This window comes from Xanthomonas bonasiae, from assembly GCF_014836395.1.
Taxonomy (GTDB): Bacteria; Pseudomonadota; Gammaproteobacteria; order Xanthomonadales; family Xanthomonadaceae; genus Xanthomonas_A; species Xanthomonas_A bonasiae.
Map to the genome: position 1 here is coordinate 1 of NZ_JACSQX010000015.1, position 110,095 is coordinate 110,095.

95 protein-coding genes are annotated in these 110,095 nt (G+C 68.6%); 49 read left to right on the plus strand and 46 right to left on the minus strand.

Going from position 1 to position 110,095, the window contains the following annotated elements:
* Nucleotides 1-406 precede the first annotated feature (406 nt).
* From fabV to H9658_RS19795, 3 genes are all read right to left on the minus strand, one after another.
* Entirely contained in the window at nt 407-1,612 is a 1,206-nt protein-coding gene (gene fabV / locus H9658_RS19785; RefSeq protein WP_191826661.1) for an enoyl-ACP reductase FabV, read from the minus strand.
* A 353-nt stretch (nt 1,613-1,965) separates the two neighbouring features.
* Complete coding sequence (locus H9658_RS19790) at nt 1,966-2,598, minus strand: response regulator (protein WP_191826662.1); 633 nt, start codon at nt 2,596-2,598, stop codon at nt 1,966-1,968.
* On the minus strand, nt 2,595-3,698 hold the full coding sequence (locus tag H9658_RS19795; protein WP_191826663.1) for a sensor histidine kinase: 1,104 nt from the start codon (nt 3,696-3,698) through the stop codon (nt 2,595-2,597). Before H9658_RS19795 ends, H9658_RS19790 begins: the two co-directional genes overlap by 4 nt.
* Here H9658_RS19795 and H9658_RS19800 point away from each other — a divergent pair.
* From H9658_RS19800 to dld, 6 genes are all read left to right on the plus strand, one after another.
* Nucleotides 3,697-4,548, plus strand: a complete 852-nt coding sequence (locus H9658_RS19800) for a CPBP family intramembrane glutamic endopeptidase (protein ID WP_225210137.1) — start codon at nt 3,697-3,699, stop codon at nt 4,546-4,548. The two genes, H9658_RS19795 and H9658_RS19800, sit on opposite strands and share 2 nt — an antisense overlap.
* Before the next feature lie 24 nt (nt 4,549-4,572).
* On the plus strand, nt 4,573-5,142 hold the full coding sequence (locus H9658_RS19805) for a methyltransferase family protein (RefSeq protein ID WP_191826664.1): 570 nt from the start codon (nt 4,573-4,575) through the stop codon (nt 5,140-5,142).
* Between the two features lie 10 nt (nt 5,143-5,152).
* On the plus strand, nt 5,153-5,608 hold the full coding sequence (locus H9658_RS19810) for a DUF2214 family protein (protein ID WP_191826665.1): 456 nt from the start codon (nt 5,153-5,155) through the stop codon (nt 5,606-5,608).
* A 102-nt stretch (nt 5,609-5,710) separates the two neighbouring features.
* On the plus strand, nt 5,711-6,583 hold the full coding sequence (lldR, locus tag H9658_RS19815; RefSeq protein ID WP_191826666.1) for a transcriptional regulator LldR: 873 nt from the start codon (nt 5,711-5,713) through the stop codon (nt 6,581-6,583).
* Nucleotides 6,580-7,740 carry an FMN-dependent L-lactate dehydrogenase LldD gene (lldD, locus tag H9658_RS19820; RefSeq protein ID WP_191826667.1) on the plus strand — a complete coding sequence of 387 codons (1,161 nt, stop codon included), beginning with the start codon at nt 6,580-6,582 and terminating at the stop codon, nt 7,738-7,740. The genes lldR and lldD overlap by 4 nt, the downstream gene beginning before the upstream one ends.
* A 5-nt stretch (nt 7,741-7,745) precedes the next feature.
* Entirely contained in the window at nt 7,746-9,488 is a 1,743-nt protein-coding gene (gene dld / locus H9658_RS19825; RefSeq protein ID WP_191826668.1) for a D-lactate dehydrogenase, read from the plus strand.
* Nucleotides 9,489-9,863: 375 nt separating this feature from the next.
* Here the strand turns inward: dld and ligD are convergent, their stop codons facing one another.
* From ligD to H9658_RS19840, 3 genes are read right to left on the minus strand one after another with little or no spacing between them, the layout of a single operon-like run.
* Nucleotides 9,864-12,638 carry a DNA ligase D gene (gene ligD / locus H9658_RS19830; protein WP_191826669.1) on the minus strand — a complete coding sequence of 925 codons (2,775 nt, stop codon included), beginning with the start codon at nt 12,636-12,638 and terminating at the stop codon, nt 9,864-9,866.
* A 6-nt stretch (nt 12,639-12,644) separates the two neighbouring features.
* Nucleotides 12,645-13,622 carry a non-homologous end joining protein Ku gene (ku, locus tag H9658_RS19835; protein ID WP_191826670.1) on the minus strand — a complete coding sequence of 326 codons (978 nt, stop codon included), beginning with the start codon at nt 13,620-13,622 and terminating at the stop codon, nt 12,645-12,647.
* Nucleotides 13,622-14,017 carry a hypothetical protein gene (locus tag H9658_RS19840; RefSeq protein WP_191826671.1) on the minus strand — a complete coding sequence of 132 codons (396 nt, stop codon included), beginning with the start codon at nt 14,015-14,017 and terminating at the stop codon, nt 13,622-13,624. The genes ku and H9658_RS19840 overlap by 1 nt, the downstream gene beginning before the upstream one ends.
* 166 nt (nt 14,018-14,183) lie before the next feature.
* Here H9658_RS19840 and H9658_RS19845 point away from each other — a divergent pair, with 166 nt between their 5' ends.
* Nucleotides 14,184-14,480: a hypothetical protein gene (locus H9658_RS19845; RefSeq protein ID WP_191826672.1), complete on the plus strand. Its 297-nt coding sequence runs from the start codon at nt 14,184-14,186 to the stop codon at nt 14,478-14,480.
* Between the two features lie 146 nt (nt 14,481-14,626).
* Here H9658_RS19845 and H9658_RS19850 read toward each other — a convergent pair whose 3' ends face one another.
* The 3 genes from H9658_RS19850 to adh form a co-directional block, all read right to left on the minus strand.
* Complete coding sequence (locus H9658_RS19850; protein ID WP_058363130.1) at nt 14,627-15,022, minus strand: DUF779 domain-containing protein; 396 nt, start codon at nt 15,020-15,022, stop codon at nt 14,627-14,629.
* Nucleotides 15,022-16,050: an alcohol dehydrogenase AdhP gene (gene adhP / locus H9658_RS19855; RefSeq protein ID WP_058363131.1), complete on the minus strand. Its 1,029-nt coding sequence runs from the start codon at nt 16,048-16,050 to the stop codon at nt 15,022-15,024. The genes H9658_RS19850 and adhP overlap by 1 nt, the downstream gene beginning before the upstream one ends.
* Nucleotides 16,051-16,294: 244 nt before the next feature.
* The gene (gene adh / locus H9658_RS19860; protein ID WP_191826673.1) at nt 16,295-17,824 is read right to left on the minus strand and encodes an aldehyde dehydrogenase; all 1,530 of its coding nucleotides are present in this window, start codon (nt 17,822-17,824) and stop codon (nt 16,295-16,297) included.
* Between the two features lie 244 nt (nt 17,825-18,068).
* On the opposite strand from adh, the gene H9658_RS19865 reads away from it, so the two are divergent.
* A complete protein-coding gene (locus H9658_RS19865) occupies nt 18,069-20,009 on the plus strand; it encodes a sigma-54-dependent Fis family transcriptional regulator (RefSeq protein WP_191826674.1) in 1,941 nt (646 codons plus the stop codon).
* Nucleotides 20,010-20,279: 270 nt separating this feature from the next.
* On the opposite strand, the gene H9658_RS19870 is transcribed toward H9658_RS19865, so the two are convergent.
* The 4 genes from H9658_RS19870 to H9658_RS19885 form a co-directional block, all read right to left on the minus strand.
* On the minus strand, nt 20,280-20,669 hold the full coding sequence (locus tag H9658_RS19870; RefSeq protein WP_225210138.1) for a hypothetical protein: 390 nt from the start codon (nt 20,667-20,669) through the stop codon (nt 20,280-20,282).
* Nucleotides 20,670-21,007: 338 nt separating this feature from the next.
* Nucleotides 21,008-21,532 (minus strand): hypothetical protein, encoded by a 525-nt coding sequence (locus H9658_RS19875; protein ID WP_191826675.1) that lies wholly within the window; start codon nt 21,530-21,532, stop codon nt 21,008-21,010.
* A gap of 279 nt (nt 21,533-21,811) precedes the next feature.
* On the minus strand, nt 21,812-22,147 hold the full coding sequence (locus H9658_RS19880; RefSeq protein ID WP_191826676.1) for a hypothetical protein: 336 nt from the start codon (nt 22,145-22,147) through the stop codon (nt 21,812-21,814).
* A 160-nt stretch (nt 22,148-22,307) separates the two neighbouring features.
* The gene (locus H9658_RS19885) at nt 22,308-24,434 is read right to left on the minus strand and encodes a TonB-dependent receptor family protein (RefSeq protein ID WP_191826677.1); all 2,127 of its coding nucleotides are present in this window, start codon (nt 24,432-24,434) and stop codon (nt 22,308-22,310) included.
* Between the two features lie 336 nt (nt 24,435-24,770).
* On the opposite strand from H9658_RS19885, the gene H9658_RS19890 reads away from it, so the two are divergent.
* Nucleotides 24,771-25,973 (plus strand): amino acid aminotransferase, encoded by a 1,203-nt coding sequence (locus H9658_RS19890; protein WP_179570288.1) that lies wholly within the window; start codon nt 24,771-24,773, stop codon nt 25,971-25,973.
* 129 nt (nt 25,974-26,102) lie between these two features.
* Here the strand turns inward: H9658_RS19890 and H9658_RS19895 are convergent, their stop codons facing one another.
* The gene (locus tag H9658_RS19895; protein ID WP_179570286.1) at nt 26,103-27,338 is read right to left on the minus strand and encodes an MgtC/SapB family protein; all 1,236 of its coding nucleotides are present in this window, start codon (nt 27,336-27,338) and stop codon (nt 26,103-26,105) included.
* Nucleotides 27,339-27,435: 97 nt separating this feature from the next.
* On the opposite strand from H9658_RS19895, the gene H9658_RS19900 reads away from it, so the two are divergent.
* The 6 genes from H9658_RS19900 (at nt 27,436) to H9658_RS19925 (ending at nt 31,792) form a co-directional block, all read left to right on the plus strand.
* Nucleotides 27,436-28,452 carry a class 1 fructose-bisphosphatase gene (locus H9658_RS19900; protein WP_191826678.1) on the plus strand — a complete coding sequence of 339 codons (1,017 nt, stop codon included), beginning with the start codon at nt 27,436-27,438 and terminating at the stop codon, nt 28,450-28,452.
* Nucleotides 28,453-28,633: 181 nt separating this feature from the next.
* Nucleotides 28,634-29,500, plus strand: coding sequence for a hypothetical protein (locus tag H9658_RS19905; protein ID WP_191826679.1), 867 nt, complete (start codon nt 28,634-28,636; stop codon nt 29,498-29,500).
* 204 nt (nt 29,501-29,704) lie between these two features.
* On the plus strand, nt 29,705-30,337 hold the full coding sequence (locus H9658_RS19910; protein WP_191826680.1) for a LysE family translocator: 633 nt from the start codon (nt 29,705-29,707) through the stop codon (nt 30,335-30,337).
* A 142-nt stretch (nt 30,338-30,479) separates the two neighbouring features.
* Nucleotides 30,480-30,920 (plus strand): DUF2267 domain-containing protein, encoded by a 441-nt coding sequence (locus H9658_RS19915; protein ID WP_191826681.1) that lies wholly within the window; start codon nt 30,480-30,482, stop codon nt 30,918-30,920.
* A 43-nt stretch (nt 30,921-30,963) separates the two neighbouring features.
* On the plus strand, nt 30,964-31,470 hold the full coding sequence (locus H9658_RS19920) for a hypothetical protein (protein WP_191826682.1): 507 nt from the start codon (nt 30,964-30,966) through the stop codon (nt 31,468-31,470).
* Nucleotides 31,471-31,525: 55 nt separating this feature from the next.
* On the plus strand, nt 31,526-31,792 hold the full coding sequence (locus H9658_RS19925) for a hypothetical protein (RefSeq protein ID WP_185821647.1): 267 nt from the start codon (nt 31,526-31,528) through the stop codon (nt 31,790-31,792).
* 152 nt (nt 31,793-31,944) lie between these two features.
* On the opposite strand, the gene H9658_RS19930 is transcribed toward H9658_RS19925, so the two are convergent.
* The gene (locus H9658_RS19930; protein ID WP_318241484.1) at nt 31,945-32,511 is read right to left on the minus strand and encodes a nucleoside 2-deoxyribosyltransferase; all 567 of its coding nucleotides are present in this window, start codon (nt 32,509-32,511) and stop codon (nt 31,945-31,947) included.
* Nucleotides 32,512-32,569: 58 nt separating this feature from the next.
* Here H9658_RS19930 and H9658_RS19935 point away from each other — a divergent pair, with 58 nt between their 5' ends.
* Nucleotides 32,570-33,277, plus strand: a complete 708-nt coding sequence (locus H9658_RS19935; RefSeq protein WP_191826683.1) for a 2OG-Fe(II) oxygenase — start codon at nt 32,570-32,572, stop codon at nt 33,275-33,277.
* 216 nt (nt 33,278-33,493) lie between these two features.
* Here the strand turns inward: H9658_RS19935 and H9658_RS19940 are convergent, their stop codons facing one another.
* Nucleotides 33,494-34,579 carry a PA0069 family radical SAM protein gene (locus tag H9658_RS19940; RefSeq protein WP_191826684.1) on the minus strand — a complete coding sequence of 362 codons (1,086 nt, stop codon included), beginning with the start codon at nt 34,577-34,579 and terminating at the stop codon, nt 33,494-33,496.
* 108 nt (nt 34,580-34,687) lie between these two features.
* Between H9658_RS19940 and cls the strand changes: the two genes are divergently transcribed.
* The 3 genes from cls (at nt 34,688) to H9658_RS19955 (ending at nt 37,405) form a co-directional block, all read left to right on the plus strand.
* The gene (gene cls, locus H9658_RS19945) at nt 34,688-36,160 is read left to right on the plus strand and encodes a cardiolipin synthase (RefSeq protein WP_191826685.1); all 1,473 of its coding nucleotides are present in this window, start codon (nt 34,688-34,690) and stop codon (nt 36,158-36,160) included.
* Nucleotides 36,161-36,369: 209 nt separating this feature from the next.
* Nucleotides 36,370-36,639, plus strand: coding sequence for a hypothetical protein (locus H9658_RS19950; protein WP_179570267.1), 270 nt, complete (start codon nt 36,370-36,372; stop codon nt 36,637-36,639).
* 13 nt (nt 36,640-36,652) lie between these two features.
* Nucleotides 36,653-37,405 carry a pyridoxine 5'-phosphate synthase gene (locus H9658_RS19955; RefSeq protein WP_191826686.1) on the plus strand — a complete coding sequence of 251 codons (753 nt, stop codon included), beginning with the start codon at nt 36,653-36,655 and terminating at the stop codon, nt 37,403-37,405.
* Nucleotides 37,406-37,893: 488 nt separating this feature from the next.
* On the opposite strand, the gene H9658_RS19960 is transcribed toward H9658_RS19955, so the two are convergent.
* The 12 genes from H9658_RS19960 to dnaA form a co-directional block, all read right to left on the minus strand.
* Nucleotides 37,894-38,301 carry an ExbD/TolR family protein gene (locus tag H9658_RS19960; protein WP_179570263.1) on the minus strand — a complete coding sequence of 136 codons (408 nt, stop codon included), beginning with the start codon at nt 38,299-38,301 and terminating at the stop codon, nt 37,894-37,896.
* A 435-nt stretch (nt 38,302-38,736) separates the two neighbouring features.
* On the minus strand, nt 38,737-39,150 hold the full coding sequence (locus tag H9658_RS19965; protein WP_039004766.1) for an ExbD/TolR family protein: 414 nt from the start codon (nt 39,148-39,150) through the stop codon (nt 38,737-38,739).
* Between the two features lie 3 nt (nt 39,151-39,153).
* Nucleotides 39,154-39,579: an ExbD/TolR family protein gene (locus H9658_RS19970; protein ID WP_179570261.1), complete on the minus strand. Its 426-nt coding sequence runs from the start codon at nt 39,577-39,579 to the stop codon at nt 39,154-39,156.
* Nucleotides 39,580-39,621: 42 nt separating this feature from the next.
* Nucleotides 39,622-40,386, minus strand: a complete 765-nt coding sequence (exbB, locus tag H9658_RS19975; protein WP_179570259.1) for a TonB-system energizer ExbB — start codon at nt 40,384-40,386, stop codon at nt 39,622-39,624.
* Nucleotides 40,387-40,479: 93 nt separating this feature from the next.
* The gene (locus H9658_RS19980) at nt 40,480-41,154 is read right to left on the minus strand and encodes an energy transducer TonB (RefSeq protein ID WP_179570257.1); all 675 of its coding nucleotides are present in this window, start codon (nt 41,152-41,154) and stop codon (nt 40,480-40,482) included.
* 151 nt (nt 41,155-41,305) lie between these two features.
* Complete coding sequence (locus H9658_RS19985) at nt 41,306-42,499, minus strand: tetratricopeptide repeat protein (protein WP_179570255.1); 1,194 nt, start codon at nt 42,497-42,499, stop codon at nt 41,306-41,308.
* A 157-nt stretch (nt 42,500-42,656) separates the two neighbouring features.
* Complete coding sequence (locus H9658_RS19990) at nt 42,657-43,463, minus strand: M48 family metallopeptidase (protein WP_179570253.1); 807 nt, start codon at nt 43,461-43,463, stop codon at nt 42,657-42,659.
* Nucleotides 43,464-43,530: 67 nt separating this feature from the next.
* On the minus strand, nt 43,531-44,382 hold the full coding sequence (locus H9658_RS19995) for a CPBP family intramembrane glutamic endopeptidase (RefSeq protein WP_179570251.1): 852 nt from the start codon (nt 44,380-44,382) through the stop codon (nt 43,531-43,533).
* Between the two features lie 79 nt (nt 44,383-44,461).
* Entirely contained in the window at nt 44,462-46,924 is a 2,463-nt protein-coding gene (gyrB, locus tag H9658_RS20000; RefSeq protein WP_179570249.1) for a DNA topoisomerase (ATP-hydrolyzing) subunit B, read from the minus strand.
* A gap of 113 nt (nt 46,925-47,037) precedes the next feature.
* The gene (recF, locus tag H9658_RS20005) at nt 47,038-48,138 is read right to left on the minus strand and encodes a DNA replication/repair protein RecF (protein ID WP_191826687.1); all 1,101 of its coding nucleotides are present in this window, start codon (nt 48,136-48,138) and stop codon (nt 47,038-47,040) included.
* A 362-nt stretch (nt 48,139-48,500) separates the two neighbouring features.
* Complete coding sequence (gene dnaN / locus H9658_RS20010; RefSeq protein ID WP_179570245.1) at nt 48,501-49,601, minus strand: DNA polymerase III subunit beta; 1,101 nt, start codon at nt 49,599-49,601, stop codon at nt 48,501-48,503.
* A gap of 325 nt (nt 49,602-49,926) precedes the next feature.
* Complete coding sequence (gene dnaA / locus H9658_RS20015) at nt 49,927-51,267, minus strand: chromosomal replication initiator protein DnaA (protein WP_179570243.1); 1,341 nt, start codon at nt 51,265-51,267, stop codon at nt 49,927-49,929.
* A 258-nt stretch (nt 51,268-51,525) separates the two neighbouring features.
* Here dnaA and rpmH point away from each other — a divergent pair, with 258 nt between their 5' ends.
* The 5 genes from rpmH (at nt 51,526) to mnmE (ending at nt 58,109) form a co-directional block, all read left to right on the plus strand.
* Nucleotides 51,526-51,666, plus strand: a complete 141-nt coding sequence (gene rpmH, locus H9658_RS20020) for a 50S ribosomal protein L34 (protein ID WP_003469983.1) — start codon at nt 51,526-51,528, stop codon at nt 51,664-51,666.
* A complete protein-coding gene (gene rnpA / locus H9658_RS20025; protein WP_225210139.1) occupies nt 51,663-52,142 on the plus strand; it encodes a ribonuclease P protein component in 480 nt (159 codons plus the stop codon). The genes rpmH and rnpA overlap by 4 nt, the downstream gene beginning before the upstream one ends.
* A gap of 18 nt (nt 52,143-52,160) precedes the next feature.
* Nucleotides 52,161-53,900 carry a membrane protein insertase YidC gene (yidC, locus tag H9658_RS20030; protein WP_191826688.1) on the plus strand — a complete coding sequence of 580 codons (1,740 nt, stop codon included), beginning with the start codon at nt 52,161-52,163 and terminating at the stop codon, nt 53,898-53,900.
* Between the two features lie 94 nt (nt 53,901-53,994).
* Complete coding sequence (locus tag H9658_RS20035) at nt 53,995-56,739, plus strand: polysaccharide deacetylase family protein (RefSeq protein WP_191826689.1); 2,745 nt, start codon at nt 53,995-53,997, stop codon at nt 56,737-56,739.
* A 29-nt stretch (nt 56,740-56,768) separates the two neighbouring features.
* The gene (mnmE, locus tag H9658_RS20040; protein ID WP_191826690.1) at nt 56,769-58,109 is read left to right on the plus strand and encodes a tRNA uridine-5-carboxymethylaminomethyl(34) synthesis GTPase MnmE; all 1,341 of its coding nucleotides are present in this window, start codon (nt 56,769-56,771) and stop codon (nt 58,107-58,109) included.
* 25 nt (nt 58,110-58,134) lie between these two features.
* On the opposite strand, the gene H9658_RS20045 is transcribed toward mnmE, so the two are convergent.
* On the minus strand, nt 58,135-59,043 hold the full coding sequence (locus H9658_RS20045) for an NmrA family NAD(P)-binding protein (RefSeq protein WP_191826691.1): 909 nt from the start codon (nt 59,041-59,043) through the stop codon (nt 58,135-58,137).
* A gap of 161 nt (nt 59,044-59,204) precedes the next feature.
* On the opposite strand from H9658_RS20045, the gene H9658_RS20050 reads away from it, so the two are divergent.
* The 8 genes from H9658_RS20050 to H9658_RS20085 all read left to right on the plus strand — a co-directional run bounded on the left by H9658_RS20050 (nt 59,205) and on the right by H9658_RS20085 (nt 67,264).
* Nucleotides 59,205-59,666, plus strand: a complete 462-nt coding sequence (locus H9658_RS20050; protein WP_191826692.1) for a winged helix-turn-helix transcriptional regulator — start codon at nt 59,205-59,207, stop codon at nt 59,664-59,666.
* A gap of 152 nt (nt 59,667-59,818) precedes the next feature.
* Nucleotides 59,819-60,742 (plus strand): VOC family protein, encoded by a 924-nt coding sequence (locus H9658_RS20055; protein ID WP_191826693.1) that lies wholly within the window; start codon nt 59,819-59,821, stop codon nt 60,740-60,742.
* 26 nt (nt 60,743-60,768) lie between these two features.
* Entirely contained in the window at nt 60,769-62,175 is a 1,407-nt protein-coding gene (locus tag H9658_RS20060; protein ID WP_191826694.1) for an alginate export family protein, read from the plus strand.
* 115 nt (nt 62,176-62,290) lie between these two features.
* Nucleotides 62,291-62,944, plus strand: coding sequence for an isochorismatase family protein (locus H9658_RS20065; protein WP_191826695.1), 654 nt, complete (start codon nt 62,291-62,293; stop codon nt 62,942-62,944).
* A 13-nt stretch (nt 62,945-62,957) separates the two neighbouring features.
* Nucleotides 62,958-63,239, plus strand: coding sequence for a DUF1427 family protein (locus tag H9658_RS20070; protein WP_179570223.1), 282 nt, complete (start codon nt 62,958-62,960; stop codon nt 63,237-63,239).
* On the plus strand, nt 63,232-65,124 hold the full coding sequence (locus H9658_RS20075) for an amidohydrolase (protein WP_191826696.1): 1,893 nt from the start codon (nt 63,232-63,234) through the stop codon (nt 65,122-65,124). The genes H9658_RS20070 and H9658_RS20075 overlap by 8 nt, the downstream gene beginning before the upstream one ends.
* A gap of 93 nt (nt 65,125-65,217) precedes the next feature.
* On the plus strand, nt 65,218-65,637 hold the full coding sequence (locus H9658_RS20080) for a DoxX family protein (protein ID WP_191826697.1): 420 nt from the start codon (nt 65,218-65,220) through the stop codon (nt 65,635-65,637).
* Nucleotides 65,630-67,264, plus strand: coding sequence for an MFS transporter (locus tag H9658_RS20085; RefSeq protein ID WP_191826698.1), 1,635 nt, complete (start codon nt 65,630-65,632; stop codon nt 67,262-67,264). The genes H9658_RS20080 and H9658_RS20085 overlap by 8 nt, the downstream gene beginning before the upstream one ends.
* Nucleotides 67,265-67,647: 383 nt before the next feature.
* Here H9658_RS20085 and H9658_RS20090 read toward each other — a convergent pair whose 3' ends face one another.
* A complete protein-coding gene (locus tag H9658_RS20090) occupies nt 67,648-68,490 on the minus strand; it encodes an ABC transporter ATP-binding protein (RefSeq protein WP_191826699.1) in 843 nt (280 codons plus the stop codon).
* A 141-nt stretch (nt 68,491-68,631) separates the two neighbouring features.
* Between H9658_RS20090 and H9658_RS20095 the strand changes: the two genes are divergently transcribed.
* Complete coding sequence (locus H9658_RS20095; protein ID WP_179570213.1) at nt 68,632-69,828, plus strand: DesA family fatty acid desaturase; 1,197 nt, start codon at nt 68,632-68,634, stop codon at nt 69,826-69,828.
* 56 nt (nt 69,829-69,884) lie between these two features.
* Nucleotides 69,885-70,220: an EF-hand domain-containing protein gene (locus H9658_RS20100; protein ID WP_191826700.1), complete on the plus strand. Its 336-nt coding sequence runs from the start codon at nt 69,885-69,887 to the stop codon at nt 70,218-70,220.
* A gap of 64 nt (nt 70,221-70,284) precedes the next feature.
* Here H9658_RS20100 and H9658_RS20105 read toward each other — a convergent pair whose 3' ends face one another.
* The 4 genes from H9658_RS20105 to H9658_RS20120 form a co-directional block, all read right to left on the minus strand.
* On the minus strand, nt 70,285-70,431 hold the full coding sequence (locus H9658_RS20105; RefSeq protein WP_191826701.1) for a hypothetical protein: 147 nt from the start codon (nt 70,429-70,431) through the stop codon (nt 70,285-70,287).
* A gap of 73 nt (nt 70,432-70,504) precedes the next feature.
* On the minus strand, nt 70,505-71,518 hold the full coding sequence (locus H9658_RS20110; RefSeq protein WP_191826702.1) for a DUF4034 domain-containing protein: 1,014 nt from the start codon (nt 71,516-71,518) through the stop codon (nt 70,505-70,507).
* Between the two features lie 775 nt (nt 71,519-72,293).
* Nucleotides 72,294-72,743: a hypothetical protein gene (locus H9658_RS20115; protein ID WP_191826703.1), complete on the minus strand. Its 450-nt coding sequence runs from the start codon at nt 72,741-72,743 to the stop codon at nt 72,294-72,296.
* The gene (locus H9658_RS20120; RefSeq protein WP_191826704.1) at nt 72,734-77,458 is read right to left on the minus strand and encodes a DUF6531 domain-containing protein; all 4,725 of its coding nucleotides are present in this window, start codon (nt 77,456-77,458) and stop codon (nt 72,734-72,736) included. Before H9658_RS20120 ends, H9658_RS20115 begins: the two co-directional genes overlap by 10 nt.
* A gap of 508 nt (nt 77,459-77,966) precedes the next feature.
* Between H9658_RS20120 and mutM the strand changes: the two genes are divergently transcribed.
* From mutM to H9658_RS20150, 6 genes are all read left to right on the plus strand, one after another.
* Entirely contained in the window at nt 77,967-78,779 is an 813-nt protein-coding gene (gene mutM / locus H9658_RS20125) for a bifunctional DNA-formamidopyrimidine glycosylase/DNA-(apurinic or apyrimidinic site) lyase (RefSeq protein WP_179570205.1), read from the plus strand.
* 69 nt (nt 78,780-78,848) lie between these two features.
* Nucleotides 78,849-79,415 carry an ECF-type sigma factor gene (locus H9658_RS20130; protein WP_179570204.1) on the plus strand — a complete coding sequence of 189 codons (567 nt, stop codon included), beginning with the start codon at nt 78,849-78,851 and terminating at the stop codon, nt 79,413-79,415.
* An 18-nt stretch (nt 79,416-79,433) separates the two neighbouring features.
* Nucleotides 79,434-82,280 (plus strand): serine/threonine-protein kinase, encoded by a 2,847-nt coding sequence (locus H9658_RS20135; protein ID WP_191826705.1) that lies wholly within the window; start codon nt 79,434-79,436, stop codon nt 82,278-82,280.
* Between the two features lie 132 nt (nt 82,281-82,412).
* Nucleotides 82,413-82,760 (plus strand): low molecular weight protein tyrosine phosphatase family protein, encoded by a 348-nt coding sequence (locus H9658_RS20140; protein ID WP_318241489.1) that lies wholly within the window; start codon nt 82,413-82,415, stop codon nt 82,758-82,760.
* A gap of 540 nt (nt 82,761-83,300) precedes the next feature.
* Entirely contained in the window at nt 83,301-84,263 is a 963-nt protein-coding gene (locus H9658_RS20145) for a DUF4380 domain-containing protein (RefSeq protein WP_191826725.1), read from the plus strand.
* A gap of 321 nt (nt 84,264-84,584) precedes the next feature.
* Nucleotides 84,585-86,189, plus strand: coding sequence for a glucan biosynthesis protein (locus H9658_RS20150; RefSeq protein ID WP_191826707.1), 1,605 nt, complete (start codon nt 84,585-84,587; stop codon nt 86,187-86,189).
* 325 nt (nt 86,190-86,514) lie between these two features.
* Here H9658_RS20150 and H9658_RS20155 read toward each other — a convergent pair whose 3' ends face one another.
* Together H9658_RS20155 and H9658_RS20160 are read right to left on the minus strand one after the other, a co-directional pair.
* Nucleotides 86,515-87,270 (minus strand): sel1 repeat family protein, encoded by a 756-nt coding sequence (locus H9658_RS20155; RefSeq protein WP_191826708.1) that lies wholly within the window; start codon nt 87,268-87,270, stop codon nt 86,515-86,517.
* 290 nt (nt 87,271-87,560) lie between these two features.
* Complete coding sequence (locus H9658_RS20160) at nt 87,561-88,181, minus strand: thymidine kinase (protein WP_191826709.1); 621 nt, start codon at nt 88,179-88,181, stop codon at nt 87,561-87,563.
* Nucleotides 88,182-88,316: 135 nt separating this feature from the next.
* Between H9658_RS20160 and rep the strand changes: the two genes are divergently transcribed.
* Nucleotides 88,317-90,293 carry a DNA helicase Rep gene (gene rep / locus H9658_RS20165; protein WP_179570198.1) on the plus strand — a complete coding sequence of 659 codons (1,977 nt, stop codon included), beginning with the start codon at nt 88,317-88,319 and terminating at the stop codon, nt 90,291-90,293.
* Nucleotides 90,294-90,835: 542 nt separating this feature from the next.
* Here rep and glyS read toward each other — a convergent pair.
* The 3 genes from glyS to glyQ are packed head-to-tail and all read right to left on the minus strand — an operon-like array spanning nt 90,836 to nt 94,241.
* Entirely contained in the window at nt 90,836-93,064 is a 2,229-nt protein-coding gene (gene glyS / locus H9658_RS20170) for a glycine--tRNA ligase subunit beta (protein ID WP_191826710.1), read from the minus strand.
* On the minus strand, nt 93,061-93,321 hold the full coding sequence (locus H9658_RS20175) for a hypothetical protein (RefSeq protein ID WP_191826711.1): 261 nt from the start codon (nt 93,319-93,321) through the stop codon (nt 93,061-93,063). The genes glyS and H9658_RS20175 overlap by 4 nt, the downstream gene beginning before the upstream one ends.
* Before the next feature lie 11 nt (nt 93,322-93,332).
* The gene (gene glyQ / locus H9658_RS20180; protein WP_003469925.1) at nt 93,333-94,241 is read right to left on the minus strand and encodes a glycine--tRNA ligase subunit alpha; all 909 of its coding nucleotides are present in this window, start codon (nt 94,239-94,241) and stop codon (nt 93,333-93,335) included.
* 75 nt (nt 94,242-94,316) lie between these two features.
* Here glyQ and H9658_RS20185 point away from each other — a divergent pair, with 75 nt between their 5' ends.
* From H9658_RS20185 to H9658_RS20200, 4 genes are all read left to right on the plus strand, one after another.
* A complete protein-coding gene (locus H9658_RS20185; protein ID WP_191826712.1) occupies nt 94,317-96,137 on the plus strand; it encodes a GspE/PulE family protein in 1,821 nt (606 codons plus the stop codon).
* 69 nt (nt 96,138-96,206) lie between these two features.
* Complete coding sequence (locus H9658_RS20190) at nt 96,207-96,359, plus strand: hypothetical protein (protein ID WP_191826713.1); 153 nt, start codon at nt 96,207-96,209, stop codon at nt 96,357-96,359.
* 100 nt (nt 96,360-96,459) lie between these two features.
* A complete protein-coding gene (locus H9658_RS20195) occupies nt 96,460-97,209 on the plus strand; it encodes a glutamine amidotransferase (protein WP_179570194.1) in 750 nt (249 codons plus the stop codon).
* Between the two features lie 47 nt (nt 97,210-97,256).
* Nucleotides 97,257-98,156, plus strand: coding sequence for a BPSS1780 family membrane protein (locus tag H9658_RS20200; protein WP_191826714.1), 900 nt, complete (start codon nt 97,257-97,259; stop codon nt 98,154-98,156).
* Nucleotides 98,157-98,357: 201 nt separating this feature from the next.
* On the opposite strand, the gene tatC is transcribed toward H9658_RS20200, so the two are convergent.
* The 4 genes from tatC to H9658_RS20220 all read right to left on the minus strand — a co-directional run bounded on the left by tatC (nt 98,358) and on the right by H9658_RS20220 (nt 100,883).
* Nucleotides 98,358-99,098, minus strand: coding sequence for a twin-arginine translocase subunit TatC (gene tatC, locus H9658_RS20205; RefSeq protein WP_191826715.1), 741 nt, complete (start codon nt 99,096-99,098; stop codon nt 98,358-98,360).
* Complete coding sequence (gene tatB, locus H9658_RS20210; RefSeq protein WP_191826716.1) at nt 99,095-99,640, minus strand: Sec-independent protein translocase protein TatB; 546 nt, start codon at nt 99,638-99,640, stop codon at nt 99,095-99,097. Before tatB ends, tatC begins: the two co-directional genes overlap by 4 nt.
* 16 nt (nt 99,641-99,656) lie before the next feature.
* Complete coding sequence (gene tatA / locus H9658_RS20215; protein WP_179570189.1) at nt 99,657-99,884, minus strand: Sec-independent protein translocase subunit TatA; 228 nt, start codon at nt 99,882-99,884, stop codon at nt 99,657-99,659.
* A gap of 87 nt (nt 99,885-99,971) precedes the next feature.
* Nucleotides 99,972-100,883 (minus strand): lipid-binding SYLF domain-containing protein, encoded by a 912-nt coding sequence (locus tag H9658_RS20220; protein WP_191826717.1) that lies wholly within the window; start codon nt 100,881-100,883, stop codon nt 99,972-99,974.
* Nucleotides 100,884-101,047: 164 nt separating this feature from the next.
* On the opposite strand from H9658_RS20220, the gene hemH reads away from it, so the two are divergent.
* The 4 genes from hemH to H9658_RS20240 all read left to right on the plus strand — a co-directional run bounded on the left by hemH (nt 101,048) and on the right by H9658_RS20240 (nt 105,994).
* The gene (gene hemH / locus H9658_RS20225) at nt 101,048-102,007 is read left to right on the plus strand and encodes a ferrochelatase (protein ID WP_191826718.1); all 960 of its coding nucleotides are present in this window, start codon (nt 101,048-101,050) and stop codon (nt 102,005-102,007) included.
* A complete protein-coding gene (locus tag H9658_RS20230) occupies nt 102,004-102,846 on the plus strand; it encodes an alpha/beta fold hydrolase (RefSeq protein ID WP_191826719.1) in 843 nt (280 codons plus the stop codon). Before hemH ends, H9658_RS20230 begins: the two co-directional genes overlap by 4 nt.
* 320 nt (nt 102,847-103,166) lie before the next feature.
* The gene (locus H9658_RS20235) at nt 103,167-105,347 is read left to right on the plus strand and encodes a methyl-accepting chemotaxis protein (RefSeq protein ID WP_191826720.1); all 2,181 of its coding nucleotides are present in this window, start codon (nt 103,167-103,169) and stop codon (nt 105,345-105,347) included.
* A gap of 341 nt (nt 105,348-105,688) precedes the next feature.
* Complete coding sequence (locus tag H9658_RS20240) at nt 105,689-105,994, plus strand: hypothetical protein (RefSeq protein ID WP_191826726.1); 306 nt, start codon at nt 105,689-105,691, stop codon at nt 105,992-105,994.
* Between the two features lie 120 nt (nt 105,995-106,114).
* Here H9658_RS20240 and H9658_RS20245 read toward each other — a convergent pair whose 3' ends face one another.
* From H9658_RS20245 to ttcA, 3 genes are all read right to left on the minus strand, one after another.
* Nucleotides 106,115-106,894 (minus strand): YgjP family zinc-dependent metalloprotease, encoded by a 780-nt coding sequence (locus tag H9658_RS20245; protein ID WP_191826721.1) that lies wholly within the window; start codon nt 106,892-106,894, stop codon nt 106,115-106,117.
* Between the two features lie 659 nt (nt 106,895-107,553).
* Nucleotides 107,554-108,462, minus strand: a complete 909-nt coding sequence (locus H9658_RS20250) for a recombination-associated protein RdgC (RefSeq protein WP_179570177.1) — start codon at nt 108,460-108,462, stop codon at nt 107,554-107,556.
* 132 nt (nt 108,463-108,594) lie between these two features.
* Complete coding sequence (gene ttcA / locus H9658_RS20255) at nt 108,595-109,470, minus strand: tRNA 2-thiocytidine(32) synthetase TtcA (RefSeq protein WP_191826722.1); 876 nt, start codon at nt 109,468-109,470, stop codon at nt 108,595-108,597.
* Nucleotides 109,471-110,095 lie beyond the last annotated feature (625 nt).

Here is a 110,095-nt window from a genome sequence, read left to right on the forward strand (position 1 = left end):
AAGCTGATCATCGCAAGGCCTCGGCTGTCTTCTCAGACCATATGATGCCAAAGCAGGCAGGTTTTTAGAGGTGCCCTGAAGTCGCTCCCACAAGGAGCTCCGGTCGCCGCCTGGATTGCGCAGGTCGCCACTGTGGGAGCGACTTCAGTCGCGACGCAGGACGCCATCGAACGCGCCTGGCTCCTGGCGCCGGCCGGACCTTCGATCCGATGCGCGCCGCGGTAGTTTCATCGGTCCGGTCGCGGCTGAAGCCGCTCCTACAGAAGCGCGCATCTCCCCTGTAGGAGCGGCTTCAGCCGCGACAGACACCCAACGCAAAACGGCCGGCATCGCTGCCGGCCGCCTCTCCAATCCCGAATCCCTGCTCTTCCAATCTCGAATCCCGAATCCCCAATCCCGGCTGTTCCTACAGCTCGATGCAATCGAACTTCACGTCCGGATCGACCTCGGCGTCGTAGTCCACGTCCTTGCGCTCGAAGCCGAACAGCTTGAGGAATTCGTGCTTGTAGCCGGCGTAGTCGGTGAGCTGGAACAGGTTCTCGGTGGTGACCTGCGGCCACAGCGCCTTGCACGCGTCCTGCATGTCGTCGCGCAGTTCCCAGTCGTCCAGGCGCAGGCGGTTCTGCTCGTCGGTGGCCGGCGCCTGGCCGTCTGCGCGGTACATGCGCTCGCGGAACAGGCGGTCGAGCTGGTCGATGGTGCCTTCGTGCAGGCCCTTTTCCTTCATGATCTTGTAGACCATGGAGATGTACAGCGGCATCACCGGGATCGCCGCGCTGGCCTGGGTCACCACCGACTTGAGCACCGCCACGTTGGCGCTGCCGCCGCTTTGCTGCAGGCGCGCGTGCAGGCGCTGCGCGGTCTGGTCCAGGTCCACCTTGGCCTTGCCCAGCGCGCCGTGCCAGTAGATCGGCCAGGTGATCTCGGTGCCGATGTAGCTGAAGGCCACGCTGCGCGCGCCCGGCGCGAGCACGCCGGCGGCGGCCAGCGCGTCGATCCACAGTTCCCAGTCCTGGCCGCCCATCACGGTGACGGTGTCTTCGATCTCCTGCTCGGTGGCCGGCTCGATCGAGGCCTCGATGATCGCGTCCTTGTTGGTGTCGATCGCGGTGGCGGTGTAGGTCTGGCCGATCGGCTTGAGCGCCGAGCGCTTCACTTCGCCCGTGCCGGGCAGCTTGCGCACCGGCGAGGCCAGCGAATACACGACGAGATCGACCTGGCCACCCATCTCGGTCTTGATCAGTTCGATCACCTGCGCGCGCGCTTCGTCGGAGAACGCGTCGCCGTTGATCGACTTGCTGTACAGGCCCTGCGCCTTGGCAAATTTGTCGAACGCGGCGGAGTTGTACCAGCCGGCGGTGCCGGCCTTCTTGTCGCTGCCCGGCTTTTCGAAGAACACGCCCAGCGTGTCGGCGCCGAAGCCGAACGCGGCAGTGATGCGCGAGGCCAGGCCGTAGCCGCTGGAGGCGCCGATCACCAGCACCTTCTTTGGCCCATCGCTGCGCACGCCGCGCGCACGCGTGGCCTCGATCTGTTCGAGCACGTTGCGCTCGCAGCCGAGCGGATGCGTGGTGGTGCAGATGAAACCGCGAACTTTCGGGTGGATGATCAACGTGGTGTCCTCTCGGCAAGATGCCCCGCGGCATCTTAATGTCTGCGCGGCGCGCGCAGAAGGGCCGGGTGCAGCAGACGGCATGGTATGGACATGGCGCGGCATGCGGCGGCTGTCCTAGTGCGGATCTGTGAGGCGGGGCGCTGGACTGGCACGGCCGATCGGTGGAACGTGTTCCTGGCATGCGCTTTGGCTGCAGCCGTTGCGGGTCTGCGCGTCGCGACTGAAGTCGCTCCCACAAGGGGCGACGTTCGCTGCCGGAATACCGCAGCCCTCGGCTTCATTGTGGGAGCGACTTCAGTCGCGACTGCATCCGCCGCCGGTCTCGCGACACGCGTGCCGTATCCGCCCGCTCAGATGATCCGCAGCGTGATCGCCTTGAGCACCGCGCGCGTGCGGTCGCGGGTGCCGAGCTTGTCCAGGATCGTGGAGACGTAGTTCTTCACCGTGCCCTCGGCCAGGAACAGGCTGCGTGCGATCTCCTTGTTCGAATAGCCGCCGGCGAGCAGGCGCAGGATCGCCACTTCGCGTTCGTTGAAGGTGTCGCGCGGCGCGTCCTCGTCGCGGTAGCGGTAGCGCGCGCGGACCGGGTCGGTGCTGACCGGCTGCAGCAGGGTCTCGCCCGCGGCCACGCGCACGATCGCATCGCGCAGGTCCTCCGGTGCGGCGTCCTTGAGCAGGAAGCCCTGCGCGCCAGCGTCGGTGGCGCGCAGCAGCAGGTCGGCGTCGTCGAAGGTGGTCAGCAGCAGCACCGGGGTGGCGTCGCCGCGCGCGCGCAGCCGTTGCAGCGCCTGGATGCCGTCCAGCCCGGGCATGCGGATGTCGCTGAGCACCACGTCCACCGGCGTGGCCGCCAGCGCGGCCAGCAGCGCTTCGCCGTCGTCGGCCTCGCAGGCCACGACGATGCCCTGGGTCTGCAGCAATGCGCGCAGGCCGGCGCGCACCAGGATCTGGTCGTCGGCCAGGGCGATGCGCAAGGCGCTCACAGCGGCAGCCGCGCGGTCAGTTGCATGCCGCCCAGCGGCGTGCGGCCCAGCTCGAGCCGGCCGCGCAACGCGGTCAGGCGCTCGCGCATGCCGGCGATGCCGTTGCCTTCCTGGATACGCTCGGCACGGCGGCCGTCGTCCTCGATGTCCACGCGCAATTGCCCATCCTCATGATGCAGACGTATCTGTACCTCATCGGCATCGGCATGCCGGGCGGCGTTGGTCAGCGCTTCCTGCACCAGCCGCAGCAGGGTCTCGGCCAGCTGCGGATCGGTGATGCGCACGTCCGGTGCGATCTGCAGCCGCAATTGCGGCCGCGGGAACGGCGCGGCCAGCGCGCGCAGCGCGGTCTCCAGGTCCAGGCCGCGGTCGTCGCGCAGCGACTGCACCACGTTGCGGATATCGGCCAGCAGCTCGCCGGACAGGCGCTCGACCACGCCGAGTTCCTCGCGCCGCGCCAGGTCCGGATCGGCCAGCAGCAGGCGCAGGTTGATCCGCATCGCGGTCAGCTTGTGCCCGGCCACGTCGTGCAGCTCGCGCGCCAGGCGCAGGCGTTCGGCATCGCGGGCGCTGTCGGCCAGCAGCGCGCGCGTGGCCAGCAGGTCGGCGTTGACCCGGGCCAGCGCTTCGCGGGCGAGTTCGGTGGTGCGGGCGTAGTGCGCGGTCAGCGCGGCGAAGGCGTGGAAGCCGGCGTAGATCAGGGTCACCGCCAGCGCACGCCGGAATCCGGCCGCGTGCAGCACCAGGAACGTACCGAGGTTGACCAGCAGCACCATCAGCAGCACCCGACGCGGCTCCCACACCAACGCCACGCGCGCGACCACAACCACCAGCAATACCGGCGCGGTGCCGGCGCGCGGTTCCATCCACACCAGGGCCAGCGCAGCACCTGCCTGCAGCCAGACGAGGACGTCGCGCAGGCGCGGTGGCGACAGGACGGTCCCGCTCAACAGCAGCGGCAGGGCGAACACCCCGATCGCGGTCCAGCGCCAGGCGGCCGGCGCCTGCGGCTCCAGCTGGAACGACCACAGGACGGTCGCCACGGTAACCAGCGCCGCCAGGCGCTTGGGTTCGAGGAGCTCGCGCAGGAAACCGTTCATGCCGCGCATGCTGACCGCGCGCCGCCTGGCCGGCAATGGGGCCAGCGCAGAAAGTGACTTCCGGCATGTCGGATCGATGACCAGCGGCTGCTGTCGGCAGCGGCGCGGACGGCCAGACTTGAACGACCACCGCATGGACGCTGCCATGACCCGCCCCAACCCGCCTTCCCCGATGCCGATGCGCTATCTGCTGGGCCTGTTGCTCGGCCTGCCGCTGGGCTCCACCTTGCTGTCGCTGCTTTTGCTCGCCCGACCCGTGGTCCTGGCGCATGGCCTGGATTTCCAGAGCTTGTTCTGGATCCTGGTGACGCTCTGGTATGCCGTGCAGCTCCTGCTGCTTCGCTGCGTGTTGCGTGCCAGCGGCTGGCACTGGCGCGATCTTGGCTATGGGTTCGGCCGGCGGGGCAGCGTTGCCCTGATCGGCGGCTACGTGCTGTTCGCGCTGTGCCTGGTGGCAACGGTCGAATTCGCGCTCCGGCTCACCGGCGCAGTCGATCCGGCCAAGCTTTCCGACCTAGCCAACCTGGCGCCGCAGAGCACCGCCAGCCGCATGGTGTTCATCTGCATGGCGTTGCTCGGCGGCCTGTGCGAGGAACTCGTCTACCGCGGCTTCGCACTGCAGGCGCTGCGCAGCCGGGGACTGGGTGCCTGGGTTTCCAGCGGCGTGGCCACGTTGGCCTTCGTGTTCCAGCACGGGCTCAAGTCGATCGACCAGTTCTGGTGGTTTTTCCTATGGGGCCTGGCACTGTGCCTGCAGTTCATCGTCAGTGGCCGCCTATGGCCCAACATCGTCGTTCACTGGCTGCTGATCCTATCCGCCGTGCTGGCCGTCCTTCAGCATTCTTCCTGATCCATCCATCCACGGAGTCATGCCATGCATCTTCCCGATACGCTATTCATCGCGCTCAATCTGGCCTGGGGCGTCTACGAGATGCTGCTCAGCCACCGCCGCCGCGCGGCCGATGGCGGCGCGCGCGATCAGGGCACGCTGCAGCTGCTGTGGCGCGTGCTGTACGTGGCGGTGGCGCTGGGCGTGCTGCTGGCCTTCGTCGGCGTGTGGCGCTATGCGCCGGCGCTGCAGGAGCCGGCGCGCTGGCTGGGCTGCGCGCTGCTGGCCGGCGGCCTGGCGCTGCGGCTGTGGGCGATCCGGGTGCTGGCGCGCTGGTTCACGGTGGACGTGACCATCCAGGACGACCATCGGCTGATCCGCCATGGGCCGTACCGCTATCTGCGCCACCCTTCCTACACCGGCGCGCTGCTGGCGTTCTATGGACTGGCGGTCGGCCTGGGCAACGTGCTGTCGCTGCTGGTGATCGTGCTGCCGGTGACCTGGGCGTTCCTGCGCCGCATCCGCGTGGAGGAAGCCGCGCTGACCCAGGCGTTCCCGCGCGAGTACCCCGACTACGCCGCGCACAGCTGGCGGCTGCTGCCGTTCGTCTGGTGAGGGACGGCCGATGGGCGCGCTCGACCTGATCCTCGCCGTCCTCCACCACCTCGCGTTCCTGCTGCTGACCGCCGCGCTGGTGGTCGAGTGGACGCTGCTGCGCGAACCGCCGCACGCGCTGCGGCTGGCGCGGCTGCTGCGCGCGGACGCCGCGTACGGGGCGGCGGCGCTGCTGATCCTGGTCGTCGGCGGCCTGCGCGTGCACTACGCACTCAAGGGCCAGGACTACTACCTGCACAACCCGTGGTTCTGGGCCAAGCTGGGCGTGTTCGCGGCGATCGGGCTGCTGTCGCTGCTGCCCACGCTGCGGCTGCTGCGCTGGCGCCGCCAGGCCCGCCTGCAGCCGGGGTTCGTGCCGCCGCCGGTGCAGGTGGCCGCGCTGCATCGCATCGTCAGCGCCGAACTGGCGCTGCTGGCGCTGCTGTTCGTGCTGGCCGCGACGATGGCGCGTTACGGCATGCTGTGATTGGTATGACCAAATTTTGAGGCAAAGTCCCTTCCGCAGTTGACTTTGCGGAATGCGCGGCGATCTAATGGCTGCCCCGGTACGCCATCGGCAGTTATTGGTATGACCAATCCATCAGCGCCCGCGACGACAGGCGGGACGACCCCGCCAGCGGCAAGTCGCGGCTCGCGCGATGCGGCGCCGCCGGATGCTGAGTCGGCTCCCGGCGGCGCCCGCCTCAGCGATCGCGTTGCCGCGCAGCTGCGGGCGCTGATCGCAGAACGCGGGCTGCAGCCCGAGCAACGCCTGCCGGCCGAACGTACGCTGGCGCTGGAACTGGGCGTGTCGCGCACCGCGTTGCGCGAGGCGATCGCCCAGCTCGCCAGCCAGGGCCTGCTGCGCGCCCGCGCCGGCGGCGGCACCTACGTGCAGCGCCCGCACACCCCCGAAGAGCGGGTGGTGGCGCCGCTGCAACCGTTCCTGCCGCTGTTGCAGGGCGACCCGGAATATCGCTTCGACGTGCTGGAGACCCGCCACGCGCTGGAAGGCGCCACCGCCTGGCATGCCGCGCTGCGCGCCACCGACGCCGACCGCGCGCGCCTCGCCGCTGCGTTCGAGGCGATGCTGCAGGCGCATGCGCAGGGCGATGCGGCCGCCGAGGCGCGCGCCGATGCCGACTTCCACCTGGCCATCGCCGAGGCCGCGCACAACCGCGTGCTGCTGCAGGTGATGCGCGGGCTGTTCGATTTGCTGCAGACCAACATCTCGCAGAGCCGGCACAAGCTCTTCCAGTCGCCGCGCACCTTCGCCCCGCTGCTGGCGCAGCACCGCGCGCTGCGCGACGCGATCCTGGCCGGCGAGCCGGAACAGGCGCGCGACGCCGCACACGCGCACCTGGCCTTCGTGCACACCTCGCTGCGCAGCCTCGACGAAGACGACGCGCGCCGCGCGCGCGCCTCGCGTCTCCCCTCCTCTCCCGACGACCCGCGCCGATGATCATTTCCGCCGCTTCCGATTACCGTGCCGCCGCCGAAGCGCGGCTGCCGCCGTTCCTGTTCCACTACATCGACGGCGGCGCCTACGCCGAGCACACGCTGCGGCGCAACGTCGCCGACCTGGCCGACATCGCACTGCGCCAGCGGGTGCTGCGCGACATGGCCGCGCTGAGCCTGGAGACCGAGCTGTTCGGCGAGCGCCTGGCGCTGCCGCTGGCGCTGGCCCCGGTCGGGCTGACCGGCATGTACGCGCGCCGCGGCGAGGTGCAGGCCGCGCGCGCGGCGGCGGCCAAGGGCGTGCCGTTCACCCTGTCCACGGTGTCGGTGTGCCCGATCGAGGAAGTGGCGCCAGCGATCGACCGGCCGATGTGGTTCCAGCTGTACGTGCTCAAGGACCGCGGCTTCATGCGCAACGCGCTGGAGCGGGCCAAGGCCGCCGGCGTGACCACGCTGGTGTTCACCGTGGACATGCCCACGCCCGGCGCGCGCTACCGCGATGCGCATTCGGGCATGAGCGGGCCACACGCGCCGCTGCGGCGCATGCTGCAGGCCGCGACCCATCCGCGCTGGGCCTGGGACGTGGGCCTGCTGGGGCGGCCGCACGACCTGGGCAACATCTCCGCCTACCGCGGCAGCCCGACCGGGCTGGCCGACTACATCGGCTGGCTCGGCGCGAACTTCGACCCGTCGATTTCGTGGAAGGACCTGGAATGGATCCGCGAGTTCTGGACCGGGCCGATGGTCATCAAGGGCATCCTCGACCCCGACGATGCGCGCGACGCGGTGCGCTTCGGCGCCGACGGCATCGTGGTCTCCAACCATGGCGGGCGCCAGCTCGACGGCGTGCTGTCCAGCGCGCGCGCGCTGCCGGCGATCGCCGATGCGGTGAAGGGCGAGCTGAAGATCCTGGCCGACTCCGGCATCCGCAGCGGGCTGGACGTGGTGCGCATGCTGGCGCTGGGCGCCGACGCGGTGCTGCTCGGCCGCGCCTTCGTCTACGCGCTGGCCGCGGCCGGCCAGGCCGGGGTGGAGAACCTGCTGACCCTGGTGGAGAAGGAGATGCGGGTGGCGATGACGCTGACCGGCGCCAAGTCCATCGGCGCGATTTCGCGCGACTCGCTGGCGCGGGTCACCCGCGAAAGCGCCGTGTCGCCGTAGCACCGATGTCCGACACGCGCGTCCCGGTGGCCGAAGCAGGCCTGCTGCGCCAGCTGCGCGACGCGGTGGGCCGCCGCCACGTGCTGGTCGGCGACCGCGCGACGCGGCGCTTCCGCAAGGGCTACCGCTTCGGCGAGGGCCGGGTGCTGGCGGTGGCGCAGCCGGGCACGCTGCTGGAACTGTGGCGGGTGCTGCAGGCGGTGGTCGCCGCCGGGCGCATCGTCATCGTGCAGGCCGCCAACACCGGCCTCACCGGCGGCTCCACCCCGGACGGCGACGGCTACGACCGGCAGATCGTGCTGATCAGCACGCTGCGCCTGCGTGGCGTGCAGCCGCTGCACGACGGCCGCCAGGTCGTCTGCCTGCCCGGCGCCACCCTGGATGCACTGGAACGGCAGCTGCGGCCGCTGCAGCGCGAGCCGCATTCGGTGATCGGCTCCTCGTGCATCGGCGCCTCGGTGCTGGGCGGGGTGTGCAACAACTCCGGCGGCGCGCTGGTGCGGCGCGGCCCGGCCTATACCCAGCTGGCGCTGTTCGCGCAGCTCGGTGCGGACGGCCAATTGCGCCTGGTGAACCATCTCGGCATCGCGCTGGGCGACACGCCCGAGCAGATCCTGGCCCGGCTGCAGGCGGGCGACTACGGCACCGCCGACATCCACGACGACCCTGCCCTCGCCGCCTCCGACCCGGACTACGCCGCGCACGTGCGCGACGTGGACGCGGACACGCCGGCCCGCTTCAACGCCGACCCGGCGCGGCACTACGAGGCCTCCGGCTCGGCCGGGCGGCTGTGCGTGTTCGCGGTGCGGCTGGACACGTTCCCGCGCGAGGACAGTACGGTCTTCTACATCGGCAGCAACGCCACCGACGACCTGACCGCGCTGCGCCGCGGCCTGCTCACCGCCTTCGCGCAACCGCCGATCAGCGGCGAATACCTGCACCGCAACGCGTTCGACATCGGCGCGCGCTACGGCAAGGACACCTTCCTGCTGATCGACCGCTTCGGCACCGATGCGGTGCCCAAGGCGTTCGCGCTGAAGAGCCGCGTGGACGGCTGGTGCGAGGCGCTGGGCCTGCCTGGGCTGGCCGATCACGCATTGCAGGCGCTGACCGACCGGCTGCCCGAACACCTGCCGCCGCGCCTGCGCGCCTACCGCGACCGCTTCGAGCACCACCTGCTGCTGCGCGTGTCCGCGCAGGACGCCGCCGCGACCGACGCCTTCCTCGCCGGCCACTTCGCCGGCAGCGAAAGCGGCGCCTATTTCCGCTGCGACGCCGACGAGGGCCGCAAGGCGTTCCTGCACCGCTTCGCCGTGGCCGGCGCGGCGGTGCGCTATCGGCAGGTGCACCGCGACACGGTCGAGGACATCGTGGCGCTGGACGTGGCACTGCGCCGCAACGACCGCCAGTGGCAGGAGACGCTGCCGCCGGAACTGGAGGATGCGCTGCTGGGCAAGCTCTACTACGGCCATTTCTTCTGCCACGTGTTCCACCAGGACTACCTGGTGCGCAAGGGCCACGATCCGCTGGCGATCGAGCATGCGATGTGGGCGCTGCTGGACCGGCGCGGTGCCGAATATCCGGCCGAGCACAACGTCGGCCATCTATACCGCGCCAAGCCGGCGCTGGCGGCGTTCTACCGCGCGCTGGACCCGACCAACAGCTTCAACCCCGGGATCGGGCACACGCCGAAGGGCAGGCATTGGCGGGCGTGCGATGGCGGGCATGAGGAAGCGGAGGCGCGGTGAGCGCGCGCGTCATGCAAAGCGTTGGCGCAGTTCGCCGCGGATGGGGTTGCGGTGTCGGCATGGAGTGGCTTGTACCGGCGTTGAGATGCGGCCTCCGTTCGTCGCGACTGAAGTCGCTCCTACAGTGGAGACGCGAGGACCAACCCGTCCGTAGCAAGCGGCGCTCCCTGTAGGAGCGACTTCAGTCGCGACGGCATCCGCAGCCGGGAAGACGAAGCTGCCGCAATCGGTAGCGACCGTACCTGACATCGGCAGCGGGCATCGCCGCCGTCTCCGTGTCGACGTTTCACGATCGGTGACCAACATGACCCGTTGTGGCTCCTGCCGGGGTTGCCATGCGCAGGCAGCCGCACGGCGATCCGCCCGATCGCCGTTTCACGTCCCCGGCAATCGCTGCCGCAGCTTGTCCATCTCCTTCCACGGATGCTCGCGCAGCCGCGCGGCGCGCTGCAACGCCTTGGCCAGCGGGAACGCCTGCGGCGAGGCGATCCGCGCCAGTTCTTCCCAGCGCAGCGGCACCGCCACCGTGGCGTGCTCGCGCGCGCGCAGCGACCACGAACACACGCTGGTGTTGCCGCGGCCGTTGCGCAGCCAGTCGACGAAGATCACCCCGGTGCGCTTGGCCTTGCTCATCGTGGCCACGTAGCGGTCGGGCGCGGACGCGGTCAGCGCCTGGGCGAAGGCTTCGCAGAAATCGCGCGCCTGCTCCCAGTCCGCGCCGGGCACGATCGGCACCACCACGTGCAGGCCCTTGCCGCCGGACAGGCGCACGAAGCTTTCCAACCCGGTCTCGCGCAGGCGGGTGCGGATCTCGCGCGCGGCGGCCTTGATCTGCGCCCAGCTCACGCCCTCGCCCGGATCCAGGTCGAACACCAGCCGGTCGGGGTGCTCGGGATCGTCCACGGTCGACCCCCAGGGATGCAGCTCCAGGGTGTTCATCTGCACCAGTTCCAGCAGGCCGGCGAGATCGTCGATGTACAGGTAGTCCTCGGTGCCGCTCTTCTGCTTCAGCGCGATCGCATGCACATGCTGGCCGAGCGCGCGGTTGTTGTGCTTCTGGAAAAAGCATTCGCCGCCGGCGCCATCGGGGCAGCGCAGCAACGACAGCGGGCGCCCGGCGACTTCCTGCAGCAACCATGGCGCAATGGCGCGGTAGTAGTCGGCGACCTCGCCCTTGCTGATGCCGGCGCCCGGATACACCACGCGCTCGGGATGGGTGATGACAACCGCCGCGGCCGCGGCATCGGCGCTGGCGGAAGAAGCGGCTTTCTGCGCCGCGGTGCTTGCGCGCGGCGCGGACTTGGCGGCCGCCGGTTTGCGCTTGGCGGCGCCGTCTTTTGCGGCATCGCCGGCCGACGCGCCGCGTTTCGCCGGCTTGGCCGATCCGCGCGCGGCCGGCGCGGTCTTCTTTGCCGATGCCGCAGCGCGCGCCGCCACGGCATGACTGCCGTGGCCTGCCGCCGGTGGCGGTGGTGGCGCACGATCGCCGCCGAGATCCTGCAGCGGCTTGTCCTCGCGCAGGCGCTTGAACGCGGCCTGGCGCAACAGGCCTTCCTTGGCCCAGCCGCGGAAGGCGACTTCGGCTACCAGCTGCGGCCGCACCCAGTGCACGCTGCGCCGCGGGAACGGCACATGCGCAGGAAGATCCACCACCTCCTGCGCGCTGTGCAACGCCTGCAGCTGCGCAAGCAGCCGCCGCAGGCCAGCCTCGTCGAAGCCGGTACCGACACGGCCGACATAGCGCAACCCGCCATCGCTGCGCTGCGCCAGCAGCAGCGAGCCGAAGCCGTTGCGCGCGCCCTTGGGATCGGTGTAACCGACGATGACGAAATCGTCGCTGCTCTCGTGCTTGGTCTTGACCCAGTCGCCGCCGCGGCCGCCGTGATGGCGCGCGTCCACGCGCTTGCTGACCACGCCTTCGTAGCCCTTCGCGGCCGCCGCGGCGAACACCTCCGGGCCATGGCCGAGCACGTGATCGCTATACGCCAGCACCCCGGGCGCATCGCCCAGCAGCGCGCGCAGCAGTTCCTTGCGCTGCAGCAGCGGCACGTCGCGCAGGTCCACGCCGGCCACGCCGAGCAGGTCGAACACCAGGTAGCGCAGCGGCTGCTTGGAGCTGCCCTCGATGACCCGTTGCAGCGCGGAGAAATCACTGCGGCCGTCGGCATCGAGCACGACCAGCTCGCCGTCCAGCCGCGCTTCGCCGACCGGCAAGGCCTGCACCGCGTGGGCGACCTCGGGGAAGGTCTCGGTCCAGGCCTGGTCGTTGCGCGAGCGCAGCGTCGCCTGGCCGGCGTCGAGATCGGCAAGCAGGCGATAGCCGTCCCACTTGATTTCGTGCAGCCACTGCGCGCCGTCGGGCGCGCGCTCGCGCAGGGTGGTCAGCTGTGCGCGCTCGCCTGGCGGACACGGACGCTCGTGCGCGCCCTCCAGCGCCAGCGCGCGCTTGCGCCAGGCCGCGTCGCTGCGCCGCGGTCGCGCTGCGGGTGTTGCGGCCGACGCTTGGCCGCGCGTGGGTTTTGCCTTGCTGGCCGCGCCGGCCTTGCTGACTTTAGTGACTTTAGTGACTTTAGTGACTTTGGTGACTTTGGTGACTTTGGTCGCCTTGGCGGCACGCTTCGCAGACGCCGCAGGCGAATCCTGCAGCAGGTCGTCGGCCTCGCGATCGGCGGCGAAGGCATCGTCGCGCTTGATCAGCAGCCACTGCGGCTGCTTGCCGCGCAACGCGGTGCGCACCAGTTTCCAGTTGCCGTTGAGGCGCTCGCCGTGCAGCACGAAATCCAGCTTGCCGGCGGCGATCGCGGCCAGCGGCTCGCCGTCGCACGACCAGGTGCCGTGGTCGAACACATCGACATGGCCGGCACCGTAATGGCCCTCGGGAATATCGCCGGCGAAACCGGCATAGGACAGCGGATGGTCTTCCACCTGCACCGCCAGCCGCTTTTCGCCGACCCGCAATGACGGGCCCTTCGGCACCGCCCAACTCTTCAGCACGCCATCAGCTTCCAGGCGGAAATCGTAGTGGCGCGAGCTGGCGTGGTGCAGCTGCACGACGAAGATCGGCCGCCGCGACGGCGTCGCGACGCTGTCGTCAGCCGGTTCCGGCGTCGCGCCGAAGCGGCGTTTGCGGGCGTACTCGCGCAGCGTCATCGCGCCCTACCCCGCCTTGCGCCGCGCCGGCGCCTTGCGTGCGGCCGCCTTCTTCGCCGGCTTGGCCTTGCTTGCCGATTTCACGCCAGGCTTGGCCGCCTTCTTCGCCGCTTTCTTGGCCGGCGTTTTCGCGGTCTTGCGCACCGGCACGGACGCCTCCGCCTTCTTCGCCGGGGTGCGGCGCTTGGCGTCCAGACTCTTCTGCAGCAGCGACATGAAATCGACCACGTTGGTGGCGGCATCCTCGCGCTGCGGCGCGTCGGCGTCGTCCTCCACCTGCGCGGTGCCCTCCTGCGCCTTGATCCGTTTCTGGATCACCGCCTGCAGGCGCTCGCGGAATTCGTCGTGATAGGACCCCGGGTCCCACTTCCCCGACATCGAGCCGATCAGCTGCGTGGCCATCTCGGTTTCCTTGGCGCTGATCCGGTAGTCGGCGGCCTTGCCGCTGGGCAGGGTGTAGTCCTCCAGGTCGACCAGCTCCTGCGGATAGCGCAGCAGGATCAACACCAGCGCGTCTTCCTGCGGCAGCACCGCCGACAGGTATTCGCGGGTGCGGATCACCACCCGCGCGATGCCGACCTTGCCGGTGGCGCGCAGCGTCTCGCGCAGCAGCACGTAGCCCTTCTCCGCCTTCTTGCCCGGCACCAGCACGTAGGGCTTCTCGAAGTAGCGCAGGTCGATGTCGGCGGCGTCGACGAAGGCTTCGACCTCCACCGTCTCGTGGCTTTCCGGCGCGGCCGAGGCGATGTCCTTCTGCTCGACCACCACGTAGTTGCCCTTGCTGTACTCGAAGGCCTTGACGATGTCCTTCCACGGCACCTCTTCGCCGGTGTCGGCATTGACCCGCTCGAAGCGGATCGGGCGCTTGTCGCGCGCATCGAGCATGCGGAAGTGCAGGTCGACGCGGCGTTCGCCGGACATCAGCGCGACCGGCACGTTGAGCAGGCCGAAGGACAGGGTGCCGGTCCAGATCGGGCGCGCCATCAGTGCGCCTCCATGCGCAGCGCCGGCGCCGGCAGATGATCCAGCGCCTGCCACGCATCCTCGATCACCGGCCGCGCCTGGCGCCAGTCCAGCTGCGATTCGCCGCGGACCTGCTCCCAGTGCGCGGCCAGGTCGCCGTCGGTGTCGGCCATCGGCGCGCGCGGCCAGCCGCCGGCGTGGGTGCGCAGCGCGAAGGCATAGGCCGGGCACAGGTCGCGCCACGGGGTGCCGTCACGGTCGCGGCGCTGGCGATAGTCGGCCAGGCTGTAGTGGCGGTAGTCCGCTGCGTCGTGCGGACGCGGACCTGCCGCGTCGGCGCCGTGCGGCGGCGCGGCCGGCAACGGATCCAGGTGGGCATTGAACAACGGCGGTTCGGGGCGGGCGCTGGGGCGCATGGCGGAAGCTCCGGGCGGCATCGGCGGCATGGGGAGGGGCAGCAGTAGCGCCGGCGCCGTTAGGCGTTCGTGACAATCATGTGGACGCGGTGCGATTCGCAGGGGTTTCACCGGGAACGCACTGCACTGGGCGCAGCGTTGCCCTACCCCACAGGAGGAATCGGCCATGTCCACACCCACCGACCCGCTGCGTCGCAGCGACCCCGTCCCCGGCGAACAACGCGGCAAGCGCGACGGTCAGGACCGCGAGGATCGCGGCGCCGGCGACCGCCCGCAGACCATCGTCGAACACGAGCCGCGCACCGGCGCGGACCGCCATGCGCCCGACGCCGACGCGGCCGATAGCGCCAACGAGGAACACGCCCACAAGCGCCATGCCGACGCCAATCAGGACGAGGCGCTGGAAGAGACCTTCCCGGCCAGCGATCCGGTGTCGCCATTCGTGCCGTCCAAGGCGCCATAGGCCCGTAGGCCATCGCCCCCCTGTAGGAGCGGCTTCAGCCGCGACAGGCTGCATGAATCGACAGATCCTGTCGCGGCTGAAGCCGCTCCTACAGTCCTTCGGCAGCTCCCGCCGTCAACGAATCCCCAATCCCCAATCCCCGCTCCTCACACCTTCCCCGCCGCCTGCAACGCCGCATACTCCGCGTCGCCGAACAGCCGCGAGCGCACCAGGAAGCGCACGCCCTCGCCGTTCTCCAGCGAGAACATGCCGCCGCGCCCCGGCACCACGTCGATGATCAGCTGGGTGTGCTTCCAGTATTCGAACTGCGAGGCGCTGATATAGAACGGCGCGCCGCCGATCTCGCCCAGTTGCACGTCGCGGTCGCCGACGATGAAATCGTCCTGCGGATAGCACATCGGCGAGGACCCGTCGCAACAGCCGCCGGACTGATGAAACAGCAACGGGCCATGCCGCGCGCGCAGCGTGTCGATCAGCTGCAGCGCCGGCAACGTCGCCAGCACCTGCAGCGGCACGCCGGAGGCAGGCGTGGCGGCGTCCATCAGGCCGCCATGTCCAGCACGATGCGGCCTTCGATCTGGCCGGCGCGCATGCGTGCGAACACCTCGTTGATGTTCTCCAGCGTGGCGGTGGCCACGGTCGCGGCGACCTTGCCCTGCTCGGCGAAGTCCAGCGATTCCTGCAGGTCCAGGCGCGTGCCGACGATGGAGCCGCGCACCGTCACGCCATTGAGCACCATGCCGAAGATGTCCAGCGGGAACTGGCCCGGCGGCAGCCCGTTCAGCGACACCGTGCCGCCGCGGCGGACCATGCCGATCGCCTGCTCGAACGCCTTCGGCGACACCGCGGTCACCAGCGCGCCGTGCGCGCCGCCGATCTCCTTCTTCAGGTAGGCCACCGGGTCGGTGGTCAGCGCATTCACCGTCACCGTGGCGCCCAGGCGCCTGGCCAGCGCCAGCTTGGCGTCGTCCACATCCACCGCGGCCACGTTCAGGCCCATCGCCTTGGCGTATTGCACGGCCATGTGGCCGAGCCCGCCGATGCCGGAGATCACCACCCAGTTGCCGGGCTTGGTGTCGGTGACCTTCAGGCCCTTGTACACGGTGACGCCGGCGCACAGGATCGGCGCGACCTCGACGAAGCCGATGTTCTTCGGCAGATGGCCGACGTAGTCGGCGTTGGCCAGCGCGTACTCGGCGAAACCGCCGTTGACCGAGTAGCCGGAATTCTGCTGCGCCTCGCACAGCGTCTCCCAGCCGCCCAGGCAATGCTCGCAATGCCCGCAGGCCGAATACAGCCACGGGATGCCGACCCGGTCGCCTTCCTTGACGTGGCCCACGCCGGCGCCCACCGCGACCACATGGCCCACGCCCTCGTGGCCGGGAATGAACGGCGGGTTCGGCTTCACCGGCCAGTCGCCCTCGGCCGCATGCAGGTCGGTATGGCACACGCCGCAGGCTTCGATCTTGACCAGGATGTCGCCGGCCTGCGGCCGCGGCACCTCCACTTCCTCGATCGTCAGCGGCTTGCCGAATTCGCGCACCACGGCGGCTTTCATCGTCTTGTTCATGCAGCACTCCTTGGGAGAACGGGTGACAGCACCATCGCTGATCCGGCGATGGCGCGCTTTGATCCAAATCAGGAAGCGACGTCCGCTGCGGCGCCATGGCGCAACCACGGCAGGTCGAGCCGCACGCGCGCGCCGCGACCAGGGCGACAGGCAGACACACATGGCAATGGCGTGCGTCCGGCGTGAGCACGGGCGACGCGCGGGGCCACCGCTGAGCGTGGCGGCCCCGGCGACGCGGCCGGACTCAGAAGAACCCCAACGCCTTCGGCGAGTAGCTCACCAGCAGGTTCTTGGTCTGCTGGTAGTGGTCGAGCATCATCTTGTGGTTCTCGCGGCCGATGCCCGACTGCTTGTAGCCGCCGAACGCGGCGTGCGCCGGATAGGCGTGGTAGCAGTTGGTCCACACCCGCCCGGCCTGGATCGCGCGGCCCATGCGGTACAGCCGCGACGCATCGCGGCTCCACACGCCGGCGCCCAATCCGTACAGGGTGTCGTTGGCGATCGCCAGCGCCTCGGCCTCGTCCTTGAACGTGGTCACCGACACCACCGGCCCGAAAATCTCCTCCTGGAACACGCGCATCTTGTTGTGGCCCTTGAACACCGTCGGCTTGACGTAGAAGCCGCCGGCCAGCTCGCCGTCGAGGGCGTTGCGCTCGCCGCCGATCAGCACCTCGGCGCCTTCCTGCCTGCCGATGTCGATGTAGGACAGGATCTTCTCCAGCTGCTCGCTGGAGGCCTGCGCACCGACCATGGTGTTGGGATCCAGCGGATTGCCCTGCTTGATCGCGGCCACGCGCTTGAGCGCCTTCTCCATGAACTTGTCGTAGATCGATTCCTGGATCAGCGCGCGCGACGGGCAGGTGCACACCTCGCCCTGGTTGAACGCGAACAGCACGAAGCCTTCGATCGCCTTGTCCAGGAAATCGTCGTCCTCGGCCATCACGTCGGCGAAGAAGATGTTCGGCGACTTGCCGCCCAGTTCCAGCGTCACCGGGATCAGGTTCTGGCTGGCGTACTGCATGATCAGCCGGCCGGTGGTGGTCTCGCCGGTGAAGGCGATCTTGGCGATGCGCGGGCTGCTGGCCAGCGGCTTGCCCGCTTCCAGGCCGAAGCCGTTGACCACGTTGAGCACGCCCGGCGGCAGCAGGTCGCCGATCACCTCCATCAGCACCAGGATCGAGGCCGGGGTCTGCTCGGCCGGCTTCATCACCACGCAGTTGCCGGCGGCGATCGCCGGCGCCAGCTTCCAGCACGCCATCAGCAGCGGGAAGTTCCACGGGATGATCTGCCCGACCACGCCCAGCGGCTCGTGGAAGTGGTAGGCGATGGTGTCGCTGTCGATCTCGGAGATGCCGCCTTCCTGCGCGCGGATGGCGCCGGCGAAGTAGCGGAAGTGGTCGGCGCACAGCGGCACGTCGGCGTTGAGCGTCTCGCGCAGCGGCTTGCCGTTGTCCCAGGTCTCGGCATAGGCCAGCAGCTCGAGGTTCTGCTCGATGCGATCGGCGATCTTCAACAGCACGTTGCTGCGCTCGGTGGCCGAGGTCTTGCCCCAGGCGTCCTTGGCCGCGTGCGCGGCGTCGAGCGCGGCCTCGACGTCCTGCGCGTCGGAGCGCGCCACCGAGGTGAACACCTTGCCGGTGATCGGCGTGCTGTTGTCGAAGTAGCGGCCGCTCTTGGGTTCCACCCATTGCCCGCCGATGAAATTGCCGTAGCGCGACTTGAAGATGGACTGCGGATCGGTGGCATGCGGCTTGGCGGTGGTGACGGCGTTCATCGGTGTCTCCTGCGGCGGTGGGAAAGGAATGGGACATGCCCATCCAGGTAGGCGGTAACCGCAAGAGCGATGCCAGGTTTTCGCTGTTGCGCCGCGTCATGGCCGCGCGCCGCGGCCAATCGACACGGCGGCGCCATTCCTGTTGCAGCGCGTCACGCGTGCCGATTGCGCGCAGGCGGCGGATGTGGTGTTTATCGAAACACCTGTCCCAACACCTGTCGCAATTTGCGACAGCGGAGCCGTCATGGCGCAACAGCAATCGCAGCACCAGCTCGGCCACGCCCGCCGGATCTTCTTCGAGCGCGGCGGCGCCCCGGTCGGCCAGGTGCCGGACACCATCCTGCAGTCGTGGCAGCGCTGCCAGCGTCTGGGCCTGCCCGCGCAGGGCACGCCGCCGATCGAGCCGGTCAGCGCGCCGCGCCTGCGCGAATTGCGCGAGGCGCACGAGCGCCTGTGGCGGCTGGCCCGCGCCGAACTGGAAGGCCTGGCCGGCGATGCCGCCGCCACCGGCAGCATCGTGCTGCTGACCGACGAGGCCGGCTGGATCCTCGACGCCGAAGGCAGCCCGGGCTTCCTCGACAAGGCCGGGCGCGTGGCGCTGATGCCGGGCGCGTGCTGGAGCGAGACCCAGGTCGGCACCAACGCGATCGGCACCGCCATCGTCGAGAGCCGCTCGGTGGAAGTGCGCGGCGGCGAGCATTACTTCGCGCCGCACCAGATCCTCAGCTGCGCCGCGGTGCCGATCTTCGATCCCTACGGCCAGCTGGCCGGCGTGCTGGACATTTCCGGCGACGCCAGCGTGCAGCACATGCACGCGCTGGGACTGGCGCGGATGGCGGTGGCCAGCATCGAACACCGCTATTTCGACGACGGCATCGCCGATTGCGAACTGCTGCGAGTGCACCACGATGCGGCACTGCTCGGCACGGCGCGCGAAGGCCTGCTCGCGTTCCGCAACGGCAAGCTGGTCGCGGCCAACCAGGCCGGCTTGCGCCTGTTCGGACTGGAGCGGCACGACCTGGGCCGCGCGCCCTATGCGGCCTTGTTCGAAGAGCCGCTGTCGCGGCTGCGCCAGCAGGGCAGCGTGTTCGACCTGCAGGGCCGCGCCCTGCACGGGCGCGTCGACAGCATCGGCGACGCGCGGCCGCGGCGGCGTTCGCAGCAGCCGCCGATCACCGTGTCAGCGGCCACGCGCGCGCAGCACGGCGCCGATGCGCCGCTGTTCGATGCCGCGCAGGAACTGGCGCTGGAACGCGCGCGGCGCGTGCTCGATGCGCAGTTGCCGGTGCTGGTGCAGGGCGAGACCGGCACCGGCAAGGAAGTGTTCGCGCGCGAACTGCATCGGCGCAGCGCGCGCGCCGGCAAGCCGTTCGTCGCAGTGAATTGCGCGGCGCTGCCGGAAGGCCTGATCGAAGCCGAACTGTTCGGCTACGAGGACGGCGCCTTCACCGGCGCGCGCAAGCACGGCAGCCCCGGCCTGCTGCGCCAGGCCGACGGCGGCGTGCTGTTCCTGGACGAGATCGGCGACATGCCGCCGGCGCTGCAGCCGCGCCTGCTGCGCGTGCTGCAGGAACGCGAACTGTTGCCGCTGGGCGGCGGCAAGCCGGTGAAGCTGGATTTCGCGCTGATCTGCGCTACCCACCGCGACCTGGACGAGGCGATGGCCGAGCGGCGTTTCCGCCCCGACCTGTATTACCGCATCGCCCATCACAGCGTGCAGATTCCGGCGCTGAGCGTGCATCCGGATCGGCGTGGCTTGGTGCAGGAACTGTGGGCGCGGGTGGGGCAGGGCCGGCGCCTGACCGACGCGGCGCTGGCCACGCTGAGCGCCTATCCGTGGCCCGGCAACCTGCGCCAGCTGGTGGCCTGCCTGCGGACCTTGGTGGCACTGAGCGACGCCGGTGCCGTGGTGGACGTCGACGCGTTGCCGGCCTACCTGCCCGGCGCGGCGCGCGGCATGCGCGCGGCCGGCGGCGATGCGGTGCCAGGGCAGGGCGGATCGCCCGGCGACTCGCACGCGGTACGCGCGGACGCGCCACTTCCCCGGACCGACCTGGACAGCCTGGCCCTGGCGGCGATGCGCCAGGCCCTGGATGCGTGCGGCGGCAACGTCGCCCGCGCCGCGCGCCAGCTCGGCGTCAGCCGCAGCACGCTGTACCGCCGGCTCGGACTCGGCGCGGGTTGAGCGATCGCGTGTGCAGGCACTGCCGTTGTCCCTGCATCGCTGCGGCACTGGCGCATTCCGATGCGTCGAGATGCCCCGTGTAGAAGCGACTTCCGTGGCGACAGGGATTCCCGGTAGAGCCTGTCGCGACTGACGTCGCTCCTACATGAAGATCTCCTGCGCGTCGCATGCGCCACGCCGTGCCGGAGGCGTGCCGACGTCCGCGCTTGCCGGACGCAACGCGGCATCGGCAGCGCGTCGCCTGCGAGGGCGACGCGTTGCCGGCTGCGCTCAGTCGTAGGCGTTGTTGAGGCACGGCGAGCTCTTCGGCGTGATCACGCTGAAGCTGTCGTCGTACAAGGCGATGACGCAGGTGTTCGGCGCATCTTCGGTTTCGTAATTGCATTGCTTGCTGCTGCGGCTGCGCGAGACGTTGCCCATCTGGAACGATAGGCTCCAGTAGTCGTTGGAACCGGTCTGCGCTTCCAGTTTCACCGGCGGGGCCGACTCGCCCGGCGCCAGCGACACGGCAACCGATGTGTTGACGAAATTTCCGCAGGTGTGTTTGACGCTGACGTTGGTGATGGTCTGCCCGGTGCCGTTGTTGACGACGAACGTGCCCTGATAGAGCGTCGCGCTGACGCCCTCGGCCAGGACGGCCTTGTCGGCTTTCTCTGCCATGTGCTCTCTCCGGCGATGCATCGATTGAGGTGTGGACGGGTCCTTCGAAACGCGGCTTTAAACTAATCCCGCCAGCGCTGCAGCCGCCAGCGAACCAGCCGTGACCGGTAGACACCTCAACCGTGTTTTGTAGACGGAACGGGGGAGATTTTCTGATTTTCGTCACGGCACTTCGCCTATCGCGCCTGCATCGTGTCTCCCGGCTCGCGCATGGGATCGCGGCACCTGCTTGACGCGATTCGCTGCCGGCAGCCACGGCAGTCCGATTCGATCGCGGCGCTCGCGCACGATGGCCATCGCTCCGCATCGGATGCACGGGCGCAATGCACCCTCGTGCATCAACGCGGCCGCGCAGGCGGGAGCGACGGCGACGCGGCGGCCGGCGAGGGCAGCGTTGGCGCGTTCGCTGCCGGTGCCCCATTCCCGTTGTCGCGCTGGATCTGTTGCCGGGTGGCCTCGGCCTGGGTCTTGATCGACGGCGACGCGGCGGGGTTGGCCGCCACGAACGTGGCCAGCTGCAGCGCCAGGCCCGGATCCATCAGCCGCAGCAGGCCCAGCGCATTGCCCTGCCGCTCGGGATCGCCCGAGGTGATGTCGGCATAGAACAGTTCGACGTACTTGCTCTGCAGCGTGCGTGCGAATTCGTTCTGCTTGTCCTGCACGCCGAGCCTGGCCAGCGCCAGCTGGCCAGCGGAGATCTTGTCGGCGGCGGTGTTGCCGTAGAACGCCAGCACCGCGATCGCCAGCGGCGCCAGCGTCTTCTCCATGACCCAGAAAATGCGCTCGGCCACGGTCTTGTCCGCCTCCAGCTTCTGCTTGAGGTGCGCGATGTCGGCCAGCAAGCGATCGAGTTTTTCTTCCACGGCAACGTCTCGCGAGGTCGGCGCCCGCACGGACCATCCATGCGGCGGCACCTGTCGCGGCGACATGCGGCGTGGCATGCGAGCTGACGCATGCCTCGGTGCGCAGGTCGGACCGCCGTTCGATCGGTGCTCCCACCTAAGCGTCGCTAGCGGTCGTTTGTGAAAAAGCGCATATGTCATGCGCTGCGCGCGGCATGGCTTGCGCTTACGCGCAGACGCACCACGGCTGCGCTGCGCGCCACCGACGTCCGCAAGGAGCCGCGTCGCGCGAACGCGGCCTCACGGAACGATGCGCACGCTTTTCACGAACAGCAGCCGGTCGTCCGGACCCGGGCCGGCGATCCGGTCGCCGTTGGCTTCGGTCGCGTAGTCCAGCGCGACCCGCTTGCCCTTGAATGCCTTGTTCAGCGCGAACACGTCGCTCTCCGGCTCGGCGACGAACCAGTCGCCGCAGCGGGTCGCGCAATACGCTTCGACTTCCCGGCCATCGGCCGCGCGCACGACGATGGTCATGTCGTCGACACCGCCCCCGCCGACCAGTGTGCCGGTGACGGAAGCGGCCAGCGCGGTGGCCGGTGCGAGGACGGCGAGCGCCAGCAGCAATGCGGTTTTCATCAGCGTCTCCAAAGCTTGGCGGGGGTGGCCGTGAGGGCAGGGGACAGGTACGCGCCGAACGTTTGCGACGTTCGGTTGCATGGGCTTCGCCCGTCCCTGCCGGGCACCTTCCAAAACAGGATCATGGTGCCGAGGGGAGAGCGTTACTTCGAAAGCCGCCTCAATGCGCGAAATCCCACTGCAACCCGACCGTATAGCCGCGATCCGGTCCCGGCTCGTAGTAGCGGCCATTGCTGTCGTTGACGATGACCGAGCCGATGTAGGCGTGGTCGAGCGCGTTGTCGATGCGCGCGAAGGTGCGCAGCGCGCCATGCGCAGTGCTCCAGCGGCGCGAGGCCTCCAGGTTCAGCAGCGCGTAGCCGGGGGCGGTCTCGGTGGCCAGGTCGTTGGCCACGGTGTCGCCGGCGGCCACGGCTTCGACCGCGAACTGCCAGGCGCGCGGCTGCCACTGCCAGCGCGCGAAGAACTGCTGGCGCGGCACCCCGGGCAGGCGCGAACCGGCCGCGACCCGCGCGGTGGGCGTGGCGCAGCCGCTGCTGGCGCAGGTCAGGTAGGCCTGGCGCACGGTCGCCTGCAGCCAGGTGTAGGACAGCTGCAGCTGCGCGGTGTCGCCCAGCGGCAGCAGGTAGCTGGCCTCGGCGCCCTGGCGGCGGGTGCGACCGATGTTGCGGTAGGTGCTGCGGCCGTTGGTGTTGCTGGCCACCGCCAGTTCGTCGTCGGTATTGGCGCGGAACAGCGCCGCTTCCCAGGCCGCGCCGGCCTGGTCGCGCCATTTCGCGCCCAGTTCCAGGTTCTCGCTCCTGGCCGCGGACAGGTCCAGCGCCAGGCCGGCCCCGCCGTCGTTGCGATAGCCCAGCTCGTTGAAGGTCGGCGTCTCGAAGCCGCGGCCGGCCGAGGCGTAGAAGCGCAGGTCGTCAGTGGCGCGGAACACCACCCCGGCCACCGGCGTGGTCGCCGAATAATCGGTGCTGCCGCTGTCGTCCGGATTGCGGCCGACGATGTAGGCGTCGTCGGACCGGAACCGCACCTGGCTGTGGCGCAGCCCGGCCAGCAGCGACCAGCGCTCGCTGAACTGCCACCAGGCCTGGGCGAACTGGTCCACGTTCTGCACCTGGTCCTCCTGGTCGCGGCGCAGCCGGCCCTTCACCCCCAGCGTGCTGCCGACGAAATTCTCGTAGCCGGTGCGGTGCTGCTTCTGGCGGTCGGCATTGGCGCCGACGGTGAGCTGGAACGGGCGCCCGCCGAGCTCGCCCTGCCAGGCCCAGCGCGCGTCCACGCCGCCGTAGTCGCCGTCCAGGTCGATCAGCCCGCCGGCATGCAGCGGATTGGCCTGCACCGCCACCGGCACCGCCAGGTACTGCTGCACGTCGCGGCGCCCGGCGTAGCCCATCAGCCGCCAGGTCTGCTGGTCCACCTGCTGGGTGAAGATCGCCCCGGCCTGCGCCTGGCGCGTGGACTTGCGCGTATCGAACTGGGTCGCCACGGCGGTGGCCTGCTGCGGATCGGCATGGAACTGGGCGCGGGTCAGGCCCAGCGGATCCTGCGCCCACGGCGCGTCCAGGTAGTTCAGCACCAGGTCCAGGCGCCGGCCGGGGGCCAGGTCGAAACCGAACTTGGCGTTGACCGATTCGCGTCGCGCCTGGCTGTGGTCGCGGTAGCCGTCGGTGCGGAAGTGGGTGGCGGCCACGTTGTAGTGCACGTCGCCTTGCTGGCCCTGCAGCTGCGCCCCGGCGCTATACGTGCCGTTGCTGCCGACGGTGCTGCGCAGCCGCCACGGGTCGTCGGGCGCGCCGTCGGCGCTCCACAGCTGCACCACGCCGCCGGAGGAGTTGCCGTATAGCGCCGAGAACGGGCCGCGCAGCACCTCGATGCGCTCGGCGCCCAACATGTTGAAGTGCGACAGCTGGCCCTGGCCGTCCGGCATCGTCGCCGGGATGCCGTCCAGCAGCAGGCGCACGCCGCGCACGCCGAACGCCGAACGCGCGCCGAAGCCGCGGATCGACAGCTGCGTGTCCTGCGCATAGTTCTGGCGGTCGCGGGCCAGCAGCCCGGGCACGCCGGCCAAGGCCTCGGCGACCTGCACGCCGGTGCGGTTGCTGTCGCCGACGGTAATCGCGGTCAGCGAGGCCGGCAGGTCGAAATCGTCCACCCCGCTGACCCGTGCGGCCTGCACCTGCACGACCGGCAGGGTGGCGGGATCGGCATCGGCCGCGGCGGCGCAGACGACGGGCGACAGCCCCGCGGCGCAGAGGCCGCAGAGCAGGGCGAGGGGATGGCGATTGGGCATGCGTGCATCATCGCCCATGCGCCGCCCGGCCGCACGCCGCCCAGGGCGTGTCATCGATTCCCAAGTGGGTCGCGTTGGGTCTGTCAGGCCCAACCCGCAGGGCTGCTCGTGTGCGCCCTCGGCGCTACGTCATCGCCCGGGTGGAACCATCCTCCACGCCTTCTGGTGCTTGCCTCGTGCACGCACACGAGTGGCGCGATCTGCTTGCGGATTGAGGACGCGCCCTAGCGCAAAGCCCCGCCACGCAAGGACCTGCGTTTGCTAGGATGGGGCGTTTGACCGCGCCGGCTCCGGTCCCTCCCGGCCCCCACCTTTCGCCACCAAACGAGTACCGCCGTGTCCTTCTTTGCAAACGTGGAACAGGTCCCAGGCGACCCGATCCTGGGCCTGACCGAGGCCTACAACGCCGATTCCCGCCCGACCAAGGTCAACCTGGGCGTGGGCATCTATTACGACGAGAGCGGCCGCATTCCGCTGCTGCGCGCCGTCCAGCAGATCGAACGGCAGCTGGCGCAGGACGCCAAGCCGCGCGGCTACCTGCCGATCGACGGCCTGCCCGCGTACGACCTGGCCACGCAGAAGCTGCTGTTCGGCGCCGAGTCGCCGCTGCTGGCCGCCGGCCGCGTCGCCACCTCGCAGACCATCGGCGGCAGCGGCGCGCTGCGCGTGGGCGCGGACCTGCTGAAGAAGCTGCTGTCCACCTCGACCATCGCCATCAGCAACCCGAGCTGGGAGAACCACCGCGCGGTGTTCTCGGCCGCCGGCTTCGACGTGGTCGACTACACCTATTTCGATGCGGCCACGCACGGCCTGAACTTTGACGGCATGCTCGCCGATCTGAACAAGCTCGCGCCGGGCACCGTGGTGCTGCTGCACGCCTGCTGCCACAACCCGACCGGCGCCGACCTGACCCAGGAGCAGTGGCGCACGGTCGCCGCGCTGCTGAAGGAACGCAACCTGTTCCCGTTCGTCGACATCGCCTACCAGGGCTTCGACAAGGGCATCGACGAAGACGCCTACGCGGTGCGCCTGCTGGCCGAAGCCGGCGTGGACAGCTACGTGGTCGCCAGCTCGTACTCCAAGTCGTTCTCGCTGTACGGCGAGCGCGTCGGCGCGCTGTCGGTGGTCTCGGCCACCGCGGCCGAGAGCAAGGCGGTGCAGTCGCAGGTCAAGCGCATCATCCGCACCATCTACTCCAGCCCGTCCACGCATGGCGCCGCGCTGGTGGCCGGCGTGCTCACCAGCCCCGAACTGCGCGCGATGTGGGAGCAGGAGCTGACCGAAATGCGCGAGCGCATCCACGCGCTGCGTGCCGGCATGGTGCAGAAGCTGGCCGCCCTCGGCGCGCCGGAGTTCGGCTTCATCCAGCAGCAGGCCGGCATGTTCTCGTACTCGGGCCTGAGCAAGGCGCAGGTGGACCGGCTGCGCGAAGAGTTCGGCATCTATGCCGTCGGCACCGGCCGCATCTGCGTGGCCGCGCTGAGCCAGGCCAACCTGGACTACGTGACCCAGGCCGTGGCCACCGTGCACAAGGGCTGATCCGCACGGCGGCGCTGCACTCGCCAGGACCTGCATCTGCCGGTCCTGGCGTTCCGCGGCGTTTCACCGCCAGGCGTCGCGGAGAGTGGATAGTTGAAGCGGCAGCATGGACATCTGTCGCGCGCACCGTCAGCGCAGCAGCAGCGGGCCCGCTGCTGCCAGCAGCGCCGCCAGCAGACCGGCGGTCACGCGCAGGCCATACGCCTGCCCACCGCTGACCCACGCAATCACCGATTTGGTTCCCAGGCTGGCCGCCAGCAGCCCCAGCAGCCACGGCCGCGCACTGTCCGCGGCGATCTCGCCGGTTCCGGCCAACGTGGCCATCGTGGCCACCGCCGCGTGCAGTTCGGCGCACGCCGAGACGACCGAAGCGGCGATCGCGCCAGCGGGCCCGATCCAGCCTGCCAGCAGCGCCGATCCCCAGGTCAACCCCGCCAGCACCGCTGCAAAACCCAACGCCTGGCCGAAGCGGAACATGCGCCCCTGTGCGGTCGCCAGTGGCGGTTCGTTGCCGTCGCCGGCGCGCAACCCCAGCACCCCACCGACCAGCAGCGTGGCCCCGGCCGCGGCCAGTTCCGGCCACAACAGCTGCAGCAGCGAGGGCGAGATCGTCAGCAGGATCGGCACACACAGGCTCAGCGAGGCCAGGTTGGCGAACAACGCCGCCGCCACACCCGGCCGCAGCAGCGTCGGATCCGCGCGCACCTTGCGGCCGAAATCCAGCACCGCCGCGGTGGACGACACGAAGCCGGCCAACAGGCCGGCGATCGCCAGCCCCCAGCGATTGCCGACCACGCGTAGCGCGACGTGGCCGAGCGCACCGACCACCATCACCAACACCACCAGCCGCCACACCTTGGCCGGATTGATCGCACCCAGCGGGCCGTAGCCGCGATCGGGCAGCAGCGGCAGCACCACCAGCGCGGCGGCGAGCAACAGCAAGCCATCGGCCACCTCGCGTTGGCTGAGCACCGTGCGACTGAAGCGGTGCAACGGCGCCTTGGCGTACAGCAACAGCGCCACCACGATCCCCAGGGCCGTGGCCACCGCCGGCATCCGCGTCGCCAGGCCACCGAGCAGCCCGGTCAGCAGCAGCGTCACCTCGCCGGTGAGACCCGCATCGCGCGCGCGCGTGTTGCGATACGCCAGCGCGGAGAACACGCCGATGGTCGCGATCACCACCACGAAGCTCGCCTCGCCCAGGCCAAGCGCCACCGCCCCCGCCACCGCGGCCAGCGCATGCGTGCGCAATCCCGCGACACGGTGCGCGGCACCGCCGCGCTCGCGCACCAGCCCGATCAGCAAACCCAGTCCGAGCGCCGCTGCCAGCGTGCGCACCAGTGCAGGTTCCAACTCCAGCGCCATGATCGCTCCCCGTTGCGCCCAGCATAGCCGCGCTTGGCAGTGTGGGCCGCAATCCCGACAATGGCGGTCAATCCCCCACGAAAGGCTGCCTGCGCCCATGTCGCGAACCTCGCTGACCCGCTTCCTGATCGAAGAACAGCACGCCGGCCGCATCGGCCCGGAGCTGCGCCAGCTCATCACCATCGTGACCCGCGCCTGCAAGCGCATCTCCATCGCAGTCAGCAAGGGCGCCCTGGGCGGCGTGCTCGGCGACGCCGGCACCGGCAACGTGCAGGGCGAGGCGCAGAAGAAACTGGACGTGCTCAGCAACGACATCCTGCTCGAAGCCAACGCCTGGGGCGGCCACCTGGCCGCCTGCGCGTCGGAGGAGATGGACCACAGCCAGCCGGTGCCCGACAAGTATCCCAGCGGCGACTTCCTGCTGCTGTTCGATCCGCTGGACGGCAGCTCCAACATCGACGTCAACGTCTCCGTCGGCACCATCTTCTCGGTGCTGCGCGCGCCGCCAGGCACCGACAAGCCCGGCGACGAACACTTCCTGCAACCGGGCACCGCCCAGGTCGCCGCCGGCTACTGCATCTACGGCCCCAGCACGATGCTGGTGCTGACCCTGGGCCACGGCACCCATGCCTTCACCCTGGAACGCGAGGAAGGCAGCTTCCTGCTGACCCAGGCCGACATGCGCATCCCCGAGGACACCGCCGAGTTCGCGATCAACATGTCCAACCAGCGCCACTGGGAAGCGCCGATGCAGCATTACGTGGCCGATCTGCTCGCCGGCAGCGAAGGCGCGCGCGGCAAGAACTTCAACATGCGCTGGATCGCCAGCATGGTGGCCGACGTGCACCGCATCCTGACCCGCGGCGGCATCTTCATCTACCCGTGGGACAAGAAGGACCCGGGCAAGGCCGGCAAGCTACGCCTGATGTACGAAGCTAACCCGATGGGCCTGCTGGTCGAACAGGCCGGCGGCGCCGCCAGCACCGGCCGCGAGCGCATCCTCGGCCTGCAACCCGAACAGCTGCACCAGCGCGTGCCGGTGTTCCTGGGCTCCAAGAACGAAGTGGCCGAGGCGGTGCGGTACCACGTGGAGCACGACCAGGCGCAAGGCTGAGCGCGGCTTCACGCTGTCCGGCACGCCGGTTGCGACCGACGACACCCGCTTGCGCGCGGTGTCGTCGTTTTACCTGCACCTATGTCGCCGGCGGGGTTCTGGATTGACGCGCCGACTGACGCGAGGCGACGATGGGGGTAGGCCGCATTGACGCGGTCCAACGCGTATTTGGCACGCAAGTATGTCGACGACTCGCATCTACGCCGATTTCAATGGACTCGTTCGCGGCGTCAGGAATCCGCAAAGAACCGCCGTCGTGCTGGACACATTCGGCTCGCTGCGCGACCTGGCGAATGCCGGCCTGGTGCTTGAAGAAGGCATGCCGCTCATTGCCGTGGATGCGTCGGATGACGACGAAGATCTCGAAGGCCACGGAACCGCCCAATACGATCACGATCGGAATTGGTGGGTCGTGGAGTTCGATGATCACGGCGTGCGCTATGTTCGCGCTGGCGACAGGAACCCGGACAGCGAATTCCTGTGCGTGCATTGCAGGGCACCGCTGCCGGTGGCGTCCCCGGAAGCTGTTTTCATGCCGGACGCCGCCTGTCATTCTTGTGGAACAAGCGTGTTGGCGCCGTTCGCTCCGCCCCGGACCGCGACCACGCCGAACCCGGCGTGCAGACCGATGCAACGTTGGACCAAGGGACACCACATGCTCGAAAGATTGCGTACGCGCCTGTTCGGAAAACCCGTTGCGGCTTCGCCTGCCGACACTGTCCAGTGGCAGCAAGGCGGCCTCTACGTGACCGAGCGGGAGAACGGCAGGTTCGTGCCGCTCAAGATCCTCAAGCTGGACGCGCATGGCGTCCATATCCGTGTCTACAGCAATGTGTACCCGGAACCTCCCGCGCGCATCGACGAAGCCACGCTGTACATGGCCGGCGTGGACCGGCCGGACGACGTCCCGATGGGCATGGGCCACCTGCCGATCTCCATTGCCTCCTTTTCCGGTTGGGAAGCGCGATTCGTGCAGCCGTCCTCGGTGACCGCGGAAGAGCTGGACGGTTACGACATCTGGCGCGATGCCGAGGGCGGTTACTTCTAGCGTCGCCGCCTGCACACCGGTTCGACCGCCGTCGCTTCGCCATCGCCATCGCCATCGCCATCGCCGTGCGCAGGCCTGACAGCGGCATTCACCGCCTGGAAGTCGTGCGGCACTCCGTGAGCGGCGGGCGACGGCGCTCCCTGCATGGCGTACGTTCCGCGCCGTTGCTACGATGCGATGTCACTTCCCGCGAGCCGCTGCGCCATGAGCCTGCATGTCTGGTGGATGTTCTTGCTGACGGTGTTCGTGTTGTCGGGCACGCCGGGGCCGAACATGCTGCACGTGATGACGCGCAGCGTGCGTTTCGGCGTACGCCGCAGCCTGCTGGCGATGGCCGGCTGCCTGCTGGCGGTGGTGCTGGTGCTGCTGGCGTCGGCGGCAGGCCTGGGCGCGGTGCTGGACGCGTCGCCGCGCGTGTTCGAGGTGCTGCGCTACGCCGGCGTCGGCTATCTGCTGTGGCTGGGAATCGCCGCCTGGCGTAGCGGAGAGGCGCCGTTGGACCCGCAAGGCGCACCGCCCCTGACTGCGTCGCTGTCGCCGCTGCAGTTGTTCCGTGGCGGGCTGGCGATCGGATTGAGCAATCCCAAACTGCTGTTGTTCGCCGCCGCGTTCCTGCCGCAGTTCGTCGACAAGACCCAGCCGCAGTGGCCGCAATTCGCGATCCTGGTAGCGACCTTCGCCGCGTGCGAGCTGTTCTGGTACGCGGTCTACGGCATCGGCGGGCACGGCATCCGCCGCTACCTGTCCCGGCCCGGCCTGCGTCGGCTGTTCGACCGCGTCGTCGGAACCATCTTCATCGGGTTCGGCATCGTGCTGTTGCGCTTCCGGCCGCAGTAGCGGCAGGGCCGTGGCGGCGGACAGGGATGCCGCGGCCCGCCGTCGATTGCCGTCCGCGCGATGATTGCGCTGCGGAGCATCCCTTCACTCCGGTCAGGCCGCTTCGGCGCACGGTTTGGCCACAGCATCAGGCGATCCACGCATGACATGGCCCTTCGCATACCAAAACGCATCGCTGGAGTTCGAACGCTTCATGGTCGATGCGCGCGACGCGTCGGATCTGGCGACGACCAACATGGCCTGGAACATGGTGGTCGGCGTGCTGCACACCTTCCGGCGTCGCCTCACTGTCCAGGAAGGCCTCCGTTTTGCCGACATCCTGCCGCCGGTGCTGCGTGCGCTGTTCGTCGAAGGCTGGGACAGCGAAGCGCCGATCCTGGCGTTCGGCCCGGATGAGGACTTGTTGGCGGAAGTCCGCTCGGTTCGCGCCGCACACAATTTCGCCCCGCCCAACGCGGTGCAGGCCGTCGCCCAGGCATTGCGCAGGAACGTCGACAACGCGGAGCTGGACCGGGTATTGGCGACGCTGCCTGCCGGTGCCGCCGCGTTCTGGTCCGTCGCGCCGTCCGTTCGCGTCGCATGAGCCTGCACAAGTAGGATTCATGGCTGGGATCTGGGAGACTGGAATGCGTCTTCAACTACATGCAAATATGGTTGACCGAAGGACATCCAAAGTTGCTGACGCACTGCGTCCTGTATTCACCGCACTGAGCGATCGCGTAAGTGGGGACTACGGCGGATTCATGGAGCATCTTTGGATCGACCTAGAGCTGATTGAGGATCATGCCAAGCCGGACGGCACCCCTCGGCATCCGTTTCGATTTCAGAAACGCGTCTCTGGACGCTCGCCGCCTTTTGGCCTTCCTCCGGTTCCTGATAAATTGAACGTTGGTCACTTCAGCGTTCGGCCGGACTTTGAGCGCATCATAACTCTGCCGACCGCACAAGCTGTCGCTTATGCCGTCTTCTTGATCTACCAAGGCACCGACGTCCTTCATGCCAAAGCCAAGAGGCTCGGCGGCTTCGACGCAAACCTCTTCCGATCTCGGTTCCGCGACATAGCTCAAGAGCTCGGTTATCAGTGCGATGGCTGGCAATGCGTTGGAATCGAATCACCACTCGAGTCGACATGAACCGGCGGTATCGGGTTCCATCCATCCATTGCGGAACTGACGAGAGTGAGGCGCCATGAACCAGACGGTCTTCCTCATGTTCTTCTTCGCCACAGCGCCGGTCGCGCTGATGCCGAGCGTCATTTCCTGGCTCACCCGGCACCGTTCGCGGCGGCCGATCGTGATCGCCAATCTGGCGCTGTGGGTACTCATCTTCTTTGCGGCGAGAAGTTTCACCCTAGGCACGTCGAGCAAGTTCCAGTTGCCGACGCTGCTGGCCCTGATCGCGTGGCTGGTGTTGCTCGGCTATTCGATTCGTGGAAGTTCTTCGAAAGGAAGCTGAGCTCCCAGGAGATCAACGTTCTTTCGTGGCGGTACCGGTAGTGGGTGCGGCTGGTCCAACCGGTCGAGTCCATAGTCACGATTTCTATGGTTGGTTGACACGAACGGCGCGCGCGACCGGTCCTTATGCCGCTTCGCCCAGCGCGCCTGTACCTATCCCTCCACGCCCAGATCCTCCCGCAACCGCGCCAACGCGCGCCGCGCGTCGCCGACCACCAGCGGCGCCGGGACCGCCAGCATCAGGTTGAGCGGCAGGCCGAATTCCTCGAAGTGCCAGCCGTGGGTGTCGACGCGGCCGTCGGCGCCGATCGCGCCGGGATGGCGGGCGCGGATGCGCTGGGCGAAGCTGCCCTCGTCGGGGATGTAGCCGTACACCGGCTTGCCCAGGGCGACGGCGTAGCCGACCTCGAAGCAGGTGCCGCTGTCCGGCTCCGGGCCGCGGAAGAAATCCAGGTTGGCCAGCACCGCATCGGCCTGCGCGATCAGGCCGATGTTGGCCTCATAGATCCAGCGCGCCTGCGCGGCGGGATCGGCGATGTGCGCCGGCACCGCCTGGTCCAGCGGGAACAGGCCATCGAATCCGAATTCGCGGCACAGCGCCTTCAAGGCCTCGCCGCGGGCGGCGGCATCGGGGCGGAACACGTCGGGGCCGGCGAGGTACAGCGTGCGGATCATCGGCGAGGGCAGGTGGGCAGCGGGGCGCTCATTGTCGGCGCGCACATGGAGGGATGCCAACGACACAGCTGCGATGCCGCAGGATCGCTGGTAAGGTCGCGCGATGTCCGATTCCACTCCCGATTTCATCGAGGTCTTCAATGGCGCCATGTCCCGCGAGGACTGCGCCGCGATCATGCGCCGCCTGCGCGGCAGTACGCAGTTGCAGCCGGGCGAGGTCGGCAGCGGCGTATTCCCCGAGCTCAAGCATAGCCGCGACCTGCGCATCAGCGGCCTGGAGCCGTGGCGCGACGTGGAGCAGCGGCTGCAGCAGGCGGTGTTCGCCGGCCTGCTCGGCTACCTGCGCAAGTACCCGCAGGCACTGATCTCGCCGCTGATGCTGCAGGTGCCCGGCGCCGACGGCCAGCCGCACCGGCTCGGCGCCGACGATTTCGCGCTGCTCGACGACGCGGCGCTGTCCAACCTGGCCCGCACCTGCCTGCGTCCGGGCGCGATCAACCTGCAGTGGTATACCGCGGGCGAGGGCGGCTATCCGTACTGGCACTGCGAGCTGTACCCGCGCGATCCCGGCGCCGAAACCCTGCACCGGCATCTGCTGTGGACGCTGTACCTCAACGACGACTTCCAGGACGGCGAAACCGAGTTCCTGTTCCAGCAGCGCAAGATCGCGCCACGCGCCGGCAGCCTGCTGATCGCCCCGACCGCGTTCACCCACACCCACCGCGGCAACCGCCCGCAGGGCGGCGACAAGTTCATCGCCACCAGCTGGATCCTGTTCCAGTCGGCGCAGGCGCTTTACGGCCGGGAGTAGGGAGTCGGGATTGGGGATTCGCAACAGCGGGATGCGGCGGCTGTTGGCCTGCCGGCTTTCGTTTGGCCACTGACTGGCGCACGTTCTCGTCGCCAGCCAGATCTATCCCGGTACCGCCGCCGCCTTCCGGCGAAACTAGGGAAGAAGTCAGCGGCTACCGCAGCACGCCTTTGCGCGCTCTTACGAATCCCCAATCCCGACTCCCGAATCCCCGCCTCAAAACAGCACGCCCTGCGGCGAGGGCGCGCGCGGCGGCAGCGGCCTGACGAAGCGACTGCAGTCCAGCGCCGGGCGCGCGCGTTCCGCGTAGCCCAGCCGCTTGTGCGCCAGCGCGAAACGCCGCGCCAGCAGGTCGGCATAGACGCCTTCGCCGCGCATGCGCTTGCCGAAGGTGGCGTCGTAGTCCTTCCCGCCGCGCAGTTGCTGCACCGTGCTCATCACGTGCGCGGCGCGGTCGGGATGGTGCGCCTGCAGCCAGTCGCGGAACAGCGGCGCGACCTCGTGCGGCAGCCGCAGCAGCACGTAGCCGGCCGAGTCGGCGCCGGCGGCATGCGCCGCCTCCAGCACCGCTTCCAGCTCGTGGTCGTTGATCCATGGGATCACCGGCGCCACCATCACCCCCACCGGCACCCCGGCCTCGTGCAGGGTGCGCATCGCGCGCAGCCGCGCGTGCGGCGCCGAGGCGCGCGGCTCCAGCCGCGCCGACAGGCGCGGGTCCAGCGAAGTGACCGAGAAATGCACGCTGACCAGGTTCTCGCGCGCCAGCGGCACCAGCAGGTCCAGGTCGCGCTCGACCAGCGCGTTCTTGGTGATCAGCGAGAACGGATGGCGGGTTTCCCACAGCACCTCGATCAGCCGCCGGGTCAGCTGCAGCTTGCGCTCGATCGGCTGGTAGGCATCGGTGTTGATGCCCAGCGCGATCGGGCTGGGCGCGTAGCCGGGCTTGGCCAGTTCGCGACGCAGCAACTCCGGCGCGTTGGTCTTGGCGAACAGGCGGGTCTCGAAGTCCAGCCCCGGCGACAGGTTCAGGTAGGCGTGGCTGGGACGCGCGAAGCAGTAGCTGCAGCCATGCTCGCAGCCGCGGTACGGATTGACCGACTGCGAAAAGCCCACGTCCGGCGACTGGTTGCGGCTGATGATGCTGCGCGCGGTCTCCTCGCGCACCTCGGTGCGCAGCCGCGGCGCGGCGAATTCCTCGCTGTCGTCGGGGTGCCAGCCGTCGTCCTCGGCCTGGCTGATGGTGCGTTCGAAGCGGCCGGGCAGGTGGCTGCCGGCGCCGCGTCCCTTGATGGCCGTGCTCATCCGCACAGGCTACGCCGCCACGGTCTCAGCCACTGCGACGGCACGCGGGCAACGCTGAATCTTTCAGCGCCACGCGCAGGAGCCGCGCCGGCCCCGTAGAATCCGCCGATGTTCGTATTCGCGACACTGCAGAACACCTGGGACTGGCTGACCGGCATTCCCCATTTCGGCGCCTACCTCACCGCCGCCTATCTGCTGTACATCCTGTGGCTGAGCGGCTGGATCGTGCTGCAGAAGCGCGAGCCGGCGGCGACGCTGAGCTGGGTGCTGTCGCTGGCGGCGCTGCCGTACCTGGGCTTCGTCATCTACTACCTGCTCGGGCCGCAGAAGGTGAAGCGGCAGCGCCTGCGCCGCGGCCGCTCGCGCTCGGGCATGGAGCACTACAGCAGCGTCTGCCCGCCCGACGCCGATTGCACCGAGCTGGCCAAGATCGCCCAGGCCACCACCGGCCTGGCGCCGAGTTCGGCGACCACCGCGCAATGGCTGGTCGACGGCGCCGCCACCTACGACGCGATCGTGCGCGACATCGCCGCCGCGCAGCACCACGTGCACCTGGAGTACTACATCTTCAATCCCGACCGCAGCGGCACGCGCATCCGCGACGCGCTGGTCGAGCGCGCCCGCGCTGGGGTCAAGGTGCGCCTGCTGCTGGATGCGGTGGGTTCCTCGCAGGTGCGCAAGCGCTTCCTGCAGCCGCTGCTGGACGCCGGCGGCGAGGCGGCCTGGTTCCATCCCACCCAGCTGCTGCGCCCGTTCAAGTTCAAGCGGCCGTGGGTGAACCTGCGCACCCACCGCAAGATCGTGGTGATCGACGGGCGCATCGGCTTCACCGGCGGCATCAACGTCACCGACGAGGAGAACGAGGCGCTGCGCCCCGACGCCTACCGCGACCTGCACGTGCGCTGCGAGGGCCACGTGGTGCGCAGCCTGCAGCTGGTGTTCGTCGAGGACTGGCTGTACGCCACCCGCCAGGGCCGCGACGCCTTCGACATGGCGAAGATCTGGCCGCACGACATGCCCGGCCGCGACGACGGCGCGATCCAGGCGCAGGTGCTGGTGTCCGGTCCGGATTCGTCGTGGGAGAGCATCCACCGCATGCAGGTGGCGGCGATCTACGAGGCGCAGCGCAAGGTGTGGCTGGTGACGCCGTATTTCGTGCCGGGCGAGGCCGCGCGCATGGCGCTGACCTCGGCCGCGCTGGGCGGGCTCGACGTGCGCCTGCTGGTGCCCAAGCGCAGCGATTCGCGGCTGGTGACGCTGGCGGCGCGCTCGTATTTCGACGAGTTGCTGCAGGCCGGGGTCAAGATCTACGAGTACGGCCCGCGCATGCTGCACAGCAAGGCGCTGATCGTCGACGAGGAACTGTGCATCGTCGGCAGCGCCAACTTCGACAACCGCAGTTTCCGCCTCAACTTCGAAGTCTCGGCGATGTTCCGCGACCGGCAGATGACCCAGGAGCTGGCCACGCTGATCGGCCGCGAGATCGCCGATGCGGTGCAGGTGCGCGACGACCGCAAGCGCTCGCTGTGGCGCTACCGGTTGCCCGAGGCGATGGCGCGGCTGACCTCGCCGCTGCTGTAGGCGCGTCGTCGATCCCCGGACAGGTCGCGCCTTGCTTGCGCGTGCCAGGGAGCGGGGACGTCCACGCCCGGACGAGGCGGCCGCGGACGTATGCGAGCGAGACCCTGCGGGCTCGGCTCGAATGGCGGCACGCCGCCGGTTCCGACGGTTCGCCGTGGAACCGGTCGCCCGGGCGGCGCTACACTGCGCCCATCCTTGGGGAGATCGTCATGTACTGGCTTTTTCTGCTGCTCGCGCTCGCTGCCTTCGTCCTGGCGTTCTCCACGCCGCACATGTCGTTGCTGGTGCTGGCCTTGTTGGCGGCGCTGGGATTCCTGCTTGCCTGGGCGCGCGGCTGGTACGTGGCCAAGATCGGCGACGCCAGCCAACGCGATGCGGCACCGATGATCGATCCGGCCGAGCTGCGCCGGCTGCGCGAACAGGCCGAGGCGCGCCGCGCGGCCGCCGCCGCGGCCAGCGACGACGCGATCTCCTCGTAGGCGCCGCCCGCCGATGACCCGACTCAGCGTCAACGTCAACAAGATCGCGGTGCTGCGCAATTCGCGCGGCGGCGAACTGCCGAGCGTGCTCGAGGCGGCGCGCGCCTGCCTGGACGCCGGCGCGCACGGCATCACCGTGCACCCGCGCCCGGACCGGCGCCACATCCACGCCGAGGACGTGCTGGCGCTGGCCGAGCTGACCCGCGCGCGCGGCGTGGAATTCAACATCGAAGGCAATCCGTTCGCGCCACCGCGGCCGGGCTATCCGGGGCTGCTTCCGCTGTGCGCGCAGGTGCGTCCGGCGCAGGCCACCCTGGTGCCGGACGGCGACGGGCAACTGACCTCCGACCATGGCTTCGACTTCGCTCGCGACAGCGAACGGCTGCGTCCGCTGATCGCCGAGCTGAAGGCCCTGGGCTGCCGGGTCAGCCTGTTCGTGGATGCCGACAACCCGGACCTGGCACGCGCCGCCGAACTCGGTGCCGACCGCGTCGAGCTGTACACCGGGCCGTATGCGGAAGCGTTCGACCGCGGCGACGCCGCAGCGCCGGCCGCTTTCGCCGCGGCCGCACGCCGTGCCCAGGCCGCCGGTCTCGGCGTCAATGCCGGCCACGATCTGGCCCAAGCCAACCTTGGCGCGTTCCTGGCCGCGGTGCCGCAGGTGCTGGAGGTGTCGATCGGGCACGCGCTGATCGGCGAGGCGCTGTACGCCGGGCTCGATGCCACGGTGAAGGCGTATCTCGAGATCCTGGCTGCTGCGCGGTAGTCCATCTGCGTTTCGAGCAGAGACGGGAGCTTGTGCGGGAGTCTCTGGGGGAGAGCAGGCCATCGGCAACGGGTGAGCCTGCCGAACCTGAGGCCGTCGGAACCAATGGCCTGGGCCGCCCCGTTGCGAATCGCCATGCCAATTGCGACCTGTGGGAGCGACTTCAGTCGCGACGGGCCTTATCGATAGAGTTCGTAGCGACTGAAGTCGCTCCCACGATGGGCATTGTCAGCCGGCGCTAGTGCCGCGCTGGACGGTAACAGCGGAGCGCGCGCGTTCGGGAGCCATCCATTTCTTATGGATTGGGCGTGCGCTGCACCGTGGCGATCGGAAGCTCGCTCTTCTCGAGAAGCTATATCGGCGCAACCGACGCCACAGCAAAACCGACACTGGCACTTTTGTTTTCGCTCCATCGCCAAACAAAAGAACGCCACCGTTGCCGGTGGCGTTTGCAGTCCGTCATGGCGGAGCTGTTGCGCTCGAACGTATCACTGCACGAAGCCGATGCGGTCCACCTGCGCGTTCTTGGCCGCGGCCAGCACCTTGGCCATCACCTCGTATTCGGCATCGGGGTTGGCCTCGATGCGCAGCTCCGGGGTGTTGCCGGCGGCCTGCGCCATCGCCTCCTGCAGCCGCGGCTGCAGCTCGGCCAGGGGCAGGGGACTGGCGTTCCAGAACAGCTGGCCGCTGGCGTCCAGGCGCAACTGGATCGGCGGCGGCGGCTCGAGCGGCCGTTGCGGCGTGTCGACACGCTGCGGCAGGTTCATGGTGATCGGCCGCGTCACCAGCGGCACGGTCACGATGAAGATGATCAACAGCACCAACATGACATCGACCAGCGGCGTGACATTGATTTCCGACAACGGTCCCCGGTTCCCTGCGGTACTGAAAGCCATGGCCTGCCTCCTGTCCTGTGGTTGTGGTGTCGCGTCTCCAGCCTACACCTGGGACAGGGCGCCGCGCGAGGGGCCAGGCGCAGGACGCTGGAGATGCCGTGGGGCGTGATTGGCGGTGCGGCACCGCGACGCATCGCGCAGCCGTCTGCCAACGCGGTTTTCTGCTTATGGGCCGAGAGGAGGGAAGCATCGGCTTTCGGCGCAAACGGTCGTCGGTCGTCGGTCGCCGGTCGCCGGCAGGCGTTGCATCGAGGGTGCGGCCCGTCGCGACTGAAGTCGCTCCCACAATGGGTCCGACGGCGCGTTGCCGAACCTGCGAGCAGTCGTATGCCGGCGTCGATCTCCTGCCGGTTTGCACGACGCCGCCCAAAAAAAAAACGCCACCGTTGCCGGTGGCGTTGCAGTCGCGTCATGACTGAGGTGTTGCGGTAGAGCTTATTGCTGCACGAAGCCGATCTTTTTCATGTCCGAATTCTTGGCGGCGGCCAGCACCTTGGCCATCACTTCGTATTCGGAATCCGGATTGGCATCGATGCGCAGTTCCGGCTGGTTGGTCGGATCGCGCTGTACTTCGTTTTCCATCATCTGCGGAAGCGCCGTCACAGCCACCGGGCTGTTGTTCCAGAAGAGCTGGTTCGACGCATCGATACGCAGATCGATCGGCGGCGGCGGATCGCGCAACTGCGGCGGCGGGTTGATCACTCGCTGCGGCAGGTCCACGTCGATCGGGTAGGTCATGATCGGCGCGGTCACGATGAAGATGATCAACAGCACCAGCATCACGTCGACCAGCGGCGTGACGTTGATGTCGGCCATGGGACCACGGCCGCTTCCTGAGCTGAACGCCATGGCTCAGTTCCCCTTCTCTTTGGTCGCAACGAAGCCGACGTCCAGCATGCCCTGACCCTGCGCGATCTTGGTGATCTCGTTGATCGTACGCATCTTGGTCGTGCGGTCGCCACGCAGGTTGAGCGGCGGCTGCGGGGTCTGCTGGGCAGCGGTGGAGAAGCGCGATTCCAGGGCTTCCTTGGAAATCGGCTCGTCGTTCCAGTACAGCGACCCGTCTTCCTTGACCGCCAGCGTGATCGGATTTGGGCGTTTTTCCGCTTCGTCCGGGTTCTGCTTGAGGTTGGCTTCGGGCAACTCCACCTTGACCTTGTGGGACATCAGCGGTGCCGTGATGATGAAGATGATCAGCAGCACCAGCATCACGTCCACGAGGGGCGTGACGTTGATGTCGGCCATGGGGCCGCCGCTGTTACCACTACTGAAAGCCATAACGGGCTCCGTTAATCGTTGCGTGGACTACTCGACCGCGGATCAGCGAACGCGCGAACCAGTGGCGAAGAAGTCATGCAGGTCGTGGGCGAACGTATCGAACTTGGCGATCGTCGAGCTGTTGACCTTGCTGAAGAAGTTGAACGCGAACACGGCCGGGATCGCGACGAACAGACCGATCGCGGTCATGATCAGCGCTTCACCCACCGGGCCGGCAACGGCGTCGATCGAGGCGGAGCCGGTGGCACCGATCTTGATCAGCGCGCCGTAGATGCCCCACACCGTACCCAGCAGACCGACGAACGGCGCGGTCGCACCGACGGTGGCCAGCAGGGTCATGCCCGACTGCAGCTTGGTGCTTTCGCGGGTCACGGCCTGACGCAGGGCGCGGTCGACGAACTCCGAACGGCTCAGGGTCTCGCCCAGGCCGGTACCGGCACCGGCTTCGGCGCGCTGGTGGTGCGCAGCGGCCTGAGCGGCGTCGAGCGCGATCTTCGAGAACGGCTCGCTGGCCGGCTGCTCTTCCATCGCACGGATGGCGTCCTGCGCGTTCGGGGTGTCCCAGAACAGGCTGGTGACGCGATCGGCCTGGCCCTTCAGACGGGTGGCGCGGAAGATGTTGATGACGGTCCAGTACCAGGACGACGCCGACATGATGATAAGGGTGATGAGCACCACCCAGGAGACGGCGAAGTCACCCGGCTTGGAGGTCATCTCGGTGATCAGGTGCTCGAAGCCCATCTGCGACAGGGCGTTCGATGCGTTGTTGCCCCCCGCAGCAGCGGCGATGAAAATTTCCTGCAGCATGACGCTTACCTTTGTTGTGTGTGGTGATGAGGGTGGTGCAAAGAGTAGACAGGGCCTGCAGACCGGCGGGTGCGCCGGCCTGCTGCCTTTGTATCAGTTCAGCGCGAAGTTGACCGGTACGCGGACGCGGCCGGCGGTCTTCTGTCCATTGACGACAGCGGAATTGAACCGCCACTTGCGCGCTGCTTCCATGGCGGCGCGGTCCAGATCGCGATTGCGGCTGGATTTCTCGACGGAAACGTTGGTGACGTTACCGTTTGCATCGACATCGATGATCAGGATCACCTCGCCTTCCGCGCCCGACCGGAATGCGGACGGCGGGTACTTCGGCGGGTTCATGTTCTTCGACGAAATATCGACGCTGGCGCCGATGTCGGTCGCGGCAGCAGGCGGCGACGGCGGCGACGGCGGCGTGGCGATGTCGCTCGGGCGCGGCTCCGGCACGTCGATCACCGGGGCTTCCGGCGGCGGCGGCAACGGGGTCGGCTTCGGCGGGGCCAGGTTCTTGACCGGCGGCGGCGGGGTCTCCGGCGGCTTCGGCGGCGGCGGCGGCGGGGGGGGCGGCGGCGGCGGGGCGTCGACCAGGGTGACGACGATGTTGCGTTCCTTCTCCGCTGCCGCCTTCGGCGCAACGGCTGGAATCAGCAACAACATCAGCGCTGCCAGATGCAGCGCGATTACGAAGGCAATACCGATGATGCGCGGCCAGCTGAGGCCGGAAGCTTCATCTCTGTCGTAATGCCGATTGATGACCAATTGTTCCGTCATGCGCCAATGACTCGATTTAGGGGGGCCGGGATTCGCGACGAATCTGAATCCCAGTTCAGGCGGCTTGACACCGCAGGAACCTCCAAGCTTATACCAATCCCTGTGACCTGCACTACTTTAAGCACTGGTTTTCGGGGGCTTTTTTTGCTTTTTACTTCAGATTGATGATCTTCTTGGCGTCTTCCGGCTTCTTGACGCCCTTGGCGAGCGCCTGCTGCGCGGCCTGCTTGGCTTCCGGGATGCGGCCTTCCTGGTGCAGCACCTTGGCCAGGTTCAGATAGGTTTCGCCGTCCTTGGACAACGGCGCGGCCTTCTGCCAGTTCTCGATCGCCTGCGGCACCTGGTCGGTGTAGTAGTACGACTGCGCCAGCGCCAGATAGGTCTGGTAGTCAGGCTTGAGGATGCCCTTCTGCAAGCCTTCGTTGATGACCGAGATGACGTCCTTTTCCTTCTTGTCGGTGTTGGCGTAGATCGAGTACAGCTGCTTGTACTCCTTCTCGTCGGTCAACTGCCCGGCGGCACGCAGCTTGTCCATCACCGCGGCGGCCTTGTCCATCTGGTCGGCCTGCATGTACATGCTGGCCAGGTTGAGCTGGGCCTTCTTGTCGTTCGGCGTCTTCGCCGCCAGCGCTTCGGCGGCCTTGACCGCTTCACCGGTCTGCCCGGCGGCGGCGTAGGACGCCATCAGCAGCTGGTTCCAGCTGTCCTTGGGCTGGGGCGACGCGGCGATGGCCTGCTGCAGCACCGGGATCGCCTCCTGGTAGCGCTCGGTCTGGTACAGCGCCTGGCCCTTGAGGATCAGGTCTTCCGGGCGGGTCGACTTGGATTCGGCCAGGAACTTGTCCAGCGAGGCCAGGCCGGCGGCGGTCTCGTCGTCCTGCAGCTGCAGCTGCGCCAGCATCAGCATCGACTGGAAGTGGCCGTTGTTGTCCAGGCCGTTGAACTGGATCGCCTGCTGCAGGTACTGCTTGGCGGCCTTGCTGTCGTCCAGGTTGTAGGCGGCCTGCGCGGCCAGCTGCGCGGCGATCGACTTGTCGTATTCGTTGGCCGCGCTATTGGCCAGGATCTCGTCGGCCTGGGTGCGCACGCCGGCGTAGTCCTCGCCCTTGTTATAGGTGTCGATCAGCTTCTGCAGCTTGCTGCCGAGCTTGGCCGACGGCTTGCCGGTCGGCTCCTGGCGGGTGGCGTTGGGGAACATCACCGCGGCCTTTTCGTTCTTGGACTTGCGCGAGGAGCGCTGCTCGGAACGATCGGACTGCGCGACAGCGTCGGTCACCACCGCGCCGCCGAGGGCAGCAGTGATCACCAGGGACAACAGCGCTTGCTTGCGGATACTGAATTTCATGGATCACCTCGGTGGAACCGCCCTGAGCGGCACGGAAGACGGAGCGGCCATCCAGGGCCGAGCCAGCAAAACTAACAGAAACCTGTACGTGGTGAAAACGTTTTTAGGACGCATTGCCATGCACGGCGCGCGCCCACGCGCGGCGGCGCCGATGCGCTCAACCGCACTTCGGCGTCCGCCCGGCACTGCGCGCCTGCGCATACACGGGCTCAAGCGTAGCGACATCGCGTTGCAGTTCGCCGATGCGGGCACTGGGATCGGGGTGGGTGGACAGCCATTGCGGCGGGCGCTGGCCGCCGGCGGCCATCATGTTCTTCCACAGATCCACCGCCTGCGCCGGGTCGAACCCGGCCTGCGCCATCAGCCGCTGGCCGACCACGTCGGCCTCGCTTTCCTGGGTGCGCGAACCCGGCAGCAGGAACGCGGCCTGCGCGGTCATGCCGCCGACCTGGCCCACCGTGTCGGCCGCGGCGCTGCCGTAGCGCGCACCGGCCAGCGCGCCGAGCAGGCTGAGGCCGGTCTGGGTGCCCATCTGGCGGGTGATGCGTTCTTCGTGGTGACGCGAGATCACGTGGCCGATCTCGTGGCCGAGCACCGCCGCCAGCTGATCCTGATTTTTGGCCACGGTAAAGATGCCGCTGTTGACGCCGACCTTGCCGCCGGGCAGCGCGAACGCGTTGGGTTCCTTGTCGTCGAACAGGGCGGTTTCCCATGCGGTGCCGCGCCACTGCGGCGGCAACTGCGCGACCAGGGCGTTGACCACGCAGCGCACGTAGGCATTGCGCTTCGGATCGGAGTCGATCGGCTCCTTGGCCTTGGTCTCGGCAAAGGCCTTCAGGCCGAGTTGATCGAGTTCCTGCTGCGATACGCCACCCACGACCTGGGTACGCCCGGTCGGCGAGGTCGTGGTCGCGCACGCTGCCAGCAGCACCGCGATCGATGCCCCCAGTACAACCTTCTTCATACGGGTCCCCCTATGACACGCATCGCAGTGTGGTGGCACACGTCTTAACTTTTCGTCAAACAAATCTTCAAGTTGTGCCAAACCAGTACAACGCCGCGACAGCGACGGCATTGTTCAGCCCGTGCGCGGCGATCGGCGCCCACAAGGTGCCGGTGCGCTTGTACAGCCATGCGAACGCGGCGCCCATGCTGCCGTAGACCAACCACAGCTGCAGGGTTTCGGCCACGCCATTGCCGGTGGTGCCCGGCAATTCGTGCACCAGCGCGAATGCGGCGCCGCTGAGCACCATGCCCAACCGCGGCCGGCCGGCATCCCACAGGCGCCCGAACAGCACGCGGCGGAACAGCAGTTCCTCGTAGGCCGGGGCGATGAGCACCGCGAACACGACCAGGAACAGCGGCATCTGCGTCATCGCTTCGCGCATCAGCGGCAGGTTGGTCGGCACCGGCTTGATCCCCAGCTGCGCGCCGAGGTTGGACAGCACGCTGCTGCCCACGAACACCGCCACCGCGACCAGCAGCACCCAACCCCAGGTCGCCGGCACGCGCGCGGCCTGCCAGGAGGCGCGGCGTTCGGCCGCGCTGGCCGGGCGGCGCAGGAAGTACAGCAGCAAGGCCGCGGACAGGGTGCTGACCAGGGCGATCAGCAGCTGCGCCAGCGCCCCAGGCTGGCCGAGCTGGGAGGCCACGGCCGAGGCCAGCCGATCGGCGGCAATGCCCTGCGCCCGCAGTTCCATGGTGACCTGGAAGCCGCGCACCACGCCCCAGACCAGGCCGGACAGCACGCTGACGGCCAACAGCACGACCGCGGCAAGCAGCACGTCGAGGACGAAACCGAGCACCGGCTTGCCCCAGCCGGACGGCGGCGCGGCCTGGGTGAGCGGGGGCGTGGCGGGCGTAGGCGACGGCAGCGAGGTCATCGCGATCCTGGGCGAGAGCAGGCTAGGGGAGCGGAACGATGCCGGCCCCCGGCACGAGCCGGGGGGCGGCGATGCCGCGTCAGATGTCGAGGTTGGCGACCTTCAGCGCGTTTTCCTCGATGAAATCGCGGCGCGGCTCGACCACGTCGCCCATCAAGGTGCTGAAGATCTGGTCGGCGGCCACCGCGTCCTCGATGCGTACCTGCAGCAGGCGACGCGTATCCGGGTTCACCGTGGTTTCCCACAGCTGCTCGGCGTTCATTTCGCCCAGGCCCTTGAAGCGCTGGATCTGCCGGCCCTTCTTGGCCTCGTCGAACAACCAGGCATGCGCCTGGGCGAAGCTGCTGATCGACTGGGTCTTGTTGCCGCGCACGATCTGCGCGCCTTCGCGGACCAGCCCGTTCAACGCCAGCGCGACCTCGCGCAGCGGACGCAGTTCGCCGCCTTCGAAAGCCGCCATGGGCACCCAACTGATCAGTTCTTCGCCCATGTGGCGACGAACAACAGTCAACGTCGCCGATTTCTGCTCATTTGCCGATTCGAAGCGCAGCTCGTAGCGGGCGGTGCCCAGGCTGCCGCGGTTGAGCACGGCCTGCAGGGCCTCCAGGCTCGGGTGGCGGTCGCCCTCGGCTTCCAGCTGCGCCACGTCCAGCGGCGGCAGGTCGATCAGCGCGGTCAACAGCGCCGGATCGTAACGGTGCGCATTGCGCGCCACCGCCTCGTTGGCGCTGGCAAACAGCAGCAGCAGCTTCTCCAGCGCCGCACCGGTGATCGGCGGCTCGTTGCTGGCGGGAATCAGCGCGGCCCCCTCGACCGCGCTGTTGGCCAGGTAGGCGTTGAGCGCGTTGTCGTCCTTCAGGTATAGCTCCTGCTTGCCCTGTTTGAGCCGGTACAGCGGCGGCAGGCCGATGTAGATGTAGCCGCGCTCGATCAGCTCCGGCATCTGCCGGTAGAAGAACGTCAGCAGCAGGGTGCGGATGTGCGCGCCGTCGACGTCGGCGTCGGTCATGATGATGATGCGGTGGTAGCGCAGCTTGTCCGGGTTGTACTCGTCGCGGCCGATGCCGGTGCCCAGCGCGGTGATCAGCGTGCCGACCTGGTCGGAGGCCAGCATGCGGTCGAAGCGCGCGCGTTCCACGTTGAGGATCTTGCCGCGCAGCGGCAGCACCGCCTGGTTCTTGCGGTTGCGGCCCTGCTTGGCCGAGCCGCCTGCCGAGTCGCCCTCGACGATGAACAGCTCCGACAGCGCCGGATCCTTCTCCTGGCAGTCGGCCAGCTTGCCTGGCAGGCCGGCGATGTCCAGCGCGCCCTTGCGGCGGGTCAGGTCGCGCGCCTTGCGCGCGGCCTCGCGGGCGCGTGCGGCATCGACGATCTTGCCGGCGATGGCCTTGGCCTCGTTGGGGTTTTCCTGCAGGAATTCCTCCAGGCGCGCGCCGAACGCGGTCTCCACCGCAGGCCGCACGTCGGAACTGACCAGCTTTTCCTTGGTCTGGCTGGAGAAGCTCGGATCCGGCACCTTCACCGACAGCACAGCGATCATGCCTTCGCGCATGTCGTCGCCGGTCAGGTTGATCTTGGCCTGCTTGGCGATGCCGTTCTGCTCGATGTAGGTATTGAGCACGCGCGTCAGCGCGCCGCGGAAGCCGGCCAGGTGGGTGCCGCCGTCCTTCTGCGGGATATTGTTGGTGAAGCAGTACATCGTCTCCTGGTAGGAGTCGGTCCACTGCAGCGCCACTTCCACGGTGATGCCGTTGTGCTCGCCGCTGACCGAGATCACGTGCGGGTGCAGCGGGGTCTTCAGCTGCGCCAGGTGCTCGACGAAGCTGCGGATGCCGCCTTCGTAGTGGAAGTCGTCGCGGCGGCCTTCGCCGCGCTCGTCGGCGAGCACGATCTTGACCCCGGAATTGAGGAAGGACAGCTCGCGCAGGCGACGCGCCAGGATGTCGTAGTGGTATTCCACGTTGTTGTGGAACGCCAGGACCGATGGCCAGAAACGAACGGTCGTCCCGCGCTTGCCGGTCTCGCCCAGCTTCTTGAGCGGGGCGACGGCCGCGCCGTTGCTGAATTCCTGCTGGTAATGGGCGCCGCCCTGGAACACGTCCAGCAGCAGCTTCTCCGACAGCGCGTTGACCACGCTGACGCCGACGCCGTGCAGACCGCCGGAGACCTTGTAGCTGTTGTCGTCGAACTTGCCGCCGGCGTGCAGCACGGTCATCACGACCTCGGCCGCCGACACCTCGCGGCCGAGCTTCTTGCTCATCTGCTCGTGCTTGCCGACCGGGATACCGCGCCCGTTGTCCGACACCGATACCGAACCGTCGGCGTGGATCGTCACCGAGACGTGGTCGGCGTGTCCGGCCAGGGCCTCGTCGATGGAGTTGTCGACGACCTCGAACACCATGTGATGCAGGCCGGTGCCGTCATGGACGTCGCCGATGTACATCCCAGGCCGCTTGCGAACCGCCTCGAGGCCTTCCAGGGCGGTGATGCTGTTCGCGTCGTAGTTGCCGGTGCTTGGTGGGGTGTTCTGTTCGTCGGTCATTGCGCGTGCCGTAGGCTCCACAAGGCGGCGAAGACAGGCCGGGGCCGGTTCGCGCCGCTCGATAAGGGAATGACAGGAATTATAGCAGCCACGGGCACCCAGCCCCCGCGAGCCTAAGGCTGGACCAGCAGGCGCCCATGTTCCACGTGGAACCGCGCGATCGGCAACGCCATGTCGGCCAGGGCCTGCGGGGTTTCGGTCGCGGTGACGAACACCTGCGCCGGCCCGGCCTGCAGCCGCTGCAGCACGCGCCGCTGGTGGTGCTGGTCCAGTTCCGAGGCCAGGTCGTCCAGGGCGATCACCGGCCACTCGCCGCGTTGCTCGGCATAGTCCTCGGCCTGGGCCAGCAGGCAGGCCAGGGCGGTGAGCTTGGCCTGGCCGCGCGACAACGCGTCCCGACCGGGGATGGCCGCGAACTCCAGGCTCCAGTCGGCACGGTGCGGCCCGACCGAGGTATAGCCGTACTGGCGGTCGCGCTCGCGGTTGAGCAACAGCGCATCGGCCAGCGGCACCTCGTGGCGGCGCCAGCCCGGCGCGAACTCCAGGTGCTGGATGCCCAGCGCTGGCGCCAACTCCGGGCCCAGCGCCAACAGGCGCTGCAGCAGGCGTTCCAGGTAGTGCTCGCGGCGGGAGGTGAGCGGTTCGCCAGCCTCGGCCAGCTCGTGGTCCCAGGCATCCAGGGCCGCGCCGCCACCGCCGCTTTTCAGCAGGGCATTGCGCTGCTTGAGCGCCCGCGCATAGCGACGCCACAGCGCCAGGAAGTCAGGTTCCACGTGGAACAAGCCCCAATCGACGAAACGCCGGCGCGGTTCGCCGCCGCCGCTGACCAGCACATGGCTCCCCGGTTCGAAGGTGACCACCGCCAACGCCGCGCAGAGCGTGCCGAGGTAGGCGACGTCTTCACCATCGAGCCGGCCACGCCAGTCCTGCCCGCTATGGCGCAGCCCGGCGCGACGGCGGCGCGGTTGCTGCGGCTCCGGGCCGCGTTCCTGCCATTCGACGAACACGTCCAGTTCGTCCTGGCCCTGGCTGACCAGGCCATCGCGCACCCGCCCGCGGAAGCTGCGGCCGTAGGCCATCAGGTGCATGGCCTCAAGGATGGTGGTCTTGCCGGCGCCGTTGTCGCCGGTGATCAGGTTCAAGCCCGGCGCAGGCGCCAGTTCCAGCGCGGCGAAGCGGCGCAGGTGATGAAGATCGAGGCGGGAGACGTGCATACGCGGAATCGGGGCGAGGCGCTCGCACCGGGCGCACGCGGGTCGGCTCATCAGGGTAGGGCGGCAGCATACCCAAAGCTGTCGCGAACGTCCTGTCGCGGGCGGCGCCTGGCGATCGGGGTTTGGGTCGATGCGGTCGGCGAGCCTGGGGAATGGCTGGTCCTGCGAGGCCATTCGCGCCCAAAGGCGTGTTCCTGGAGACATCGATCGGCAGCGGTAAGTCCCCCCGTCGCGACTGAAGTCGCTCCCACAGGGAGCAAGTCGGGGCGTCAAGAGCGCCGGCTCACCCGGGCAAAAGAAAACCCGGCACGAGGCCGGGTTTCTTGTTGTGTTCCACGTGGAACACTAACTCCCTGCGCAGGTCAGAGGCGCAGCGGCATCACCACGTGGCGCGAGCGGGCGCTGCTGGCCTCGCGGACCAGGGCCGACGAGTTGGCGTCGCGCAGCTGGATCACGATGAACTCCTCGCGCAGCGCCGACAGCGCGTCGAGCAGGTAGTTCACGTTGAAGCCGATCGCCAGGTCGCTGACCTTGGTGTCGGCCTCGATCTCTTCCTGCGCTTCTTCCTGCTCGGGGTTGTGCGCGCTGATCTTCAGTTGGCCCGGCGAGACTTCCACGCGCACGCCGCGGTACTTCTCGTTGGACAGGATCGCCGCACGCTGCAGCGCGGCGCGCAGCGCCTCGCGATCCAGCTTGACCTCGCGGTCGGCGCCGATCGGGATCACCGCTTCGTAATCGGGGAACCGGCCGTCGATCAGCTTGGAGGTGAAAGTGACATCGTCGCGCTTGACCCGCACGTGGCTACGGCCCACTTCCAGCTCGACCTCGCGATCGCCGCCTTCCAGCAGGCGTTGCAGCTCGGTCACGCCCTTGCGCGGCACGATGATCTGGCGCTTGGCGCCGCCGGCGTTCTCCAGTTCGGTCTCGCACAGCGCCAGGCGATGGCCATCGGTGGCCACGCAGCGCAGAGTCTGGTCGCGCAGGTCGAACAGCAGGCCGTTGAGGTAGTAGCGCACGTCCTGCTGCGCCATCGCGAACGCGGTGCGCTCGATCAGTTCCTTCAGCGCCGCTTCCGGGACCAGCACCCGCTCGGTGGCTTCCACTTCGTCGACCGAGGGGAAATCGTTGGCCGGCAGCGTGGCCAGGGTGAAGCGGCTACGCCCGGCCTGCACGGTGATCTTGTCGCCGGTCTGCGAGACGGTGATCTTGCTGCCGTCGGGCAGCGCCCGAATGATCTCGAACAGCTTGCGTGCCGGAATCGTGGTTTCGCCGTCCTGGGCGTCGTCGACCGCGATACGCGACACCATTTCCACTTCCAGGTCGGTACCGGTCAGCGACAGTTGCCCGTCGTGCACCTGCACCAGGAAGTTGGCCAGAACCGGCAAGGTCTGGCGGCGTTCGACCACATTGACGACTTGCGCCAATGGCTTGAGGAAGGCTTCGCGCTGCAGTGTGAAACGCATGTGGTTCCGTGCCCCTATGCTTTAAAAAGATATGGAATAAATCAAAAGCTTGGTGGTGATGGTAGAGCGATTTTCGGTGCAAAGGTAGCTTAACTATCTGGAATGCAAGGGTTTTTCGCCCTCTCAATCCCGGGTATTACTGCCCCTGAAGGGGTGGGGAAACCTGTGGATAGTTTTGCCGGCGCCGCCGCGCTGCACTTTATCCACAGTTTCTACCGGATTTGTCGCGAAGTCATGCACCGATTTATCCGGCGCTTCCGACCATGCCGCACCGGCGCGTTCGCAAGGGTGCGGATCCGCGCCTCTCCGGCGCAATGCCGGCCCGCTACTCGCTCAGCTTGCGGATCAGCTTGTCCCAGTCCTCGCGCAGCTTGCCGTCGGTCTCCATCAGGTGCTTGATCTGCCGGCAGGCGTGCAGCACGGTGGTGTGGTCGCGGCCGGCGAACGCATCGCCGATCTCCGGCAGGCTGTGTTCGGTCAGTTCCTTGGTTAATGCCATCGCCACCTGCCGCGGCCGCGCCAGCGAGCGGGTGCGGCGCTTGGACAGCAGGTCCTTGATCTGCAGGCCGTAGTAGTCGGCCACGGTCTTCTGGATGTTGGGGATGCCGATCGCCTGCTGCTGCGCGCGCAGCAGATCGCGCAGCGTCTCCTGGGCGAACTCGGTGGTGATCGCGCGGCCGGTGAAGTTGGCGCGGGCGGCCAGCGTGTTGAGCGCGCCTTCCAGGTCGCGCACGTTGGAGCGCATCTTCTTGGCGATCAGGAACGCCACGTCGTCGGGGATCTCGGCGCCGCGTTCGCGCGCCTTGGCCAGCACGATCGCCGCGCGGGTCTCGAAGTCGGGCGGGTCGATCGCCACCGACAGGCCCCAGGCCAGGCGCGACTTCAGCCGCGGCTCCAGGCCTTCGACCTCGCGCGGGTAGCGGTCGCAGGTCAGGATGATCTGCTGGCGGCCGTCGAACAGCGCGTTGAAGGTGTGGAAGAACTCTTCCTGGGTGCGGTCCTTGCCGGCGAAGAACTGGATGTCGTCGATCAGCAGCGCGTCCACCTGCTGGAACTGGCGCTTGAACTGGTCCATGGTCTTGTCCTGCAGCGCGCGGATCATCGCGCTGAAGAACTGTTCCGAGCGCAGGTACATGACCCGCGCGTTGGGGTTCTGCTCGCGCATCGCGTTGCCGGCGGCGAACATCAGGTGGGTCTTGCCCAGGCCGGTGCTGCCGTACAGCAGCAGCGGGTTGTGCGCGCGGTCGCCGGGTTTCTGCGCCGCCTGCGTGGCCGCGGCCAGGCCGAGCTGGTTGCTGCGGCCTTCGACGAAGTTGGCGAACGTGTAGTGCGAGTCGAGGTTGCCGGCGAACGGTTCCAGCAACGGCGCCGGCGGCGTGCGCGCTGCGGCCGCATCGCTGGCGACCGGGGCCACCGGCTCCGGCGCGCGCGGACGCGAGCCGACCTGCAACGCCACTTCGCCGCTGCCGGCGAAATAGGTCATCAGTTCGCGGATCCGCGCCAGGTAGCGCTCGCGCACCTGTTCGACGATGAAGGCGTTCGGGGCGTACAGGACCATGCTGTTGTCATGGCGCTGTTCGGCTTGCAGCGGTTTCAACCAGGTGTGAACGTCCTCGGCTGGAAATTCAGCTTCCAGACGTTCCAGGCAACGGGGCCAAGCATCCATCAGATGTAATTCATTGAGAGACCAGGCGTGAGGCGCGAACGATCGCGGCGCACTCGGCCGGTGAAAAGAGGAAAGCGGATGGGTCAGACTACCATCGGCACGCAGGGTCTGGAATGGTTTTCCCGCATCTATGCACAGATCCATCCACAGGCCGCACGCAGCGGCTGTCCTGGCGCCGGATAAAGAGCAGTTGACCGCACCCCGGTTGGTTCTATAGAATTTCCGGTTCTTTCCGCCTCATTCAGACAGAGCGCCCCGATGGCCACCAAGCGCACATTCCAGCCCAGCAACCTCAAGCGCAAGCGCGACCATGGCTTCCGTGCCCGTATGGCGACCGCCGACGGCCGCAAGATCCTGGCCCGTCGCCGCGCCAAGGGCCGCAAGCGCCTTAGCGCTTGATTGCTTCGCCGCCCCAGGCGGCGCCTGCAATCCGGACCGTGAATCATCCCGACCCGCGTAGGCGATTTCCTCGCTCTGCGCGGGTTCGCACGTCTGCGGAATACCGCGTCGTGTTCGATGCCGCACGCCGCTGCTCCGAACCGCTGATGAGCCTGCACTGGCGCAGCGCCGATCACCCTGCGCGGCTCGGCCTTGCCGTGTCGCGCAAGGTCGACAAGCGCGCCGTGGTCCGCAATCGCATCAAACGCGTCCTGCGCGACGCCACGCGGCATCTGTTGCCGTGGCTGGCGCCGGGCGACTATGTGGTGGTGGCGCGTAGCGCCGCCGCCCAGGCCAGCGGCGAACAGCTGCGTCAGGCCTATCTGCGCCTGCTGCGTCGCGCTGGCGCATTGCCGGCCCCGGCTGCGGACGGCACAATGCCGCCGCCTCTCTCTCCTTCTTCCCCCACTTCCAAGTCAGAACCCGTTTCTGGCTGAGCCGAGCTTGCCTGTCCGATGAACCAGACCCGCCTTTTCCTGATCTTTGCCTGGCTGATGGTCGCGGCCCTGTTGTGGATGGAGTGGAACAAGGAGCACGCCGCGCCTGCGGCCGATGCGACCGCCATTGCGGCTGCGACCACGGTGCCGCCCGCGCAGGACGCCGATGCCGGCGCCAGCGGCGCCCCGGCGGTGCCGCGTGCCACCCAATCCGGCGCTGCAGCCGTGCCTGGTGCCGCCAGCGAGACCGCCGCACCGGTCGCCGCCGGCGCCGCGCCGCGGGTCACCATCACCACCGACGTGCTGCACCTGACCCTGGACGGGCGCAGCGTGTTCGACGCGGACTTGCTGATGTTCCCGCAGACCAAGCAGCCCGGCAGCCCGCCGGTGGCGCTGCTGACCGAGGATCCGGTGCATCCGTACACCGCCACCAGCGGCTGGGTCGGCGAAAACAACGCGCCGTCGCCGGGTCCGGGCGGTTTCCGTCCGGAACAGCCGGGCAAGGACTACGTGCTGGCCAAGGGCCAGGACGCGCTGCAGGTGCCGTTCGTGTGGAACGGCCCGGACGGCATCAGCATCCGCCGCGTCTACACCGTGCAGCGCGGCCACTACGCGGTGCAGATCAAGGACGAGATCATCAACCAGGGCAGCAAGCCCTGGCAGGGCTACGTGTTCCGCAAGCTGAGCCGGGTGCCGACCATCGTCAGCCGCGGCATGACCAACCCGGATTCCTTCAGCTTCAACGGCGCCACCTGGTTCAGCGCGCAGGACGGCTACCAGCGCCGTGCGTTCAAGGATTTCCTGGAAGACGGCCCGGTCAACCAGACCATCAAGGGCGGCTGGATCGCGCTGCTGCAGCACCACTTCTTCACCGGCTGGATCCCGCAGGCCGACCAGGAGGCGGTGTACGTGCTGTCCAACGACGGCCCGCGCCACGTGATCGAGGCGCGCGGCCCGGGCTTCACCGTCGCCCCCGGCGCGCGCGCCAGCAGCGAGGCGCGGCTGTGGGTCGGCCCGAAGCTGGTCAACCAGATCGCCAAGGAAAACGTGCGCGGCCTGGACCGCGTGGTCGACTACAGCCGGTTCTCGCTGATGGCGATCCTGGGCCAGGGCCTGTTCTGGGTGCTCAGCCACCTGCACACCCTGCTCGGCAACTGGGGCTGGTCGATCGTCGGCCTGGTGATCCTGCTCAAGCTGGTGCTGTATCCGCTGTCGGCGGCGCAGTACAAAAGCGCGGCCAAGATGCGCAAGTTCCAGCCGCGCATCCAGCAGCTCAAGGAGCGCTACGGCGACGACAAGCAGAAGTTCCAGACCGCAATGATGGAGCTGTACAAGAAAGAGAAGATTAACCCGATGGGCGGCTGCCTGCCGGTGCTGATCCAGATGCCGATCTTCTTCGCGCTGTACTGGGTGCTGGTGGAATCGGTGGAACTGCGCCAGGCGCCGTGGTTCGCCTGGATCCAGGACCTGACCGCGCGCGATCCCTATTTCATCCTGCCAGTGATCAACGTGGCGGTGATGTGGTTCACGCAGAAGCTGACCCCGGCCCCGGGCATGGACCCGATGCAGGCGAAGATGATGCAGTTCATGCCGCTGGTGTTTGGCGTGATGATGGCCTTCGTGCCCTCGGGCCTGGTGCTGTACTGGGTCACCAACGGGTCGCTGGGCCTGTTGCAGCAATGGTGGATGCTCAAGCGCCATGGCGAGGCGGCCACTGCTGGCGCCGGCGCCAAACCACCGGCCAAGACGAAGAAGTAAATCCGACAACGCCCGCCGCCAGGCGGGCGTTGCGTATGCGGCCGCGGCACTGCGCGGTCGCCTGTCCTGCCACCGTCCTTGCGAGTCCCGGGCCATGCTCGACCGCCGTTCCGCCTCCCTGCTGTCCACCGCGCTTTGCCTGCTCGCGCTTGCGCTGCCGGGCTGCCAGCGCAGCACGTCGTCCACGGCCACCGCCGCGGGCGCCGCGCCGTCCGCGCACGCGGCGGGCACCGACGCCACGCCGTTGCCGGGTTCGCCCGCGCTGCAGGCGCAGGCCGCGGCGATCCGCACGCAGCTGCAGGAACAGCTGGCGGCGCAGCGCAAGATCATCGTGCTGCTGGCCGACGAGGCCAAGCAGTCGCCGGCCGAGCGGCAGACCTCCAGCGGCGTCGGCCAGCAGCTGTTCCACGAAGGCCTGGAGCGGCGCGACGCGTTGGCCAGGCAATTCGATGCGTTGCTGGCGCAGCCGGACGCGCAGCGTTTCGCCGCGGTCGGCGCGCTGCTGGACTACGTCGAATCGGCGCCGGACCTGTACGACGCCGACCGCCTGGCGTTCCGCGAGATCCTGGCCGACTGGCAGACCCGCATCGGCAAGGATTCCTCGCTGCCGGCGATCAAGCTGCACCAGCGCATCGGCGAGGACCTGGAAGCGCTGGACGAGATCGAGCGCAGCTACAACCGCGAGATCACCGCGATCTTCAGCCGCTTCGACCGCACCCGCGCGATCGTGCAGAAGCGCGAGAAGTGGGAGGACTACGTCGCCCACCTGGGCACGCTGTACACGCGCGAGCGGATCCTGCGCGACTACGGGGTGATCACCCCGTATCCGATGTCGATGCAGGACAGCGACCGCGAAGTGTTCGGCCGCGACCTGCCGCCGAAGACGGTGGTGCTGAGCTTCGACGACGGCCCGCACCGCGAGTACACCGACGAGATCGTCGCCATCCTCAAGCGCTACGACGTGCCGGCCACGTTCTTCGAGGTCGGCCGCAACCTGGGCAAGCTCGATGCCGACGGCAAGGTCGAACTGGCGCCGCTGGCCAGCGTCAGCCGCGAGCTGATGGAGCAGGGCTACACAGTCGGCAACCACAGCCTGACCCACGCGCAGCTGTCCAAGGAAACCGGCGCCGCGCTGCGCAGCCAGATCCTGGACACCGACCGCATGCTGCGCGCGGTCGATGCCAAGCGCGCGCCGCTGTTCCGCTTCCCGTACGGCGCGCGCAACGCCGAAGGCATGCAGATCCTCGGCGAAGCCGGGCTGAAGTCGGTGATGTGGAACGTGGACTCGCTGGACTGGGCCGATCCGGTGCCCGAATCGATCGTGCAGCGCGTGCTCGAGCAGGTCGGCCGCGAGCAGCGCGGCATCCTGCTGTTCCACGACATCCACGCGCGCACGGTCAAGGCGCTGCCGCAGATCCTGGACCGGCTCAGCGCCGACGGCTACCAGTTCGCCGCCTGGAACGGGCGCGACTTCAGCGTGGCGCGCGCGGCGGCCAACGCCGCGGCGCCGGCGGTGACCAGCGGCTACGACAAGTCGTGGGCGATCGTGATCGGCATCGACGACTACGCGCACTGGCCCAAGCTGCAGTACGCGGCCAACGACGCGCAGGCGATCGCGCAGACGCTGACCGGCAGCTTCGGTTTCCCGTCGTCGCAGGTGATCGTGCTGAAGAACCAGGAGGCCACCCGCAACAACATCCTGGCCGCGTTCCACGACCGCCTGGCGCACGGCGGGGTGGGCAAGAACGACCGCGTGTTCGTGTTCTTCGCCGGGCATGGCGCCACCCGCAAGCTCGCCTCCGGGCGCGACCTGGGCTACATCGTGCCGGCCGACTCGGACCCGGCGCAGTTCGCCACCGACGCGATCCCGATGACCGAGATCCAGGACATCGCCGAGAGCCTGGAAGCCAAGCACGTGCTGTTCGTGATGGACGCCTGCTACAGCGGCCTGGGCTTGACCCGCGGCGGCGGCGGCACCGGCGCCTATCTGCGCGAGAACGCGCGGCGCGTGGCGCGGCAGATGCTCACCGCCGGCGGCGCCGACCAGCAGGTCGCCGACAGCGGCCCCAACGGCCATTCGGTGTTCACCTGGGTGCTGCTGCAGGCGCTGTCGGGCAAGGGCGACCTCAACGGCGACGGCCTGATCACCGGCACCGAACTGGCCGCGTACGTGGCGCCGGCGGTGTCGAGCATCTCGCCGCAGACGCCGGCGTTCGGCAGCCTGCCCGGCTCGCAGGGCGGCGAGTTCGTGCTGCAGGTGCCGGACGGCGACGAGTTCCTGACCGCCAACACCCAGCAGCTATCCTCGGCGGCGATCGCGATGAACGACCGGGTCGCGGCGGCGGTGCCGGCGGTGGCCACGCCCGCCACGGCGACGGCGGCATCGGCCGCGGCACCGGCGGCCAAGCCGACCGTGGTCAAGGACCTGCAGGGCGGCGAGCGGCCGCTGGCGGTGCCGGCCGCCGCCGGGCCGCTGTCCGATCGCCAGCAGGCGCAGCGCGCCAACGACCGCGGCCTGCAGCTGTACAAGGAAAAGCGCTACGACGAGGCCGAGGCGCAGTTCACCGAAGCGCTGAAGCTGCGACCGGACTTCGCGCTGGCGGCCAACAATCTCGGCTTCATCTACTACCGCCAGGGCAAGTACGCACAGGCCGCGCGCTGGCTGGAGAACACGCTGAAGATCGATCCCTCGCGCGCGGTGGCCTACATCAATCTCGGCGATGCGTACCGGCAGATGGGCGATGCGGCCAAGGCCAAACACGCGTTCCAGACCTATCTGGAACTGCAGCCGAGCGGCGCCTCGGCGGCCTACGCGCGCACCCAGCTGCAGACGTTGTAGCCTGCAGCGCCGCCGGAACGTTCTTCGCCATGCCGCACGCCGCCGACACCATCGCCGCCATCGCCACCGCCCCGGGTGCGGGCGGGGTCGGCGTGGTGCGCGTGTCCGGGCGCCTGGCCGCGGCGATCGGCGCCGGTCTCGGCCTGGGTACCTTGCCCGCACGCACCGCGCGCTATGCGCGCTTTCGCGATGCGCAGGGAGAGACGCTCGACGACGGCATCGCGCTGTGGTTCCCGGCGCCGCGCAGCTTCACCGGCGAGGACGTGCTGGAACTGCAGGCGCACGGCAGCCCGGTGCTGTTGCGGCAACTGGTGGCGCGCTGCTGCGAACTCGGCGCGCGGCCGGCGCGGCCGGGCGAGTTCAGCGAGCGCGCCTTCCTCAACCGCAAGCTGGACCTGGCCCAGGCCGAGGCGATCGCCGACCTGATCGCCGCCGGCGACCTGCGCGCGGCGCGCGCGGCGCGCCGGTCGCTGGACGGCGTGTTCTCGCGCCGCGTCGAAGCCCTGGCCGAGCATCTGGTCCGGCTGCGCATCCACACCGAGGCGGCGATCGATTTCGCCGACGAATCGCTGGACACGCTGGGCGGCGAACAGGTCCGCGCCGGCCTGGAACAGGCACGTGCGGCCCTGGCGCAACTGCTGCTGGACGCCGAGCGCGGCCGGCGTCTGCGCGACGGCCTGCACGCGGTGCTGGTGGGGCCGCCGAACGCCGGCAAGAGTTCGCTGCTCAACGCGCTGGCCGGCAGCGAGCGCGCGATCGTCACCGACATCGCCGGCACCACCCGCGACACCTTGCGCGAGACGGTGCGCCTGGATGGCGTCGAACTGACCCTGGTGGACACCGCGGGCCTGCGCGACGGCGGCGATGCGATCGAGCGCGAAGGCATGCGCCGCGCGCGGCTGGAGCTGCAGCGCGCCGACCTGGCGCTGATCGTGCTCGACGCGCGCGCTGCGGATGCCGGCCGCGCCACCATCGCCGAAGCCATCGCCGACGTGCCGCAACGGCTGTGGATCCACAACAAGAGCGACCTGCTCGAGGCGATACCCCAGGCGACAGCCGACAGCGTGTACGTTTCCGCCGCCACGGGCAGCGGCCTGGAGCAGCTGCACGCACACCTGCGTGCGATCGCCGGGCATGCCGCCGGCGACGGCAGCGACGGCGAATTCTCCGCGCGTGCGCGCCACGTGGAGGCGCTGCAGCGCGCCGCGGAGCACGCCGCGGCCGCAGCCGCCGAACTGGGCTACGAGCGGCTGGAACTGGCCGCCGAGGAACTGCGCCTGGCGCACGCCGCGCTCGGCGAGATCGTCGGCCATCTCAGTGCCGACGATTTGCTGGGACGGATCTTCTCCAGCTTCTGCATCGGCAAGTAGGGCACGCTCCCCTTGCTCGCGGCGCTCAGGGCGCCAGTGCGGCGAGCTGCGCGCGGTTGGCCTGCAGCCACTGTTCGAACGGCTGCGGCGCCTGCCCGGTCAACGCCTGGTAGTCGCCGGTGACGGTGGCTACGCGGCCGGCGGCGGTGTTGCTGTCGAACGAGGCCAGCACGCGCGCCAGCGGCTCCGGCAGCCCGGCGCCGACCATGCCCTGGACCAGGCCTTCGACCGGGACCGGCACGACCTGGATCGGCTTGCCGAGCGTCTGCGCGACCAACGCGGCGATCTCGGCGGTGCTGTAGGCGCGCGCGCCGCTGAGGGTCAGCGTGCGCCTGGCCTCGCCGCCGCCGGCCAGCGCGACCGCGGCAGCGCGCGCCAGGTCGTCGCGGGCGATATGCGCGATGCGGGCGTCGCCGGCGGCGCTGTACCAATGGCCCGAGGCCAGCACCGACGGCAGGCTCATGAACAGGTTCTCGAAGTACCAGTGGTTGCGCAGCACGGTCCAGCCGGGCAGGGCGCTGGCGGCGATCGCATCCTCGCTGCCGGCGTGGTCCTGCGCGATCAGCAGCGGCGAATCGTGCGGCTCCACGCAGGAGGTGTAGACCAGATGGCGGACGCCGGCGCGCGCGGCGGCGGCGATCGCGGCCTGGTGCTGCGCGAGGCGATGGCCGGGGCGGTCGATCGCATCGGTGCTGATCAGCAGCAGGCGTCCCACGCCCGCAAACGCGGTGTCGAGCGATGCGGGTGCGTCGAAGTCGCCGTGGCGGACCTCTACGCCGCGCGCCGCCCAGGCGCTCAGGGTCTCGGGACGGCGGGTCAGGGCCACGATGCGTGCCGGCGGCAGCTGCAGCGTGTCCAGCAGGTGGGCCAGCACGCGCTGGCCGAGCTGGCCGCCGGCGCCGGTGACGAGCAGGGAGTCGGGGTGAGTGGACATGGGTTTCCTTGGGGAGTGGACGGTGCCGGCGCTCGCCAAGCGGCGCTGCCGTGCAACCCGACCGTGGTGGTCTGGAAAAGGAACCAGGTGCATAGTAGGGATCGCCGCAGGGCTGTAAATACGGCACTTTTCCCGCCCCTGATTACCTCGAGGTAACCGCCATGTCCGCCTCCGCGCCGTTTGCCGCCGTGTCGGCCGCGCCACCGCTGAGCCAGAAGCTGCGCGACTACCGCGGCGAGGGCATGCCGATCGACCGCTGCCCGGTACGCGACGTGCTGGCGCAGATCGGCGACAAGTGGAGCACCCTGTTCCTGTTGCTGCTGGCCGAGCGCCCGCACCGCTTCGGCGAATTGCGCCGCGCGGTGCCGGACATTTCCCAGCGCATGCTGACCCAGACCCTGCGCGACCTGCAGCGCGAAGGCCTGGTCGCGCGCGCGGTGCTGCCGCTGGTGCCGCCGGGCGTGGAATACCGGCTGACCATGCTGGGGCAGTCGCTGGCCGCGCCGCTGGCGCAGCTGGTGCAGTGGGCCGAGGCCAATCACGCCGCGGTGCGCGCGGCGCGTACCGCGTTCGAAAGCGCACTGCCGGATGCCACGGCCAGCGACAGCCGCCGCCGCGCGTAGCCGCCGCCGCGCCGCGCACGGCGGCGCAAGACCGCGCCAATTTCCAATACCTCCGCCGCGCGCTCGCGCAGCATGCCGTTGCCGGCGCATCGCGCGCCGGTTGCCAGCGCCGTTGCCGCGGCGCCGGCCTTCGTGCAGCCGAGGAAGTCCGTATGCGTTCGAAAATCGCCGCCGCCCTGCTGTCGTCGAGCCTGCTGTCGCTCGGCGCGTTCGCCGCGATGGCCGCGCACTCGCCGTCGGCGGCCGTGCGCTCCGCCGCCACGCCGCCGGTCGCGGTCGCCCCGCAGTACGACACCACCCACGTCTACGTCGCGCCGGCCGATGTGGACCGCTTCGTCGCCAGCTTCCTGGCCACCTTCGGCGGCACCAGCACGCGTCAGGTGGTGGCGACGGTGACGCCGACGCCGAGCAGCACCACCTCGCAGCTGCTGCAGACCCCGGTCGGCACGGTCTCGCTGTTCGGCTTCACCACGCCGATCCCGCATCCGTTCGGCGCCGAGCGCAACGGCCTGCTGGTGCGCGACCTGGACCAGGCGGTGGCCGCGGCGCGCGCCGCCGGTGCCGACGTGCTGGTCGCGCCGTTCCCCGACCCGATCGGCCGCGATGCGGTGGTGCAATGGCCGGGTGGGGTCAACACACAGCTGTACTGGCATACCACCGCGCCGTCGTACGCGGCGTTCCGCACGCTGCCGGAGAACCGGGTGTATCTGTCGCCGGACCGCGCCGACGCCTTCGTGCGCAGCTTCCTCGCCTTCTCCCATGGCAAGCTCGTGGACGATGCGCGGCAGGCGCCGGGACAGGAGATCGGCCGCCCCGGCGAACACTACCGGCGCATCCGCCTGCTCTCGGATTTCGGCAAGACCACGGTGGCGGTCAGCGACGGCCACCTGCCGTATCCGTACGGCCGCGACACCACCGGTTACGAAGTCGAGGACCTGCGGCAGACCCTGGACAAGGCCAAGGCGGCCGGCGTGCGGGTGCTGGTGGCGCCGTTCGCCGCGCAGGACCGGCGCAGCGCGGTGGTGGAATTCCCGGGCGGTTACGTCGCCGAGATCCATAGCCCGCTGGCGCATTGAGCGGGGACGTGCACGGCGCCCGGCGCATGCGGCACGGTGCGTTGCTGGCGCTGGCCGGCACGATCGCGATCGCGGCGCCGGTGCGCGCCGAGGAACAAGCGCCGCAGCCGGACGCGCCGGCGACGCGGCCGCGGCCGAGTACCAACCGCTGGCAGGAAGACTGGTCGGCGCTGGCCGATCCGGCCCTGCGGCAAACGCCGCTGGACCGCTTGAAGTACCTGCCGTTGGCTGCCGACGACACGCAACGCTACCTGTCGCTGGGCGCCAACCTGCGCGAGCGTTTCGAGTCGAACGACGCGCCCGGCCTGGGCACCGGCGACGCGGCCGATGCCTACCTGCTGCAGCGGCTGCAGCTGCACGCCGATCTGCGCCTGGGCAGCGACTGGCAGGCGTTCGCGCAACTCGAGGACGTACGCGCCTATGCCAAGCGCGTGCATTCCGGCGCGGACCAGAACCGGCTCGACCTGCGCCTGGCCTTCGTCGCCTACCAGCATGCCTTCGCCGCCGGCACCTTCAAGGCGCGCGTGGGGCGGCAGGATTTCGCCTTCGACCTGCAACGCTTCGTGTCTTCGCGCGATGGCCCCAACGTGCGCCAGTCATTTGACGCGGTGTGGGCCGATTGGGAAACCGCGCGCTGGCGCGTGCTCGGGTTCGTCAGCCAGCCAGTGCAGTACGCCGATGCGCGCGCCTTCGACGACAGTTCCAGCCGCCGCGTGCGCTTCGGCACGCTGCGCGCCGAGCGCAAGGTGTTCGGCGACAACGAACTGTCCGTCTACTACGCGCTGTACTCGCGCGACCAGGCGCACTACCTGGATGGCAGCGGCCGCGAGCGCCGCCATGTGCTCGACCTGCGTTTCGCCGGCGCCGCCAGCGGCGCGGACTGGGACCTGGAAACGATGGCGCAGCGCGGCAGCGTCGGCCAGCAAGCGATCCGTGCCTGGGCGGTCGGCGCGCGTGCCGGCTACACGTGGCAGCGGCTCGCCACGCAGCCACGCCTGGGTCTGCAACTGGATGCCGCCTCAGGCGACGCGCACGCCGGCGACGGCCGCGTGGGCACGTTCAACCCGCTGTTCCCGAACGGCTACTACTTCGCGCTCGCCGGCTACACCGGCTACAGCAATCTGCTGCACGTCAAGCCGTCGCTGCAGTGGCAGGCCGCGCCGGCGCTGACCGCGACCCTGGGCGTGGGCCTGCTGTGGCGGCAGAGCACCGCCGATGCCGTGTACCTGCAGCCCACTGTGCCGGTGGCCGGCAGCGCCGGCCATGGCGGACGCTGGACCGGCCGCTATACCCAGCTGCGGCTGCAGCGTCCGTTGTCGCCGCAGCTCACCGCAGCGCTGGAAGCGGTGCGCTACGACGTCGGCCGCGCGCTGCGCCAGGCCGGCGCGCGCGACAGCGACTATGTCGGCGTGGAACTGCGCTGGGCCTGGTAGGCGTCCGCTGGACGCCGCCGCCCTGCACTTGGCGCACAACGCGACACGAATCTCCAAGACGCCGCCGCCATCGCGCGCCAGCATCGCGCTTTCCCCCGCACACCAGGATGTCGCCATGCCGCTCGCCGCTCTGCCCGTTCCGGGCGCCACGTTGCTCACGCCGGGCGACCACACCCTGATCATGATCGACTTCCAGTCGCAGATGGCCTTCGCCACGCACTCGATCGACGCAGGCGCGCTGCGCACCAACGCCGCCTTGGTGGCCAACGCCGCGGCCAGCTTCGGCGTGCCGACGATCCTGACCACGGTGGCGGAAAAGAGCTTCTCAGGGCCGATGTTCGACGAAGTGGTCGCGCCGTTCCCGGGCCAGGCGCTGCTCGACCGCACGTCGATGAACACCTGGGAAGACGCGGCGGTGATCCAGCGGGTCAACGAGATCGGCAAGCCGCGAATCGTGCTGGCGGGGTTGTGGACCAGCGTGTGCATCGTCGGCCCGGCGCTGTCGGCGCTGGATCAGGGCTTCGAGGTCTACGTGATCGCCGATGCCTGCGGCGACGTGTCGGCCGAGGCGCACAACCGCGCCATCGAGCGCATCGTGCAGGCCGGCGGCCGGCCGATGACCGCGCTGCAATACCTGCTGGAACTGCAGCGCGACTGGGCGCGCACCGACACCTACGCCACCACCACCGAGGTGGCGCGCAAGTACGGCGGCGCCTACGGCCTGGGCATCGTCTATGCCCGGACCATATTCGGTGCCCACGAAGGCTGAGCGGAGCGCGCCGATGAAGACCTATCTGGTATCGCTGGGCCTGGGCCTGCTGGTCGGCGTGATCTACGCGCTGTTCAAGGTGCGTTCGCCGGCGCCGCCGGTGATCGCGCTGGTCGGCCTGCTCGGCATCCTGCTGGGCGAGCAGTTGCCGCCGCTGGTGCAGCGGCTGCTGCGCAGCGACGCCCACCCGACCTCGTGGTTCCACCACCAGGTCAAGCCGCACGTGTTCGGCGAACTGCCGCAGCGCACGCAAGCGCCGGCGCAACCGGAACGGGGAGAGCACGACAATGGCTGAGCCGCATGCGACCGACGCCGCGCCGGACCTGATCCTGTACCGCGGCCGCTTCACCACCCTGGACCGCGCGCGTCCCAGTGCCACGGCGGTGGCGATCCAGGACGGCCGCTTCCTGCAGGTCGGCAGCGACGAGGAGATCCTGCCGTTGGCCGGCACGCACACCCGGCGCATCGACCTGCAGGGCCGCTGCGTGCTGCCGGGCCTGATCGACAACCACCTGCACCTGATCCGCGGCGGCCTCAACTACAACCTGGAACTGCGCTGGGACGGCGTGCGCAGCCTCGCCGACGCGATGGACATGCTGCGCCGGCAGGTGGCGATCACCCCGGCGCCGCAGTGGGTGCGCGTGGTCGGCGGCTTCAGCGAGCACCAGTTCGCCGAGAAGCGCTTGCCGACCATCGCCGAACTCAATGCGGTGGCGCCGGACACGCCGGTGTTCCTGCTGCACCTGTACGACCGCGCGCTGCTCAACGGTGCCGCGCTGCGCGCGGTGGGCTACGGCAAGGACACGCCGGCGCCGCCGGGCGGGGAGATCGTGCGCGACGCCGACGGCAACCCGAGCGGACTGCTGCTGGCCAAGCCGAACGCGTCGATCCTGTACGCGACGCTGGCCAAGGGCCCGAAGCTGCCCTACGACTACCAGGTCAATTCGACCCGGCAATTCATGCGCGAACTGAACCGGCTCGGCGTCACCGGCGCGATCGATGCCGGCGGCGGTTTCCAGAACTACCCGGACGACTACAAGGTGATCCAGGAACTGGCCGACGCCGGCCAGCTCACCATCCGCCTGGCCTACAACCTGTTCACCCAGAAGCCGCAGCAGGAGAAGGAAGACTTCCTCCACTGGACCGCCAGCTCGCGCTACCAGCAGGGCGACGACTACTTCCGCCACAACGGCGCCGGCGAGATGCTGGTGTTCTCCGCCGCCGACTTCGAGGACTTCCGCCAGCCGCGGCCGGACATGCCGCCGCAGATGGAGACCGAGCTGGAAGACGTGGTGCGGATCCTGGCGCAGAACCGCTGGCCGTGGCGCCTGCATGCGACCTACGACGAGACCATCAGCCGCGCGCTGGACGTGTTCGAACGCGTGGACCGCGAGATCCCGCTGCAGGACCTGCACTGGTTCTTCGACCACGCCGAAACCATTTCCGAAAAATCCATCGACCGCATCGCCGCGCTCGGCGGCGGCATCGCCGTGCAGCACCGCATGGCCTACCAGGGCGAGTATTTCGTCGAGCGCTACGGCATCGGCGCGGCGCAGGCCACGCCGCCGGTCAAGCGCATGCTGGAGAAAGGGGTCAAGGTCTCGGCCGGCACCGACGCCACCCGCGTGGCCTCCTACAACCCGTGGGTGTCGCTGGCGTGGCTGGTGACCGGGCGTACCGTCGGCGGCCTGCGCCTGTATCCGCAGCGCAATTGCGTGGACCGCGAGACCGCGTTGCGGATGTGGACCGAACACGTCACCTGGTTCAGCAACGAGGAAGGCAAGAAGGGCCGCATCCAGGCCGGCCAGTTTGCCGATCTGGTGGTGCCGGACCGCGACTATTTCGGCTGCGCCGAAAGCGATATCGCCGACACCACTGCGTTGCTGACCATGGTCGGCGGCAAGGTGGTGTGGGCCAGCGGCGCGTTCGCTGAACACGACGAAGCGCCGCCGCCGCCGGCGCTGCCGGACTGGTCGCCGGCGCGCAGCTTCCGCGGCTACGGCGCCTGGGGCGAGGCGCCGCCGGCGGCACTGTCGCAACGGATCGCGGCCAGTTGCGGCTGCGCCCACGACTGCACGGTCCATGGGCACCAGCACGCCACCGCGTGGAGCAGCCAGTTGCCGATCGCCGACCTGAAGAGCTTCTGGGGCGCGCTGGGCTGCGCGTGCTGGGCGGTATGAGCCGGATGCGCACGACGCGCGCGATCTGCACGCAGGCCGGCGGCGGTGCGCTTGGCGTGCCGCGCGCCGCCGGCATCGCGCGGAGCGTGCGCCATGCGTGAGGCGACCCGCTCGGTCGGCACGCGCCTCACCCCGGCATGGCTGCGCTGGCTGGCGCTGCTCGGCCTGTGCGCGGCCTATCTGCAGGGCGGGCTGGTCAAGGCCTTCGCCTTCGACGGCGCAGTGGCGGAAATGGTGCACTTCGGCATGGCGCCGGCCGCGCCGCTGGCGGCGGCGGTGATCGTGCTGGAACTGGGCGCGTCGCTGCTGATCCTGAGCGGCGCGTATCGTTGGCTGGGCGCCCTGGCGCTGGCCGGCTTCACCCTGGTGGCCGCGTGCGTGGCCAACCGCTATTGGGAGATGAGCGGCATGCAACGCTTTGCGGCGATGAACGCGTTCTACGAACACCTGGGCCTGGTCGGCGGCTTCGTGCTGGTGGCCTGGCACGACCTGCGCGAGCGCGCGCATGGCTGAGTCCACCGCACCCGCGCCGGCGACCGGCAGTTTCGCCCCGCTGCGGCATCGCGTGTTCGCGGTGTTGTGGGCGGCCACCGTGCTCGGCAACGTCGGCAGCTTCATGCGCGACGTCGCCAGTTCCTGGCTGGTCACCGACCTGTCCGACAATCCCGCCGCGGTGGCGCTGATGCAGACCGCGGCGACGCTGCCGGTGTTCCTGCTGGCGATCCCGGCCGGCGTGTTGTCGGACATCCTCGACCGGCGCCGCTTCCTGATCTGCGTGCAGCTGCTGCTGGCCAGCGTCAGCGCCAGCCTGCTGCTGCTGTCCAAGACCGGCGCGCTCACCGTCGAATACCTGGTCGCGCTGACTTTCGTCGGCGGCATCGGCAGCGCGCTGATGGGGCCGACCTGGCAGGCGATCGTGCCGGAGCTGGTGCCGCGCGCCGACCTGAAGAACGCGGTGGCGCTGAACTCGCTGGGCATCAACATCGCGCGCGCGCTGGGCCCGGCCGGCGGCGGCCTGCTGCTGGCCAGCCTGGGCGCGGCCGCCGCCTACGCCAGCGACGTGCTCAGCTACGTGTTCGTGGTCGCCGCGCTGCTGTGGTGGCCGCGCGCCAAGGTCGCCGACAGCGGCCTGTCCGAGCAGTTCTTCGGCGCCTTTCGTGCCGGCCTGCGCTATGCCCGCGCCAGCCGCGAGCTGCACGTGGTGCTGCTGCGTGCGGCGGTGTTCTTCGTGTTCGCCAGTTCGGTGTGGGCGCTGCTGCCGCTGGTGGCGCGGCGCATGCTCGGCGGCAGCGCCGGGTTCTACGGCGTGCTGCTCGGTGCGGTCGGGGTCGGCGCGATCCTCGGCGCGATCGTGCTGCCGCAGTTGCGCAAGCGCCTGGACGCCGATGGCCTGGTGCTGCTGGCCGCGGTGCTGACCGCCGCGGTGATGGCGGCGCTGGCGGCCACGCCGTCGCAGACGGTCGCGGTGCTGTTGTTGCTGGTGCTCGGCGTCGGCTGGATCGTGGCGCTGACCACGCTGAACGGCGTGGCGCAGGCAGTGCTGCCGAACTGGGTGCGCGGCCGCGGCCTGGCGGTGTACCTGACCGTGTTCAACGGCGCGATGGCCGGCGGCAGCCTGGGCTGGGGATTGATCGCCGCGCAGCTCGGCATCGCCGCCACGCTGCTGCTCGGCGCCGGCGCGCTGCTGCTGGTCGCGCTGGTGTTCCATCGCCTGCGCCTGCCCAAGGGCGAGGCCGACCTGCAGCCATCCAACCACTGGCCCGAGCCCTTGCTCAACGCACCGGTGGCGCACGACCGCGGTCCGGTGATGGTGCAGATCGAATACCGCGTGCGTGCTTCCGACCGGCCGCCGTTCCTGCACGCCTTGCGCGAGCTGTCGCAGGAGCGGCGCCGCGACGGCGCCTACGCCTGGGGCATTACCGAGCACAGCAACGAGCCGGAGCGGGTGATGGAATGGTTCCTGGTCGAATCCTGGGCCGAGCATCTGCGCCAGCATCAGCGCGTCTCGCATGCCGACGCCGACCTGCAGGACGCCGCGCTGCGCTACCACATCGGCCCGGAGCGGCCGGTGGTGCACCATTTCCTGGCGCTGGATCTGCACCAGGCGCAGCCGCCGGCTGCCGATGGGCGTGGCGGCTAGCGTGTTTTCAGCGCGGGGTTCCACGTTTGGCGAAGTGGAAGGAGCAGACGTGGTGGGGAGGAAGGGCTTCAGTTGCGATGGCGTGTCGGTACCGCCCGTCGCGACTGAAGTCGCTCCCACAGGTGTTGCCCGCGATACGACCGGATGCGCAGACAAACAGACCAGCTGCTCCAGCATGCCCGTGCGTTAGCCGATGCAGCAACGCCATAACGCCATAGCGCCACCATAGGAGCGACTTCAGTCGCGACGAACGAAGTCATCGGCACGGCTGTCGAGTGGACGCATCGGCGCCGATGTCGCGGCGGCATATCCAGCGCTCACATCGCTGGCCATGAAAGACCAGCGTCGACGGCAGTGCGTAGACCAGAAGCCCGCACCGCCGCCTATTCCACCTCGGCCACGCTAGCGCTATAGGTCGCGCCATCGCGGCGCACCTGCACCGCGCCGCCGAACACCGCCGACAACGGCGCATCGGCCAATAGTTCCTCGCGCGTGCCGTCGGCATACACATGGCCACCGCGCAGCAGGATCACCCGCTCGATCTCCGGCACGATCTCCTCGATGTGGTGGGTCACCAGCACCAGGGTGATGCCCTGGCGGGCGAGGTCGCGCATCGTCGCCAGCAGGTGCTGGCGCGCGATCAGGTCCAGCCCGGTGCTGGGTTCGTCCAGCAGCAGCGCCTGCGGCCGGTTGACCAGCGCCCGCGCGATCAGCACGCGCCGGGTCTCGCCGGCCGACAGTTCCGCATACGGCCGTTGCAGCAGCGGCAACGCATGCGCCAGCTGCAGCGCCTCGCGCGCGCGGTCGCGCATGGTCTGGGTCACCTCGCGATGCGGCGGCACCACGTAGCTGGCGAAGAAGCCCGACAGCACCGCGCTCTCCACGTCCAGCCCGGGCATGTCGGCGAGATTGACGCTGAGGTCGCCGGTGACGATGCCCAGCTGGCTGCGCAGCCGGTCCACCTGCCAGCGGCTCTGTCCCAATACCCGCACCGGCGCGGCTTCGCCGGCGCGCGCCAGCGGATACAGCTCGCGCGTGATCAGCTTGATGAACGAGGACTTGCCGCAGCCGTTCGGGCCGAGCAGCGCGGTGTGCTGGCCGAGCTCGATGCGCAGGCTCAGCTCGTGCAGCACGCGCACCTGGCCGCGCACCACGCTGGCGCGGTCCAGTTCGATCAGCGGCGCGGCGGCCGGCATGGGAGTTGCATCGGGGAGGGGGACGGACATGGAAGTGAAACCGTTCTGTGATCAAGAGCGCGCAGCGGCTGAATACCGTACGCAGGCGATGGGTGAAGTTTGCCGCCACTGGCCCCATCATGTCTCCTATACCAACCTGGCGCACGCCTTCACCGGCCTGGAGTTCTGGCAATGTCCGACGCGATCCTCGATTTCCTCAGCACCGGCCTGCTCGACGTCGGCTGGTGGGGCATGCTGGCGGTGCTGCTGGTGTTCACCCAGCTGACCATCTTCGCGGTGACCCTGTACCTGCACCGCAGCCAGGCGCACCGCGGCGTCGATTTCCATCCGCTGCTGTCGCACTTCTTCCGCTTCTGGACCTGGTTCACCACCTCGATGATCACCAAGGAGTGGGTGGCGATCCATCGCAAGCACCACGCCAAGGTGGAAACCGACGAGGATCCGCACAGCCCGCAGACCAAGGGCATCGGCCGCGTGTTCTGGCGCGGCGTGGAGCTGTACCGCGAAGCGCGCGCCATGCGCGGCGACATCGAGCAGTACGGCAAGGGCGCCCCGGACGACTGGATCGAGCGCCGCCTGTACACCGCGCACGCGAACTGGGGGCCCATCGCCCTGTTCGCCTTCAACTTCCTGCTGTTCGGCCTGCCCGGCATCGCCCTGTGGGCGTTGCAGATGGCCTGGATCCCGTTCTGGGCGGCCGGCGTGGTCAACGGCCTCGGCCACTGGTGGGGCTACCGCAACTTCGAATCGGCCGACACCTCGACCAACCTGACCCCGTGGGCGCTGTGGATCGGCGGCGAAGAACTGCACAACAACCATCACGCGTTCCCGAGTTCGGCGCGCTTCTCGATGCGGCGCTGGGAACTGGACATCGGTTGGGTCGCGATCCGCGCGCTGGCCGCATTGCGCCTGGCCAGGATCCTGCGCGTGGCGCCGACCCTGGACGTGCGCCCGAACATCGCCGTGCCCGATGCCGACACCCTGCGCGCGCTGCTCTCGCACCGCTTCCAGGCGATGACCGACTACCAGCGCAACGTCTTCACCCCGGCGCTGAAGGAGGAGGCCGCGCAGGCCGGCGCCAAGCTGCGCCAACTGCTGCCGCGGCGCCTGCGCAAGGGTTTGGTCGACGACGGCCGCTGGCTCAAGCCGGACGCGCGCGAGCAGCTGCAGCACTGGGTCGCGCAGCGCCCGCGCATGCGCACCCTGGTCGAGCACCGCGCACGCCTGGCCGCCCTGCTGGAAGCGCGCAGCCACGACGCCAGCGAACGCCTGAAGCAACTGCAGGCCTGGTGCCACGACGCCGAGGCCAGCGGTATCGCCGCGTTGCAGGCGTATGCGGCGCGGTTGAAGGGCTACGCGTTGGCATGAGCCGCGGTTTCCTGCAGACGCTTCGCGAACGCCGCCTCGTGCGGCGTTCGTCGTTCATGGCAGTACTCGTGGCATTGGCCGTGCTTGGCGACGCCGTCGGCGCCGCCAGCGCGCAGGTGGTCGATACCACCGGAAGCTACCTGCAGCGCATGGACCGCGACGGCGACGGCCGCGTCAGCCTGGACGAATACCTGGCCTGGATGAGCTACGCCTTCGACGCCCGCGACCTCGACCACGACGGCGTGCTCAGCCCCGCCGAACTCCCCGGCGGCCGCGGCAAGGCGATCACCCGCGTCCAGCACCAGGCTACGTTGACTGCTCGTTTTCGCAAGCAGGACGGCAATGGCGATGGGTACTTGAGCGCCAGGGAGCTGGCGGCGCCGCCGCAGTGAGAGGTTGACCCGGCCCATGTCGTCCATGTCGGGTCTTAGCGCGGGGCTTGAGACGTGAGTTCCGTCACCTGGACGATTTTGCACCTAAGGAAAGGTGCAGCAGCGCCATCGAAAGGAAACAGACGGCGGTCGCATCGCTTCGAATGCCGACCATCGCCAAGGCGAGAAAGCAGTACATCGCGGCCAGTTTGCTGTGCGAGGAAGAGTGCATGGTCGTTTCGCTCTGCAGGTAAGTTCGATGTGTCTCCTCGCCGTTGCCCGACGCCGCCGTCCACCGCTGATGCCTAGATGACGCTCTGCAATGCCCAGCTCTTGCAACGCTGAAAATTCTCTTCGTTGTTCCAGACCATGATGTAGGTCGGGCCCCGCACGCGTCCGATCAGTTCCAGCGCCTTTTCCCGGTCGCGTGCCAAGCAGGCGAAACGGGCAAAATTCTGCAGGTTCCACTCATCCGGATAGACCTTGAGCACATCGTCGATTCCCGCACGCATGGTCGACCAGCGCGCAAGCGACTCGCTGAACAGTCGTTCGTCGTAGACCGATTGCGAGGCGTACCAATAGATGCGTGCGTACAGTCCTTTCCCTTCCCGCGCACGAGTGCGCTCCATCGCCATCCTGGTGAACCGTTCGATGTCGGCCGCACTGCCTCCCCATTTTGGCGAATAGAACTCGATCGCGTGGAAATAGATCTCGTAGTACTCGGGATACCGCGTCATCGCTTCATCGATCAAGGTCTGGAAACGGGCATCGTCCCACTGCTGCGCCTTGGCGACGGATTCCATCTTGACGTACCACTCCGGATCCGACGATGCGATCTTCTTGTTGTCCTCCAGATAGCGTCTCGTCGCCTCGATTCCGGCTCTGAACGGTGCCCAGTCCTCCGGTCGAACCGTATTCGCATAGCCCCCGCCGCGATGGCTCCAGGCGCGTCTGGACAGCCACTCCGCGTACGCCAACCGTGCGGTCGGAGACTTCGGATATGCCGCGATCCAGCGTTTGGCGGTCTGTTCCTTTTCCGCCCATGTCGCCTCGTCGTACGTACCTATGAGGAAATAGCGATCGATGCCGCCATGGAGCACGCTCAATTTCCAGACGCCGCTGGAGGTACGGTCCTGCTGCGTTCGAAATTGCTTGGCTTGTCGCTCGAGCGTTGCGAAGTCGCCCTTTTTGAGCGCCTCCTTCGTGCTATCGAGAATCGATGTGCGTTCCTGTATCTCTTCGCTCGATGCCTGCGTGGAAAGCATCGAGGCGGCGACAAATAGAAACGCAGTCAACACGCGATGATTTGTCCAGCTCATTGCTCCGGCTCTCCTTGAAAAAATCGTGCTTCCTTAACGGATATGGGAGGCATCCAATACGATGCTGCCGCCGGCTTGCTCCGCCCGCGCACACTGGCGTGTCTCCGCCCAGCGCCCGCGGCCCACGCAGCTGAAGGCGTCGGGTGGGAATCGGGCGGCGTGTGGACGATCAAAGGTGCCAGAGAAAATATTCACTTCAAACAGATATTCCCTCTGGTCCATTTTTCTAGCGCGCGATTATCTGTAGTGCCTCTGATCATCAAGGCGAGACTCAAAACACTAAAGAATTTCTGCCTTATTCCTCTTTGTGCTCCATGAAACAATTTTCATAACTCCAGGCGGCCAAGGCTGCGACGGCGGGAAACCTGGCGGCAAAGCATACCAAGTCACGTATGTCGCACACACCGTCTTGTTCACTAGCTGGAATTTTTCCATTTTTTGCTTCCTGAGTTCTTTCTTAACTGCAGGGGGCAAATTATGGTCTACTCCAAGGGAGGTGTGGCATGCCTCGTCTGCAAAAGCGCTTGAGATCATTGAAGCTAAAAAAATCAAAACCCATAGTCTTCGCATTTTCTAGACTCCCGACGTTTGACAGCTTCAAGAAGATTGCGTTTGGCATTCGCATCCAATGGGGTTTTCTTCTTAATTTTTGAGATGCAATCAATGGTGATGGCATCAGCTCTACACTCAGTTTCATGAAACTCACGCGCAGATATTTCCGCCGGTGCATTTTTTTGCCGATACCTCTCCTTGCCCCCTATGATGATATTTGATATTAAAGAGCACCCGAGCATCCGCCGGAAACTGTTTTTAAATCGCCTGGGGTGGTTATAATTATTGCGCCACTAAGCGAAGCGCTACAAGCACCAAAGTGGTTGTAAAGAAGAATTAAGTGGCCGCCCCTAAAAAAAGCGGAATATTTTCCTGCCATATCGTCTTTAGTCGACCTTACCAGATAAATCTTGCCTGAGTTAATGAATCCGGATGATGTAATCAATTCCCTTAATTTTGATGGATTTATTTCTACAAAATCGTGACCCGCTAAAATTTCTTTAGCTTTATAGAGGTTGCTTGGTGAAACCTCTAAGATATTTTTTTCATTTATTCTGTCTGATTCGCGCGGATATTCTAAAGCGATTTTTTGGGGGGGCGGAGTGGACATACAGCCAGAGTAAAATGCAATAGAAGCTATTGCAAAAACAAATTTCGTTGTTTTTATTTGCATTTCAGTTCCTTTTTGATTGCTTCTCTTGCTCGGTCATCAGGTTGACCAAATAATTCTCCCATTATATTTCCTTCCCAGCCTTGAGCTGGGCGGGTTCTTCTAGGGTTTTCAGATATCACGTCGTACATATCAAAACGTCCGTCATATTCGAAATTCATTATGTGCCCGGCTTCATGGGCAGCAACCCACGGGTCATTGGCGGCGAACCATTTTCCTCTGTTGCCCCGCATATAAGATGTGCCAGTCCCGGGGACAAGTTCTACTTTTGTCGCGCGCCAACCGCCAATGCTGGTGGTAACTTTGAAATCTGGTGTAGACCATATCTGTTCTATGGAAGAACGCATAGATGCTATTACCTGCGGATCTGCAGCATCGCCAATAAAATCGATATTTATGTCGATTTCAACGCCAGTTGGCGTGCACCTGCATTTTGCCCGTAGACCGATTTCATCATACAGATACATTGGATGGCTATTCACATAGGAATATGTGCCCTTCCCTCCGCTAAGCCCAATCGGATCACTCTGCCCATACCGCCCAATACGAGATTCATAGTCCCGGAAGTAGTTCTGATTGAACCCCGTCGCCGCATCGTAGCGCTGCCCCGGGAAGCGCATATCGAACACGAACGCGGTGCCGTCCTTGTCCGGATCCTGGTCCGGCGGGGTGTTGCCGAAGGCTTCGCCCTTCAGGTCCCAGGTCCAGATCGCCACGTCACGCACTGGGTCGATCACCGCGCGCGGACTACCCAGGTGGTCCGGCTGCACGTAGCGCAGGCTGTTCTTGGCCAGCACGCCGACCGGCAGGTCGTCCAGCCAGATGGCCTGCTGCAGCGCGGCTCCGTTGGCGTCGTAGTTGCCCAGCCAATGGCCGCTCTCGTCGTACAGTGTGTAGGTGTTGGTCTTGTCCACCCGACGCACCTGCTCGCCGCGGCCGTTGTAGCCGTACTGCATTGTCACCACACCCGCGCGCTTGGCTTGGCTCATACGGCCCCGTGCGTCGTACACGAACTGCTGTGCCGTGCCGCCGATGGAGAGGGTATTGCCGATCGCGTCGTAGGTGCGGGCGGTGCCGGCCACCGCGCTCAAGCGGTGGTTGGTGGTGGGATATGTGTAGCTCTGCGTAGTGGTGTTGACCTTGGCGCTGAGCCGGTTGCCGGTAGCGTCGTAGCTGTAGCCGTCGATCACCGTGCCGGTCGGGCCGTCCTTGAATGCGGTCAATCGGCCCAGGGCGTCGTAGTCCAGGCTGACCACCGGGGCGGTATTGCCCGCGGCGGTCAATGCGCTGAGATTGCCGGCCGGGTCGAAGGCGAAGCCGGTGCTCAGGCCGTCGCTGCGCGTGTCGCTGACCGCCAACGGGCGGTAGTCCTGGTCCAGCACGCGCTGCATCGGACGGCCGTTGCCATAGGACCAGCTCGCCACCGGGCCGAACGGGTAGTAGGTCGCATTGCCCAGAAGCACCTGCCGCGTGCCGCCGGCCGGGGTCACGCCCACTTCCGTGGTCTGGCCCTGGGCGTTGCGGACGTAGTCCACCGCTGCGCCGTCGGGATAGGTCAGCCGGCTCAGCTGGCCGGCCTTGGTGTAGGCATAGCGCAGCACGAACACCTTGCCGTTGGTGGTCTGTACCTTGCGTACCAGGTCGCCGAAGCGGTCGTAGCAGTAGTCGGTGGTGCCGCTTCCATCCTGCATCCGTGCCAAGCGACCGACGGCGTAAGTCTCGCCGCTGGCGCAGACGGTCTGGCTGACGTCGTAGGTATAGGTGACGTTGAGGCTCGTAGTCGGATACGCGACCTTGGTCAGCCGGTTCAGCGCGTCGTAGCTGTACGTTGTCTTGATGTTGCGCGCATCGATCTGCGTGGCACGGTTGCCGGCGCTGTCGTAGGTGTACGTGGTGACGCCGGTGTCCGGGCTGGTCAGTTTGGTCAGGTCACCCAGGCCATTGTAGGCATAGGTGGTGTCCAGGCCCTTGGGGTCGGTGACCTTGGTCAGATTGTCGAGTGCGTCGTAAGAGAACTTGGTCTCGGCGGCGATGCCGCCCACGTCTTGCAGCGTGCGGGCGAGGCGGTTGAGCGGGTCGTAGTCGTTCTGGGTCGCTTGGCCGAGCGCATCGGTCACCGTTTTGGTGTTGCCGTTGGCGTCGTAACCGAAATCGGTCGGGTCGCCGCCCGCAGTGGCCTGCGTGGCCATCTGGCCGAGCTGGTTGTAGATCCGTGACAGCGTGCGCTTGAGCGTACCAGAGGCGTCCTTGGTGTCTTCCTTGATCCGGTTGCCGGCGAGGTCGGTGGTGTAGTGCAGGGTATTGCCGGCATTGTCGGCGATGTCGGTCAGGCGCTGTGCCGCGTCATAAGTGAAGCGGGTGAACGCACCATCCGGCTGCGTTACCTGCTTGACCAGCCCGGTCGGCCAGTAGTCGATCAGGGTGATGTGGTCGTCGCTCTCGCTGGTGTCATCGGTGCCGCGGACCTTGCTGGCGGTCAGCCAGCCGCGCGGGTGGTAGGTGTAATCGGTGATGGTGCCGTTGGCGTCCTTCACCGAAAGCACGCGGCCGGTGAAGGCGTAGGACAGGTATTCGGTGACCTGGCCCAAGGCATTGGTGACTTTCCAGAGGTCGCCCTTGCGATGCGGGCAGGCCGTGGGCGCCGTCGCGCAGGTCGCATCGTCGGATGGGTAATAGGCGTAGCTGGCACTGTCGCTGACGTCGGTGCGCGGACCATCGACGGACTTCAGTAGGCCAAGCAGCGGGCAACTGCCACCGGAGGCGACATCATCCGCCTCGCAGTAGCTATATGTCGTAGTACGGAGCTTGCCATTGCTGATGTCCTTGACCTCAGCGCTAGTGGGCTGCAGGCGCGCATTGCGCGTAAAGCGCGTCTCGCGATTGGTGTCCCGGGTCAAGATCACACGGTTGCTCGCGAGGTCGCGGGTCTCCACGCTGTCGCGCGCGCCGGACAAGCCAGCCGCCTGCTGAGCAGTGTGCGTACTTGCAGGGAGACCGCTTATCGAATCGACGGCCTCGGCGTAGCTATGCTTTGTTTGTACTCCACTGCGATCGATGACCGTATCCACGCGGCGCCGAAAATCGACCGATTCATCGTAATACGTAGTGCTGAGCGTGCCCACGCTATCGACGACATCGCCGATTTTGCGCGGCGGACCGCTGGCCGTACCCGCGGCGAGGCCATAGTTAATTTGGTGGCCGAGCGCGTCCGTGACGATAGCCCCGCCCGCAGGCGTGTAGCTCAGGGTGATGCCGTCTGCGCCGCCGTCATGCTGGCTGGAGATCACCCGGCCTTCGTCGTCGTAGGCAAACCAGCTGTAGCGACGTCCGTCCTCGGCAGTGATGCCGGTCAAATTCTTGGGATAGCGCGTATCTTCGTAATGATATGCGCGGCTGCCGCCGCCAGGATACGCAGCCGCACTTACTTGGCCAGTGGCGGTGTAGATATAGCTGACGAGCTGGACGCCCGAAGTGCTGATAGCAACGATCGAGGCATTCTCGGCCGGTGAGTCGTAATGAATTTCCAGCGTGCGACCGCTGGAGTGAAGGATCGCGTTCAAGCGGCCCATTGCATCGTAATCGTAGGACAAGCTGGTGCCGTCCTGATTGTTTCGTTCCAGCAAGCGGCCATCGGCATCGAAGGTGAGCACGCCATCGGCGCGGTAGAGCTTCCAGAGGCTGCCATCGGCGACGATGCGGTTGCCGCTGCTGTCAGAGGCAAAATACGCGTCGCCGGATTTGCGGTAACGGGTGTGGAAGCCACCGCCATCGGTCAGACCCAGAGAATCGCCGGCGATCGACAGTCGCAGATCATGCGAGTGCGTCCAGCCATAGCCGAAGCCACCGGAGACATTGGAGATGCCGGAATGATAATGGCGCTCGAAAGCGATCCAGCCAAGGTCAAAATCGGGTTCGATCTGATATTTATCGCCGGTCTTTGTGTCGCAGGGGTTGCCTTCATAGCCGCATCCGCGTTCGAGCGTTTTAGTCACCACGAACGCAAGCGCATACTCGTTGACGCATGCTTGATATTTGTCCCGCCACGTCATGAATTTTTCCGTCGAGCACTCAGTCTTTCTATGCCGTGTAAGTTCTGAGGTACTGCTCTTGGGAACGCAATCGCTACCGGATCTACGGGTGTAGTCCAATTGATACGGCTTTTTCCCCCATTCGCCGCCATCGTCACCCGGACCAGTGCGGCTGTAGTTCCAGTCTCCCAAAAGCGTGAGTTTCGCGGTGGCGGGACATGGGCTATTGCTCGCATTGGCGATGCTTTCGAGTTCTTTGATAGCCTCATCTTCAGTTGCATAGTCCTGCGCACCGGCCGGATATTCCCACTCCGGATCCGTAGGCTGTTCTTTTCCATTCCAATACGTGATCTTCAAATCCCCATTCTGGGAGATTTCTCGGTTCTTTATTTGATCTGCATATTTATAGAACCCGGGAATATAAGGGCTGGGGTCTGGCAAATTCTTGATGGAGGCGGCAGCTTGGTCCTGGGTCTTGTACGGACCGTGGATTTGCCCATCCTGATCGAGGAGTGTCCATGTCCTTTTGCTTTCTTCCGCTGCAGCATTTGTCGCCAACATGGACGTGAACATGCTCACCAGCAACAGTAAATTCTTCAAATATTTGAGTGCCGACCTGTAGATAGCGTGACCGTTGCTTCCTGCCTGATACATATCCCTGAAATTCCTGAAGTAAAATTTTGGAGTCACGTCTGTACGCGTGAGTTCGATATGCGCTTACAGAACGGGCACAACGTTGACGGCATCTATGCGGACACCGTTGCTAGAAACGTTCTTTGAGATCAAGTCGAGTTGCTCCCTACCCATGTCTGGTGCCCACCGGCACGCTGCGTCCTAGCATTGGCGACGTTGATACCTTCAGCACGCTACTTTGTCAATCGAAAGTCACTGCAACCACTCGCAACAAGCACGCCACTTCAAAAGTAGAAGCAACTGTCCGCCGTCATTCAGAGCCAGAACATGCTGGACGTCCCATTTATGACGTGATCCGAATTGTCCGCGCTGTTCCGGACATTGATGTAGACGGGTTCGCGAACAAAGGTGATCGGCTTCAGGCCCTTACCTGATCCGGCGCCAGGCACCGGTGAACAGGTGGTTGTCGTAGTGCGCTTGCCAGGCATACCAACTAAATCCTCCCGGAGACGGTGATACATTCCGCCGGCTCGCCTTCTCAACCGACCACCGCACTCCACCCCCCATGCCCGAACTCCCCGAAGTAGAAACCACCCGGCGCGGCCTGGAGCCGCATCTGCTGGGGCGGCGCATCCACGGCGTGATCCTGCGCCGGCCGGACCTGCGCTGGCCGATCCCGCCGGAAGTGGCGCAGCAGCTGCCGGGGCAGCGCATCGACGGCATCCGCCGCCGTGCCAAGTACCTGCTGATGGACACCGACGCCGGCAGCGCGCTGCTGCACCTGGGCATGTCCGGCAGCCTGCGGGTGCTGCCCGGGGACACGCCTCCGCGGGCGCACGACCATGTCGATATCAGCCTGGAGGACGGGCGCGTGCTGCGCTTCAACGATCCGCGCCGGTTCGGTTGCCTGCTGTGGCAGGCGCCGGGCCAGACTCACCCGCTGCTCGAGGAGCTGGGGCCGGAGCCGCTGTCGGACGAATTCGACGGGGATTACCTGTTCCGGCGCAGCCGTGGCCGCAGTGCGCCGGTAAAGACGTTCTTGATGGACCAACGCATCGTGGTCGGGGTCGGGAACATCTATGCCGCCGAAAGCCTGTTCCAGGCAGGAATCAGTCCGCTGCGCGAGGCCGGGGAGGTCTCGCGGGCACGCTATGCGCGCCTGGCCGAGGCGGCCAAGGCGATCCTCGGCTACGCCATCGCCCGCGGCGGCACCACCTTGCGCGACTTCATCAGCCCGGACGGCGCGCCCGGCTATTTCGAGCAGGAACTGGCGGTCTACGGCCGCGAAGGCGAGGCCTGCAAGCGCTGCGGGCGGCCGCTGCGCCACGCCAGCATCGGCCAGCGCGCCAGCGTCTGGTGCGGGAGCTGCCAGCGCTGACGGGCGGCCGCCGCTGGCCGCCGGCCCGCGCTATAGTCCGCGCGACTCCCGGCCGGAGGAGAGACCGCCGTGGTAGAGACTGCTCCCGAGATCACCGTGTGGCTGGACGCCGCGCGCGGCGGCGACCGCGAGGCGCTGGACCGCGTGCTCAGTACGCTCTACCAGGAACTGCACAGCATGGCCCGGCGCCAGCTGGCCGGGCAGCAGGCGCAGACCCTGGACGCGACCTCGCTGGTCCACGAGTCCTACCTGAAGCTGCTCGGCGCGCACGGCATGGCCCGTTTCGACGGCCGCGCGCACTTCTTCGCCTACGCCGCCTCGGCGATGCGCAGCGTGGTGGTGGATTACGCGCGCAACCGCCTGACCCGCAAGCGCGGCGGCGATCTCAAACGCGTCGCCGAGATTCCCGAGGACAGCGGCGGGGTGCGCCTGGATGAGGATCTGCTGGCGCTGGACGTGGCGCTGGACCGGCTGCAGGCGATCGACGAGCGCCTGGCCAAGGTGGTGGAGCTGCGCTATTTCGCCGGCCTGTCCGAACAGGAGATCGCCGAGTTGATGCAGCGCTCCGAACGCAGCATCCGCCGCGACTGGCAGAAGGCGCGCATCTTCCTGCTGGCGGCGATGCAGGATCACTAGGGCCGACCGGAGCACCGCATGGACGCGCTGCAGTGGCAACGCCTGTCGCCGTTGCTCGACGAATTGCTGGAGCTGACCCCGGAGGCGCGCGCGGCGCGGCTGGCGCAGCTGCACGCGCAGGATCCGGCCAGCGCCGATCAACTGGTGCGCATGCTGGCGCTGGACGCGGCCGGCTCGGACCTGCTCAGCGAGCCGCTGCTGGCCAGCGCCATGGAGTGCCTGTGCGCCGGCAGCCGGATCGGGCCGTATGCGCTGGAACGGCTGCTCGGCGAAGGCGGCATGGGCCAGGTCTGGCTGGCGCAGCGCGCCGACGGGCTGTACCAGCGCCAGGTCGCGCTGAAGCTGCTGCGTCCCGGCTATGCCGATGCCGCGCTGCGCCAGCGCTTCACCCGCGAACGCGAGATCCTGGCGCGGCTGGAGCATCCGCACCTGGCGCGCTTGCTCGACGCCGGCATCGCCAGCGACGGACGCCCGTACCTGGCGCTGGCCTATGTCGAAGGCGAGCCGCTCACCGACTATTGCCAGCGCCTGCACCTGCCGGTGAGCGCGCGGCTGCGGCTGTTCCTGCAGGTGTGCGAGGTGGTCAGCCATGCGCACGCCAACCTGATCGTGCATCGCGACCTGAAGCCGTCCAATATCCTGGTCAACGCCGCAGGCGACGTGCGGCTGCTCGACTTCGGCATCGCCAAGCTGCTCGACACCGAGGCCGACCCTGCGGCCGACGTGCATCCGCGCACCGAGGCGCGCGCGTTCACCCTGCACTACGCCGCGCCGGAGCAGGTGCGCGGCGAACCGATCACCACGCTGACCGATGTGTATTCGCTGGGCGTGGTGCTGTACGAACTGCTCACCGACCAGAAGCCCTATCACCTGCGCCGCAGCAGCGATGCCGAATGGGAGCGCGCGATCCTGGCGGTGGAGGCACCGCGACCGTCGGCGGCGGTGGTGCGCGCGGCGCAGCAGGGACAGCGCGATCCCGCCGAGGCGCGGCGCCTGGCGCGGCGGCTGAGCGGCGACCTGGACAACATCCTGCTCAAGGCGCTGCAGAAGCCGCTGCCGCAGCGCTATTCCTCGGCCGAGGCGCTGGCCCAGGATCTGCGCCGCCATCTGCAGGGGCGGACGGTGCAGGCGCGCCCGCAGGGCGTGGCCTACCGCCTGCAGAAATACCTGCAGCGGCACCGTTGGAGCGTGGTGCTCGGCAGCCTGACCGCCGCCGCGTTGCTGGGTGCCGCGGGCGTGGCGCTGTGGCAGGTGCGCGAGGCGCATCGCGAAACCGTGCGCGCGCAAGCGATGCAGGACTTCGTGATCGGCCTGTTCGATCGCGCCGGCAACGCGCAGCGCGGCGACGGCTTCGACCTGCGCGGGCTGCTTGCCAGCGGCGAACAGCGCGGCGAACGCGAACTGCTGCGGCAGCCGCTGGCGCGTGCGGAACTGCAGGGGGTGATCGCGCGCCTGCGCATCGGCCTGGGCGACTATCGCGAAGCCCTGCTGCTGCTGGAACGGCAGCGCGCGCTGCTGGCCACGCAGGACGACGTGCCGCTGGCGCTGCGCCTGGAAGCGGCGGCGCAGCATGGGCGCGCGCTGCGCCTGCTGAGCCGTTCGCAGGAGTGCGTGGCGATGCTGCAGCCGCTGGCGGCGCAGGCGCAGGAAGCGCAGGCGCAGCTGCCGCTGCAGGCGGCCGGCTTCTTCTCGCAACTGGGGCGCTGCCGGCGCGTGCTCGGCGAACGCGCATCGGCGCGGGCCTGGTTCGAGCGCGCGCTGGCGCTGCACCGCGACGTGCTCAAGGACCCGGCGGGCATCGTCGAGAGCATGACCGACGTCGCCTCGATGGACAGCGACATCGGCCACACCGACGCGGCGATCGCCGGCTACCTGCAGGCGCTGGCCTTGCTCGACCGCCAGGCCGGCCCGCGGCATCCGCTCAGCGTCAACCTGCTGCGCAGCCTGGGCGTGGCCTATCGCGATCGCGGCGATGTCGACCAGGCCGAGCAGGCGGTGAGCGCGGCGCTGGCGCTGTCGCGCAGCTTGAACGGCGATCGCCATCCGGTCAGCCTCGGGCTGCGGCGCTTGCGGGCGGCGGTGATGATCGACCAGGGCCGTCTCGATATCGCCGAGCGCGAACTGCGCGCCGCGCATGCGCTGACCGTGGAGCGCTTGGGACCGACGCACCGCGACACCGGCATGAGCTGGAGTTCGCTGGCGATGCTGGAACTGGAGCGCGGCCAGGACGCGCAGGCGATCGCCGACATGGCGCGCTCGGTCGCGATCATGCGCGCGCCCGACAGCCAGGCGCTGCTGCCGTACATGCTGCTCAACCAGGGCCTGGCGCTGTCGGCCGCGGGCCGCCACCGCGACGCGCTGGCGCCGCTGTACGAAGCGCGCGCACGCTGGATCGCGCAGCTCGGCCAGAACAACCCGGCGGTCGGCGACAGCGAGCGGTTGATCGCCGAGGCGCGCGCCGCGCTGGGCGAACCGCGGCAGGCCGATGCGCTGCTGGCGCAGGCGCTGCGCCGTACCGAGAGCGGCTACGGCCCGACCCATCCGCGCACGCGCGCGGTGCGCGTGGCCTGGGCGCGCAACCTGGGCCGGCTCGGCCGCGACGCGCAGGCGCTGCACGAACTGGAGGCGCAGGCGCGGCAGGGCGGAGACGGCATCGAAAGCCGCAAGCTGCGCTGGCGTGCCCGCGCCTATGCCGCCGAGCTGCATTGCCAACGCCGCGGCGGTGCGGGCAACGGGCGTGGCGAACTGCAGGCGCTGCAGCGCGAACTGGCGCAGGCGCAGCCGCAGGGCGGCACGCTGGTGCACGAGGTGGAGGGGTTGCGTGCGGCGTGCGCCGCGCCGGCGGCGTTGACCGCCGCGCGCTGAGTCCGGTTGCGGCGGCGGCGCCGGCCGCTCTCGGCGTAGTGTCGGCTCAAGCCGACGTCAGCCCGGCATCGCCGTCCCGAACGGTCGGCGATCGCCGCTACCATGGGCCACCGCCCTTCGACCCGCCGCGCCGTGCCCGTCCGCCATGTCCTGTTCCTGTGCGCCCGCAACCGGTTGCGCAGCCCGACCGCCGAGCAACTGTTCGCCGACTGGCCCGGTATCGAGACCGCATCGGCCGGGATCAATGCCGATGCCGAGACCGCGGTGACGCCGGAGCTGCTGGCCTGGGCCGACCTGATCTTCGTGATGGAACGGCGCCACCGCAGCAAGCTGTCGGCCGCGTTCCAGCGGCACCTAAGCGGCAAGCGCGTCGTCTGCCTGGATATTCCCGACGACTATGCGTTCATGGATCCGGTGCTGGTGCGGCGGCTGCAGCAAACGGTGACGCCGCATCTGCCGCGGCGTCATCCGGCGTTCTGAGCGACACGCGGCGTGGGCGCGCGCCGCAGCCCGTCGCCTGACGCGCCGAGCGCGGCAGCGAGTTTCTCACTTGCCGCGCGGGCGCATGGCACCGCTTGCTACGGCTGTGCCGGTGACCCCTGCGGTTCCTCCGCCGCCGCGTCGTCGAAGAAGCGGCGGAGCTGTGGCGTCCGCTCGAGGACTTCGCCAGCCGCGACCGAAATCGCCACGACCGTCGCCTTCGCTGGTGCCACAGGTGCAGGTGTTCGAATCGGCCCGTGGCCGAAGCCGTGCGCTCTCCTGCGACAGCCGCGGCCGTGGGATTGCGCCGAGCGGCAACAGCCGCGGCGCGCAGGCGCAACCGATCGGCTGTCGCCGCGGCCGCAGAGTCGCCACAATCGGGCTCCCTTCCTCGATCACAGGTTCGCCATGCGCACCGATACGCAGAATGGACGGTGGCGCCCGCGCGCGGCGCTGCTCGCGCTTCTCGGCGCCTGGCCGTTGCTCGCCGCCGCGGCCCCGGCGACCGCGCCTGGCACCGATGCGACGGCGCCGTGGATCATGGACAACGGCGTGGTCCGGCTCACGGTCACGCCGACCCTGGGCGGGCGCGTGCTGGGCTTCCAGCGCAGCGGCGGGCCGAACCTGATCAAGGTCGGCGACGCGGTGCAGCGCCAGCCGCTGCCGACGGTCAGCGCGGCGGCCAACGATATCCCCTATTTCGGCCACGACGTCTGGGTCGGGCCGCAGAGCGCGTGGTGGCAGCACCAGGACGCCAATCCGGCGCGGCGCGCGGCGCATGCGAACTGGCCGCCGGACCCGTACCTGAGCTTCGCCACCACCACCGTCGTCGCGCGCGCGCCGCAGCGCCTGCAGCTGCGCGGCGTGGACAGCCCGGTCAGCGGCGTGCGGCTGCACAAGACCTTCGCGCTGTCGCCGCAGCGCGCCGACAGCGTGCTGCTGCAGGTGCAGGCGCAGAACGTGCGCAAGACCGCGGTGGCCTGGGACCTGTGGTTCAACACCCGGGTGAGCGCGGCCACGCGGGTGCTGGTGCCGGTCGCGGCCGCTGCCGATATCCGCGTGCAGCCCAGCGACGGCGCCGGCTACGCGCCGCCGCAGTACGTGGTGCAGGACGGCCTGATGACCCTGGCGGCTGCGCCGCCGGGCAGCGCCGGACAGCGCGGCAAGCTGCTGCTGCAGCCGTCGGCCGGCTGGATCGCCGCCTTCTCCGGCGGCCAGGCCTGGGTGATCCGCTTCGCCCACCAGCCGCTCGCGCGCATCCATCCCGAGCAGGGCCAGGTCGAGTTCTACCTGGATGCGTCGGCTTCCGATCCCGGCGGCGGCCTGCTGGAAATGGAAGTGCACGCGCCGTACCGGACCCTGGCCCCGGGCCAGAACATGCAGGCCGAGGAGCAATGGACGTTGCTGGACTACGCCGGCGGCGACGACCCGGCGCAGCAGCGCGGTTTCCTGTGCCGGCATGCCGCAGCGCTGGCGCTGAAGGGGGCGTGCGCGACGCCCTAGGGCGCGTCCTCAATCCCCAAGCGGATCGCGCCGCTCTTGTGCGTGGAGGCAAGCAAGGGCGAGACGGCGTGGCGGCGTTCCGCCCGGGCGATGACCTAGCGCCGAAAGCGCACAAACGCGGCCCCGCGGGTTGGAGCCAGGCCGCCAGCCGGCGCCGCGCGGCTTGACCTGACCGCCCGTCAGGCGCTGCGCCACGCAGCACCGGCTGGTGGCCTGAAAGACCCAGCGCGCCCTACCCGGGAATCGATGACGCGCCGCCCCAGCTCTCGCGTTTAACGCCGCTTGTCTATGATGGAGGCCCTTTCCGCTTCGATCCGGCCCATGCAACGACGCGATTTCCTCAAGAACGCCGCCGCCGCCTTCGCCGCCATGGGCTTGCCCGCAATGCCGATGCTCGGCCAGGCCGCCCCCGCGGTCGGCCTGCGCCGGCTGGGCAAGCCGCAGCCCTTCGATTACGCCTGGCTCAAGGGCCATGCCCGGGCCATGGCCCAGGCGCCCTACCAGAGTCACAAGCGGGTGCTGCCGGGACCGCTGGAATCGCTGAACTGGGACCAGTACCAGTCGATCCGCTACCGCCAGGACCACGCGTTGTGGGCGGTGGACAACGCTTCGAAATTCCAGGCCAAGTTCTTCCACCTGGGCCTGTACTTCAAGTCGCCGGTGCACATGTTCGACCTGGTCGACGGGCAGGCGCAGGAACTGGCCTACGACGGCGCCGCGTTCGACTACGGCAAGAGCGGTCTGCAGGGCAAGCACCTGCCCAAGGAGCTGGGATTCGCCGGCTTCCGCCTCAACACCAAGCAGGACACCGACCGCGACTTCGCCGCATTCCTCGGCGCCAGCTATTTCCGCGCGGTGGGCAAGGAAGGCCAGTACGGCCAGTCCGCGCGCGGCCTGGCGATCGATACCGGCACCGGCGGGCCGGAGGAATTCCCGGACTTCATCGCCTACTGGCTGGAGCAGCCCAAGGCCGGTTCGGACACGGTGGTGGTGTACGCGCTGTTGGATTCGCCGAGCGTGGCCGGCGCCTACCGCTTCGCGATCACCAACGGCGACGTGCTGCTGATGGACATCGACAGCGCGCTGTATCCGCGCAAGACCATCGAGCGGCTGGGCCTGGGGCCGTGCACCAGCATGTACCAGGTCGGCGAGAACGATCGCCGCATGGACTGGGACTGGCGCCCGGAGATCCACGACACCGACGGCCTGGCGATGTGGACCGGCGGCGGCGAATGGATCTGGCGGCCGCTGTGCAATCCGCCGCAGCTGCGCTTCAACATGTTCGTCGACGAGAACCCGCGCGGCTTCGGTCTGCTGCAGCGCGACCGCAACTTCGACCACTACCACGACGACGGCGTGTACTACGAGAAGCGCCCGTGCCTGTGGGTGGAACCGAAGCAGGGCTGGGGCAAGGGGTCGGTGCAGCTGGTGGAGATTCCCACCGTCGACGAGACCTTCGACAACATCGTCGCGTTCTGGAATCCGCAGGACAAGCCGCAGCCCGGGCAGGAACTGCTGTTCGGCTACCGGCTGTACTGGGGCGCGCAGCCGCCGGCGTCCTCGCCGCTGGCGCAGTGCGTGGCCACGCGCACCGGCCTGGGCGGCGTGGTCGGGCAGAAGCGCAGCCATTTCTCCTGGCGCTTCGCGGTGGACTTCGTCGGCGGCGAGCTGGCCAGGCTCGGCAAGGACAAGGACGCCAAGGTCGAGGCGGTGCTGCAGCTGAGCCGCGGCAGCACCGAGATCGTCTCGGCGCGGCCGCTGCACGAACTCTCCGGCTACCGCGCGATGTTCGACGTGGTGCCGCCGGACGAGGGCACGCAGCAGATCGACATCCGCCTGTTCCTGCGCGCCGACGACAAGCCGCTGACCGAGACCTGGCTGTACCAGTGGACCCCGCCGCCGGCGGCCGAGCGCAAGCTGTATTGAGTGCGGTCGAGCGCTGCCGCGTTATGCGGTGTCGCTCGGCTGCCAGGTGCGTCCGTCCGCTCGTTGCGCTTGAGTTCGCGCAGTTGCTGGCGATGCCAGAGCGCCGCATTCGCCGTTCCTATAGAGGCGCGCGGCCAGCGTGTCGGGTGCTTCTGTAGGAGGGACTTCAGTCCCGACGCTTTCGCGGCCGTGTACAGCGGCCGACTCCGCTCGTCGCGGCTTAAGCCGCTCCTACAGTGGCGCGCGGCCAGCGGGCCGGGTGCACTGTGGGAGGGACTTCAGTCCCGACGCGCGACGTGTCCGGCTTCGCGCGGCTGCCGCAGACTCAAGGCTTGGCCGGTTCCTGCGGTTTCGGCGCGGTTTCCTGGGTGATGTCCTCGACATCGCCGATATCCACGCGGCCCGGCGTGCGGCCGTCCCAGACCCGGTCCTGCAGCTTCCAGTACGCCGCCGGTTCCCAGAACTCCTTGGCGTAGAACACTTCCGGATCGATGCTGCCGCCGCGCGGACCATTGATCTGCAGGCCGGAGGCACCGGAGTGGCCGAGCATGCTGCCGGTACTGCGCCCGGCTTCGCGGCGCAGCACCGCTTCCTGGCGCGGCTTGGCGACCGTATCGCCATACGTGGCCAGCATCTTCTTGTCCTGCTTGATCGCGCGCTGCCGCTCTTCGGGCGTCAGCTGGTTCCAGTACTCCATCTTGCGCGTGGTGAAGGCGTCGTAGCCGCGCTCGGAGGCCAGCGCCATCCACAGGAAACCCATCGCGCGATCCTGCGCGCCGCCCTGGCCTTCCCAGTACATCTCGCCCAGGCGCGCCTGCGACGGCTTGTCGGCATAGCGCGCGGCGAGCTGGTAGTTCTTCCTGGCCTCGGCGAACTCGCCCTTCTTGTCGGCGCGGATACCGGCGCGGCGATAGAACAGGTCCAGGTGCGCCTCGAGGAAGCCGTCGGTCATCACCTGCGCCGGAATGTCGTCGAACGTACGCGCGTTGTCGGCGGCGCCAGCCGGGCCGGACAGCGCCAGCGCAACCGCAATGGCCAGCGCAGTGCAGCCGCCGACGGCATATCCCTTGAACCGATGCATAGAACTCTTCCCGTGAGTGCGATCGCCGACGATTCTAAATGGGCGTTGCAGCCGCGATCCATAGACTGATGGCCTATGCGGCCGAGGGCCGTGCCGCAGTTTTCAACCGACGTTCATGGTCGGTGTCACGCCGACTGCAGCCGAACAGGGACGGCGGATGGACGCACCAAGGCAGTGCAGAGCGCGGCGTTCGCCTGCGCATACTGCCGAACCGCGAAACGCGGCGTCGCCTCCGGCTTACACAGTCTTTCGTCTGGCGCCGCAGCCGTCAGCCCGGCGCGGCGGATGGACTACCGCTGCAACGCGATCTGCAACGGATCGATACGGCCCTCGCCGCGCATGATCTTCTTGAACTCGGCGCGGCTCACCGACACGTAGCGTTCGTTGCCGCCGATCTCCACCTGCGGGCCGTCCTGCACGGCGTGGCCGTCGGCGTCCACGCGCACGGTCATCGTCGCCTTGCTGCCGGTGTGGCAGATGGTCTTGATCTCCTGCAGCTCGTCGGCCCAGGCCAGCAGGTACTGGCTGCCCTCGAACAGCTCGCCGCGGAAATCGGTGCGCAGGCCGTAGCACAGCACCGGGATGCGCAGCCGGTCGACCACCTCGCTGAGCTGCCAGACCTGCGCGCGGCTGAGGAACTGCGCCTCGTCCACCAGCACGCAATGCAGCGCGCCGTCGCGGGCGATGTCGTCCTGCAGCAGCGCCAGCAGGTCGGTGTCCGGCACGAACGTGTTGCCGTCTGCGCGCAGGCCGATGCGCGAGGCCACCACGCCGCTGCCGTCGCGGTGGTCCAGGCGCGGGGTCAGGATCGCGGTGCGCATGCCGCGCTCGCGATAGTTGTGCGCCGACTGCAGCAGCGTCGTGGTCTTGCCGGCGTTCATCGCCGAATAGTAGAAGTACAGTTTCGCCATGGCCCGATTCTAGCGCGGCGGACAACTCCGTCGCAGGCCGGATGCGCCCGGGAAAACCCGTTCAGCGCCCGCGCAGCGGCGCGGTCCTCGCCGCCGGCCGGCGCCCGCTACAATGCGCGGCCCAGGGAAGTCTTCATGCACGGTCTCAATCCCCCCCAACGCGCCGCGGTGCTGCATTGCGAAGGCCCGTTGCTGGTGCTGGCCGGCGCCGGCAGCGGCAAGACCCGCGTGATCGTGGAAAAGATCGCGCATCTGATCGCCACCGGCCGCTACCCGGCCAAGCGCATCGCTGCGATCACCTTCACCAACAAGTCGGCCAAGGAAATGCGCGAGCGCGTGGCCAAGCGCATCCGCGGCGATGCCGCCGACGGCCTGACCATCTGCACCTTCCACGCGCTGGGGCTGAAGTTCCTGCAGATCGAGCACGCCGCGGTGGGTCTGAAGCGCGGCTTCTCGATCTTCGACGCCGACGATGCCGCCGCGCAGATCAAGGACCTGATGCACGGCGCCAAGCCCGATGCGATCGACGACGCCAAGAACCTGATCTCGCGCGCCAAGAACGCCGGGCTGTCGCCGGAGCAGGCGATGGCCGCGGCGCGCAGCAACCGCGAGCAGGAAGCGGCCAGCCTGTACGAGCGCTACCAGGCGCGGCTGAGCACGTTCAATGCGGTGGACTTCGACGACCTGATCCGCCTGCCGGTGCAGGTGCTGGAGGAGAACGAGGACATCGTCATGGCCTGGCGCGAGCGCATCGGCTACCTGCTGGTGGACGAGAGCCAGGACACCAACGACGCGCAATACCGGCTGCTGAAGATGCTGGCCGGCCCGCGCGGCAATTTCACCTGTGTGGGCGACGACGACCAGAGCATCTACGCCTGGCGCGGCGCCAATCCGGAAAACCTGATGCAGATGGGGCGCGACTATCCGGCGCTGCAGATCGTCAAGCTGGAGCAGAACTACCGCTGCTCCAACCGCGTGCTGCGCGCGGCCAATGCGCTGATCGCGCACAACCCGCACGAGCACCTGAAGACCCTGTGGAGCGACCAGGCCGACGGCGAGCGCATCCGCGTATGGGAATGCCGCGACAGCGAGCACGAGGCGGAGAAGGTCGCCGCCGAGATCGCCTACCTGGGCACCGCCAAGCAGGTGCCGTGGAGCGATTTCTGCATCCTGTTCCGCGGCAACTTCCAGTCGCGGCCGCTGGAAAAGGCCTTGCAGATCGCCGGCGTGCCGTACCACATCACCGGCGGCACGGCGTTCCTGGAGCGGCAGGAAGTGAAGGACGTGCTGTCGTGGCTGCGGCTGCTGGTCAATCCCGACGACGATGCCGCGTTCCTGCGCGCGGTGCAGGCGCCCAAGCGCGAGGTCGGTGCGACCTCGCTGGCCAAGCTGGCCGAACTGGCATCGGCGAAGAACCTGCCGATGTCGCGCGCGGCCGAGTCGATGGGCGCGCTGCAGCAGTTGCCGCCGCGCGCGGCCAACGGCCTGAGCGATTTCGTCGACGTCCTGCACGAGTTGCGCACCGCCTCGCTGACCCTGTCCTCGGCCGACGTGGTGCGCCAGCTCGCCGAGCAGTCGGGACTGATCCGCGAACTGCGCAGCCAGTGCAAGGACGAAACCACGTTCCAGCGCCGCCGCAGCAACCTGGAAGAACTCGCCAAGTGGTTCGAGGGCGGCCCGCGTGGGGCCACCGTCGGCGACCTGGCCGCGCAGCTGGCGCTGCTGTCGCGCAACGACAAGGACGACGGCGGCAACCAGGTGCGGATGATGACGATGCACGCGTCCAAGGGCCTGGAGTTCCGCTACGTGTTCATCGTCGGCTGCGAGGACGGCGTGCTGCCGCACGAGGTCAGCCTGGAGGAGGGCAACCTGCAGGAAGAGCGGCGCCTGCTGTACGTGGGCATCACCCGCGCCAAGGAGCAGCTGTGGATGAGCTACAGCAAGCTGACCCGCAAGTTCGGCGAACACATCCGGCTCAAGCCCAGCCGCTTCTTCGACGAGATTCCGGCCGAGGAGATGCAGCGCGACGGCGCCGATCCGGTGGCCGACGCCGAGCGCAAGAAGGAGCGCGCCAATGCCGGGCTGGCGGCGATCCAGGCGTTGTTCGATTGAAGGCCGGGATTCGGGATTCGGGATTGGGGATTCGTAACGGCGGTTGTGCGTGGCAGGCCTGCGTGAAGTGATCTCCCTTGTCCCATCGGGAGAAGGTGCCCCGAAGGGGCGGATGAGGGTACGGGCGCAGCCTGGTGCATCCAACTCCGCGAGTCGCTTTCGCGCCGTACCCTCACCCCAACCCCTCTCCCGAGGGGAGAGGGGCTCGACGCGGTGCTCGTATATGGCCAGCCGGGTGCGCTGTAGGAGGGGCTTCAGCTCCGACGCTTTTTTCTCAGCATTGCGGAATTGCAGCTTCCGCGTCGCGACTGAAGTCGTTCCCACAAGAAGCGGTGTCGCCAGAGCTGCGGCTCTCTCAAGCAGCGTCGATCGGCAGGCGCTCGGACGGAGCCGGTCGGGTGCACTGGGGGAGGGACTTCAGTCCCGACGCGGCTTCACTTGGTTGTGGCGCTGCCAGCTTCGCGCGTCGCGGCTGAAGCCGCTCCCACAAAAAAGAAGAGGCTGCTTTCGCAGCCCCTACCTGCAGCCGTCCGCGGCCCTGCTTACGACGACAGGTGCTCGATCGCGGCGACGCTGCCGAGGCGGTCGCCCAGGCGCTTGAGCAGGGCCAGGCGGTTGCCGCGGATCGCCGGGTCCTCGACGTTGACCATGACCCCGTCGAAGAATGCGTCCACCTGCGGCCGCAGCCGCGCCAGGAAGTTCAGCACGGTGACGTAATCGTGCTGGCGCAGGGCGCCGTCGGTTTCCACGATCGCCGCTTCCACCGCCTCGGCCAGCGCGCTTTCGGCCGGCTCGCGCAGCAGGGTCGGGTCGATCTGCGCGGGAATCGCGCCCTCGGCCTTGCGCAGGATGTTGCGGATGCGCTTGTTGGCCGCGGCCAGCGCCTCGGCCTCCGGCAGCGTGGCGAAGATGCCGATCGCGTCGATGCGGCGGTCGAAGTCGTAGAGCGATCCGTGCGTGGCGGTCGCGGCTGAAGCCGCTCCTACAGAAGCTGCGCTTCCTTCAACCCCGCCCGAGAACAAGGCCGCCACCGCGTTGAAATGCGTTGCCGGCACGCCTTTGTCGGCGTAGTAGCCGCGGAGGCGCTCGAGGATGAAGTCGAAAAGAGCATCAAGTTCGCTGCTCGAGAATTCTGAACTTCCTTCCTGAGATAACTCGAGTTTTACGCCCTTTTTCGCGGCTACAAGGGCCGCTTGAGTTTTCTGCTCCGCTAGCGTAGCCGCAATGTCCTTGTTTACTTCGGCATAAGCGATGAAAAGAAGATGCCTTAGATCCACATCAAACCCACTCTCGATCACCGTCCGCGCCAACCCCAGCGCATTGCGCCGCAGCGCGAACGGATCCTTGTTGCCGGTCGGCTTCAACCCCGCGGCAAACCCGCCGGCCAGGGTGTCCAGGCGCTCCGCGATCGCCAGCACCTTGCCCAGCGGCGACAGCGCGATGTCGTCGCCGGCGAAGCGCGGCTGGTAGGCCTCGTCGATCGCCAGCGCGATCTCGCTGCTCTCGCCGGCGGCCTTGGCGTAGTGGCGCCCGGCGATGCCCTGCAGTTCGGGGAACTCGTTGACCATGCGCGACTGCAGGTCGTTCTTGCTCAGTTCGGCGGCGCGGCGCGCCTGCGCGGCGTCCACGCCGACCAGCGGCGCGATCACTCCGGCCAGCGCGGCCACGCGCTGCACCTTGTCGGCGATGCTGCCGAGCTTGGCCTGGTAGGTCACGCTGGCCAGGCCCGCGCCCATCGCCTCGAGACCCTGCTTGAGGTCCTCGTCGAAGAAGAACTTGGCGTCGGCGAAGCGCGGGCGGATCACCCGCTCGTAGCCCTTGGCCACTTCGGCCACGTCGCGCGAGACGATGTTGGCGATGCCGATGAAGTGCTCGGTCAGCTTGCCGCCGGCGTCGAGCACCGGGAAGAACTTCTGGTTGCTCTCCATCGTCTCGATCAGCGCCTCCTGCGGTACCGCCAGGAATGCCGGCTCGAAATGGCACAGCACCGCCGACGGCCATTCGACCAGGTTCACCACCTGCTCCAGGTTGTCGTCGGAAATGCGCGCGCTGCCGCCGGCCTGACGCGCGGCCTGCTCGACCTCGGCGACGATGCGCGCGCGGCGCGCATCCGGGTCCACCAGCACCTGCGCTGCTTCCAGTGCGGCCACGTAGTCGCCCGGCTGGGCCAGCGTGACCGGCGCGTCGTGCAGGAAGCGGTGGCCGCGGCTGACCCGGTCGGCCTGCACGCCGAACAGCTGCACCGGCACCACGTCGTTGCCGAACAGCAGCACCAGCCAGTGCACCGGCCGCGCGAAGCCGTAGTCGTGGTCGCCCCAGCGCATCGGCTTGGGGATCGGCATCGCCGCGATCGCCTCGCGCAGGATCTCCGGCAGCAGCGCGGCGGTCTGCGCGCCCGGGGTCACCGCACGGTGCACGAAGCGCTCGCCCTTGGCGTCGCTGGTGCGCTCCAGCGCGGTCCAGTCGATGCCGGCCTTGGCGGCGAAGCCGGCCAGCGCTTTGGTCGGCTGGCCGGCGGCGTCCAGGGCGATGTTGAGATAGGGGCCGAGCACTTCCGAGCGCTGCTCCGGCTGTTCGGCGGCCACGCCCGGCAGCAGCACCGCCAGCCGCCGCGGGGTGGACAGCGGCTTGGCGTCGCCGCGTTCGACCGCGATGCCGCGCTTCTCCAGCCCGGCGATCACGCCGTCGAACAAAGCCTGCGCCAGGCCCGGCAGCGCCTTGACCGGCAGTTCCTCGGTACCCAGTTCGATCAGCAGGGGATGCATGCTCATATCACGTCCTTACGGGTCGCCAGCAGGTCGCCGCGCCCAATCGATTTGTCTTTCGACTTGCCGCGGCCATCGCGGTCGTCGCCATTGATCGCCAGCAGCCATAGCCCGGCCACCGGCAGCAGAAGGAATCCGAACAGGAACCAGCCCACCGCGCTGCGGCCGCGCTGCTGCGCCCACCAGGCGCAGAAATAGCCGAACGCCAGCGGCGCCGACCACAGCAACCCCAGAACCAGGAACAGTTCGCTGTTTGGCCGCATCGGCCGCAGCCTCAGCGCTTCACGCCGGGGAAGCCCAGCTTCTCGCGTTGCGCGTGGTAGGCCTTGGCCACCGCCTGCGCCAGCGCGCGCACGCGCAGGATGTAGCGCTGGCGTTCGGTCACCGAGATCGCGCGGCGCGCATCGAGCAGATTGAAGGCGTGGCTGGCCTTGGTCACCTGCTCGTAGGCCGGCAGCGGCAGGCCGAGCTCGACCAGGCGCTGCGCCTCGCGCTCGCAGGCGTCGAAGCGGTGGAACAGCTCGGCCACGTCGGCATGCTCGAAGTTGTACGCGCTCTGCTCCACCTCGTTCTGGTGGTAGACGTCGCCGTAGGTCACCGGCGCGCCGTCCGGGCCGTAGGTCCACACCAGGTCGTAGACGTTGTCGCAGTTCTGCAGGTACATGCACAGCCGTTCCAGGCCGTAGGTGATCTCGCCCAGCACCGGCTTGCACTCCAGTCCGCCGGCCTGCTGGAAGTAGGTGAACTGGGTGACCTCCATGCCGTTGAGCCACACTTCCCAGCCCAGGCCCCAGGCGCCAAGCGTCGGCGATTCCCAGTTGTCCTCGACGAAGCGCAGGTCGTGCACCAGCGGGTCGATGCCCAGCGCCTGCAGCGAATCCAGGTACAGCTGCTGGATGTTGTCCGGGTTCGGCTTCATCGCCACCTGGTACTGGTAGTAGCGCTGCAGGCGGTTCGGGTTCTCGCCGTAGCGGCCGTCGGTGGGACGGCGGCACGGCTGCACGTAGGCCGCGTTCCACGGCTCCGGCCCGAGCGCGCGCAGGAACGTGGCCGGGTGGAAGGTGCCGGCGCCCACTTCCAGGTCCAGCGGTTGGATCAGCACGCAGCCGTGCTGCGCCCAGAACTGGTTGAGGGTCTGGATCAGACCCTGGAACGTGATCGGAACGGACCGGGAGACGGGCATGCAGCAAAGGCCGGCAAAGGGGGTGCGCTAGTATAGCGACCGACTTGCGGGGACTTCCGCGCACCGGACCTGACCATGGATTCGCGACCTGCCGCGCAGCCGCCCGCCGTGCCTGTACCCGCCACCGTGTCGCTGCCGCCCGGGCGCCTGAATTTCGAGCGCGTGGCCGCCGCGCTGCTCGCCGACGGCCTGGTCGCGCCGGCCGAGCGCGGCCGCATGCAGTTTTCGGTGCAGTCCGCGCGCACCGTCAGCGACGTGCACCCGCTGGTGCTGCTGTCCAACCTGAAACTGGCCGCCACCCGTCCGCCGGGCAGCGAGCTGGGCCTGGAACGGCTGACCGAATGGCTGGCGCAGCGCTGCGGCCTGCGCTACCTGCGCATCGACCCGACCCGGGTCGACGTGGCCGCGGTCACTGCCGTGGTCTCGCACGCCTACGCGCGCCGCCACCGCATCCTGCCGCTGGCGCTGGACGCCGAGCGCCTGCTGGTGGCGACCAGCGAGCCGCTGGCGCTGGACTGGCTGGGCGACGTGCAGCACCTGGCGCGGCGCCGGATCGAGATCGCGGTGGTCAACCCGCTGGACCTGCACCGCTACACGATGGAATTCTTCGGCGTGACCCGCTCGGTGCGCGGCGCCAAGGACGGGCGCAACGAGCAGAGCAGCGGCCTGCCCAGCTTCGAGCAGCTGGTGGAACTGGGCCGCGGCGGCGACGTGAACGCCGACGACCACCACATCGTGCACATCGTCGACTGGCTGCTGCAGTACGCCTACGAGCAGCGCGCCAGCGACATCCACCTGGAGCCGCGGCGCGAGGCCGGGCGCATGCGCTTCCGCATCGACGGCGTGCTGCACAAGGTGCTGGAAGTGCCGCCGGCGGTGATGACCGCCATCGTCAGCCGGATCAAGGTGCTCGGGCGCATGGACCTGGCCGAGCGCCGGCGCCCGCAGGACGGGCGCATCAAGACCCGCTCGCCGGGCGGGCGCGAGACCGAGATGCGCCTGTCGACCATGCCCACCGCATTCGGCGAGAAGTGCGTGATGCGCATCTTCGACCCGGACGCGGCGTTCAAGAGCGTGGACCAGCTCGGCTTCAGCGCGCAGGAAGCGGCCGGTTGGGCGGCGCTGGTCGAACGCCCGCACGGCATCGTGCTGGTCACCGGCCCGACCGGCTCGGGCAAGACCACCACGCTGTACTCCACGCTCAAGCGCCTGGCCACGCCGGACGTGAACGTGTGCAGCGTCGAGGACCCGATCGAGATGATCGCGCCGGAGTTCAACCAGATGCAGGTGCAGACCAACATCGACCTGGACTTCGCCAGCGGCGTGCGCACCCTGCTGCGGCAGGACCCGGACATCATCATGATCGGCGAGATCCGCGACCTGGAAACCGCGCAGATGGCGGTGCAGGCCTCGCTGACCGGGCACCTGGTGCTGTCCACCCTGCATACCAACGACGCGCCCTCGGCGATCACCCGCCTGCTCGACCTGGGCGTGCCGCACTACCTGGTCGCCTCCACCCTCAACGGCGTGCTGGCGCAGCGTCTGGTGCGCACGCTGTGCAGCCACTGCAAGCGCCCGCACACGCTTAGCGAGATCGAATGGGACGCGCTGCGCGAGCCGGGCGAAGCGCTGCCGGAAGAGCTGCAGGTCCACGCCCCGGTCGGCTGCCTGGAATGCCGCCGCACCGGCTACCTGGGCCGGGTCGGCCTGTACGAACTGCTGCCGGTGACCCCGCGCCTGCGCGCGCTGATCCGCGCCGACATGGACCTGGCCGGCTTCAGCCGCGCCGCGCAGGCCGAGGGCGTGCGCAGCCTGCGCCGCGCCGGCCTGGAAAAAGTCGCCGCCGGCCTGACCACCATCGAGGAAGTGCTGTCGGTGCTGCCGCCGCGCGAGTGAGGCGGCCACGGGCGATTTCACCGCGCGGGTGCACGCCGCCCTGGGCGAAGCGCCGATGCGCGCGATGGCGTGCGGCAACTCCGCGAGGTGGCGGCGACGAAGATCGCGGCCATCGCCGCACGCGAAATGCTGGCGGTCATCCCCGCCGCGTTCACCGGCGCGGACGCAGCGCTGATGCCAAAACCGACGTGCGGCGGCGGCAAACGACTGTCGTGCAGCTGAATTGCGACGCGCGACAGCCGCGCAGTGCGCCGCAGGCTTGGAAAAAGCCGCGAAGGTCTGTCTACAATCGAATCGACCCCCTCCGAGTTGCCGCCCGCCGATGACGCCTGCGCCCTTCCTGATCCTCGAAACCGGCGAGCCGGTGGCGACGATGCGGCGCTATGGGCGTTTCCCGCACTGGATCCGCGTCGCCGCCGGGCTGGCCGAGCGCGACACGGTGGTCGCCAATGTCGCCGGCGGCGCCGCATTGCCCGCGCGCACGGGCTTCGCCGGCATCATCGTCACCGGCTCGGCCGCCTTCGTCACCGACCGCGCCGACTGGAGCGAGCGCTCGGCCGACTGGCTGCGCGAGGCCGCCCACGCCGGCACGCCGCTGCTGGGCATCTGCTACGGCCACCAGCTGCTGGCGCACGCGCTGGGCGGGGAGGTGGCCTACAACCCGGCCGGGCGCGAATCGGGCACCGTGCACATCGACCTGCATCCGCCGGCGTTCGACGATCCGCTGTTCGCCGGCCTGCCCGAACGCTTCCCGGCGCACGCCACGCACCTGCAGACGGTGCTGCGCGCGCCGGCCGGCGCCACCGTGCTGGCGCGCTCGGCGCAGGACCAGTGCCATGCCTTCCGCTGGGGCGAGGCGGCCTGGGGCGTGCAGTTCCACCCGGAATTCGCCACCCACCACATGCGCGGCTACGTGCACGCCCGCGCCGAGTGTCTACGCAGCGCCGGCCGCTGCGCCCGTACCATCGCCCGCGAGGTCAGCGCCGCGCCGCTGGCGCGCAAGCTGCTGCGGCGCTTCGTTCAGCACGCGCGCGGCCAGCAAACCGCCGGCGGCCAGGCAAAACCGCGATAATCTGTACAGGCGCCGCGCTGTACGGCGTCCCCCACTTCGGATTGGCAATGATCGAGATTCGCAAGCTGCCGGCCTCGGCCGGCGCGGAATGGCTGTTGAGCGGAATTGCGCTGCTGCGCCGGGCGCCGCTGGCGCTGGGGCTGCTGGGCGTGATCTGGGGTCTGGCGGCGCTGTTGGCGCTGCTGATGGGCGCGCTGAATCCGACCCTGGGCATGCTGGCGCAATTGCTGCTGGGCCTGGCCGGACCGCTGCTGTTCGGCGGGCTGGTGTGGGCGGTGCGCGAAGTGGACCAGGGCCGTGTCGCGCAGCCGGCGCACCTGCTGCAGGGCCTGCACGACGGCCGTGCGCCGCGCCTGCTGGTGGCGCTGTTGCCGCAGGTGCTGGTCGGCCTGGCGCTGGGTGCGCTGGCCCTGGTGGTGGTCGGCCAGAGCGGCTGGGAGCAGCTGGGCACGGTGATGAACCAGCTCAACGAACTCGGCCAGTCCAGCGCCCAGCCGGATCCGGCGCAGGTCGAGCAACTGGTGGCCACGCTGCCGGCGATGCGCATCCTGCTGTGGCTGCTGATGGTGTTCGTCGGCTTCGTGGCGGTGACGCTGACCCTGTTCGTGCTCGCCCCGCAGGTGATGTTCGACGGCCGCGGCGGCCTGGCGGCGATGCGCAACAGCCTGCGCGCCTGCCTGCATAACCTGCCGGCGATGCTGGTGTTCTTCGTCCTCGCCTTCATCGCGATGTTCGCGCTGTATTTCGCCCTGGTGCTGGTGATCCTGCTGGTGCAGGCGCTGGCCGGGCCGACCATCGCCGCCCTGGTCGCGCAGTTGCTGCTGATGGCGCTGGCGATGCCGGCGCTGGCCGGCGCGGTCTACGCGGCCTGGAAGCAGATGTTCGTGCACAGCGACGACGCCGCGCCGGCAGTGCCGCCGCCGCCTTCGAATGTGTTTGCGGCTTGATTGAAGGCCGGGATTTGGGATTCGGGATTGGGGATTCGTAAAAGCGGGAGCTGACGGTTTCCCGGTCGTCGCTTTTGCAGAGCTCTAGCCTTGCCAGGTCGTCGCATCTGTAGGAGGGGCTTCAGCCCCAACGCTTTGGCGGCGCCAAAGCCAGAATCGTTCCCGCACAGCCAGCGCCGCCGCGCCAGCCTTTGCGAATCCCTAATCCCGAATTTCCAATCCCGGCTTCTTCGTTACCGCACTAGCCGCAATGATGCCGATCTCGTACAGCAGGCACATCGGGATCGCCAGCATCAGCTGCGAGACCACGTCCGGCGGGGTCAGTACCGCGGCCAGCACGAAGATGCCGACCACCGCGTAGCCGCGGCCTTCGCGCAGCTGCTGCGGGGTGACCCAGCCGAGCAGGGCCAGGATCACCAGCGCCACCGGCAGCTCGAAGCTGGCGCCGAAGGCGAAGAAGATCGCCAGCACGAAATCCAGGTAGGCGCCGGCGTCCGGGGTGAGCTGGATGATGTCCGGCTTGAACGTGGTCAGGAAGTGGAACACCGCCGGCAGCACCAGGAAATAGGCGAAGGCGCAGCCCACGTAGAACAGCAGCACGGCCGAGGCCAGCAGCGGCAATGCCAGGCGCTTCTCGCGCTGGTACAGGCCCGGGGCGACGAACGCCCAGGCCTGGTACAGCAGCCACGGCACGGCGATGAACACGCCCACGAAGAAGGTCAGCTTGAGCGGGGCGAACACCGCGCCGGCCGGGTGGGTGGCGATCACGCTCTGCCCGATCGGCAGCTGCGCCAGCATCGGCGCGGCCAGCCAGGTGTAGATCGGCTTGGAGAAGGGCAGCAGCGCCAGCACCACCACGCCCAGGCCGATCAGCGCGCGCACCAGGCGCGCGCGCAATTCGACCAGATGCTCGATCAGGCTGCTTTCGGCTTCCGGATTCATCGCGGCGCCTCAGGGTCGCCGTTGGGCGGTGCGGCGCCAGGCGCCGGCGGTGTGGGGGCAGGGTCGTGCGCGGCGGGCGCCGGCGCCTCGCCTGGTGCGTGCGTATGCGTGGTCGGCGCGGCTGGCGTGCTGGCCGGCACCGCGTGGTCGGCGGCGGGAGCGCCGGACGGCGGCACTGGTTCCGGCGCTGGCGTCGGCTGTTGCGGTGCGATGGCCGCAGGTGCGCCCTCGGCCAGCGGCTCCGGCCCGGTCGGGTCGATCTCGCGGCGCAGCGCGTCGGTCTCGCGCTGCAGCTGCTGGCCGCTGTCGCGCAACTGCGACTCGGCCTGGCGCAGCGAGGCCTGCACGTCCTGCAGGCTGCGCTTGAGTTCCTCGGCTTCCAGTTCGCGCTCCAGTTCCTGCTTCACCGAGTCCCACTGCGCGCGCGCGCGGCGCACCCACAGGCCGGCGAAGCGCGCCGCCTTGGGCAGGCGTTCCGGGCCGAGCACCACCAGCGCCACCACTGCGATCAGCAGCAGTTCGCTGAATCCGATATCGAACACGCCGACAGCGTCCTATTCAGCGCGCGTCGCGGTCGCGTTCGGCCTGGGTCTCGCGGGACTGCTCGCTGCTGCGCGACTCGTCGCCGAGCTGGCCGGCGGGCTTGTCCTCGTCGCGCATGCCTTTCTTGAATTCCTTGACTGCACTGCCCAGATCCTTGGCGCCGCTGGTCAGCCGCTTGGTGCCGAACACCAGCAGCACGATCACCAGCACGACAAGCCAGTGCCAGATGCTAAAACCGCCCATGATCCGCTCGCAGAGAAGTCGTAAGGAATAAGGAGGATAACGCACCGCGCCGCGGTGCGTTCAGTGCCGCATGCCGTACCGCGGATTCTAGCGGTTGCCGTCCAGCGACTCGGTGCGGATCTCGCCTTCGGACACCGGCTGGAAGCCCTGCTGCGGCGGCGTCTGCGGTGGTGCCTGCAGCGGCGCGGTGCTGGCGCCGTCGGCGGCGGCGGGTTCGGCCACCGGCGGCGGTGCGGCCTGCGCGGAAGGTTGCGGCCGCGGCGGCGGCGGGCCCATGGCGGCGCGCCCGGCGCTGTCGGTGCCGCGGTTCTGCCGCGCGGCGTAGGTGGCTTCCTCGAGCTTGTCGCGGAAGGCGACCACGTCGTTGGACGGCAGGCCGGTGGTGCGGCCTTCGAAGATCATGCGCGGTGTGGTGTTGCTGCCGTACACGTTGAGGTCGGCGGCATCGTCGATCTGCAGCGCCGCGCCGTCCAGCGCCACGCCGGCGAACAGGCCGCGCGCGCGCGACCACGACCAGATCTCGGCCTTGAGCTGGCCGTCGGTGGCGGCGGAGGCGTTGCGCCCGACCGGGCCGGCGGCGACGCCGGCATCGGCGCCGAGGGTGAACTTGCCGTTGACGATGTTGTCCAGGCTGCGGTCGTTGCGGAACACCAGCACCACGTCGGAGGACTGCACGCCGACCTGGAAGCCGATGCTGCCGCCGGTGAGCTTGACGAACACCGGGTTGGACCAGGTGCCGTCGGGACGCTTGACCGACATCAGGCCGTGGCCGCGGCGGCCGCCGATGACCAGGCCGGCCTTGAGCGTGTCCGGGATCACCACGATCGCGCGGCCCTCGTCGAGCAGCTTGTCGGGGATGGATTGCTCCGGGATCTCCTGGATGTCGGTCAGCACGCGCAGCGCGTTGCGGGCGCGCTCGTCTTCTTCCGGGCCGGCCACGGCGTGGCCGACGAACAGCGTGGTACTCAACAACAGGGCGAGGCGCGGCAGGCGGGGCATGGCGGGCTTCCGAAATAGGTCCGCAGCAAGATACTGCAAGTCCTTGAACTTAGTCACAGCGCAATGAATCGGCAATGAGTGCCACCGCAATACGCGGGCGTGTCGATCGTTGCGATAGACACGATCGCGACACGCGCGGCAGGCGGCTCTGCCACAATGTATGCATGAGCGACGCACCCGAGACCGCCGTGCTGGTGGTGAATCTAGGCACGCCCGAGGCGCCGACCGCGCCTGCGGTCGCCCGTTACCTGGCCGAGTTCCTCGGCGACAAACGCGTTGTGGCCATCCCCAGGCTGTTCTGGTGGCCGCTGCTGAACTGGGTGATCCTGCCGCGTCGCTCGCCGCGTTCGGCGGAGAAATACGCGCTGGTGTGGCTGCCGGAAGGCTCGCCGCTGGCGGTGTACACCCGGCGCCTGACCGAGGGCATGCAGCGCGAACTGCCCGGGCACCGCGTGGCCTGGGCGATGCGCTATGGCACCCCGGCGCTGGCGCCGGCACTGGACGCGCTGCGCGACGGCGGCGTGCGCCGGATCGTGGTGCTGCCGCTGTATCCGCAGTATTCGACCACCACCACCGCCTCGATCGAGGACGTGGTGCAGGCCTGGCAGGCGCGCAATCCGCAGCTGCCGGTGACCCTGATCGAGGACTATCCGACCGACCCGGCCTGGGTCGAGGCGGTGGCCGACAGCGTGCGCGCGCACTGGGCGCAGCACGGCCGCGGCGAGACCCTGTTCTTCTCCTTCCATGGCCTGCCGCAGCGCGTGGCCAACAACGGCGACCCGTATCCGCAGCGTTGCGAGGCCAGCGCGCAGGCGATCGCCGCGGCGTTGGGCCTGGGTGCCGGCGAATGGCAGCTCGGCTACCAGTCGCGCTTCGGCGCCGAGCGCTGGCTGCAGCCGTATGCGGAGCCGAGCCTGTGGCAGCTGGCCGAGCAGGGGACCAAGCGGGTCGACGTGATCTGCCCGGGCTTCGCCACCGACTGCCTGGAAACGCTGGAGGAAGTGGCGATGGGCTTCGTCGAGACCTGCGCCGCGCGCGGCATGCAGGTGCGCTACATCCCCTGCCTCAACGACGCCCCGGCGCACGCGCGCGCGCTGGCGCAGCTGGCTGCCCGCGCCGCATGACGCTGCGCACGTTCGCCTGCCCGTCGCGGGTGGGCACGCTGGCCGGGCTGCGCAGCGGCGATCCGCATGGACCCAAGGTGCTGGCGCTGCACGGCTGGCTGGACAACGCCGCCAGCTTCGTGCCGCTGAGCGCGCAGCTGCCGCAGCTGGACCTGGTGATGCTGGACCTGCCCGGCCACGGCCACAGCGACGCCCTGCCGGCCGGCGCCGACTACCTGCTGACCAGCGCGCTGCATCCACTGCTGGACGCAGCCGACGCGCTGGGCTGGGAGCGCTTCGCGGTGATCGGGCATTCGATGGGCGCGGCGATCGCCAGCACCCTGGCCGCGGCGGCGCCGCAGCGGGTCGAAAAATTGGTCGCGATCGAGATGCTCGGCGGCCTGGCCGAGACCGTGGAGGGCACGCTGGAGCGGCTGCGCGACAGCGTCGCCGCGACCCGCCGCGCCAACAGCGCGCCGCTGCGCGTGTTCCCCGACCTGGCCGCACCGGTACGCGCGCGGATGCAGGCCAACCAGCTCAGCGAGCCGGCGGCGCGGCTGCTGGTCGAGCGCGGGGTCGAGGCGGTGGAGGGCGGCTACGTGTGGCGCAGCGACCGGCGCCTGACCCTGCCCACCGCGGTGCGGCTGAGCGAGGCGCAGGTGCAGGCGCTGCTGGCCGGCATCGATTGCCCGGCACGGGTGATCTACGCCGACCCGGCGCAGCCGTATTTCCCCGAGCCGCTGCGCAGCGAGCGCGCGGCGCGACTGCGCCGAGGCCGCGTGCACGTGTTGCCGGGCACCCACCATCTGCACATGGAGCAGCCGGCCGCGGTGGCGGCGCTGTTGCGCGACTTCTTCTGAACCGCTGGCCGGCGCCGTTACGCCGCCCTGCCACCACCGCATCGTGCGACAGCCGCAGCGGGACGCTGCGCCGCTGGCCCGAACCGATGCCGTCGCATGTCCAGCACACGCCTGTGGACGCCGACGCGTGCGCGGAGGTCGCGTGCGCCTGCTCAAGTTTCCGGCATTGCCGCCGATAGACGCTGGGACGCGCGGCACGCCGCGGTTGCGATCCACCCGGCGTCACAGTTCGCCATGTTGTCGTAGGCCGGTCGCGTTTCGGTAAAGCTTGGTGGCCAGGGTACGCGTGGGCAATTGCGCCCGAACCTCTCCCCGCCCCGATGATCCGTCTCCTCCGTCGTTATCCAGTCGGTCCCCGACTGACCTTCGCCTTCGCGGCCTTGCTGCTGCTCTGCGGCGCGCTGATCGTCGCCAGCCTGGCCTCGATGGCCATGGCGCGCCACCAACTCGACGACATCAGCCTGGACAAGATGGAGAAGATCCGCCTGTCCGATGCGATGGTCACCGCCCAGGCGCGGCTGGAAATCGGCCTGCTCAACGATGTGATCCTGACCAACCCCGACGAGAAGCGGGAGATCGTGCGCGCGATCGGCCAGGCCGCGCGCGATTACGCGCAGGTGCGCCGCAAGCTGTTCGCGATGCGCCTGGATCCGGCCGACCGTACCGGCGCGCAGCGCCGCGCCGCGATCGACCAGGCCTATGTCCAGGTGCAGCCGTTCCAGACCCAGGTGCTGGCGCTGGCCGCCGACAACCAGAACCTGGACGCGCAGACCCTGCACCTGTACACGCTGCAGCCGCTGCTGGCGAACTGGCAGCAGGCGATCCAGCGCAATGCCGCGCACCTGCGCACGCTCAGCGACCAGGCCTATGTCGATGCGGTGGCGACGATGGCCCGCGCGCGCTGGATGCTGCTGATCGGCGGCGGCCTGCTGCTGGCGGTGGCCACCTGGCTGGGCTGGTGCATCACCCAGAGCCTGGTACGGCCGCTGCGCGAAGGGACGCGGATCGCCGCGGCGATCGCCGCCGGCCGTCTCGACGCACCGCTGCCGGTGCACGGCAACGACGAGGCCGCCGAGCTGCTGCGCAGCATGCAGACCATGCAGGCGCAGCTGCGCGCGGTGCTCGCCGAGCAACGGCAGATGGCGCAGCGCCACGCCGCCGGCGCGGTCGCGCACCGCAGCGACGCGGCGGGGTTCCCCGGCGAATACGGGCAACTGCTGCACGACGCCAATGCGCTGGTCGATCTGCACGTGGGCACGGTGCAGTCCACCGTTGCGTTGATGCAGCGTTACGCCATCGGCGACCTCAGCGAGGACATGCCGCGCCTGCCCGGCGAGCAGGCGGCGATCTCCGACACCATGGACGCGATCAAGGCCAACCTCGGCGCGCTCAACCGCGACATCTGGCACCTGGCGGCGGCCGCGGCGGCCGGCGATTTCAGCGCGCGCGGCGACGTCGGCCGCCACCAGCACGATTTCCGCACCATGCTGGAAAGCCTGAACCAGCTGATGGCCACGGTGGACGGCAACCTCGGCGCGCTGTCGACGCTGCTGCGCGCGATCGCCTGCGGCGACCTGGGCGTGCGCATGCACGGCGAATTCCATGGCGTGTTCGCGCGCATGCGCGACGACGCCAACGCCACCGCCGACCAGCTGGCGGGGATCGTGGCCGGCATCCAGCAGGCGGCGGCGGCGATCGACAGCGAGGCCGGCGCCATCGCCGGCGGACACCAGGACCTGTCGCGCCGCAGCGCCGAGCAGGCTGGCGCGCTGGAGCGCACCGCGGCATCGGCGGCGCAACTGACCGAGACGGTCAAACAGAATGCTGCGCACGCCGACCAGGCCAACCAGCTGGCGACCGCCGCGGCGTCGGTCGCGCGCCAGGGCGGCGCGGCGATCGACGAAGCGGTGGCGGCGATGCAGGGCGTGCAGGGGTCGTCGCGCAAGATCGGCGAGATCATCGCGGTGATCGACAGCATCGCGTTCCAGACCAACATCCTGGCCCTGAACGCGGCGGTGGAGGCGGCGCGCGCCGGCGAGCAGGGCCGCGGCTTCGCCGTCGTCGCCAGCGAAGTGCGCGCGCTGGCGCAGCGCTCGGCCGGGGCGGCAAAGGAGATCAAGACGCTGATCGAGGCCTCCCTGTCCCAGGTCGCGGTGGCGTCGGCGCAGGTCCACGGCGCGGGCCAGACCATGGGCCGGGTGCTGGCCTCGGTGGGCGAGGTCAACGACGTCGTGGCCGGGATCGCGGTGGCCTCGCAGGCGCAGTCGGCGGGCATCGAACAGGTCGGCCAGGCGATGGCGCAGATGGACCGCACCACGCAGCAGAACCTGGCGCTGGTGGAACAGGCCACCGCGGCCTCGCATGCGCTGGAACAGCAGGCCGGCACGCTGGCCGCGGCGGTGGCGGTGTTCCGGCTGCAGGCGCGCGCCGAGGCGCCGCAACAGCGGCCCGCCATGGCCGCTCCGGCACCGGCCGAGCTCGACCTGGCCGTCGGCGCCTAGCCGGGCAGCGCGTGGTCGCGCGGCGGCGTCGTGCGGGGGCTTTCCGCCCGCGCGGCGCTGCCGGAGCGCCCAGGACGGCCAGCGCGCGGGGATGGCCGCTGGCGGCTGAATGCGTCGCCTACACGGTGTTCGTGAAGCTTGTGTGTAGAAAAAATTTCGCTTAAGTTCCCGCCACGCCTGCCGACAAAACAGGCATAGACGCGATACGTCTTGCGTACGCGGCCCGATCCCGGCGTCCTGACATGCCGGCGTAGTGCCGCTCGGACCGTATCGTTCGCTGGTGCCGGAGGTCGCGCCAGGTGTGAGGTAGGCGGGGAGAGGGGGCCTGCCGGGCGCTGCGCATGGAGTTCTTCTTCCGCAGCGCTGAGGCGAAACCCGCCGTCCTTCCGTTTTCTCCGAATCTGTCCATCGCCACGGCGCTGCGCGCCTCGAGGCGAGCGATCCGTTCCCGAACGCCGCCGGATTCACCCGGCCTGTCGCGACGGCCTGCCTTGCCACCGTGGCGCATTGTGCCGGCAGGGCGGTGCTGCGCCGCACCGGTTCACTGCGCCGCGGCCAACCGCGTGGTCGGCGACGCGAGGGCGATCCCTGTGCCGGTGCAGTCGCTGGTGTCCGGCGACGATTTCGTTGTGCATCGCGACCTGTAAGACCGTTTCTGCGAGCGGCTATCCCCGTGCCAGGCGCTGGGTCAGCGTCCGGGCTGAAACAGCCCCATGCTTCTGCGTTTCCTTGCCTCGTGCGCGCGCAACAACGGCGCGCGAGACGCCCTAGCTCAACAGCCGCCGCAGTTGCGCCTTCAGGCGCCGCCCATGCGCGTGGAAATAATCGCGCTCGGCACGCCAGGCCGGGAACCGCGCTTCCACTTCGCGCCAGAACGCGGGCGAGTGGTTGGCCTGGATCAGGTGGCACAGCTCGTGGACCAGCACGTACTCGAACGCCGAGGGCTGTCCCAGCACCAGCGCCAGATCCAGCGCCATCGAGCCGTCCGGCGCCAGCGAGCCCCATTGCGAGGACATCACCTTCAGCCGCACCCGCGCCGGCGCGCGCGGCAGCGAGGGCAGGTACTTGGGCAACCAGCGGCCGACATCGGCGCGCGCCTGCGCTTCGTAGAACTCGCGCAGCGCGCGCGCGATCGCCGCATCGCCGGCGCGCGCCGGCAACTGCAGCTGCGCGCCCTCGGCATCGACCTGCAGCCGCGCGTAGCGGCCCTCGCTCCAGCGCAGCGGCAGGCGTTCGCCGCGCAGCGGCAACCAGCCGGGCACGCCGCGCTGCAGGCCGGGTTCGTTGTCGTCTTCCTGATAGCGCGCCAGCTGCTCGCCGAGCCAGTGCCGGTGTTCGAGCAGGAAGCGCTCGCCGGACACCAGGCTGGCGCGCAGCGGCAGGGTCAGGCGCGCGCCGCGTTCGTCGACGCTGAGCTTGATCCGCCGCGCACGCGGGTCGCGCACGCGCAGCACATCGATCTCGCGCTCGTCCAACCGCAGGCGGACGAGGTCGCGTTCGACGGCCGTTGCGGGCGGCGCGATCAGGCGACGGAGGAAATCGGGCATGCGCACAGCATACCGCTCATGCGCGCGCGCACGGTGACAGCGTGCACCGATCGCGCTGCATGCTTCAGCTGAATGTCCGTCACCGTCGCCGCCGGAGCGTTCGGCAGTGGAGCCGAGCGGCGCACGCCGCGGCCCCTGTAGGAGCGGCTTCAGCCGCGACGAACGAAGCCGGCAAGTTGTCCGGCTTCGGCTGCAGTCGGGACTGAAGTCCCTTCCACAGTGCACCCCGCCAGCATGCTGGGACTCCCTTGTGGGAGCGACTTCAGTCGCGACGAGCGGCACCGGGACGTTGTCCGGCTTCGGTAGCTGCTGGTCGGGGCTGAAGCCCCTCCTACAGTGCACCCAGCGAGCGTGCCGAGGCCCCATGTGGGAGCGACTTCAGCCGCGACGAGCGGCGCCGGGAAGTTGTCCGGCTTCGGGAGCTGCCGATCGGGGCTGAAGCCCCTCCTACAGGGCACCCGGCCGGCAGGCGCGCGGCTTGTGTAGGGCGGCTTCAGCCGCGACGAGCGGAGTGGCGGCGTCGGCCGACTTCCTAGGCCGTCGGGGCTGAAACGCATCCTGCAGTGCAGATGGCCGGCTTGGCGATCCACCCTTGTGGGAGCGACTTCCGTCGCGACGAGCGGAACCGGCAAGCCGAGCAGCGCGCTGCCGGCCTCGCCTCAGGTTTCCGCCTTGCTCAGCTTCAGCGCCTCTTCCAGCAGCAGGAACAGGCGCCGCACCTCGGCGCTCATCAGCGCGAAGCGGGCGTCCAGTTCGGCGCGCACGCCGTCCTGGTCGGCGTTCTCCAGCTGGTCGAGGGCGCCGTCGAGGAACTTCAGCTTGCGGATCACCAGGTCGTCGCCGAGCACGAAGGAGACGTGGTCGTCCAGGATCAGCGCCAGCTTGGTGACCTGCTTGCCGGCTTCCAGGTGCTTGTCGATCTCGTCGCAGCGCAGTTCCTGGTGCTGGCACTTGACCACCGCGCCGCCCTCGATCGGATCCTTCATCTCGCATTCCTCGCCCAGGCTCAGGCCTTCGGGCAGGGGCTCGCCGGCGATCCAGCCGGTCAGGATCGAGCGCGGCGCCACTTCCGCATTCAGCGGCAGCGCCGGGAAGCTGCCCAGCGCGCCGCGGATCTCGGACATCACGTTCTCGCCGGTCTTGCGGCTGGAGGTGTCCACCGCGACGTAGCCGTGCTGCAGGTCGAGCATCGCGTCGGTGCGCGAGGACTTGACGAAGGCGCGCGGCAGCAATTCGTGGATCAGGTCGTCCTTGAGCCGCTTGCGCGCCTTGCCGCCGGGCCGACGGCCTTCCTTCTCCTCGATCTCGGCGACCTTGCGCTCGAGCAGGTCGTTGACCACCGAGCCGGGCAGGATCTTGTCCTCGCCGCCGACGGTCAGCCACAGGAACTCGGCGATGCGGTGCGACAGCACTTCGTGCTCGTCGCGGCCGAACGGGGAGATGAAGCCGCGCGAGCTCATTTCCAGCGGGCCGACCGGCTTGAGCTGCACCTCCGGCAGGAGCTTGTCGATCTCGGAGAAGTCGAGGGTGGTGGGGAAGCGGAACAGGGTCAGGTTGCGAAAGAACATCGAGCATCCAGCAGAAGGAAACGGAACGGCCCGGCGCCGTGCGCAGGGTGGGCGGCGGGCATTGTCGCATCGCTCCCGCCCGGATACCGCAACGCGCGGTTCAGCGGCGCGCGCGCACCGCCGGCGGCGGCCTCATGCGTCGTCGTCGTCGAGCGGCCAGCCCATGGCTGGCAGGGCATCGGCAGCGCCGAGCGTGCGGAAATCGAACAGCGCCGGGTCGGCCAGCTGCGACGGCTGCACGTTGCCCATGGCGCGCGCGATCTGCTCGACGCGGCCGGGATGCTCGCGGTCCCACTGCTGCAGCATCAGCCCGACCTGGCGCCGCTGCAGGGTCTCCTGGCTGCCGCACAGCGTGCACGGGATCAGCGGGAAGCCGCGCGCCTGTGCGTACTCGGCGATGTCGGCCTCGCGCACGTAGGCCAGCGGCCGGATCACCACGTGGCGGCCGTCGTCGCTGCGCAGCTTCGGCGCCATCGCCGCGAGCCTGGCGTGGAAGAACAGGTTCATGAAGAAGGTGGCGACGAGGTCGTCGCGGTGGTGGCCCAGCGCGATCTTGCTGATGCCGTTTTCGGCGGCATACCGGTACAGCGCGCCGCGGCGCAGCCGCGAGCACAGCGAACACAGGGTCTTGCCCTCGGGCACCACGCGGCTGACCACCGAGTAGGTGTCCTGCTCGATCACGTGCCAGGCCACGCCGAGCGTGCGCAGGTAGTCGGGCAACACCTCGGCGGGGAAGCCGGGCTGCTTCTGGTCCAGGTTCACCGCGACCAGCTCGAACGGCACCGGCGCCTTGCGCTGCAGCTGCAGCAGGATGTCCAGCAGGGTGTAGCTGTCCTTGCCGCCGGACAGGCACACCATCACCTTGTCGCCGGCTTCGATCATGCCGAAATCGGCGATTGCCTGGCCCACCTGCCGGCACAGGCGCTTGCCCAGCGCCGAGGGCGTGCGCCGGTCGCGCGGGGCGGGATCGGCGAGGTGGTGCGGCAGCGGCAGCGGCGTAGGGGTCATCGGCGCGCATTGTAGTCGGCGCGACCGAAAGCGCGTTGCGCGCGACGGATGCGCTCCCCGCGCGCGATCGCCACGCGGCCACACTGCTGCCGGCGTGTCGCACTGTGCTGGCGCGCACGCCGCGCGCGCGGATGGCGCAGCGCAGCAAGCGTTTCGCCGATGGGCTGGGTAAAGTCCGCCTGTCCCCCGGCTTGCGAACCGCATCTGATGGCCCCGTCGGCTTCCCTCCGCAGCGAAGCTTTTTTTAGCGCGGTTTCTGGTAGCGCTACCATAACCTCGCGTATGGCGCAGCGCGCCAGGCGCGCAGGCGACCGGATGCGGCGCCTGCATGCCGCCCGGGACTGCGCCTGCAGCATCCGCGCGATAGGTGCACGGGCCGGCCATGGCGATCGCGCCGTGCGCACGTCCGGGCCGGCGCTGCTCCATCCATGCGCGCCCGGGTCCATCCCGTTGCCCGCCGCCGCCGTCGCGGCCGAACCCACGTCTGCTTGTTCCTCCCACTCGACAGGATTCCACTTCCCATGAGCAACTCCGTCTACATCGGCGCCAAGGAATACTTCCCGGGCATCGGCCGCATCGCGTTCGAAGGCAAGGCCTCGGACAACCCGCTCGCCTTCAAGGTCTA

Bases quoted from the DNA above. Each gene is read 5' to 3' on its own strand.
- H9658_RS19915 (WP_191826681.1), top strand. From the start codon at position 30,480: ATGACATGGCCCTTCGCATACCAAAACGCATCGCTGGAGTTCGAACGC.
- rep (WP_179570198.1), top strand. From the start codon at position 88,317: ATGCACGGTCTCAATCCCCCCCAACGCGCCGCGGTGCTGCATTGCGAA.
- H9658_RS19980 (WP_179570257.1), bottom strand. From the start codon at position 41,154: ATGACGGAACAATTGGTCATCAATCGGCATTACGACAGAGATGAAGCT.
- adh (WP_191826673.1), bottom strand. From the start codon at position 17,824: ATGAACGCCGTCACCACCGCCAAGCCGCATGCCACCGATCCGCAGTCC.
- H9658_RS20070 (WP_179570223.1), top strand. From the start codon at position 62,958: ATGAAGACCTATCTGGTATCGCTGGGCCTGGGCCTGCTGGTCGGCGTG.
- H9658_RS20085 (WP_191826698.1), top strand. From the start codon at position 65,630: ATGGCTGAGTCCACCGCACCCGCGCCGGCGACCGGCAGTTTCGCCCCG.
- ttcA (WP_191826722.1), bottom strand. From the start codon at position 109,470: ATGACCCCTACGCCGCTGCCGCTGCCGCACCACCTCGCCGATCCCGCC.
- rpmH (WP_003469983.1), top strand. From the start codon at position 51,526: ATGGCCACCAAGCGCACATTCCAGCCCAGCAACCTCAAGCGCAAGCGC.
- lldD (WP_191826667.1), top strand. From the start codon at position 6,580: ATGATCATTTCCGCCGCTTCCGATTACCGTGCCGCCGCCGAAGCGCGG.
- H9658_RS19880 (WP_191826676.1), bottom strand. From the start codon at position 22,147: ATGAAAACCGCATTGCTGCTGGCGCTCGCCGTCCTCGCACCGGCCACC.
- H9658_RS19800 (WP_225210137.1), top strand. From the start codon at position 3,697: ATGCCGCGCATGCTGACCGCGCGCCGCCTGGCCGGCAATGGGGCCAGC.
- H9658_RS20145 (WP_191826725.1), top strand. From the start codon at position 83,301: ATGGACAACGGCGTGGTCCGGCTCACGGTCACGCCGACCCTGGGCGGG.
- H9658_RS20150 (WP_191826707.1), top strand. From the start codon at position 84,585: ATGCAACGACGCGATTTCCTCAAGAACGCCGCCGCCGCCTTCGCCGCC.
- ligD (WP_191826669.1), bottom strand. From the start codon at position 12,638: ATGACGCTGCGCGAGTACGCCCGCAAACGCCGCTTCGGCGCGACGCCG.
- H9658_RS19935 (WP_191826683.1), top strand. From the start codon at position 32,570: ATGTCCGATTCCACTCCCGATTTCATCGAGGTCTTCAATGGCGCCATG.
- H9658_RS19865 (WP_191826674.1), top strand. From the start codon at position 18,069: ATGGCGCAACAGCAATCGCAGCACCAGCTCGGCCACGCCCGCCGGATC.
- H9658_RS20245 (WP_191826721.1), bottom strand. From the start codon at position 106,894: ATGCCCGATTTCCTCCGTCGCCTGATCGCGCCGCCCGCAACGGCCGTC.
- H9658_RS19955 (WP_191826686.1), top strand. From the start codon at position 36,653: ATGACCCGACTCAGCGTCAACGTCAACAAGATCGCGGTGCTGCGCAAT.
- dnaN (WP_179570245.1), bottom strand. From the start codon at position 49,601: ATGCGTTTCACACTGCAGCGCGAAGCCTTCCTCAAGCCATTGGCGCAA.
- H9658_RS20175 (WP_191826711.1), bottom strand. From the start codon at position 93,321: ATGCGGCCAAACAGCGAACTGTTCCTGGTTCTGGGGTTGCTGTGGTCG.
- H9658_RS20045 (WP_191826691.1), bottom strand. From the start codon at position 59,043: ATGTCCACTCACCCCGACTCCCTGCTCGTCACCGGCGCCGGCGGCCAG.
- glyS (WP_191826710.1), bottom strand. From the start codon at position 93,064: ATGAGCATGCATCCCCTGCTGATCGAACTGGGTACCGAGGAACTGCCG.
- H9658_RS19870 (WP_225210138.1), bottom strand. From the start codon at position 20,669: ATGGCAGAGAAAGCCGACAAGGCCGTCCTGGCCGAGGGCGTCAGCGCG.
- H9658_RS20220 (WP_191826717.1), bottom strand. From the start codon at position 100,883: ATGCCCCGCCTGCCGCGCCTCGCCCTGTTGTTGAGTACCACGCTGTTC.
- H9658_RS19885 (WP_191826677.1), bottom strand. From the start codon at position 24,434: ATGCCCAATCGCCATCCCCTCGCCCTGCTCTGCGGCCTCTGCGCCGCG.
- yidC (WP_191826688.1), top strand. From the start codon at position 52,161: ATGAACCAGACCCGCCTTTTCCTGATCTTTGCCTGGCTGATGGTCGCG.
- exbB (WP_179570259.1), bottom strand. From the start codon at position 40,386: ATGCTGCAGGAAATTTTCATCGCCGCTGCTGCGGGGGGCAACAACGCA.
- H9658_RS19990 (WP_179570253.1), bottom strand. From the start codon at position 43,463: ATGAAGAAGGTTGTACTGGGGGCATCGATCGCGGTGCTGCTGGCAGCG.
- H9658_RS20100 (WP_191826700.1), top strand. From the start codon at position 69,885: ATGGCAGTACTCGTGGCATTGGCCGTGCTTGGCGACGCCGTCGGCGCC.
- H9658_RS19940 (WP_191826684.1), bottom strand. From the start codon at position 34,579: ATGAGCACGGCCATCAAGGGACGCGGCGCCGGCAGCCACCTGCCCGGC.
- H9658_RS20160 (WP_191826709.1), bottom strand. From the start codon at position 88,181: ATGGCGAAACTGTACTTCTACTATTCGGCGATGAACGCCGGCAAGACC.
- H9658_RS20060 (WP_191826694.1), top strand. From the start codon at position 60,769: ATGCGGCACGGTGCGTTGCTGGCGCTGGCCGGCACGATCGCGATCGCG.
- H9658_RS20075 (WP_191826696.1), top strand. From the start codon at position 63,232: ATGGCTGAGCCGCATGCGACCGACGCCGCGCCGGACCTGATCCTGTAC.
- H9658_RS20035 (WP_191826689.1), top strand. From the start codon at position 53,995: ATGCTCGACCGCCGTTCCGCCTCCCTGCTGTCCACCGCGCTTTGCCTG.
- H9658_RS19960 (WP_179570263.1), bottom strand. From the start codon at position 38,301: ATGGCTTTCAGTACCGCAGGGAACCGGGGACCGTTGTCGGAAATCAAT.
- H9658_RS20095 (WP_179570213.1), top strand. From the start codon at position 68,632: ATGTCCGACGCGATCCTCGATTTCCTCAGCACCGGCCTGCTCGACGTC.
- H9658_RS19995 (WP_179570251.1), bottom strand. From the start codon at position 44,382: ATGACCTCGCTGCCGTCGCCTACGCCCGCCACGCCCCCGCTCACCCAG.
- H9658_RS20250 (WP_179570177.1), bottom strand. From the start codon at position 108,462: ATGTTCTTTCGCAACCTGACCCTGTTCCGCTTCCCCACCACCCTCGAC.
- H9658_RS20090 (WP_191826699.1), bottom strand. From the start codon at position 68,490: ATGTCCGTCCCCCTCCCCGATGCAACTCCCATGCCGGCCGCCGCGCCG.
- H9658_RS20155 (WP_191826708.1), bottom strand. From the start codon at position 87,270: ATGCATCGGTTCAAGGGATATGCCGTCGGCGGCTGCACTGCGCTGGCC.
- gyrB (WP_179570249.1), bottom strand. From the start codon at position 46,924: ATGACCGACGAACAGAACACCCCACCAAGCACCGGCAACTACGACGCG.
- H9658_RS20240 (WP_191826726.1), top strand. From the start codon at position 105,689: ATGGAGTTCTTCTTCCGCAGCGCTGAGGCGAAACCCGCCGTCCTTCCG.
- H9658_RS20080 (WP_191826697.1), top strand. From the start codon at position 65,218: ATGCGTGAGGCGACCCGCTCGGTCGGCACGCGCCTCACCCCGGCATGG.
- ku (WP_191826670.1), bottom strand. From the start codon at position 13,622: ATGGCGCGCCCGATCTGGACCGGCACCCTGTCCTTCGGCCTGCTCAAC.
- mnmE (WP_191826690.1), top strand. From the start codon at position 56,769: ATGCCGCACGCCGCCGACACCATCGCCGCCATCGCCACCGCCCCGGGT.
- H9658_RS20105 (WP_191826701.1), bottom strand. From the start codon at position 70,431: ATGCACTCTTCCTCGCACAGCAAACTGGCCGCGATGTACTGCTTTCTC.
- H9658_RS20055 (WP_191826693.1), top strand. From the start codon at position 59,819: ATGCGTTCGAAAATCGCCGCCGCCCTGCTGTCGTCGAGCCTGCTGTCG.
- H9658_RS19925 (WP_185821647.1), top strand. From the start codon at position 31,526: ATGAACCAGACGGTCTTCCTCATGTTCTTCTTCGCCACAGCGCCGGTC.
- H9658_RS20195 (WP_179570194.1), top strand. From the start codon at position 96,460: ATGACGCCTGCGCCCTTCCTGATCCTCGAAACCGGCGAGCCGGTGGCG.
- H9658_RS19895 (WP_179570286.1), bottom strand. From the start codon at position 27,338: ATGGCGCTGGAGTTGGAACCTGCACTGGTGCGCACGCTGGCAGCGGCG.
- H9658_RS19910 (WP_191826680.1), top strand. From the start codon at position 29,705: ATGAGCCTGCATGTCTGGTGGATGTTCTTGCTGACGGTGTTCGTGTTG.
- recF (WP_191826687.1), bottom strand. From the start codon at position 48,138: ATGCACGTCTCCCGCCTCGATCTTCATCACCTGCGCCGCTTCGCCGCG.
- H9658_RS20235 (WP_191826720.1), top strand. From the start codon at position 103,167: ATGATCCGTCTCCTCCGTCGTTATCCAGTCGGTCCCCGACTGACCTTC.
- H9658_RS19920 (WP_191826682.1), top strand. From the start codon at position 30,964: ATGCGTCTTCAACTACATGCAAATATGGTTGACCGAAGGACATCCAAA.
- H9658_RS20200 (WP_191826714.1), top strand. From the start codon at position 97,257: ATGATCGAGATTCGCAAGCTGCCGGCCTCGGCCGGCGCGGAATGGCTG.
- cls (WP_191826685.1), top strand. From the start codon at position 34,688: ATGTTCGTATTCGCGACACTGCAGAACACCTGGGACTGGCTGACCGGC.
- H9658_RS19850 (WP_058363130.1), bottom strand. From the start codon at position 15,022: ATGGACGCCGCCACGCCTGCCTCCGGCGTGCCGCTGCAGGTGCTGGCG.
- dnaA (WP_179570243.1), bottom strand. From the start codon at position 51,267: ATGGATGCTTGGCCCCGTTGCCTGGAACGTCTGGAAGCTGAATTTCCA.
- H9658_RS19905 (WP_191826679.1), top strand. From the start codon at position 28,634: ATGTCGACGACTCGCATCTACGCCGATTTCAATGGACTCGTTCGCGGC.
- H9658_RS20050 (WP_191826692.1), top strand. From the start codon at position 59,205: ATGTCCGCCTCCGCGCCGTTTGCCGCCGTGTCGGCCGCGCCACCGCTG.
- hemH (WP_191826718.1), top strand. From the start codon at position 101,048: ATGAGCGACGCACCCGAGACCGCCGTGCTGGTGGTGAATCTAGGCACG.
- H9658_RS19805 (WP_191826664.1), top strand. From the start codon at position 4,573: ATGCATCTTCCCGATACGCTATTCATCGCGCTCAATCTGGCCTGGGGC.
- H9658_RS20110 (WP_191826702.1), bottom strand. From the start codon at position 71,518: ATGAGCTGGACAAATCATCGCGTGTTGACTGCGTTTCTATTTGTCGCC.
- dld (WP_191826668.1), top strand. From the start codon at position 7,746: ATGTCCGACACGCGCGTCCCGGTGGCCGAAGCAGGCCTGCTGCGCCAG.
- H9658_RS19985 (WP_179570255.1), bottom strand. From the start codon at position 42,499: ATGAAATTCAGTATCCGCAAGCAAGCGCTGTTGTCCCTGGTGATCACT.
- tatC (WP_191826715.1), bottom strand. From the start codon at position 99,098: ATGAATCCGGAAGCCGAAAGCAGCCTGATCGAGCATCTGGTCGAATTG.
- lldR (WP_191826666.1), top strand. From the start codon at position 5,711: ATGACCAATCCATCAGCGCCCGCGACGACAGGCGGGACGACCCCGCCA.
- tatA (WP_179570189.1), bottom strand. From the start codon at position 99,884: ATGGGCGGTTTTAGCATCTGGCACTGGCTTGTCGTGCTGGTGATCGTG.
- H9658_RS19970 (WP_179570261.1), bottom strand. From the start codon at position 39,579: ATGGCTTTCAGTAGTGGTAACAGCGGCGGCCCCATGGCCGACATCAAC.
- H9658_RS20115 (WP_191826703.1), bottom strand. From the start codon at position 72,743: ATGCAAATAAAAACAACGAAATTTGTTTTTGCAATAGCTTCTATTGCA.
- H9658_RS20135 (WP_191826705.1), top strand. From the start codon at position 79,434: ATGGACGCGCTGCAGTGGCAACGCCTGTCGCCGTTGCTCGACGAATTG.
- H9658_RS19950 (WP_179570267.1), top strand. From the start codon at position 36,370: ATGTACTGGCTTTTTCTGCTGCTCGCGCTCGCTGCCTTCGTCCTGGCG.
- H9658_RS19965 (WP_039004766.1), bottom strand. From the start codon at position 39,150: ATGGCGTTCAGCTCAGGAAGCGGCCGTGGTCCCATGGCCGACATCAAC.
- glyQ (WP_003469925.1), bottom strand. From the start codon at position 94,241: ATGCCCGTCTCCCGGTCCGTTCCGATCACGTTCCAGGGTCTGATCCAG.
- H9658_RS19795 (WP_191826663.1), bottom strand. From the start codon at position 3,698: ATGAACGGTTTCCTGCGCGAGCTCCTCGAACCCAAGCGCCTGGCGGCG.
- H9658_RS19845 (WP_191826672.1), top strand. From the start codon at position 14,184: ATGTCCACACCCACCGACCCGCTGCGTCGCAGCGACCCCGTCCCCGGC.
- H9658_RS19900 (WP_191826678.1), top strand. From the start codon at position 27,436: ATGTCGCGAACCTCGCTGACCCGCTTCCTGATCGAAGAACAGCACGCC.
- H9658_RS20230 (WP_191826719.1), top strand. From the start codon at position 102,004: ATGACGCTGCGCACGTTCGCCTGCCCGTCGCGGGTGGGCACGCTGGCC.
- H9658_RS19810 (WP_191826665.1), top strand. From the start codon at position 5,153: ATGGGCGCGCTCGACCTGATCCTCGCCGTCCTCCACCACCTCGCGTTC.
- H9658_RS19840 (WP_191826671.1), bottom strand. From the start codon at position 14,017: ATGCGCCCCAGCGCCCGCCCCGAACCGCCGTTGTTCAATGCCCACCTG.
- H9658_RS20185 (WP_191826712.1), top strand. From the start codon at position 94,317: ATGGATTCGCGACCTGCCGCGCAGCCGCCCGCCGTGCCTGTACCCGCC.
- adhP (WP_058363131.1), bottom strand. From the start codon at position 16,050: ATGAACAAGACGATGAAAGCCGCCGTGGTGCGCGAATTCGGCAAGCCG.
- H9658_RS20065 (WP_191826695.1), top strand. From the start codon at position 62,291: ATGCCGCTCGCCGCTCTGCCCGTTCCGGGCGCCACGTTGCTCACGCCG.
- mutM (WP_179570205.1), top strand. From the start codon at position 77,967: ATGCCCGAACTCCCCGAAGTAGAAACCACCCGGCGCGGCCTGGAGCCG.